109 protein-coding genes (2 of these 109 cut by a window edge) are annotated in these 115,066 nt (G+C 64.0%); 66 read left to right on the plus strand and 43 right to left on the minus strand.

The genetic code is table 11. From position 1 onward, the window contains the following. Positions 1–559, minus strand: partial view of a glycoside hydrolase family 9 protein gene (locus ASD68_RS05235; RefSeq protein WP_056604213.1) — the start only. It extends 1,925 nt beyond the left edge of the window; the window shows 559 of its 2,484 coding nt (coding positions 1–559); the start codon lies at positions 557–559; its stop codon lies off the left edge, out of view. A 236-nt stretch (positions 560–795) separates the two neighbouring features. On the opposite strand from ASD68_RS05235, the gene ASD68_RS05240 reads away from it, so the two are divergent. The 3 genes from ASD68_RS05240 to ASD68_RS05250 all read left to right on the plus strand — a co-directional run bounded on the left by ASD68_RS05240 (position 796) and on the right by ASD68_RS05250 (position 6,770). Next, positions 796–1,905 carry a sensor domain-containing diguanylate cyclase gene (locus ASD68_RS05240; protein ID WP_235578671.1) on the plus strand — a complete coding sequence of 370 codons (1,110 nt, stop codon included), beginning with the start codon at positions 796–798 and terminating at the stop codon, positions 1,903–1,905. A gap of 220 nt (positions 1,906–2,125) precedes the next feature. Further along, positions 2,126–4,225 (plus strand): M48 family metallopeptidase, encoded by a 2,100-nt coding sequence (locus ASD68_RS05245; protein WP_162247405.1) that lies wholly within the window; start codon positions 2,126–2,128, stop codon positions 4,223–4,225. 169 nt (positions 4,226–4,394) lie between these two features. After that, entirely contained in the window at positions 4,395–6,770 is a 2,376-nt protein-coding gene (locus ASD68_RS05250) for a glycoside hydrolase family 95 protein (RefSeq protein ID WP_056604222.1), read from the plus strand. Between the two features lie 17 nt (positions 6,771–6,787). Here the strand turns inward: ASD68_RS05250 and ASD68_RS05255 are convergent, their stop codons facing one another. Then, positions 6,788–7,837, minus strand: a complete 1,050-nt coding sequence (locus ASD68_RS05255) for a hypothetical protein (protein ID WP_056604225.1) — start codon at positions 7,835–7,837, stop codon at positions 6,788–6,790. Positions 7,838–7,951: 114 nt separating this feature from the next. On the opposite strand from ASD68_RS05255, the gene ASD68_RS05260 reads away from it, so the two are divergent. Continuing rightward, a complete protein-coding gene (locus tag ASD68_RS05260; protein WP_056604228.1) occupies positions 7,952–8,695 on the plus strand; it encodes a substrate binding domain-containing protein in 744 nt (247 codons plus the stop codon). A 41-nt stretch (positions 8,696–8,736) separates the two neighbouring features. On the opposite strand, the gene ASD68_RS05265 is transcribed toward ASD68_RS05260, so the two are convergent. Beyond that, on the minus strand, positions 8,737–9,102 hold the full coding sequence (locus tag ASD68_RS05265) for a DUF6164 family protein (RefSeq protein ID WP_056604231.1): 366 nt from the start codon (positions 9,100–9,102) through the stop codon (positions 8,737–8,739). Between the two features lie 74 nt (positions 9,103–9,176). Between ASD68_RS05265 and ASD68_RS05270 the strand changes: the two genes are divergently transcribed. Beyond that, complete coding sequence (locus tag ASD68_RS05270; RefSeq protein WP_056604234.1) at positions 9,177–9,521, plus strand: zinc ribbon domain-containing protein YjdM; 345 nt, start codon at positions 9,177–9,179, stop codon at positions 9,519–9,521. A 119-nt stretch (positions 9,522–9,640) separates the two neighbouring features. After that, positions 9,641–10,549: a polysaccharide deacetylase family protein gene (locus tag ASD68_RS05275; RefSeq protein ID WP_235578642.1), complete on the plus strand. Its 909-nt coding sequence runs from the start codon at positions 9,641–9,643 to the stop codon at positions 10,547–10,549. A 42-nt stretch (positions 10,550–10,591) separates the two neighbouring features. Here ASD68_RS05275 and ASD68_RS05280 read toward each other — a convergent pair whose 3' ends face one another. Next, positions 10,592–11,419, minus strand: coding sequence for an SDR family NAD(P)-dependent oxidoreductase (locus ASD68_RS05280; RefSeq protein WP_056604237.1), 828 nt, complete (start codon positions 11,417–11,419; stop codon positions 10,592–10,594). Positions 11,420–11,616: 197 nt separating this feature from the next. On the opposite strand from ASD68_RS05280, the gene ASD68_RS05285 reads away from it, so the two are divergent. Continuing rightward, complete coding sequence (locus tag ASD68_RS05285) at positions 11,617–12,048, plus strand: hypothetical protein (RefSeq protein WP_056604240.1); 432 nt, start codon at positions 11,617–11,619, stop codon at positions 12,046–12,048. A 57-nt stretch (positions 12,049–12,105) separates the two neighbouring features. Continuing rightward, a complete protein-coding gene (locus ASD68_RS05290) occupies positions 12,106–13,005 on the plus strand; it encodes a DUF1080 domain-containing protein (RefSeq protein WP_056604243.1) in 900 nt (299 codons plus the stop codon). Between the two features lie 62 nt (positions 13,006–13,067). Here ASD68_RS05290 and ASD68_RS16790 read toward each other — a convergent pair whose 3' ends face one another. Further along, positions 13,068–13,217 (minus strand): hypothetical protein, encoded by a 150-nt coding sequence (locus ASD68_RS16790; protein WP_156458341.1) that lies wholly within the window; start codon positions 13,215–13,217, stop codon positions 13,068–13,070. 395 nt (positions 13,218–13,612) lie between these two features. Between ASD68_RS16790 and ASD68_RS05295 the strand changes: the two genes are divergently transcribed. From ASD68_RS05295 to ASD68_RS05325, 6 genes are all read left to right on the plus strand, one after another. Continuing rightward, positions 13,613–14,068: a MarR family winged helix-turn-helix transcriptional regulator gene (locus tag ASD68_RS05295; RefSeq protein WP_056604246.1), complete on the plus strand. Its 456-nt coding sequence runs from the start codon at positions 13,613–13,615 to the stop codon at positions 14,066–14,068. Between the two features lie 54 nt (positions 14,069–14,122). Then, a complete protein-coding gene (locus ASD68_RS05300) occupies positions 14,123–14,746 on the plus strand; it encodes a glutathione S-transferase family protein (protein WP_056604249.1) in 624 nt (207 codons plus the stop codon). 67 nt (positions 14,747–14,813) lie between these two features. After that, the gene (locus ASD68_RS05305) at positions 14,814–15,248 is read left to right on the plus strand and encodes a VOC family protein (protein WP_056604252.1); all 435 of its coding nucleotides are present in this window, start codon (positions 14,814–14,816) and stop codon (positions 15,246–15,248) included. Continuing rightward, positions 15,245–15,949 (plus strand): thioredoxin family protein, encoded by a 705-nt coding sequence (locus tag ASD68_RS05310; protein WP_056604256.1) that lies wholly within the window; start codon positions 15,245–15,247, stop codon positions 15,947–15,949. The genes ASD68_RS05305 and ASD68_RS05310 overlap by 4 nt, the downstream gene beginning before the upstream one ends. A gap of 171 nt (positions 15,950–16,120) precedes the next feature. Continuing rightward, positions 16,121–16,774, plus strand: a complete 654-nt coding sequence (locus ASD68_RS05315; protein WP_056605204.1) for a glutathione S-transferase family protein — start codon at positions 16,121–16,123, stop codon at positions 16,772–16,774. 3,475 nt (positions 16,775–20,249) lie between these two features. Continuing rightward, positions 20,250–22,274 carry a DUF2075 domain-containing protein gene (locus ASD68_RS05325; RefSeq protein WP_082545960.1) on the plus strand — a complete coding sequence of 675 codons (2,025 nt, stop codon included), beginning with the start codon at positions 20,250–20,252 and terminating at the stop codon, positions 22,272–22,274. Between the two features lie 78 nt (positions 22,275–22,352). On the opposite strand, the gene ASD68_RS05330 is transcribed toward ASD68_RS05325, so the two are convergent. After that, positions 22,353–23,357: an alpha/beta hydrolase gene (locus ASD68_RS05330; protein WP_162247408.1), complete on the minus strand. Its 1,005-nt coding sequence runs from the start codon at positions 23,355–23,357 to the stop codon at positions 22,353–22,355. 31 nt (positions 23,358–23,388) lie between these two features. Continuing rightward, the gene (locus ASD68_RS05335) at positions 23,389–25,038 is read right to left on the minus strand and encodes a sensor domain-containing diguanylate cyclase (protein ID WP_056604265.1); all 1,650 of its coding nucleotides are present in this window, start codon (positions 25,036–25,038) and stop codon (positions 23,389–23,391) included. 299 nt (positions 25,039–25,337) lie between these two features. Here ASD68_RS05335 and ASD68_RS05340 point away from each other — a divergent pair, with 299 nt between their 5' ends. Further along, on the plus strand, positions 25,338–26,075 hold the full coding sequence (locus ASD68_RS05340) for a tannase/feruloyl esterase family alpha/beta hydrolase (RefSeq protein ID WP_056604268.1): 738 nt from the start codon (positions 25,338–25,340) through the stop codon (positions 26,073–26,075). 237 nt (positions 26,076–26,312) lie between these two features. After that, positions 26,313–27,242 (plus strand): hypothetical protein, encoded by a 930-nt coding sequence (locus ASD68_RS05345; RefSeq protein WP_056604271.1) that lies wholly within the window; start codon positions 26,313–26,315, stop codon positions 27,240–27,242. Between the two features lie 160 nt (positions 27,243–27,402). Here the strand turns inward: ASD68_RS05345 and ASD68_RS05350 are convergent, their stop codons facing one another. Both ASD68_RS05350 and ASD68_RS05355 read right to left on the minus strand, forming a co-directional pair. Then, positions 27,403–27,909 carry a methylated-DNA--[protein]-cysteine S-methyltransferase gene (locus tag ASD68_RS05350; protein ID WP_056604275.1) on the minus strand — a complete coding sequence of 169 codons (507 nt, stop codon included), beginning with the start codon at positions 27,907–27,909 and terminating at the stop codon, positions 27,403–27,405. Positions 27,910–28,071: 162 nt separating this feature from the next. Beyond that, complete coding sequence (locus ASD68_RS05355; RefSeq protein ID WP_056604278.1) at positions 28,072–28,905, minus strand: oxidoreductase; 834 nt, start codon at positions 28,903–28,905, stop codon at positions 28,072–28,074. Positions 28,906–29,011: 106 nt separating this feature from the next. On the opposite strand from ASD68_RS05355, the gene ASD68_RS05360 reads away from it, so the two are divergent. The 4 genes from ASD68_RS05360 (at position 29,012) to ASD68_RS05375 (ending at position 32,561) form a co-directional block, all read left to right on the plus strand. Then, positions 29,012–29,974 carry an AraC family transcriptional regulator gene (locus ASD68_RS05360; RefSeq protein WP_200945326.1) on the plus strand — a complete coding sequence of 321 codons (963 nt, stop codon included), beginning with the start codon at positions 29,012–29,014 and terminating at the stop codon, positions 29,972–29,974. A gap of 2 nt (positions 29,975–29,976) precedes the next feature. After that, positions 29,977–30,468 carry a hypothetical protein gene (locus ASD68_RS05365; protein ID WP_156458344.1) on the plus strand — a complete coding sequence of 164 codons (492 nt, stop codon included), beginning with the start codon at positions 29,977–29,979 and terminating at the stop codon, positions 30,466–30,468. Between the two features lie 117 nt (positions 30,469–30,585). Continuing rightward, complete coding sequence (locus ASD68_RS05370) at positions 30,586–31,128, plus strand: sulfur transferase domain-containing protein (RefSeq protein WP_056604286.1); 543 nt, start codon at positions 30,586–30,588, stop codon at positions 31,126–31,128. 122 nt (positions 31,129–31,250) lie between these two features. Beyond that, on the plus strand, positions 31,251–32,561 hold the full coding sequence (locus tag ASD68_RS05375; protein WP_056080989.1) for a dicarboxylate/amino acid:cation symporter: 1,311 nt from the start codon (positions 31,251–31,253) through the stop codon (positions 32,559–32,561). Here the strand turns inward: ASD68_RS05375 and ASD68_RS05380 are convergent, their stop codons facing one another. The 4 genes from ASD68_RS05380 to ASD68_RS05395 form a co-directional block, all read right to left on the minus strand. After that, positions 32,562–33,851: an RNA polymerase sigma factor gene (locus ASD68_RS05380; RefSeq protein ID WP_056605209.1), complete on the minus strand. Its 1,290-nt coding sequence runs from the start codon at positions 33,849–33,851 to the stop codon at positions 32,562–32,564. 68 nt (positions 33,852–33,919) lie between these two features. Further along, positions 33,920–34,324, minus strand: coding sequence for a VOC family protein (locus tag ASD68_RS05385; RefSeq protein ID WP_056604289.1), 405 nt, complete (start codon positions 34,322–34,324; stop codon positions 33,920–33,922). 33 nt (positions 34,325–34,357) lie between these two features. Beyond that, a complete protein-coding gene (locus ASD68_RS05390; protein WP_082545962.1) occupies positions 34,358–34,765 on the minus strand; it encodes a VOC family protein in 408 nt (135 codons plus the stop codon). A gap of 25 nt (positions 34,766–34,790) precedes the next feature. Next, the gene (locus ASD68_RS05395; protein ID WP_056604295.1) at positions 34,791–35,210 is read right to left on the minus strand and encodes a YciI family protein; all 420 of its coding nucleotides are present in this window, start codon (positions 35,208–35,210) and stop codon (positions 34,791–34,793) included. A 163-nt stretch (positions 35,211–35,373) separates the two neighbouring features. On the opposite strand from ASD68_RS05395, the gene ASD68_RS05400 reads away from it, so the two are divergent. Further along, on the plus strand, positions 35,374–35,775 hold the full coding sequence (locus ASD68_RS05400) for a YciI family protein (protein ID WP_056604298.1): 402 nt from the start codon (positions 35,374–35,376) through the stop codon (positions 35,773–35,775). Positions 35,776–35,888: 113 nt separating this feature from the next. Then, positions 35,889–36,245 (plus strand): DUF1428 domain-containing protein, encoded by a 357-nt coding sequence (locus tag ASD68_RS05405; RefSeq protein ID WP_056604301.1) that lies wholly within the window; start codon positions 35,889–35,891, stop codon positions 36,243–36,245. Positions 36,246–36,381: 136 nt separating this feature from the next. On the opposite strand, the gene ASD68_RS05410 is transcribed toward ASD68_RS05405, so the two are convergent. Both ASD68_RS05410 and gndA read right to left on the minus strand, forming a co-directional pair. Next, positions 36,382–37,176 carry a class I SAM-dependent methyltransferase gene (locus ASD68_RS05410; RefSeq protein ID WP_056604304.1) on the minus strand — a complete coding sequence of 265 codons (795 nt, stop codon included), beginning with the start codon at positions 37,174–37,176 and terminating at the stop codon, positions 36,382–36,384. A 149-nt stretch (positions 37,177–37,325) separates the two neighbouring features. Then, on the minus strand, positions 37,326–38,735 hold the full coding sequence (gene gndA, locus ASD68_RS05415; protein ID WP_056604307.1) for an NADP-dependent phosphogluconate dehydrogenase: 1,410 nt from the start codon (positions 38,733–38,735) through the stop codon (positions 37,326–37,328). Between the two features lie 318 nt (positions 38,736–39,053). On the opposite strand from gndA, the gene ASD68_RS05420 reads away from it, so the two are divergent. The 5 genes from ASD68_RS05420 to ASD68_RS05440 all read left to right on the plus strand — a co-directional run bounded on the left by ASD68_RS05420 (position 39,054) and on the right by ASD68_RS05440 (position 44,064). Then, on the plus strand, positions 39,054–39,929 hold the full coding sequence (locus ASD68_RS05420) for a hypothetical protein (protein ID WP_056604310.1): 876 nt from the start codon (positions 39,054–39,056) through the stop codon (positions 39,927–39,929). 309 nt (positions 39,930–40,238) lie between these two features. Further along, positions 40,239–40,688 carry a lysozyme inhibitor LprI family protein gene (locus ASD68_RS05425; protein WP_056604313.1) on the plus strand — a complete coding sequence of 150 codons (450 nt, stop codon included), beginning with the start codon at positions 40,239–40,241 and terminating at the stop codon, positions 40,686–40,688. A gap of 182 nt (positions 40,689–40,870) precedes the next feature. Continuing rightward, positions 40,871–41,377 (plus strand): lysozyme inhibitor LprI family protein, encoded by a 507-nt coding sequence (locus ASD68_RS05430; RefSeq protein ID WP_082545963.1) that lies wholly within the window; start codon positions 40,871–40,873, stop codon positions 41,375–41,377. Between the two features lie 28 nt (positions 41,378–41,405). Then, complete coding sequence (locus ASD68_RS05435; protein WP_056604318.1) at positions 41,406–42,950, plus strand: peptidoglycan-binding domain-containing protein; 1,545 nt, start codon at positions 41,406–41,408, stop codon at positions 42,948–42,950. 85 nt (positions 42,951–43,035) lie between these two features. Further along, positions 43,036–44,064 carry a hypothetical protein gene (locus tag ASD68_RS05440; protein WP_156458345.1) on the plus strand — a complete coding sequence of 343 codons (1,029 nt, stop codon included), beginning with the start codon at positions 43,036–43,038 and terminating at the stop codon, positions 44,062–44,064. 353 nt (positions 44,065–44,417) lie between these two features. Here the strand turns inward: ASD68_RS05440 and ASD68_RS05445 are convergent, their stop codons facing one another. The 7 genes from ASD68_RS05445 to ASD68_RS05470 all read right to left on the minus strand — a co-directional run bounded on the left by ASD68_RS05445 (position 44,418) and on the right by ASD68_RS05470 (position 49,896). Further along, the gene (locus tag ASD68_RS05445) at positions 44,418–45,431 is read right to left on the minus strand and encodes an amidohydrolase family protein (RefSeq protein WP_235578644.1); all 1,014 of its coding nucleotides are present in this window, start codon (positions 45,429–45,431) and stop codon (positions 44,418–44,420) included. A 352-nt stretch (positions 45,432–45,783) separates the two neighbouring features. Continuing rightward, the gene (locus tag ASD68_RS05450) at positions 45,784–46,464 is read right to left on the minus strand and encodes a PEP-CTERM sorting domain-containing protein (RefSeq protein ID WP_156458346.1); all 681 of its coding nucleotides are present in this window, start codon (positions 46,462–46,464) and stop codon (positions 45,784–45,786) included. A gap of 362 nt (positions 46,465–46,826) precedes the next feature. Beyond that, on the minus strand, positions 46,827–47,669 hold the full coding sequence (locus tag ASD68_RS05455) for a glycoside hydrolase family 11 protein (RefSeq protein ID WP_056604330.1): 843 nt from the start codon (positions 47,667–47,669) through the stop codon (positions 46,827–46,829). A gap of 363 nt (positions 47,670–48,032) precedes the next feature. Further along, positions 48,033–48,323 (minus strand): HigA family addiction module antitoxin, encoded by a 291-nt coding sequence (locus tag ASD68_RS05460; RefSeq protein ID WP_056079783.1) that lies wholly within the window; start codon positions 48,321–48,323, stop codon positions 48,033–48,035. A gap of 14 nt (positions 48,324–48,337) precedes the next feature. After that, positions 48,338–48,619, minus strand: coding sequence for a type II toxin-antitoxin system RelE/ParE family toxin (locus ASD68_RS05465; RefSeq protein ID WP_056604333.1), 282 nt, complete (start codon positions 48,617–48,619; stop codon positions 48,338–48,340). A gap of 39 nt (positions 48,620–48,658) precedes the next feature. After that, positions 48,659–48,994, minus strand: a complete 336-nt coding sequence (locus ASD68_RS17470; protein ID WP_343123434.1) for a transposase — start codon at positions 48,992–48,994, stop codon at positions 48,659–48,661. A gap of 671 nt (positions 48,995–49,665) precedes the next feature. After that, positions 49,666–49,896, minus strand: a complete 231-nt coding sequence (locus ASD68_RS05470) for a hypothetical protein (protein ID WP_156458347.1) — start codon at positions 49,894–49,896, stop codon at positions 49,666–49,668. A 218-nt stretch (positions 49,897–50,114) separates the two neighbouring features. On the opposite strand from ASD68_RS05470, the gene ASD68_RS05475 reads away from it, so the two are divergent. Then, entirely contained in the window at positions 50,115–51,131 is a 1,017-nt protein-coding gene (locus ASD68_RS05475; protein ID WP_235578672.1) for an alpha/beta hydrolase, read from the plus strand. Positions 51,132–51,363: 232 nt separating this feature from the next. Here the strand turns inward: ASD68_RS05475 and ASD68_RS05480 are convergent, their stop codons facing one another. After that, a complete protein-coding gene (locus tag ASD68_RS05480) occupies positions 51,364–52,281 on the minus strand; it encodes an NADP-dependent oxidoreductase (RefSeq protein WP_056604342.1) in 918 nt (305 codons plus the stop codon). 211 nt (positions 52,282–52,492) lie between these two features. Between ASD68_RS05480 and ASD68_RS05485 the strand changes: the two genes are divergently transcribed. Further along, on the plus strand, positions 52,493–53,191 hold the full coding sequence (locus ASD68_RS05485) for a transposase (protein ID WP_056605212.1): 699 nt from the start codon (positions 52,493–52,495) through the stop codon (positions 53,189–53,191). Positions 53,192–53,248: 57 nt separating this feature from the next. On the opposite strand, the gene ASD68_RS05490 is transcribed toward ASD68_RS05485, so the two are convergent. The 5 genes from ASD68_RS05490 to ASD68_RS05500 form a co-directional block, all read right to left on the minus strand. After that, a complete protein-coding gene (locus tag ASD68_RS05490) occupies positions 53,249–53,485 on the minus strand; it encodes a hypothetical protein (RefSeq protein ID WP_056604345.1) in 237 nt (78 codons plus the stop codon). 28 nt (positions 53,486–53,513) lie between these two features. After that, on the minus strand, positions 53,514–53,825 hold the full coding sequence (locus ASD68_RS16800; RefSeq protein ID WP_255357721.1) for a hypothetical protein: 312 nt from the start codon (positions 53,823–53,825) through the stop codon (positions 53,514–53,516). An 83-nt stretch (positions 53,826–53,908) separates the two neighbouring features. Next, positions 53,909–55,645 (minus strand): AIPR family protein, encoded by a 1,737-nt coding sequence (locus tag ASD68_RS16550; RefSeq protein ID WP_082545964.1) that lies wholly within the window; start codon positions 55,643–55,645, stop codon positions 53,909–53,911. A gap of 771 nt (positions 55,646–56,416) precedes the next feature. Then, the gene (locus ASD68_RS16805; protein ID WP_156458349.1) at positions 56,417–58,213 is read right to left on the minus strand and encodes a hypothetical protein; all 1,797 of its coding nucleotides are present in this window, start codon (positions 58,211–58,213) and stop codon (positions 56,417–56,419) included. A gap of 39 nt (positions 58,214–58,252) precedes the next feature. Beyond that, complete coding sequence (locus tag ASD68_RS05500) at positions 58,253–61,834, minus strand: methylmalonyl-CoA mutase family protein (protein ID WP_056604351.1); 3,582 nt, start codon at positions 61,832–61,834, stop codon at positions 58,253–58,255. Positions 61,835–62,169: 335 nt separating this feature from the next. On the opposite strand from ASD68_RS05500, the gene ASD68_RS05505 reads away from it, so the two are divergent. Then, positions 62,170–63,012, plus strand: coding sequence for an energy transducer TonB (locus ASD68_RS05505; protein WP_056604356.1), 843 nt, complete (start codon positions 62,170–62,172; stop codon positions 63,010–63,012). A 67-nt stretch (positions 63,013–63,079) separates the two neighbouring features. Here ASD68_RS05505 and ASD68_RS05510 read toward each other — a convergent pair whose 3' ends face one another. Together ASD68_RS05510 and ASD68_RS05515 are read right to left on the minus strand one after the other, a co-directional pair. Further along, positions 63,080–64,009, minus strand: coding sequence for an alpha/beta fold hydrolase (locus tag ASD68_RS05510; protein ID WP_056604359.1), 930 nt, complete (start codon positions 64,007–64,009; stop codon positions 63,080–63,082). 10 nt (positions 64,010–64,019) lie between these two features. Continuing rightward, a complete protein-coding gene (locus tag ASD68_RS05515; protein ID WP_056604362.1) occupies positions 64,020–64,622 on the minus strand; it encodes a TetR/AcrR family transcriptional regulator in 603 nt (200 codons plus the stop codon). Positions 64,623–64,725: 103 nt separating this feature from the next. Between ASD68_RS05515 and ASD68_RS05520 the strand changes: the two genes are divergently transcribed. From ASD68_RS05520 to ASD68_RS05615, 20 genes are all read left to right on the plus strand, one after another. Then, the gene (locus ASD68_RS05520) at positions 64,726–65,523 is read left to right on the plus strand and encodes a M48 family metallopeptidase (RefSeq protein ID WP_056604366.1); all 798 of its coding nucleotides are present in this window, start codon (positions 64,726–64,728) and stop codon (positions 65,521–65,523) included. A gap of 193 nt (positions 65,524–65,716) precedes the next feature. Then, positions 65,717–66,820: a Glu/Leu/Phe/Val dehydrogenase dimerization domain-containing protein gene (locus tag ASD68_RS05525; RefSeq protein WP_007081959.1), complete on the plus strand. Its 1,104-nt coding sequence runs from the start codon at positions 65,717–65,719 to the stop codon at positions 66,818–66,820. Between the two features lie 132 nt (positions 66,821–66,952). Then, positions 66,953–69,097 (plus strand): YccS family putative transporter, encoded by a 2,145-nt coding sequence (gene yccS, locus ASD68_RS05530; protein ID WP_056604368.1) that lies wholly within the window; start codon positions 66,953–66,955, stop codon positions 69,095–69,097. A 349-nt stretch (positions 69,098–69,446) separates the two neighbouring features. Further along, positions 69,447–69,719, plus strand: coding sequence for an acyl carrier protein (locus ASD68_RS05535; RefSeq protein WP_007081957.1), 273 nt, complete (start codon positions 69,447–69,449; stop codon positions 69,717–69,719). Between the two features lie 35 nt (positions 69,720–69,754). After that, entirely contained in the window at positions 69,755–70,516 is a 762-nt protein-coding gene (locus ASD68_RS05540; protein ID WP_056605215.1) for a glycosyltransferase family 2 protein, read from the plus strand. A gap of 40 nt (positions 70,517–70,556) precedes the next feature. Continuing rightward, complete coding sequence (locus ASD68_RS05545) at positions 70,557–71,780, plus strand: beta-ketoacyl-ACP synthase (RefSeq protein WP_056604370.1); 1,224 nt, start codon at positions 70,557–70,559, stop codon at positions 71,778–71,780. Further along, positions 71,780–73,039, plus strand: coding sequence for a beta-ketoacyl synthase N-terminal-like domain-containing protein (locus tag ASD68_RS05550; RefSeq protein WP_056604372.1), 1,260 nt, complete (start codon positions 71,780–71,782; stop codon positions 73,037–73,039). Before ASD68_RS05545 ends, ASD68_RS05550 begins: the two co-directional genes overlap by 1 nt. After that, positions 73,036–73,770 (plus strand): beta-ketoacyl synthase chain length factor, encoded by a 735-nt coding sequence (locus tag ASD68_RS05555; protein WP_056604375.1) that lies wholly within the window; start codon positions 73,036–73,038, stop codon positions 73,768–73,770. Before ASD68_RS05550 ends, ASD68_RS05555 begins: the two co-directional genes overlap by 4 nt. Then, positions 73,749–74,537: a lysophospholipid acyltransferase family protein gene (locus ASD68_RS05560; RefSeq protein WP_200945327.1), complete on the plus strand. Its 789-nt coding sequence runs from the start codon at positions 73,749–73,751 to the stop codon at positions 74,535–74,537. The genes ASD68_RS05555 and ASD68_RS05560 overlap by 22 nt, the downstream gene beginning before the upstream one ends. Further along, positions 74,534–74,830: a phosphopantetheine-binding protein gene (locus tag ASD68_RS05565; RefSeq protein WP_056604377.1), complete on the plus strand. Its 297-nt coding sequence runs from the start codon at positions 74,534–74,536 to the stop codon at positions 74,828–74,830. The genes ASD68_RS05560 and ASD68_RS05565 overlap by 4 nt, the downstream gene beginning before the upstream one ends. Then, complete coding sequence (locus ASD68_RS05570) at positions 74,818–75,369, plus strand: hypothetical protein (protein WP_056079829.1); 552 nt, start codon at positions 74,818–74,820, stop codon at positions 75,367–75,369. The genes ASD68_RS05565 and ASD68_RS05570 overlap by 13 nt, the downstream gene beginning before the upstream one ends. After that, entirely contained in the window at positions 75,366–75,995 is a 630-nt protein-coding gene (locus tag ASD68_RS17245) for a hypothetical protein (protein WP_056604384.1), read from the plus strand. The genes ASD68_RS05570 and ASD68_RS17245 overlap by 4 nt, the downstream gene beginning before the upstream one ends. Then, entirely contained in the window at positions 75,988–76,986 is a 999-nt protein-coding gene (locus ASD68_RS05580) for a glycosyl transferase (RefSeq protein WP_056604388.1), read from the plus strand. Before ASD68_RS17245 ends, ASD68_RS05580 begins: the two co-directional genes overlap by 8 nt. Beyond that, the gene (locus tag ASD68_RS05585; RefSeq protein WP_056604392.1) at positions 76,958–77,401 is read left to right on the plus strand and encodes an acyl-CoA thioesterase; all 444 of its coding nucleotides are present in this window, start codon (positions 76,958–76,960) and stop codon (positions 77,399–77,401) included. Before ASD68_RS05580 ends, ASD68_RS05585 begins: the two co-directional genes overlap by 29 nt. Before the next feature lie 8 nt (positions 77,402–77,409). Then, positions 77,410–78,129, plus strand: a complete 720-nt coding sequence (locus tag ASD68_RS05590; protein ID WP_056604395.1) for a class I SAM-dependent methyltransferase — start codon at positions 77,410–77,412, stop codon at positions 78,127–78,129. Continuing rightward, positions 78,126–79,337: a beta-ketoacyl-[acyl-carrier-protein] synthase family protein gene (locus ASD68_RS05595; protein ID WP_056604399.1), complete on the plus strand. Its 1,212-nt coding sequence runs from the start codon at positions 78,126–78,128 to the stop codon at positions 79,335–79,337. The genes ASD68_RS05590 and ASD68_RS05595 overlap by 4 nt, the downstream gene beginning before the upstream one ends. Beyond that, positions 79,334–79,801, plus strand: a complete 468-nt coding sequence (locus ASD68_RS05600; RefSeq protein ID WP_056604403.1) for a hotdog family protein — start codon at positions 79,334–79,336, stop codon at positions 79,799–79,801. Before ASD68_RS05595 ends, ASD68_RS05600 begins: the two co-directional genes overlap by 4 nt. Beyond that, positions 79,794–80,522, plus strand: a complete 729-nt coding sequence (gene fabG, locus ASD68_RS05605; protein ID WP_056604406.1) for a 3-oxoacyl-ACP reductase FabG — start codon at positions 79,794–79,796, stop codon at positions 80,520–80,522. The genes ASD68_RS05600 and fabG overlap by 8 nt, the downstream gene beginning before the upstream one ends. Before the next feature lie 91 nt (positions 80,523–80,613). Continuing rightward, entirely contained in the window at positions 80,614–81,054 is a 441-nt protein-coding gene (locus tag ASD68_RS05610) for a hypothetical protein (RefSeq protein WP_056079849.1), read from the plus strand. 95 nt (positions 81,055–81,149) lie between these two features. Further along, a complete protein-coding gene (locus ASD68_RS05615) occupies positions 81,150–82,307 on the plus strand; it encodes an isovaleryl-CoA dehydrogenase (protein ID WP_056079850.1) in 1,158 nt (385 codons plus the stop codon). Positions 82,308–82,416: 109 nt separating this feature from the next. Here ASD68_RS05615 and ASD68_RS05620 read toward each other — a convergent pair whose 3' ends face one another. After that, positions 82,417–85,284 carry a S8 family serine peptidase gene (locus tag ASD68_RS05620; RefSeq protein ID WP_056604409.1) on the minus strand — a complete coding sequence of 956 codons (2,868 nt, stop codon included), beginning with the start codon at positions 85,282–85,284 and terminating at the stop codon, positions 82,417–82,419. A 216-nt stretch (positions 85,285–85,500) separates the two neighbouring features. On the opposite strand from ASD68_RS05620, the gene ASD68_RS05625 reads away from it, so the two are divergent. The 3 genes from ASD68_RS05625 (at position 85,501) to ASD68_RS05635 (ending at position 89,024) form a co-directional block, all read left to right on the plus strand. After that, positions 85,501–86,685, plus strand: a complete 1,185-nt coding sequence (locus ASD68_RS05625; protein ID WP_056604411.1) for an acetyl-CoA C-acyltransferase — start codon at positions 85,501–85,503, stop codon at positions 86,683–86,685. 160 nt (positions 86,686–86,845) lie between these two features. Beyond that, positions 86,846–87,241, plus strand: coding sequence for a hypothetical protein (locus ASD68_RS05630; protein WP_056604413.1), 396 nt, complete (start codon positions 86,846–86,848; stop codon positions 87,239–87,241). 175 nt (positions 87,242–87,416) lie between these two features. Next, the gene (locus ASD68_RS05635; protein WP_056604419.1) at positions 87,417–89,024 is read left to right on the plus strand and encodes a carboxyl transferase domain-containing protein; all 1,608 of its coding nucleotides are present in this window, start codon (positions 87,417–87,419) and stop codon (positions 89,022–89,024) included. A 33-nt stretch (positions 89,025–89,057) separates the two neighbouring features. On the opposite strand, the gene ASD68_RS05640 is transcribed toward ASD68_RS05635, so the two are convergent. The 5 genes from ASD68_RS05640 to ASD68_RS05660 all read right to left on the minus strand — a co-directional run bounded on the left by ASD68_RS05640 (position 89,058) and on the right by ASD68_RS05660 (position 92,720). After that, a complete protein-coding gene (locus ASD68_RS05640) occupies positions 89,058–89,909 on the minus strand; it encodes an FTR1 family protein (RefSeq protein WP_056604421.1) in 852 nt (283 codons plus the stop codon). 5 nt (positions 89,910–89,914) lie between these two features. Next, entirely contained in the window at positions 89,915–90,253 is a 339-nt protein-coding gene (locus ASD68_RS05645) for a cupredoxin domain-containing protein (RefSeq protein ID WP_056079872.1), read from the minus strand. A gap of 99 nt (positions 90,254–90,352) precedes the next feature. Further along, complete coding sequence (locus ASD68_RS05650) at positions 90,353–90,646, minus strand: DUF6587 family protein (protein ID WP_056079875.1); 294 nt, start codon at positions 90,644–90,646, stop codon at positions 90,353–90,355. Beyond that, positions 90,643–92,478: a ferrous iron transporter B gene (locus ASD68_RS05655; protein ID WP_056604424.1), complete on the minus strand. Its 1,836-nt coding sequence runs from the start codon at positions 92,476–92,478 to the stop codon at positions 90,643–90,645. The genes ASD68_RS05650 and ASD68_RS05655 overlap by 4 nt, the downstream gene beginning before the upstream one ends. Beyond that, positions 92,475–92,720 carry a FeoA family protein gene (locus ASD68_RS05660; protein ID WP_007081932.1) on the minus strand — a complete coding sequence of 82 codons (246 nt, stop codon included), beginning with the start codon at positions 92,718–92,720 and terminating at the stop codon, positions 92,475–92,477. The genes ASD68_RS05655 and ASD68_RS05660 overlap by 4 nt, the downstream gene beginning before the upstream one ends. A 115-nt stretch (positions 92,721–92,835) precedes the next feature. Between ASD68_RS05660 and ASD68_RS05665 the strand changes: the two genes are divergently transcribed. From ASD68_RS05665 to ASD68_RS05700, 8 genes are all read left to right on the plus strand, one after another. Beyond that, a complete protein-coding gene (locus tag ASD68_RS05665; protein WP_056604427.1) occupies positions 92,836–93,630 on the plus strand; it encodes an enoyl-CoA hydratase-related protein in 795 nt (264 codons plus the stop codon). Between the two features lie 156 nt (positions 93,631–93,786). Next, entirely contained in the window at positions 93,787–95,793 is a 2,007-nt protein-coding gene (locus tag ASD68_RS05670; protein ID WP_056604430.1) for a biotin carboxylase N-terminal domain-containing protein, read from the plus strand. A gap of 86 nt (positions 95,794–95,879) precedes the next feature. After that, positions 95,880–96,782, plus strand: coding sequence for a hydroxymethylglutaryl-CoA lyase (locus tag ASD68_RS05675; protein ID WP_056604432.1), 903 nt, complete (start codon positions 95,880–95,882; stop codon positions 96,780–96,782). A 38-nt stretch (positions 96,783–96,820) separates the two neighbouring features. Beyond that, complete coding sequence (locus ASD68_RS05680) at positions 96,821–97,309, plus strand: GNAT family N-acetyltransferase (protein ID WP_056079892.1); 489 nt, start codon at positions 96,821–96,823, stop codon at positions 97,307–97,309. A gap of 55 nt (positions 97,310–97,364) precedes the next feature. Further along, on the plus strand, positions 97,365–97,946 hold the full coding sequence (locus ASD68_RS05685) for a GNAT family N-acetyltransferase (protein ID WP_056079894.1): 582 nt from the start codon (positions 97,365–97,367) through the stop codon (positions 97,944–97,946). Positions 97,947–97,976: 30 nt separating this feature from the next. Then, the gene (locus ASD68_RS05690; RefSeq protein WP_056079897.1) at positions 97,977–98,744 is read left to right on the plus strand and encodes an SDR family NAD(P)-dependent oxidoreductase; all 768 of its coding nucleotides are present in this window, start codon (positions 97,977–97,979) and stop codon (positions 98,742–98,744) included. Between the two features lie 119 nt (positions 98,745–98,863). Then, positions 98,864–99,427 carry an elongation factor P-like protein YeiP gene (gene yeiP / locus ASD68_RS05695; RefSeq protein ID WP_056079900.1) on the plus strand — a complete coding sequence of 188 codons (564 nt, stop codon included), beginning with the start codon at positions 98,864–98,866 and terminating at the stop codon, positions 99,425–99,427. Positions 99,428–100,223: 796 nt separating this feature from the next. Next, entirely contained in the window at positions 100,224–102,341 is a 2,118-nt protein-coding gene (locus ASD68_RS05700; RefSeq protein ID WP_056604435.1) for an FUSC family protein, read from the plus strand. Between the two features lie 26 nt (positions 102,342–102,367). Here ASD68_RS05700 and ASD68_RS05705 read toward each other — a convergent pair whose 3' ends face one another. After that, a complete protein-coding gene (locus ASD68_RS05705) occupies positions 102,368–102,928 on the minus strand; it encodes an ECF-type sigma factor (protein ID WP_056079905.1) in 561 nt (186 codons plus the stop codon). Between the two features lie 212 nt (positions 102,929–103,140). Here ASD68_RS05705 and ASD68_RS05710 point away from each other — a divergent pair, with 212 nt between their 5' ends. The 5 genes from ASD68_RS05710 to ASD68_RS05730 all read left to right on the plus strand — a co-directional run bounded on the left by ASD68_RS05710 (position 103,141) and on the right by ASD68_RS05730 (position 107,834). After that, entirely contained in the window at positions 103,141–104,175 is a 1,035-nt protein-coding gene (locus ASD68_RS05710; RefSeq protein ID WP_056079907.1) for an amidohydrolase family protein, read from the plus strand. Then, positions 104,172–104,681 carry a hypothetical protein gene (locus ASD68_RS05715; RefSeq protein WP_056604438.1) on the plus strand — a complete coding sequence of 170 codons (510 nt, stop codon included), beginning with the start codon at positions 104,172–104,174 and terminating at the stop codon, positions 104,679–104,681. Before ASD68_RS05710 ends, ASD68_RS05715 begins: the two co-directional genes overlap by 4 nt. A gap of 35 nt (positions 104,682–104,716) precedes the next feature. Next, a complete protein-coding gene (gene kynU, locus ASD68_RS05720) occupies positions 104,717–106,009 on the plus strand; it encodes a kynureninase (protein WP_056604441.1) in 1,293 nt (430 codons plus the stop codon). Between the two features lie 64 nt (positions 106,010–106,073). Beyond that, complete coding sequence (locus tag ASD68_RS05725) at positions 106,074–107,105, plus strand: alpha/beta hydrolase (RefSeq protein WP_082545966.1); 1,032 nt, start codon at positions 106,074–106,076, stop codon at positions 107,103–107,105. 231 nt (positions 107,106–107,336) lie between these two features. After that, the gene (locus ASD68_RS05730; protein WP_056604445.1) at positions 107,337–107,834 is read left to right on the plus strand and encodes a pyridoxamine 5'-phosphate oxidase family protein; all 498 of its coding nucleotides are present in this window, start codon (positions 107,337–107,339) and stop codon (positions 107,832–107,834) included. Positions 107,835–107,956: 122 nt separating this feature from the next. On the opposite strand, the gene ASD68_RS05735 is transcribed toward ASD68_RS05730, so the two are convergent. The 6 genes from ASD68_RS05735 to ASD68_RS05760 form a co-directional block, all read right to left on the minus strand. Further along, positions 107,957–109,219 (minus strand): glutamate-5-semialdehyde dehydrogenase, encoded by a 1,263-nt coding sequence (locus ASD68_RS05735; protein ID WP_056604448.1) that lies wholly within the window; start codon positions 109,217–109,219, stop codon positions 107,957–107,959. Next, complete coding sequence (gene proB, locus ASD68_RS05740; protein WP_056079923.1) at positions 109,216–110,394, minus strand: glutamate 5-kinase; 1,179 nt, start codon at positions 110,392–110,394, stop codon at positions 109,216–109,218. Before proB (ASD68_RS05740) ends, ASD68_RS05735 begins: the two co-directional genes overlap by 4 nt. A gap of 90 nt (positions 110,395–110,484) precedes the next feature. Continuing rightward, positions 110,485–111,654, minus strand: a complete 1,170-nt coding sequence (gene proB, locus ASD68_RS05745) for a glutamate 5-kinase (protein WP_056604451.1) — start codon at positions 111,652–111,654, stop codon at positions 110,485–110,487. Between the two features lie 157 nt (positions 111,655–111,811). Further along, entirely contained in the window at positions 111,812–113,107 is a 1,296-nt protein-coding gene (argH, locus tag ASD68_RS05750; protein WP_056604454.1) for an argininosuccinate lyase, read from the minus strand. 85 nt (positions 113,108–113,192) lie between these two features. Next, a complete protein-coding gene (gene argC, locus ASD68_RS05755) occupies positions 113,193–114,146 on the minus strand; it encodes an N-acetyl-gamma-glutamyl-phosphate reductase (RefSeq protein WP_056604457.1) in 954 nt (317 codons plus the stop codon). After that, positions 114,143–115,066 carry the 3' portion of an acetylglutamate kinase gene (locus ASD68_RS05760; protein WP_056079934.1) on the minus strand. 399 nt of this gene lie beyond the right edge of the window, so the window shows 924 of its 1,323 coding nt (coding positions 400–1,323); its start codon lies off the right edge, out of view; the stop codon is at positions 114,143–114,145. Before ASD68_RS05760 ends, argC begins: the two co-directional genes overlap by 4 nt.

Below are 115,066 nucleotides of genomic sequence, written 5' to 3' on the forward strand. Positions count from 1 at the left end.
GCGGAAAGATGCCCGACACCTGATCCATCAACCAGCTCTTGCCGAACAGGTCGGTGGGAAACAGCTCGAAATTGAAACCGACCTTGCCTTCCCACTCCGCCGGCAGCGGCTTGTCCAGGTCGACGCTGACCTTGAACGCATCGCCGTCCATCGGCGTCACGCTGACGTGGTAGCTGAAATGGAGGTCGGGGTACTCGATCGGGTTGAAGCCCTTGCGGTTCTTCGTCTCGTCGGGATAGTGCAGCGTCTGGGTGACGGTCTGCGCCGCCGCGTCGACCACCGGTTCGCCATCGCCCGCCGGCATCGGCGACCACTGCCCCGGCGACGGCTCAAGCCGCAGGTCGCCATTGGCCGCCACGCGCGTGCCGTGCTGAATCACCGTCACGCCTGTCTGGTGGCCGTCGGGATAGATGTCGGCAAACACCGTGACGTTCAGCCCCGGCGCCTCGAAATAGCCCTTGTCGTTGAGCTTCAGCTGCGGCTCGGCCTGCGCCGCGCTGGCGCCTGCCGCAGCCAGCGCGAGCAGCAGACCGATGGTCATTGAGAGCGTGCGTTTCATGAAAGTATCCCCCAGGCACGGACCGTAGCCACGGCCTCATTGCGATCCGGGGAAGCTAGCCGACGCCATGGCTTTGCCGCAAGTCGAGGCCGGCCGTTCGCATCTCCGCCGGATACGCCTCCCCACCGGCCCGGGCTCTGGCCGCCGCGCCAATTCCTTAAATATTTGCGCGCGGCGGCCGCTAAGACGGTCAAGGCATCCGAAACAGGTGCCAGGTTGGCAGACGTGGTTGCTTGATGAGTGTGTGGCCAAAAATCATTGACGTCCTGGCCAGCCGGGACCCTCGGCGGCGGGTGCGGCTTGTCCAGTGGTTGATTGCGAGCGCGGTCTACATCGGTGCCGCCACATTGTTGACCACCGGCGTGGGCCAGGGCTGGATGAACACTTCCGCCCTGGCGCTCTGGCTGGGCTTCGTGGTCGTCGTGCTCGCTTCGGGCTATGCGGCGCTGCGCAGTGGCTGGACCGAGCGCTTCCGCGACCCTTCATTGGCAGTCTGGCAGCTCTCGATGGGTGTGCTCGCCGTCAATTGGGGCTATCTGATTTGCGGCCCGATGCGGACGTCGGCATTGTTTCCGATCATGGTGGTCTTCGCGTTCTGCGCGTTCACGCTGCGCTGGCGCCAGATCGCCTTCGTGACGTTGCTGGCCGTCACCAGCCTCGTCGTGGCGATCGTGGTGCGCGAGCTTTATCCGCACTGGGTCCCGGCGCAAGGCGAGGTGGCACCGCTGCGCGTGGATATCAACAACGTGCTGATGCTGATTGTGGTGTTGCCGGCCATTGCCGTGATCGCCGCGCGCCTCTCCGCACTGCGCCGGAAGCTGCACGAGCAACGCGAGGCGCTGTCGCACGCATTGTCGGAGGTGGAGCGGCTGGCCGTCAGCGACGAACTTACCGGCATCCCCAACCGCCGCTCGATGCGTTTCCTGCTGGATCGCAGCGTGGCTTTCTCGGCTGGCGGGGTCACACCGTTCTGCATCGCGGTCCTGGACATCGATTATTTCAAGGCGGTCAACGACGATCTGGGGCACGCCGCCGGCGACGAAGTATTGAAGTCGTTTGCGCGGCGCGCCACCGCGGAGTTGCGCAACGCCGACGTACTGGCACGCTGGGGCGGCGAGGAGTTCGTGTTGATGATGCCTGGCGGCCTCAACAACGTATCCCGCGTAATCGAGCGGATCGGCAGCTCGATCCGCACCGGCTGTCACCCGACGCGGCATATCACCTTCTCCGCCGGCATCGCCCAGCACCGCCCGACGGAGACCGTGGATCAATTGTTGTCGCGCGCGGACGTCGCCCTGTATGAAGCCAAGCGCACCGGGCGGGACCGGTACGTTCTCGCCGATTGATCCAACGCGGTGAAAGCCGCGACGCACCCCTGCCACTTGAGTGGAAGCGAACGTCGCGCACGGTTGTCGGCCGTTCCGGCGAGCCCGCGGTTCTCGCCCTCGGGGACTGTCCAAACCAAGGGATCCAGCGACGCCGGCCCACGCTACGGCCATCGCCATGATTCCGTGCTGGCGAGCCGCTAGACTCGTCACGCGAGGCAACGTCGCGGGGGGAAACAGCATGTTTGAACAAGGCGAACGGCCACCCGACGGCCGCTCTCCCACGGATTTTTTCGGTCGTCAGGACGATGCGCGGCGCGCCACGCGGCGCATGCTGGTGCTGTTCCTGCTGGCCGTGGCATCGGTGGTTGCCGTGCTGGTTGCCGCGCTGGCGCTGGGCAAGTACGCGTTCATGCATTACTTCGGGCTGGCCTATGCTGGCTACTCGCCGTGGCCGGCCACATCCACCATGGTCGGCATCGCGGTCACCGCCACCGTCGCCATGGCATGGGTGTCGTGGGTGCGCATGCGCGAGCTGGGTCAGGGCGGCGCCGTCGTCATGGAGTGGATCGGTGCACGCGCAATCGATCCGGGCACCATCGACCCGGTACACCGCCGGCTCATCAACATCGTGCAGGAAATGGCGATCGCCAGCTCGATCCCTCCACCCGACGTCTATCTGCTTGCGCACGAGGATGGCATCAATGCCTTTGCCGCCGGCCACGGCACCACCGATGCCGCGATCTGCGTCACCTATGGCTGTCTGGAAAAGCTCACGCGTGACGAGCTGCAGGGCGTGATCGCGCACGAGTTCAGCCACATCGTGCATGGCGACATGCGGCTCAATATCCGCCTGATCGGCCTGCTTGCCGGGGTGATGTTCCTGGCAACCACGGGGCGCTCGATGATCTACGGCGACTTCAGCAGCGGCAGGAAAGACCCGACCTTCTACATGCTGGGGCAATACAGCATCGGCTTCATCCTGTTGTGCGTGGGCTCCATCGGCCACCTCGCCGGCCGCGTGCTGCAGGCGGCGGTTTCGCGCTCGCGTGAGTTCCTGGCCGACGCGGCCGCGGTGCAGTTCACCCGCCAGCAACTGGGCCTGGTGGGTGCGTTGCGCAAGATCCAGGCGCTCAGCGCAGGCTCCGCATTGCACGGGTTCGACAGCAGCGAGGTGGCGCACATGCTGTTCGGCGAAGGCGGCCGCTGGTCACGACTGCTGGCGACGCACCCGACCGTGCCCGTGCGCATCCGCGCGCTCGGCATGCCCTACCGCGAGCAGGACATCGCACGCATCGCGCGCGATTGGCAGACAACGGTACGGACGGCAGACGCGGACGCCCGTCACGTCTCCCTTGCCGGTTTCGCTCCGGCGATGGCAACGGCCCACGAAGGCAACCGCGCCACCACACGCGTCGCACAAACGCCGGGTACCGCGACACCGAGAGCACTGACGACCAGCATTGGCCAGACTATCGAAACGGCCATCCATACGGCCAACCATTTATTGCAGTCCGTACCCCGCCGGCTCCATGACGCAGCCGCCAACACCGATGACGCGCCGGCCCTGATACTGAGCCTGGCCGTCGACGCGGACCGGGCGTGGCGGACCACCCAGCTCGATCACATCGAGCACCACCTGGGCGCAACATTCCGCGCACAAGTCGACACCCCGCTCGATGCCGGCACCCGGTTGACGCCAAAAGCGCGTCTGCCCCTGCTGCAGCTCGCCTTGCCACGCTTGCGCCGCATGCCGCACGCGCAGGGGCAGATGCTGTTGCAAGCGCTGGATGCACTGATCCATGCCGACGGCCGCATCGACCTCTACGAATTCTGCCTGGTGCGTCTGGTTCGCCTGTACCTGGACGAAGCCGCGCAACCGGCGCGCGCCCGCATCGCCGGACCGGCGCGGTTGTTCGACCGACGCGCCGATTTCGCCACGCTGTGCGCGATTCTCGCCGGCCGCGGCGGTGTCGACGGCAATGCCGCGCGTCACATCTGGCAGCAGGCCATGGACAGCGCCCTGCCCGATCACGGCCTCGCATACGCCGTGCCACCCGCCTGGCAAACCTCTCTGGACGCGCTGCTGCAACGCCTCGATGCGCTGCGCCCCATCGACAAGGAGCTCGCGATCGAGGGCCTTGCCATCGCCGTGCTCGCCGACCAGCGCGTCACCCTGGAGGAAGCGGAGCTGTTGCGACTGATCTGCGCCTGTCTGCATTGCCCACTGCCGCCGTTTCTGGCGACTGAGGGCGACCTGAGTGGTCACGGGCCCCAAGCATCATTCTCGGCGGAAGAGTCCGATGTCTGTACGCACGGGGCTTCGCCGTTGTCCATTTGACCGGAACCCCGTCTGGCCCGAGCATCCCCAAACGGCGTACACCTGCTGCGCAGGAAACCACAAGAGATCGGGTATTCCCCGATACTCAACCCTTTCCGAAGAGGGCAACGCATTGCATCCGTCAGCCGAACACCCCCAGACAACCAGGCCTGAAGGCATCGCTCGTCGCATGATGTGGGCCCTGCTTACTGCATTCGCCGCCTTGTTCATGGCTTCCCAGGCACGCGCCAGCAGCGCCGCCCTTGTGTACGACAAGCCGGCCAGTCAGTGGAATGAAGCGCTGCCGCTGGGCAATGGCCTCATGGGTGCCATGGTGTTCGGCGGCGTGCCGGACGAACGCGTCCAGCTCAACCTGGGCACGCTGTGGGGCGGTGTGCCGAACGACTACCTCGCGCCCGGCGCCGCAGCGCAGCTGAAGCAGATACAGAAGCTCATTTTCTCGGGCAAGGTGGCGCAGGCCGAGACGCTCAGCGCGGGCTTCATGGGTGATCCGAAATTGCTGATGCCGTTCCAGCCGTTTGGCGATCTGCGGCTGCATGTCGAGAACAAGGGCACGGTGAGCGATTACCGAAGGGAGCTGCGGCTGGACGATGCGATCAGCACCGTTTCCTATGCGGTCGATGGCGTGCATTTTCGTCGCGAGACCTTCATCTCCTACCCCGACCGGGTGCTGGTGATGCGCCTCAGCGCCGACCGGCCGGCCGAACAGAACTTCACCGTCGCGCTGACCTCGCCCCAACCCGGCGCCAAGGTCGCGCTGGTGGGCAAGGGGACCATCGAGCTGACCGGGCAGATCGAGCCGCGCGCCAACCCGGCATCGTCGTGGACAGGCTCGTGGTCAAAGCCCGGGATGAGCTATGCGGGACGGCTCGTCATCAAGGCCGAAGGCGGCAGCATCCGCCAGGCCGGTGACCACCTGGAAGTGCGCGGCGCCGACGCCGTCACCCTCGTGTTCAGCGGGGCCACCAGTTTCAAGTCGTATCGCGATATCAGTGGCGCCGCCATGGCGGCGGCTCGCGCACCGCTGGCCACGGCCGCGCAGCACAGCTACGAGTCACTGAAGAACGCCCACCTGGCCGACTATCACGCGCTCTTCAACCGCGTGCATTTGCGCCTCGGCAACGACACTTCCGACGACACAGTGGCGACGGACCAGCGCATTCGCGACTTCAAGACCCATGACGATCCGTCGCTGGTGGCGCTGTATTACCAGTACGGGCGCTACCTGCTGATTGCCTCCTCGCGTGCGGGTGGCCAGGCAGCCAATCTGCAGGGCATCTGGAACCAGGACCTGTTGCCGCCCTGGGGCAGCAAGTGGACCACCAACATCAATCTGGAAATGAACTACTGGCCGGCCGAGACGGGCGACCTCTGGGAAACCCAGACGCCGCTGTGGGATCTGATCGACGACCTGCAGGTGGCCGGCGCGAAAACGGCGCAGCGCTACTACGGCGCGCGCGGCTGGGTGCTTCACCACAACAGCGACCTGTGGCGCGCCACCGCGCCCGTCGACGGGCCGTGGGGCCTGTGGCCGATGGGCGGGGTCTGGCTATCCAACCAGATGTGGGACCACTACACCTTCAGCGGCGACGAGACTTTCCTGCGCCATCGTGCCTACCCCGCCATGAAGGGTGCGGCGGAGTTTGTGCTGGATTTCCTGGTGGAAGCGCCGGCAGGTTCGCCGGTCGCCGGCAAGCTGGTAACCAACCCCTCCACGTCGCCGGAGAACCGCTACCTGCTCGACGGAAAACCTGTGGGCCTGACCTACGCCCCCACGATGGACATTGAATTGATCAACGATCTCTTCAACCACGTGCGCGCCGCCGCCCGCCATCTGGGTGTCGATGCGGCGCTCGTATCCCGCATCGATGCCGCCCAGAAACGCCTGCCTCCGCTGCAAATCGGCAGCAAGGGGCAACTGCAGGAATGGATCGAGGACTATCCCGAAACCGAGCCGGACCATCGGCACGTTTCCCACCTCTACGCACTCTATCCGGGCCACGCGATTTCGCCGGACAAGACGCCAGCGCTGGCCAAGGCCGCGAAACGATCGCTGGAGCTGCGCGGCGATGGCGGCACCGGCTGGTCGCGGGCCTGGAAAATCGCGTTGTGGGCACGGCTCGCCGATGGTGACCACGCCTACAAGCTGCTGCGCGATCTGATCGCCGAAAACACGCTGCCCAACATGTTCGACAACCACCCACCGTTCCAGATCGACGGCAACTTCGGCGGCACGGCGGCGATCGCGGAGATGCTGATGCAAAGCCGTATCGGCGAGGTCACCGTGCTTCCGGCCCTGCCGAGCCGATGGCAGGACGGCGAAGTCGACGGCCTGCGCGCCCGCGGTGGCTTGCGCGTTGGCATCACCTGGCGGGATGGAGCGCCTACCGAAGTGCGCTTGCTGAGCAAGGCCGCCACCTCGGTTCACCTTCGCTACCAGCATCACGATGTGGTCGTGGCGCTTGAGCCGGGCAAGCCGCTCATCGTAAACGCTGCGAGGCTGATGCCCTCGGCAAATGAGCGGCAACCCACTATGGCGGACTGACACCAGGGAAGGTCCGATCAAGCGGCTTGCTCATCATTCCTGCGAGCAACATCAGACCTTCGCCGGGCGGGCGCCGCAACCAGGACAGCCCTGGCACCGTCGGATGGCTCGCAAGCCATGGCCTGCTCGATCTGATCGAGACGGAATTCCTCGCCGATCCGGGTGACGAACAGGGGGTCGTCGATCAGGCTCTCCAGCGTTTTCAGTGCCGCCACAAGTTGCCCCTGCTCCTTCACTGTCCGGCTCTCGAAATTGCTGAACCGCCGCATGGTCAGGTTCTTCATCATGAAAAGCACGGACGGGATGGCGATCGGCACGGCGCCGCCGAGAAAGCCATAGGCATAGATGGTGGAATTCATCGGCAGGCTCGGCGCAATTTTCCCGAGCAGGTCGCCGCCGACGCCATCGAATACGGCGGTTGTCGCCAGCTCGGCGGACAGCGCAGCGAGCCTGTCGGTGAAGCCTTCTTCAGTCACCAGGACATGCTCCACGCCCGACTGGATGAGCGCGCGTCGTGCCGCCTCGGTACGCACCAGAAAAATCGCCGGCAGCTTCCTGCTTCGTGCGAGTGAAGCCATGGCGCAACCCGTGGCCGAATTGCCGGCCGTGACAATCACGCCCTTGTGGCCGGCCTCGGCAATCTCTTCGAGAAAAGCGTAGGCCGTCATGACGTTGACGAGCGAGCCGCAGTAATCCCGCGCACGAACATGGTCCGGCAGGATCAGGCAGGCCGAACAAGGCACGTGTGCCCGCTCGCACCAAAGCCCGACACTCTCCGCGCTTCGGCCCAGCGATCGGTAGACCGCCACCTGCTTGCCCGCATAGTCCCCAGGCACGCCTGCCCCCACCGCGATCACCCTGCCCGCACCCGACGCACCCCATACCTCATGGCGGTCGAGCGCGAGGGGATTGCCGACCGCGGTCGGCATGCGCAGGAACGTCTTGTCGCCCTGGTTGATCGCCGAGGCATCCATCTCGACAAGTACGTGCCCGGCCGCGGGTTCACCCGGCGTGGGGATATCGCGAACCTCCAACGTGCGGCTGAGTGTCACGCAGATCGCTTTCATCGGTTTGCTCCTGGTTCGATGGCTGCGCGCAGCTTAAGCAACCTCATCCATTGCCGAAACGTTCGATAGCGACATACCATCCATTCCATCCTGGAATCGATAGCGGTGACTCACATGGATCGGATGCACGCGATTCGGCTGTTCGTACGCCTCGTCGAATGCGGCAGTTTTTCCGCCGTGATGGACGATTTCGATGCGCTCGAATCCTCCGTGGGCGAGCGCCGGCAATCACCGCGAGGCACCATCCGGATCAACACCGCACCAGCGCATGGCCGGCTCTGCATCACACCGCTGCTGCCGGAATTTTTCCGGCGGTATCCCGACGTCACGGTTCAGATGTCGGTATCGGAACGGCACGTCGACCTGGTCGGCGAAGGCGTCGATCTGGCGATCCGCCACGGGCGACTGGTGGACTCCTCGCTCACCGCGAGGAAATTGTCGGAGGCGGATGCCGTGCTCACGGCGAGCCGGGGTTATCTTGCCCGGCTCGGCGTACCCACCCGGCTCGCGGATCTGGACCAGCACACGTGCATCGTGTTTGCGAAGGATCGCGAGCGTTACCCGTGGTCGCTCAAGGTCGGCAGGGAAACCGTTTCCTATATCCCGCACGGCTCGCTGCTGACCGGCGATGCAGAGCATGTCCGTGCGGCGGTGCTGTGTGGCCTTGGCATCTCCCAGGCGCCACGCTGGCTACTGGCCGAAGAGATCCGGTCCGGCCAGGTGCAGGTATTGCTGCCGAAGTTGCAGCCGGCGCGCGTGCCCATCCATCTCGTCTATCCGGCCGGCCGTCGTGTACCGGTGAGGGTAAGGGTATTTATCGACTACCTGGTGGCGGCGTTTGCGCATCCTTCGCACTGACCGCAAGCGGCCATCCGTAATCGCCCCGACGCGGGCCCGGCTCAACCCCGCAGCAGGAACACCGGCAGCGCCACCATGACCAGCACGAAGAGGATGCCCAGCACGCTCACCACCACGCGCACCGGGTCCGCACGAAGCATCGTGAAGAACGTGTCCGCGGTACCTGCGCGTTTGGCGGCGGCGTACTCCGCGCGGGCGTGATCGCGGCGTTGCCGCTGGAACTCATCCATGGCAAGCCGGGCGTCGGCGTAGGCGGTGTCCTCGGTCACCCAGATGCCGCCGGCCGAAATGCCCCACATGCTGGGCCTGGTTTCGTAGAACGCGATCCCCTGTGCATCGAGCATCGCGCGCACGCCGTCGGCCTCGTCATGAGGCACGTTGCGCAGGTTCAAAAGCAGTCTGGACATGGGGTGATGATAGCTGCCCTCGCCGCGGCGGTCCCCTCTAGAATACGTGTTCCCCACCATCAACGGATCTGGCCATGCCCGCGTATCCCGCCTGCCCGCAATGCGGACTCGACGACACCTACCCGGACGGTGCCCAGCTCGTCTGCCCGCACTGTGCCCACGAGTGGGTGGCCGGGGAATCCGCCGAAAACACCTCGGACGAACCGGTCGTGCGCGACTGCAACGGCAACCCGCTGGCCGCGGGCGATACCGTAGTGGTCATCAAGGATCTGAAGGTGCGGGGCAGCTCGATTCCACTGAAGCAGGGCAGCCTGATCCGCAATATCCGCCTGGTGCCGGATGATGCCGAGCACATCGAGGGCAACGCCGACAAGATCAAGGGGCTGGTGCTCAAGACGTGTTTCCTGCGCAAGGCCTGACAAGGCGCCGCAGCGAATGACGAAAAACTGCCGGGCCCACCATGCGCGAACCGGCAACTGCCCCGAATTTGTCGGACACCGCATCCATCGCGCCTGGCCTGGATCAACCGGAGGTTCTTTTGAAAACCCTGCACTCGCGCCTGCTTTTTGCCGTCTGTTCCGCCATCGCTCTGCCAGCCACCGCGCAGCAACTGGCGATCACCTGGGATGACCTGCCCGCCCATGGGCCGCTTCCTGCGGGCGAAACGCGGGTGGCGATCGCGCAGAAAATCATTACTGCCATGCAGCAGGCGCAACTGCCGCCGGTGTACGGGTTCGTCAACGGCATCCAGACGCGGAACGAGCCGGCCTCCACCCCCGTATTGCAGCTGTGGCGCGACGCCGGATTGCCGCTGGGCAACCACACCTGGTCGCACATGAACCTCAATGCCAATCCGCTCGCGGACTGGGAACAGGATGTGACCAGGAACGAGCCGATGCTGCGGAAGTACATGGGCGCCGCCGATTGGCACTGGCTGCGCTACCCGTATCTGGCCGAGGGCGACACCGCGCAAAAGCGCGCGGCCGAGCGTCGCTTCCTGGCGGAGCGTGGCTACAAGATCGCCAATGTCACCATGAGCTTCAGCGACTACCTCTACAACGAGCCGTACGCGCGCTGCGTCGCGAAAAAAGACAATGCCGCCATCGCCAAACTGGAAACCAGCTACCTCGCTGCCGCCGACGCCGCCATCGTCTACAGCCGCGCCATGTCGAAAGCGCTCTACGGCCACGACATCCCCTACGTCCTGCTGATGCACGTGGGCGCGTTCGACGCCCGCATGCTGCCGCGCCTGTTGGCGCTCTATCGCGAACGCGGCTTCAGCTTCGTCACGCTGGAGGAAGCCGAAAGCGCTCCCTTCTACAAGAACGATCTCGACCTCAGCCTGCCGTCGTCACCCGACTCGCTCGAAGCGACGATGGCCGCACGCGGGTTGCCACTGCCAGCCGCTCCCAGCCCCGGCCTCGATCTGGACAAGCTCTGCCGTTGACTGTCGCTGTGAAGATGCGCACCCGGCGTGGCGCATCTTTGATCACCCCGATTTGCGCCCGGTGAATGCCTCCATCGATGAGTACACCTTGAACACGCTCCCGGCCACCCAATCCCACAGCGGCAACGGCAGCAGCCCGCGCAAGGCGCCGCTCAACGCCACCGTCCATGGCATCATCAATCGCGGCTTGCCGGCCTTCATCGCGGCCCAGGCCTTGTCCACGACGTGCGCCGGCTCCAGCAGCGGCGTCAGCAACGGCGCGCGGGCACCGGCGAACATGCCGGTCTTGATGTAGCTGGGGATCAGCGTGGTCACCCGCACGTGGCCGTGGCCCGCGCGCCTGAGCTCCAGGCGCAACGAATCGCTCCAGCCGATCAGTGCCCATTTCGAGCCGGTGTACACGGTCATCCGCGGCACGGAGAGCAACCCGGAGGCCGAGGCCACATTCAATATTCGCGCCTCGTTGCCGGCGGCGATCATGCCCGGCAGGAAGGCCCGGGTGACATGCATCGGCCCCAGCACGTTGACGCGGATAACGAACTCGGTGTCGGTGAGCGGGTCGTGCTCCCAGAACGGTTTGCCGCGGACCACGCCAGCGTTGTTGATCACAATGTCCGGGGTACCGACTTCGGCCTGCACCCGCTGCGCCGCCTCGGCGACTGCCTGCGGCGACGACACATCGACCACCTGGGCCAGCACCCTGGCGCCGCGCGCGGCGAGTTCCGCGCGGGTCGCCTCCAAGGCCGCCGCGTCCATGTCCCACAACACCACGGCGGCCGCGTGCTCGGCCACCGCGCGCTCGGCATACAGGCGGCCCATGCCCATGGCGGCCCCGGTGATGAGAACGATCCTGCTTTCGACGGTGCGCATGTTTGTCCCCGGATTTTGTGCCGCGATTATGCGCCATGGTCGCAAAACCTGACCGGTTTTCGTGGGGTAAAGGGACTTTCAAGCGGGCACCACACCCAAATGATTCAACGGCCATCCAAACGGCCATCGACCACCATGGGCGACACCATCACCCACCTCGTATATCCTTTCGTTTCGCCTTGGAATGAGGGGGGAAAATGGCATTCAAGACGCTGACGACCGCAGCCATTCTGATGAGCCTGGGCCTGGCCTCCGGCGTTGCGGCAAACGAACCTCACGGATCAACGGCACCTGCTTGCGCACAGGACGGGCGGGCAGAAGCCGGCGGTTACCGGCTCGATGCCAAGCTGACCCGCAACGCGAACGCGTGGCTCCTGACCCCGCAAACAAACATCCAGTTCGCACCGGAGCAATACGGCGGTGCAGCCGTGCCGGGCACGGGGCACATCCATCTCTATTTGAACGGCACCTTGATCGGCCCGATAACGCATGCGGGCCCGGTCAGCCTGCCGCTGCTCGATCGCGAAGCCTACGTCGTGAAACTGGCACTGACCACCAGCGACCACAACGAAGCAAACTTCGGCGTATGCCGCGAAGTGCGCATTGCGGCACCCGTCATCAATGGATAATCGGCGAAATACCGGCATTTGTCCGGCCCGCCATCCACGACTTGAAAAGGCTTGAGCATGAGAATTTTTGCAGCCATCGCGCTGGCTTTCGTCGTTTCACCCGCACTGTCCGGTGACCTGCCCTCATTCACCCCCCAAAGCCTGGTGTTGAAAAACATCCCGGCGGCAACCGGGCCAGCCGTTGCTCTGTTCAACGGCAAAAATCTGGACCAGTGGGACGCCTGGCTGGGCTACGCCGATCCGGGCCAGACGTATCTGGCCAAACACGACGCACCCCTCGGCGTGGGCGGCAAGGGAACCATCTTCACCGTGGTGAGCGAGGACGGCGAGCCGGCGATCCGCGTCAACGGCCCGACCTGGGGCAGCCCGGTTCATCGCGGTGATTACGCCAACTATCACCTGCGGCTCGAATACAAATGGGGCAAGGCACGCTACGCACCACGCCAGGCGATGCTGCCGAACAACGGGCTGCTGTACCACACGCACGGCAAACCCGGCGCGGTGTGGGGCACGTGGGCGCGCTCGGTCGAGTTCGAGATCATGTCCGGCAGCGTCGGCATGGTGGTGCCGGTGGGCGACAAGCTGAGCGTCACGACAACCGCCGCGCACGACGCCTCCATCATCGATCCAAAGCTGCGCTACATGGTCGGCGGCGTGGATGCCAAAGCCATCGGCAACACCGCCACATGGAACGTGGAGAACAGCCACAACGCCGACGCACCCGACGGCGAGTGGAACGTGCTCGACCTCTACGTCGTCGGCAACCACGCCATCCACGTCGTCAACGGCGTGCCCGTGATGGAAGTGCGCAACATCTGCGAGCCCGACACGAAAGGCGTCTGCCAACCCCTCACCCACGGCCACATCCAGCTCCAGTCGGAAGGCGCCGAAACCTTCTTCCGCCACATCACGGTTGAGCCGATCAAGCAGCTGCCGGTGATTGAGGTGGTGAAGTAGGCTGAGGCCTGGTGCATTCCGTCAGCCTCCTTGAAAACCCAAGGCAGGCAGCACGGTCTCCGTTACGACTTGCGACCGTGCACGTTGCGCAGCTTTGATGACGCCAGCGCCAGCAACGTCGCGGCGCCGAGCGTACGTCGGAACGGGCTGGCGCCGTCGAGCACCTCCAGACCGGCCCACCAAGCAAGCGCCGCGTCGCGCGCGGTACGCATGCGGTGCCTCCGACCCCGCTGAAGTGCGCGTTGCCAACGCCAGCGCGCTCCACGTGAGCATCGGCTCATTGGGTGATTGCGCGATCGCCACGTGGCCTCGGCGATCGGTGATGAAATGGCGTAACGCTGACGACATGACTTGCTCCTGGCTGGGCTATCAGGCTGGCATGGAAAACGCGCAGGCAAGGTGATCGGCACAGGTATTTCTTCTACCGACAACGATCATGCGCCGGCGGCAACTGCTGCCACCGTCACGGCGTGACATCGAACGCCGCCTGCTCGGTCGCTTGCGAGCTTCCACCAACCCACCAGGCGCCCAACACCACGATCCGGCACCCACCAGCCGAGCCACCGGCGCTTGACAGCCCATTTATGTGCATATACACATATCACCCATGACACCGGACCTCACCATCTTCGCCACCACCCGTTGCCTGTGCCTCGCGGCGCGGCGTGCGGCGCGTACGATCACGCGCGAATTCGACCAGGCGCTGCGGCCGCATGGCTTGCGCGCCACCCAGTTCACCTTGCTGGCCGCGCTGCATCTGGCCGGTTCGAGCGCCATCGGCGAGCTCGCAGACATGCTCTCTGCCGATCGCACCACCCTGACCCGCAACCTTGCCGTCGCCGAACAACGCGGGTGGGTGACGTTGCGCACCGATCCCGCCGACGCGCGTTCGCGCCAGGCGGCGATCACCCCCAAGGGCTCGCGCGCCCTCAAGGCCGCCATGCCCAGCTGGAACGCAACCCAGCAACGGCTGCTCCAGGACATTGGGGAAGCCACCGCCGCAAGCCTGCATCGACTTGCCGGCGGGCCATGCGTCATGCCACTGCCCACCCAAGGCGAGTGATACAGCCGTAACGGAAACCGAAAGCCCCTTCCGCCGTATCCAAGGAGACGCCCGATGAAGCTTTACTGGTCCAATGTCACTTCCCCGCGCAAGGCCTGTGTGGTCGCGAAATACCTGCAATCACCGGTCGAATACGCCTATGTCGATCTTGATCGTGGCGAACAGAAGGCACCGGAATATCTGGCGCTCAACCCCAACGGCAAAGTGCCGACACTCGTCGACGGCACGCGCGTGCTGTGGGAATCCGACGCGATCATGTGCCACCTGGCGGCGCGTTCGGACTCGGACCTGTGGCCACAGGACGATCGCCAGATCGACGTCCTGCGCTGGTTGAGCTGGGCCGGCCAGGAATTCAATCCGGTGGCGAGCCAGCTTTACTTCGAATACATCATCAAGCCGCGCTTCAATATCGGCGAACCCGATGTCGATGCGGCGGGGCGCGCGCAGGAGGCTTTCCGTCAGCTCGCAGCCATCCTCGAAAACCATCTGCAGGACCGCCGCTGGCTGGTGGGCAAGACACTCACCGTGGCGGATTTCTCGCTCGCAATCACCCTGCCTTACGCCGAAGCCGCGCATATTCCGCTTGCCGAATTCCCAGCCATCCGGCGCTGGCACGACGCGTTGTGCGAAATCGACGCATGGCGCGAGCCGTTCCCCGAGATCGCCGTCGCTGCCTGAGCCGCTGCGATCGATTGCCGTCGCAGGCAGTCGTTGTGTCCACTCCCGTCCCACAAGAGGAAATGTCATGAACCTGGTCAGCTACCTTTTCTTCAAGGACAACGCCGCCAAGGCGTTCGATTTCTACGCCCATGCCCTCGGTGGCAAGGTCACGATGAAGGTGACCATGGGCGAAATGTCCGGCACCGAAGCGCTACCGGCAGAAGCCCGCAACCGGATCGCCCACGTGCGGCTGGAAGTCGGCGACGCCGTGTTGATGGGCTCCGACTGGTGCGGCCCCACCCCCGACCCGTATCCCGGCATCCACGGCAATGCGGTGTCGCTGAGTGTCGACGAACCCGGCGAAGCGGAACGCGTTTTCAAGGCGCTTGCCGAAGGCGGCCAGGTGACGATGCCGATCGCCGAAACGGAATGGGCCCTGCGCTTCGGCATGCTCACCGACCGGTTCGGCGCGAACTGGATGGTCAACTGCAACCGCCCCGTGGCGGGAAACACCCCATGAACGCGCCAGCCATCGCCACGCGCGCGACGTGGCTGGAAGCCCGCAAGGCGCTGTTCGAGAAGGAACGCGCCATGACCCACCAACTTGAGGCATTGCATGCCGAGCGCCGTCGGCTGCCCTGGGTGCGGATCGACAAGCGTTACACGTTCCAGGGTCCCGAGGGCACGCTCGACCTCGACGACCTGTTCGGGCGGCAGCAGCAACTGGCGATCTATCATTTCATGCTCACTCCCGGCTCGCACCATGTCTGCCCGGGATGTTCATTCCTGATGGATCACGTCGATGCCGCGCGTCGGCACTTCGAACATGCCGACCTCGCCTTCGCGGCGGTGTCGCGCGCATCCATCGAACGCATCGAAGAAGTACGGCAACGCATGGGCTGGACCTTCCCCTGGGTGTCATCCGGGGAAAGCGATTTCAACTACGACTTTGGCGTCTCGTTCACCGAAGCCGATCGCGCCGCGGGTCGCGCCAGCTACAACTACGGCCTTGCGAGCATCAGCAGCAGCCCCGACATGTTCGGCATCAGCATCTTCGCCAAGGATGATGACGGCAACATCTTCCACACCTACTCCACTTATCACCGCGGCGTGGAACTCCTGGCCGGAGCGTTCAACTGGCTGGACCTCACTCCCAAGGGTCGTAACGAAGGCGACGGCACCATGAGCTGGGTGCGGCTGCACGACGAGTACGAGGATTGACGGGTTGCCATGGGCCGTCCTCTTGCCACCCCTCTTTCGGCAAGAGGCGGCCGTGCAACGCCTGGCCGATGGAAAGCGGGATTTCCTTCACCAAGAGCCGCAAGCATCGTATTCAAATAGACGTCCATCTCATTCGTACGGGTCGAGTCAACCCCCAAGTGGAGCTGCATGATGACCATCACTATTACCGCGTTCGAAAAATCGCCGGATCGCGGCCAGGGGCTGGCGCGTGACACACGCGTTCGCTGGGCGCTTGAAGAAGCGGGGCAACCTTACGAGGTTCGCCTTGTCTCATTTCGCGCCATGAAAGAGCCCGCCCATTTGGCCATCCATCCCTTCGGCCAGATTCCGACCTACGAGGAAGGCGACCTTGCCCTGTTCGAGACCGGGGCGATCGTCCTGCATATTGCAGAACACCATGCGGGACTGTTGCCGGATGATGCCAACGCCCGGGCACGGGCGATCTCATGGATGTTTGCCGCCGTCAACACGGTGGAGCCGCCGATCCTTGATCTCGTTACCGCCAAAATACTGGAGGGCGACAAACCATGGAGCATGGAACGTCTGCCCCTGGTCCAGGACCGCATCCGCCATCGGCTTCGCCAGCTCGCTTCCCGGTTGGGTGGCGCAGACTGGCTTGACGGCCTTTTCAGTGCAGGCGACCTGATGATGGTGCACGTACTGCTCCGACTCCGCCCCTCGGGCATTCTGGACGAATTCCCCAGTCTCGCCGCCTATGTTGCTCGCGGAGAAGCCCGGCCTGCATACAAGCGCGCTTTTGCGGACCAGTTGGCGGTCAACCATCCTGACCATCGCGGTCGTTGAGGCGATTCCAGCGCTCCAGGCAAACCTGATCGCGGTGCTACGGCCTATTTCGCCTGTCTCCTTTGCCATTCTTCAAACCCTGGCGTCCCCGCACCGAGTAACCAGGTCGTCGTGGAGAAACAAGAGAACCACGCCATCGAACGGAGCACACAGCGACAGCACTAGGGCTATGGCGCCCCCGCGGAGGACCTGCAATCCATCATTTGTGCCTTGAACACCGGGCACAGCAATACTGTCGGCCCGTTGCAGAAGGTGGACTGGCTGAAGCAGATCACCATGGGGTTTCAAACCCCATTGAGAAACCGGAGCCCGAGTGCGCATCTGAAGGTATGCCACCACAGTCGTGTGACGATGCGGTGGGCAACTGCCGCAGGCAATCACTGCCATCCGGCAGCGTCGGCAACAGCTGAGCAACCCTCTCGACCTGCACCTCTCTACTCAATACGTTGTCCGGTGCGGCAAGCGCACCCTTGGTCCCAAGAGACAAAAGATGTCATGGACGAACAGCGCTTGCTTGAATGCCGTTATCCGCGTGAAGGCGGGGATCCCGTGCCCTGCATGCCGCCTACCAAGTCACTTGGATTCCCGCCTTCGGGAATGACGTGAAGTGGGTTTTGCGCTTGAGCAATCACCATTCTTGCCAGAGACGCGGCACGGTCGAGCCCGCCGTATCACGCAGCCTCTCGACCAGGAAATCCACAAACGTCGACATCAGCCATGGTTTTCTCTCATCGTGCAGCTACGTGTCAGGGACGACTAGCTGGATCTGATAGATACCTGAAATTTGTCCCTTATACCTTTTCCGATTTTCCGGAGGGCTACGTAGGCCATGCACTTTCGGTGTACGCAGTCTGTGGAATGTACTTCGGCGCTCGCAAGGGAAAGGATGTACGAACCGCGGCAAGCGACACCGCTCATCTGTAGGGTCCTCTGCTAGTGACGATCCCCAACTTGCACTGTTCTCGTACAACGCCAGCACGCAACCTCCCTGCAGCCGCTGATTGGTGCGAAGCATGTCCACGGCATCACCACGCCTTTGCGCGTGGCCGTTTTTTTCTTGTTTGCACAGCTGCCGCATAAAACGGACGAGCTGCAGTTCATGAAGGAAATATGGGTCCAACCATCGCGCAGACATTTTTTGGCCGCCAAGCGAGCTCGCGCGCCAGCTAGGCAGTACGCGCCGGCCAGCTCGCCTCAGTGGCTCGGGCAACTGCCTCGATGAACTTGGTTCATTTCAATAACTTGAGAAGAAACAACATGATCAATTCAAATAATGTCATCTACGCCATTCAGCCAAATGGTGATCTGATGTGGTATCGCCATGACGGGAGGGGCGACGGTAGTTTCAGGTGGGCCTCAAATGAAGGAAAGAAAGTTGGCACAGGCTGGGATGGTTCCGCAACCGTGTTCTCCGGTGGAGACGGGATCATCTATGCAATTCAACCCTTACACATAGATATTCGAACAGGCCAACGCAGCGGTGGTGATCTGATGTGGTATCGCCATGACGGACGTGACGATGGCAGCTTCAGATGGGCTTCGAATGAAGGCAANCTGGGATGGTGCCGCAACCGTGTTCTCCGGTGGAGACGGGATCATCTATGCAATCCAACCCTTACACATAGATATTCGAACAGGCCAACGCAGCGGTGGTGATCTGATGTGGTATCGCCATGACGGACGTGACGATGGCAGCTTCAGATGGGCTTCGAATGAAGGCAAAAAAGTTGGCACCGGCTGGGGGGGCGCTTCGAAAGTATTTTCCGGTGGGGACGGTGTTATCTACGCTATTCAGGAAAATGGCGATCTKATGTGGTACCGCCATGACGGGTGTGACGACGGCAGTTTCAGATGGGCTTCAAATGAAGGCAAGAAAGTTGGCACGGGCTGGGGCCATGCTNGAATGAAGGCAAAAAAGTTGGCACCGGCTGGGGGGGCGCTTCGAAAGTATTTTCCGGTGGGGACGGTGTTATCTACGCTATTCAGGAAAATGGCGATCTGATGTGGTATCGCCATGATGGGCGGGGCGACGGTAGTTTCAGGTGGGCCTCAAATGAGGGAAAGAAAGTTGGCACAGGCTGGGATGGTGCCGCAACCGTGTTCTCCGGTGGAGACGGGATCATCTATGCAATCCAACCCTTACACATAGATATTCGAACAGGCCAACGCAGCGGTGGTGATCTGATGTGGTATCGCCATGACGGACGTGACGATGGCAGCTTCAGATGGGCTTCGAATGAAGGCAAAAAAGTTGGCACCGGCTGGGGGGGCGCTTCGAAAGTATTTTCCGGTGGGGACGGTGTTATCTACGCTATTCAGGAAAATGGCGATCTTATGTGGTACCGCCATGACGGGTGTGACGACGGCAGTTTCAGATGGGCTTCAAATGAAGGCAAGAAAGTTGGCACGGGCTGGGGCCATGCTTTGAAAGTGTTCTCGGGCGAAGATCATCCTCGCGCAACAGGCAAGCTTCAGTTCCGATTGCTCGGCTTCGATGAACTTGATTCGACGGACTCATTCCTGCAAGGGGCAAGCGACGAGGTGTATATGTCGGCTATCGGGACAGACTCGACGGCAGTGCACGTCGGTTCAGATGGACAACCAACAGTTGACCTGGTAAACGCGAATATCGTTGGCGACGTTTCCGAAGATTCTGTACGCGGCCCGTGGCGCCTCAACCCTTATGTTTTGCTTGAATTCGATCTACATCGAACTGGCGATTGGCCGCGCAGCTATACAGCCACATTGTTAATTGTGGAGAAGGATAACCAGGATCTCGCCAACTCCTTCAGCGAACTGTATGAAAAGATTGGCGGCAAGATCAAGGAAGCAGTGGTCTCTGAGGCAACTACTGTTGGCGCGATGGTAGGTACCGCCATATACCCAGGCATTGGCACCGCCGTTGGAGCTGCGATAGGTGCTTTGGCGGGATTTGGGTACGACGCAATTATGCCGTTGATTAGAGAGGGGCTGGGGAACGACGTATTCACACCTAAATCAATCACGCTCGATATTCCCGGACCACGCCTCATACAAAACCTGCCGGATGTTGACCAGCCAAAGGTTGTTCGCATAGAGGAACTAGGTGCAAAGTACGATATTCACTATGACTGGCATTTTGTCGATGACTGAAATGCGCCCCATTGCCACCCTCCACCACATGCTGCGGAACACATGCGGGATCGAAGCGCGGCAGCCGAGGCGGGCGGATAGCAAGCCGGAGAGTATTTAACTTCCTCCGTCCCGGTTTTTGACGCACCTCTCCGGCGCACTTGGCCCCGCGATCCTGGAGCGAATGCTCGCTCGCGGCTGGGTGCGTCGCCAGAGCTTGGGGCGCGCGTTGGTTGTCTCGCCGGCGGGCGTGCGGTTTATCCAACAGCTCTAGGAAGAACATGGCCGCAGTGCCACGGCCTGTTTCGTTCCCCTGCGCCATCCTCCAAACCCAGGCACCCCCGCATCGAGTAACCTGGTCCCCATGGGGAAACAGGAGAACGATGCCATCGAACCGAGCGCGCCGCGGCGACGTTGGGGCTATGGCGCGCCCCTCGCACAGTTCCTCTCGGAGGATGCGCAATCCATCATCGGTGCCTTGACCACGTGGCACAGTTTTGCTGTCGACCCGTTGCAGAAGGTTGCCTGGCTGGAGCAGATCTCCCTACTGAAAGATCTGCTTCGCCCATGGGCGACATCCACGGGCGCGCTGTATTTCGAATACGACATCCCGCGCCTTGGCTCACGGGTCGACACGGTACTCGTGCTCGAGCACGTCCTGTTCGTGCTCGAATTCAAGGTGGGTGCCAGTGACTACTCGCGTGATGCCAACGATCAGGCCTGGGATTACGCCCTCGACCTGAAGAACTTCCACGAAGCCAGCCATCAGATCCCCATCGTCCCGATCCTCGTCGCCACCAAGGCTGAGGCGAAGTCGCTTTCCATTGACACCGGACACCATGACGACGGCGTCCCGCGGCCATTGCACTGCAACGCCACGAGCCTGGCCGATGCCATCCGACTCGGTCTCCACCACTTTCCGTCGGAACGGATCGAACCGGAGTGCTGGCAGCGCGGCCGTTACCATCCCACGCCGACCATCGTGGAAGCGGCTCGCGCCCTGTACGCCGGCCATAAGGTCGATGAAATTTCCCGCAGCGGCGCCGACGCCGAGAACCTGAGCGTGACGGCGAACCGGCTGGCCGAGCTGATCGCCGGCGTGCGGCAACGTGGCGACAAGGCCATCTTCTTCGTGACGGGCGTTCCGGGTGCCGGCAAGACGCTGGTCGGCCTGGATATCGCCAACCGGCACACGGACAAGGAAGACAGCCTCTATAGCGTGTACCTGTCCGGCAACGGTCCGCTGGTAAGTGTGCTGCATGAAGCATTGGCGCGTGACCAGGTGACGCGTGCAAAACAATCGGGCAACACCCTGCGCATCGGCGAAGCCCGAAGCGCGGTCAAGCAGTTCATCCAGAACGTCCACCATTTCCGCGACGACTGCCTCGCCAGTTCCGATGCGCCCATCGAACACATCACACTGTTCGACGAGGCCCAGCGTGCGTGGGATTTGAACCAGACCGCCGGCTTCATGAGTCGCAAGAAGGGCGTCGAAGGCTTCGACCAATCCGAGCCCGAATTCCTCATTTCCTGCCTGGATCGTCATGACGATTGGGCCGCCATGGTTTGCCTCGTGGGCAGCGGGCAGGAAATCAACACCGGTGAAGCCGGCATCAGTGAATGGCTGGCCGCGCTCCGCCAGCGCTTCGACCGCTGGCAGGTTTATCTGTCACCACGGTTGCACGAAATCGAGTACCACGCCCACGAGGAACTGGAGGCATTGCGAACCAACCCCCAGGCGCATTGGGACGATGCGTTGCATCTGGCAACCTCCATGCGATCGTTCCGCGCCGCACGCGTGTCCGAGTTCGTCAATCTGTTGCTGGCGCTGGAAGTGGAATCCGCACGTGACGCACTCTCGGAGGTCTTGCCCAACTTTCCCATTCGCCTGACCCGCCACCTCGACCACGCGAAAGCATGGTTGCGCCAGCAGGCCCGCGGCAGCGAGCGGTATGGAATCGTCGTGTCATCACAGGCGCAGCGACTCAAGCCGCACGCAATCGACGTTCGCGTCAAGGTCGATCCCGTCCGCTGGTTTCTCGAAAGCAGGCAGGACGTACGCTCTTCCTATTACCTCGAAGACGTGGCCACGGAATTCCAGGTGCAGGGGCTTGAGCTCGACTGGACGTGCGTGGTGTGGGACGGGGACCTGCGACTCAGCGCCGACCAGTGGGACCATTTCAGCTTCAAGGGCAAACGCTGGGAACACGTCCGCAGCGCGGCCCGGCAACGCTACCTGCTAAACGCATATCGCGTGCTGCTCACACGTGCACGACAAGGGATGGTCATCGTGGTTCCGGAAGGCAGCAGCGAGGATCCGAGCCGGAAGCCAGGCTATTACGACCCTGCCTTCGGGTTGCTCGCCAGTCTGGGCATACCCCGGTTGTAGCGCGTAAACCGGGGCGGACCAGCTCCTTGCGCGTCACGCCAGGGCCCTGACGATCACCTGCCTTCTCGGCAGCAAGCGTCAATGGTCGTCCAGACCATCGCGCAGTGCCTTGGCGAACGCCTGCGGTTGGTCGATCCAGGCGCAATGCCCGGCATCGCGGATGACGTGCAGGTGGACTTTTCCCGCCTTGGCCAGGGCGGACCACAAACGGGCCGACGGATCGAGATAGTCGCTGTCGCCCTGTATCACCGTGATCGGTACCGGATGCGCGGCGATCGCCGGCCGCACGTCCCACGCGGGCATGCTCGCGGCAATCGCGGCACCCGCCGCGTGGTTGTAGTAGATGCCGCCGCTGGTGAGCTGGTGCCAGCGTTCCACGTGCACCAGGTCCAGCGGCGCGTTGTAGCGGATGCGCAAGCGCATCCTCGCCTGCTGCGGCGTGTCGCGCTGCTTGTCCGACGGCAGGCCGGCTTCGGCCAGCGCCCGCGCGATGGCGTCTTCGCGCGACATCATGGCGGCTTCCCGCTGCTCCAGCGCCTTGTCGTAAGCATCCGACATGTCCTTGTTCATTACCGGCGGCATGCTGCCGGCCAGCACCATGCGCTCCACGTGCGTGGGGTAAGCGCGGTAATAGGCCATGGCCAACAGGCTGCCGAACGAGTGGCCGAACAGCGCCAGTCGATCGCGGCCCAGCGCAACCCGCAATGCCTCCAGGTCATCCACCATCTGCCGCATGGTCAGCTTGCCCTCCGTTCCCGCCGGCACCGGCGACAACACGCTGCCGCGCTGGTCGTACAGGACGAAAGCATGCCGCTTCAGCTGCGGTCGCAAGGCATCGATGATGTAGTGGAAATCGCGCCCCGGCCCGCCATGCAGGAACACCACCGGCGCGCCCTGCCCGATCTCGGTCACGAACAACTTCGCAACGTGATCCGTCGTCGGCAGATACCAGGCGTTGCGCTGCACCTGGTTGAAGACATCGTGCGCCCCGGGCTCCGTCGCGCCGTCGGCGTCGGCCGCATTGGCGGCGGTGCATACGAGGCCAGCGGCCAGAACCAAGGTAAAAAGACGAAGTACGCGCATGGCAGCCATCCTTCATGAAGACGGCAAGAGGTTACAGCGCTCCTTTTCCTCGCGCCCCCTCTTCCGAAAAAACGCATACGCCCAATGAGTGGCTCTTGGCCCTATACATGGCGGCATCTGCAGCGCGCAGGTAGTCGTCGGTTGTTGCAAAGCCGGCCTGGCTGCTGACCACCCCGATGCTGGCGCCGCAAGTCACGCTGTGCGCGCCGAGCTGATAGGGAGCAGCGAGGGCAATGGCCATCTGCCGGGCGCGCTCGATCGCACCGGCGTGGTCGACGGACTCAAGCAGCACGTTGAATTCGTCGCCACTCATGCGGGCGACGAGATCGACCGCCCGCACACAGGATTCGAGCCGGCGGGCAACCTGCTGCAACAGCTGGTCACCCACATGGTGCCCAAGCGTGTCATTGATGGTCTTGAACTGGTTGAGGTCCAGCAACAGCACGGCGAATGTATTGTCAGCGCGTGCCGGCGCGTCTGCCGCTTGGGAGGCATGGTCCCGATGCAGCGCAACCGCGTGCTCAAGGCGATCGCGGAACAACGGCCGGCCTGGCAGATTGGTCAAGGCGTCGTACGAGCTGCCGCGCTCGGCCAGATCGCTCAATGACCCGGCCATCCGCACGGCAACGCCAGCTTCGAAGTGCGCCACCCCGCGCCAGTTGAGCCACACCAATCGCCCCGATCCATGACGCGCGCGAAAATCCACCGAAAAGTTGGGCCGATCGCCCGACAGATGCCTTCGATACGCCGCCTGCACGCGCTCGTGGTCATCGGGGTCGATGAGCTGTTGCAGGAAGTGCCAGCCGTCATCATGCAGACCGCCGGCGCCGCTCAGCCCGACAATCTCATGGAAGCGCTGGGACACGTGCAGGACATCCGTGTGCAGGTCCCAATCCCAGATGCCGTCATTGGAGCCGCGCGTGGCCAGCGCATAACGGTTGTCGGATTGCACCAGCTCCAGCTCGGTATGTTTCTGCCGGGTCACGTCGATCATCAGGCCGATCATGCGATTCGGGCGATCCTTGTCGACATCCACGCGACACAGGTCGCGCACCCATACGACCTTGCCGAATTTGGTGATCAGCCGGTAACTCATCTCGTACGCATAACTGTGCGTCGCGTTGTACGCGGCGTTGTCAATGACCAAGGCCTCTTCCAGATCGTCGGGATGCACGCGCGAACGCCAGAACCCCGGGTCGGCCCGCCACTCCTCCACCGTGAAACCAAAAAGGCGCTCCACCTGCGGGCTCAGAAACGTATTGCCCACGCCGCGTTCGGCTTCCCAAACCACGCCGTCGATGGTTTCCAGCAACCGCAGGAAGCGTTGGCGAACCTCCACCAGCACCTGCTCGGTAATCTCGACAATCTCGATCAGCACGCCCTGGCGGCTGATCACCCGTTCAGCGTCATCCGTCTTCGGCTGGAGTTTCAGCCGCATCCAGTGATAGTCCGCGTTGGCCACGCGCAACCGGAACACCGGCATGCCCGACCGCAAGGTACCCGTGTCGTCGGGATGCACGAAGTCCAGCAACGACCGGCCCAGCGCCTCCTCCACCGAATGCCCCGTTAGCTTGTGCCAGGCGGGGTTCACGTAGGTGATCGTCCACAAGGCATCGGTTTGCACCACCGCCTCGGGCAGCAGTTGCAGCAGTTCCAGAGGCGGCGTCAAACGGTCGGGCATTGCTGTTTATGCTTACCGAAGCACCCTCACCAGTCCAGCCCTCAGGCATGACGCCTGGGCCGACCAGCCCGGAGTACATCGAGAGGCCGACGCGCCAGCCTGCCGCGTGCGCACTGACTGGGCATCGCATCGCGCTGCCGCGAAATGCGCCGAAACCTGATGCGCACCCGGCATCGATGGCAGGAAGACTGCGGAAGGGTCCCGGGCCAATGGATCCTGATCCGGGTGGCAACAGGGCCAATCGGCACGCCGCGCCGGGAGGCTTCAGGGCACCGGCAACACGCTGCTAATCTCGCGGCATGAATCTGCGATATGCATCGGCAAGCCTGTTGTTGTGGCTGTGCGCGGCGGCGTACGTCTGCGCTGCCGAGCCCGCAACCATCGAGCGCTCGGCCACGTTGGCCGACGTCTTTCCGGCGGCGCAGGTCCAGGCGCTGCGATCGGTGTTGCCCGCCGATCAGCGGGTAACGTGGGCCGTGCGCTTGCCGTCGACCTCACCGCGCAGCGTGCTGGTATTCGTCAGCCCCAACGCCGCGGCAGACCCACCGCCGGGCTGGGACACGGTGCTGGATCGGCACGCCACAGTGTGGATCGCCGCCCGCGATTTCGGTAATCCGGCACCGAGCCATCAACGCGTGCTGGTCGCATTGATGGGATTGGCGCTGGCACGGCGTGACTACGTGCCGGCCGACGCGCGTCGCTACATCGGCGGCATGTCCGGCGGCGGACGCATCGCCAGCATCGCCGCCACCACCTTCCCGCAGCGGTTCGACGGGGCGCTGTACCTCGCGGGCGCGGACGATTTCGGCCAGGCCGAGCCAGCGCGGCTCGCCGCCATCGCCGCGAATCGCTACGTATTCCTGACCGGCGACAAGGACTTCAATCGCCGCGAAATGCGGCAGGTCCACCAACGCTATCGCAAGGCCGGCGTACCACAGACCCTGCTGCTCGACCTGCCGCACTTCGCTCATCACTATCCTGGCGCGAACGATCTCGAACGCGCACTGGCCTTCCTCGATGGCGGGGCTGAGCGATGAAGAAGACAGCCACCGCTCCCTTCGATAGCGACGATCGCGCCCGATCTCGATACGCCGTATCCGGAGGCGATGGCCGATGCCACTTGCTGGTGGATCGAGGACGCGCTTCGTCCCGTATGATTCTCTCTCGAATCGGGCTGGCGCGGGCGCGCGGGCCGCGATGCGGTGAAGCGATTGCACAATAATCCGAACCACCCTTCCCATACCCGGCGCTGACACCATACGAACGGAGCCCTGATGAGACACAACAAACTCGGCACGCTGGCGACCCTGCTCGCCGTTTCCCTCGCCGCATGCACGCAAGCCCAGGATGCCGAAGATGCCCCATCGGCAAAAGCCGCCCACGGCGAGAACCTGTCCCAAGCCTGCAGCTCCGTCGACGCCGAAACCGGTGAGCTGGTGCCTTTTGCACGCCTGATCCAGTTGCGCATGGAATTGCGCTACCGCACCGATTACCGCCACGAATTCGACAGCGGCGACGGCACCGCAAGCAACCAAACCGAAATGAACGCGCTCGTCCAGGGTTCTGCCGACCTGCTCGCCTGCACATGGAAGGAATTCGGCTACAACCAGTACATGTTCCATCCCGCCAGTGAGGACGACCTGCCGCCCTTTCCCAACACCGCGTCCGGCACCGCAAGCCTGAAAGGTCTGGCGACCACGCATGCCGTGGTACACGGTGAAACCATCACCTCGAAGCAAACCGTGGAGGCCAGCGGCAAGCTCCGGGGGCTCACCTTGGCGATACCGACCCGCGACGAAACCATGCCGGACGACGATGGCACCTGCATCCTGGTGGATTTCGACGCCCCAATGTCCGGCAGCCAGGTGCTCGATGCCACGGGCAGCGAGGGCGGCCACAAGCATGAGGAGTCGTCACCGGCGTCGCTGGTGGACAACAACTATTCGGCGTTCGACGTCAGAACCCACGCCGACGGCGAGTCCGAGTTCACCAATCATTCGCTGAGGCTCTGCGATGGCCCGCGCAACCGGCCCGACCCCATTCCGCAGGATCTGCCCGCCCGTGGCATGACGATCAGCCCGGACGAATCCGTGTGGAGCCGCAGCGGCGAATGGGTCGGCCACAACTCGATGCCATCCGAGCGCCGCTACCTCGACTTTTCACTCAAGGTCGTTCCCCGAACGCTGCCCTATCCGAACCCATAGCACCAGCAAGGACGCCTCACACAATTTGGACGTCCGGACGGCCGTCCTTCGGCCGCACAAAGGTCTTGCGCATCGGCCAGTGCGACACGCTGGACAGCTGGAAAGAGATCATCCATACGACTCTGAACCGCGGCGGAGGAAATGAAGCGGCCACGGCGGCTCAATCGAACAAGCGGCGCTCGCGCCCTTCGTGATCGAGCAGCCAGCGCTTGCGGGCCAGGCCGCCCGCGTAGCCGGTCAGCGAACCGTTGCTGCCCAACGCGCGGTGGCAAGGCACGAACAGCGAAATCGGGTTGCGCCCCACCGCCGCGCCCACCGGATGAAACGCCTCGGGCCGGCCGATCGCCCGCGCCAACGCGGCGTACGTCGTCGTCTCCCCGCTTGGCACCTCGCACAGCGCGCGCCACACCTGCTGCTGGAACGCGGTGCCTTCCGGCGCCAATGGCATGTCCAGCTGCGTCAACTCACCCCCGAAATAGGCGTCCAGTTGCCGCGCCGCCTCGCGCAACAAGGCCGTCGTGGTCTTTCGCCACCCGACTTCCGGCGAGATCGCCGGAAAGTACTTCTGCCCCTCGAACCAGCCGCCTTTCAGCGCCCCGTCGCGCTCGGCGACCACGAAAACCCCTAGCGGCGTATCGATGGGGAGGTAAACCAGATTGTCCAGCATGATGAAGACGAAAGCAGAGGGCTGACCACACGGCCGATGCGATGCACGGTACTCCCTGCGGCGGTTCGGGCGAAGCGTGCCCGCCTCGCTCCAAGCGCGCCAAGGGAATGGAGGAAGCCGAGAACGACGGATTCAACGTCCTGCGTTCCGGTTCCGTGGCAGTCAGCCATCCGTCGAACGCGTCACCGCCTCCCACTTGTCGATTTCTGCAGCAGAAGTAGCAAGCTTTTCGCGAACCAGTTCAAGCGCATCGCTGCCGAGGAGCAAATGGCTGGGCGGCGAATCGCTGTCGATGATGGCCAACATCGTGCGAGCGGCCTTGCGCGGATCGCCCAGTTGTTTGCCGCTCTTTTCCTCGCGGCCCTTGCGGATGGGATCGAATAACGCGTCATAGTCGGCGATGGATCGAGGCGTCCGCAACATGGATCGGCCAGCCCAGTCGGTGCGAAACGAGCCCGGCGCCACCGCCGTCACGGCGATGCCGAAAGCTGCAACTTCCTTGCCCAGCGTGTCGGAAATCCCTTCCAGCGCGAACTTGCTGCCGCAGTAATAGGCAATGCCGGGCATGGTGATGAAACCGCCCATCGAGGTGATGTTGAGGATGTGCCCACGGCGGCGCCCGCGCATGTATGGCAGCACGGCTTTCATCATCGCCACCGCGCCGAACACGTTGACGTCGAACTGGCGACGCATGTCCTCCAGCGGCGACTCTTCCATCACGCCCTCGTGGCCGTAACCGGCATTATTGACCAGCACATCCACCGGGCCGATGTCGGCTTCGACCTCGGCTATCACGCTATCGATGGCGTCGAAGTCGGTGACGTCGAGGATGCGTGCGAAGGCGCGGGCGGCGGCGAGCGCCTCAAAGGATTGCCTGGCTTCGGCGTTGCGAACCGTACCGACCACCCGGTGGCCGGCCGCGAGCGCCTCTTGCGCAATAGCGCGACCGAAGCCGCTGCTCACGCCCGTGATCAGCAGCGTTTTTGGAGATGACATGACATAGCCTGCAATGAAAGGAAGGATGCATACTATTCTTCTGGCATGTGGACTTACGCGCCGAATATTCCCTGTTTATTGCCTATTCTTATGAAGTGACAGTGCCATGAAGAGAGCAGGATCGACACCACCCAACGCGGAATCGGATCAGCAACGCATGGTGCGCCTGCTTCAGGCGCTCGCGCCCGCGGAGGGCTACAACCTGACCGCGCTGCCGGACGTACGCATCCTGCGCTCCGACCGCCCGCTGTCGCGCACGCCGGTGCTCTACGACCCCGGGATCGTCATCGTGTGCCAGGGATACAAGCGGGGTTATTTCCGCGATCAGGTATATCGCTATGACGCGCAGCACTACCTGGCCGTGTCCGTCCCAGTGCCTTTCGTGATGGAAACCGAGGCGTCGCGACAACGCCCTCTGCTGGCCATCTACATGCACCTGGATTTCCAGGTGGCGGCGGAGTTGATGATCCAGATCGACCATCACGGCGCGCCCGCATCCGCGGCTGCGCCGCAAAGCATGATGTCCAGCCCGATGGATGCGGCGATGAAATCATCGGTACTGCGTTTCCTCGAGGCGATGGGCAAACCCCTCGACGCCCACGTACTCGGTCCGGCACTGGTACGGGAACTGTACTTTCATGTGTTGACCGGCGCCCAGGGCAGCGCCATGCGCGCGGCGCTGGCGATGCAGGGGCAGTTCGGCAAGATCGGCAAGGCGCTGCGACGCATCCACGCCGCGTATGCGCAACCATTGAACCTCACGCAACTTGCCAACGAGGCGGGCATGAGCGTGCCGACCTTCCACAGCCACTTCAAGGCGATCACCGGCATGCCGCCCATGCAGTACGTGAAGTCGGCGCGGCTGCACCAGGCGCGGCTGTTGATGGTGCGCCAAGGCATGACAGCCACGGCCGCCAGCTATGCCGCCGGTTACGAAAGCCCGTCGCAATTCAACCGCGAGTTCAAGCGCCTGTTCGGCCGTCCACCCGTCGAGGAAGCCAGGCGCATGCGCGAGAGCTTTGCGCTTCCACCAGCCCACGCGGCGTCCGCATACATTTCATCGCACTGAGCATGTCCAGCGCGGTGGCCGTCGTGCGCAGCGCTTCATCGACACCTTTCTTCCCTGCAAGGAAAACACCCATGACGCATCCGCCCGAACCCGCTGCCAAACGCGCACCTCCACCGCGCATCCCCTCCGTCTTCATCGCGGGCGTGCGCTATGCCCAGGTTCCCGGCGACGTTGAAACGGATGGTCAGATCGGCGGCTTCCTTGCGGCTTACGACGCGTCCAACCGCGAAATCTGGCGCATCAAGGTTTACGACAATCCACGACGCCCCGCACTGGAAGGCGATGTGCAGGACGTGTGGTTCCGCTCACTGCGCGCCGAAGGCGGCAAGCTGCTGATCGAGAACGAACGAGGATTGCGGCTTGAGGTCGATCCCGCGACGCGACGCATCTCCGGCCACCCGGCGCCCATTCCCGAGCCCCCACCGGACGTCGATCCTATCTCCGGCCAGCCGCGCATCCATCGGCCGGAAGCAAAAGATGCCGGGACGATCTGAACGTTCCGGCAACGCGGGCGGAGGAAGCCCGCAGCGCCGGATCCAACGTCCTCCGCCCTTTTTCGACATCGGGGCGACCCGGCTATCCTGTGAATCATCTACCGCGAGGCGCCCGACATGTTTCGATTCTTGCTGCTGTCATTGATGCTGGCCATCATCCCGCTGGCCGGGTACGCCGCCACGCCGGCCGAGGCCGCACTGGCGGATTTGCCGAATGTGTCGTTCCCGGCGTCGCACCGGGTTGCTTCCGGCAGGCTGCAGGCGGTTGACGTGGCGGCGCTGAAACGCGCCGGCATCGAACAGGTCATCGATCTCAGTGCCGACAGCGAGACGCCCGATTTCGACGAGGCTGCCGCGGTGCGAGCCGCCGGCATCGGCTATCACGCGTTGCCGATCCACGGCGCCGGCGACCTGACGCGCGCCCGCGTCAGACAGTTCGACCGGTTGCTGCGGGACGCGGGCGAGCAACCGACGCTGGTGCATTGCGCCAGCAGCAATCGGGTGGGCGCCATGATCGCGTTGCGCGCCGCCCTGGTGGATGGCCTGCCGACGGAAGCCGCGCTGGCCGAAGGTCGGCGATGGGGCATGAAGAGCCTGGAGCCCGCCGTACGCGAACGCTTGCACGCATGGTCTGGCGAACCAACCGAAAACGCTCATTGAGATGAGTGCCTGATCAACGTGTCCGAAAAAACCGGGCCATCTCAACCTGGCCCCTCACCTTTTTGCTTTCAGGTGACGCCGGGAAGCCCATCGCGTACCGTTGCCGCATGACAAAGCACAAGATGTCGCTCGCGACACGCATCCTCTGGGGACTCGTCATCGGCATCGTGGCGGCGCTGGCCACGCTCGCCATCGGCCAGTGGCATGCACCGACGCTGGCCTTCATGCAACGCGTGTCCTCGGCCGTGTTCGACCCGTTCGGGCAAGTATTCCTGCGCCTGCTCTTTTTCGTGGTCATCCCGCTGGTGTTCTCGTCGCTGGCTTCGGGCATCGTGCAACTGGGGCAGCTGAACAGGCTCGGCCCGCTGGCAGCGCGCACCTTCGCCTTGTTCGCGGCCAACATGGTGATCGGCGTGGCCATTGGCCTGGTACTGATGAACCTGCTTCAGCCGGGCCACCACATCGATCCGCTCACCGCGCAGAAACTGATGGCCGAGTACGGCGGCTCGGCCGTGCAAAGCGTGCGCACGCACGCCGAGCAACCCGGCCTCAGCCTCGGCCTGTTGGTGGAAATGTTCATGCCGCGCAACCTGTTCGGCGCAGTGGTGGGCAATAACCGCGGGGTCATCGGCGACGTGCTGCCGCTGATCCTGTTCGCCATCCTGGTCGGCGCCGCGGGCACGCAGCTGGCGCCCGACAAACGCCAACGCCTGCAGGATGGCCTGGACCTGATCAGCGAGTTGATGACGAAAATCGTCGACTTTGCGTTGCAGCTGGCCCCGTATGCCGTGCCGGCGATGATTTACAGCGTGATCGTGAAGGTGGGGCTGGACGTGGTATTGGCCCTGTCCGTGTTCGTGGTCGGCTGCCTGCTGGCCATGGCGCTGCACCTGTTCGGCACCATGTCGTTGTGGATCGCCTTGCTGGCGCGCAAATCGCCATGGGCATTCTTCAAGAACATCCGGCCCGTGCTGGTCACCGCTTTCAGCACCAGCTCCAGCAATGCCACGCTGCCCACCTCGCTGGCCATCGCCCAGGAAGAACTCAAGCTGCGCCCCACCACCTCGGGCTTCGTGCTGCCGCTGGGCGCAACCATGAACATGAGCGGCACGGCGCTGTTCGAGGGTTGCGTGGTGTTGTTCATCGCACAGGTGTTCGGCGTCGAGCTGAGTCTCGCTACCCAGGTCATCATGCTGCTGCTGGCGGTGCTCAGCGCCGTGGCCGTGTCCGGCATCCCGGGCGGTTCGCTGCCCATGATCGCGGGGTTGCTGGCCACGTTCGGGATACCTCCGGAAGGCATCGGCATCATCATCGGCGTGGACCGCCTCCTCGACATGGCGCGCACCACGGTCAACGTGGGCAGCGATATCGTCACCGCGCAGATCGTCGATGACAGCCTTAAGCGGGCCGAGGCGCGAAACGCGCAGGCGTAGTTACCGTGGGCCGCCCGGCTCATCGCAGGCCTGTGCACGCGCCAGCAAGACCGCTCGTTCACGCGCATTGGCGGTGAGCGATGCCGCCAGCTCGAACGCGTTGCGCGCTTCATCCAGACGACCCAGTTGCCGCAGCAAATCGCCGCGCACCGCCGGCAAGGGCGCGTAGTCGCGAAGCTGCCCTGCGTCCTCCAGCGCGTCGACGATGGTGAGTCCGGCGGCGGCGCCCTGCGCGCGGCTCACCGCCACCGCACGGTTGAGTTCAACCACGGGTGAAGGCATCACCTGCACGAGCTGCGCGTACAAGCCTGCAATCCGCGGCCAGTCGGTATCCTCCATCCGCAATGCGCGCGCGTGGCACGCAGCGATGGCTGCCTGCAGCGCATAGGCACCGCCAGCTCCACCGAGGCGTTGCGCACGCTCCAATGCGGCCAAGCCACGCTGGATCTGCAGGCGGTCCCAACGCGCGCGATTCTGTTCGGGCAGCAGAATCGGCGTGCCGTCGGCCTCGGTGCGTGCCGGTATCCGTGACGCCTGCAATTCCATCAGGGCCAGCAGGCCGAACACTTCGGCTTGATCCGGCAGCAGCCCCACCAACACGCGCCCCAGCCGCAACGCTTCCTCGCACAACGCAGGACGCATCCAGTCTTCACCACCGGTCGCGGCGTAGCCTTCGTTGAAGACCAGGTAGAGGACTTCGAGCACGGCGTCGAGACGTTCGGGAAGCTCGGCCTTGCGCGGTATCTCGAACGCCACCGCCTCCTTCGACAGCTTGCGCTTGGCGCGCACGATGCGCTGAGCCACCGTCGGCTCGGCTTGCAGGAAGGCGCGGGCGATCTCCGGCGTGCTCAATCCGCCGAGCAGGCGCAGGGTCAGTGCCACCCGCGATTCCATCGGAAGCACCGGGTGGCACGCCACGAACAACAGGCGCAGCAAGTCATCGCCGATGTCGTCGTCCGCCTTGTCCGGCGCTTCGTCACCCTGCATGTCGGCTCCGTGCAGCTCCCGTTCGATGCCGAATGCATCGTGTTTGCGCGCGTGCAAGGCGCGCTGGCGCAGATGATCGATGGCGCGATGCCTGGCGGCGGTCATCAGCCACGCCGCGGGGGTGTCGGGCAGGCCATCGCGCGGCCAGCGTTCCAGCGCGCCCAGCAATACGTCTTGCGCCAGCTCCTCCGCGGTGTCGATGTTGCCGGTCATGCGCGCGATGCGCGCCAGCAGCCGTGGCGATTCCATTCGCCACAGCGTGTCCAGGGCACGATGTATCGCGTCGGGGTGGGTGCTTGCCATCATCGCCATCGATCACATCATCCCCGGCAGCCTGCCGCAAGCGTGCCTATCCCTGTCGCACCGGCTCATCAGGTCGGCATCTGCGTCTCGTCCATCCAGAACACTTCCCATTGGTGTCCGTCCGGGTCGGCAAACCCATGCTGAACCATGAAACCGTAGTCCTTCGACTCGATCGTCGGGGTGGCACCCGCCGCAAACGCCCTGGCCATGAACGCCTCGACTTCGGCACGACTGTCGAGCGACAGCGCCAGCAAGGTCTCGGTGCTGGCACGCGCATCGGCAAGGGGCTTGTTGGTGAAGCCGGCGAAGAAGCTTTCCGCCAGCAGCATCACGCCTGTTCGTTCATTGATGATCAGGCACGCCGCATTTTCGTCGGTGAATTTCGGATTGAACGAGAACTCGAGCGCCTCGAAGAAATCGACGGAGCGCTCCAGATCCTTCACCGGCAGGTTGACGTAGAGATTACGGGGCATGGTTGTCCTTGGTGTGGGTGGAAGGCACGTGGCTCACGACGCGGACGTCACGCAATTGACCATCCACGGCTGGCCATAACGGTCGTCGCACATGCCGAATCGCGGTGACCACGCCGTCGCGGCCATCGGCATCCGAACCAGCCCACCGTCCGACATCATGGCGAACACGCGCTCGGCCTCCTCGATGTTGTCCACCGCGATGTTGACCGAGGTCGTGGCCTGGCCATCGTGGTTTTCCATGGCGTCGGCGCCCATGATCGAAGCGTCGCCCACCACGAGGTGAACGTTGGCGATCAGTGGCCGCATCGGCTCGGGAATGTCGGGCCCCATCTCGCCATAGGTCACGCTGGAGACAACGTCGCCGCGCAGGACCTGCGCATAGAACGCGAACGCCTCGCGGCATTTCCCCTCGCGAAACATCAGGTACGGGATAAGTTTCATGGTGTCGCTCCTGCTGGCTGTGGTTTCAGTTGCCAAGTCGCTGGCGCAAGCGCTCCGACTGCGCGCGCAACTCGGGGGTGAATTCGTCGCCGAAGTCGGCGGTGTCGAAAATCGGGCGGATCTCGATCTCGGATGGCCCGGGCATCGGATTCGGACAACGCTTGACCCATTCGATGGCCTCCTCCAGCGAGCGCACCTGCCACAGCCAGAATCCGGCGACCAACTCGCGGGTCTCGGTGAACGGGCCGTCGATCACCCGCCGCTGCGCGCCATCAAACGCGACGCGCGCACCACACGAACTCGGATGCAAACCCTCGCCTGCCAGCATCACGCCGGCGTTGACCAGTTCCTCGTTGAACTTGCCCATCGCCTCGAGCAACGCCTGGCTCGGCATCGCGCCGGCCTCGGACTCGTCGGTGGCTTTCACCATCACCATGACTTTCATTGCAGTCTCCTGTTTCGCGGCACGATCTGGCCGCTTGCAAGGAAGACGACGAACGGACACGCCCCGGATCGACATACCCTGAAAACTATTTTCCCTGGCCCTGTTTGAGCGGATCGCCAGTAGCGGGCATGATCGGCATCCCCGATGCGCTGTGGAGCCCGCGATGCAGTACCTGACCCTGATCCATATCGACCCGGGCTTGCTGGCCGAACTTCCGCAGGCCGAATACGACCGTCTGATGCGTGGTTGCTTCGAGAAAGCCGATGCGCTCCAGCAAGACGGCTCTCTGCACGGTTCGCAGCAACTGGAAAACCCCGACAGCGCCAAGACCTTGCGCATACGCGACGGCATCAGCCGCGTCACCGACGGTCCGTTCGCCGAAACGCGCGAATTCCTGGCCGGGTTCAACCTGATTGAAGCGGACTCGATGGATGCGGCGATGGCCATCGCCCGGGAATTCCCGTGGTCGCGTTTCGGCAGTATTGAAGTGCGCCCGGTGCGCGACATGCAGGCGGTGCGGGAGCACGTCGGCGCGAAGCAGGCAGCCGACGGCAACCGGGAGTAGCGGAAAGTCCGGTCGGCGCGTCAAAACCCGCCCCCGTGTCGATTTCGGCCGCCGTCGTTCGTCGATACAGCAAGGCCGCCATTCCGGTGGCCGTTGCCGCCGAGGAGACAACCATGTCCTATGTCGATGGTTTCGTGATCGCCGTACCCAACGCCAACCGCGAGTCGTTCATCAAGCATGCCAGCACCTTTGACGCCATCTTCCTGGAGTTCGGCGCCACGCGCGTGCAGGAGTGCTGGGCTGACGACGTGCCCAAAGGCAAGCTCACCGATTTCCGCCGCGCCGTGCAGGCCAAAGAGGACGAATCCGTGGTGTTCTCCTGGGTGGAATGGCCCGACAAGGCCACTCGCGACGCCGGCATGGAGAAATTCATGAAGGATCCGCGCATGGAGGCGGCCAGCGATTGTCCCTTCGACGGCAAACGCATGATCTTTGGCGGCTTTGTGCCGGTCGTGAGCCTGCCGGCGTAGCCACGGCTCCCACAAAAGGGGCCCGCGAAACGGTGACCCCTTTCTTTGCGTCGCCTGCTTCGGGTCCGTGCATCGCCAACCCGCGGGAATCAAGACGACCGCGGGTGAGCCTGACCGCGTTACCGGCACCTTCCCTTCAAGGCTTCACAAATCGCAACGTCATCCGGTCCGATTCGCCAACCGCTTGAAGCTTTGCGTGCTCGCTATCCGGCCCCGCCAGATTGGGTGGCAGGCGGTGGACGTTGATGTCTTCGGGATCCTTCGGGTTGGCATTGACCTGGGAGACGCCCGCAAGACGGAAACCCGTTTTCAGACCCAGTTCGATCAGGTAGTCCTCGGGAATACGGTGCAGCGCTTTCGCGCTTTCCACGGCATCGGAAAACGGTTTGGCGCGATGCTCGATCACACCGAAGACGCCGCCGGGCTTGAGCACCTGAAACGCCGACTTGAACACCGCGGCCAAGGTCTCGGGGCTTTGGTTCAGCCAGTCGTGGGTGTTGCGGAACGTGAGCACCATGTCAGCCGAGCCAGGCTTGCCGAGGTTCACCTGCAGCGGTGGCGCAAACGGCACGACTTTCTCGATGTTGCCGAACATGGCGGGATGGGCCTTGATCGTGTCGGCAAACTTCGGCGAGCCTGCTTCAATCAAGTGTCCGTGGTCGCCCAGGAACGGCGCCAGAATCTCGGTGTACCAGCCACCACCCGGCGCGATCTCGATAACCGTCATCTGCGGCTGGATGCCGAAGAATTGCAGCGTCTCGACCGGGTGGCGGTAGCGGTCGCGCGCCCTGTTCTCGGCGGAACGCCCCGGGCCGTTGACGGCCTGTTGCAACGAGGCGGTGGTATCCGTCTTCGGCGTGACGGCATTGGCGAAACATGGCCACAACAGGGCGCTGGCAAGCAGCAGGAGCTTTCGCGTGGGCTGGATCATGGTTCGAGCCTCCCTTGGTGGAACGTGCAGCGTACTCCGGAGGCGTCGAGGGTCACTACCGCAAATAGCGTTGGGGAACGGGCCAGTCGAGCTGGCCCCGTTCTTTGGTGGTTGTCAGACCGGGGCAAGCCCGTGCCCGCGCGAATGCCTCAGCTCCACTCCGCGTGAAAGCTCCCTTTTTCGTCGATGCGCTCAAACGTGTGGGCGCCGAAGAAGTCGCGCTGTGCCTGCAGCAGGTTGGCGGGCAGGCGTTCGCTGCGATAACCGTCGTAATAGGCGATGGCCGAGGAGAAGCACGGCACCGGCACGCCGGCGGCAATGGCCGCACTGACCACCTCGCGCAGCGCTACCTGATAGGTCTTGGCGATGTCGCGGAAATACGGTGCAAGCAGCAGGTTGGCCAGGTTGGCGTTCTCGGCGTAGGCGTCGGTGATGTTCTGCAAAAAGCGGGCGCGGATGATGCAGCCTCCGCGCCAGATCTGCGCGATGGTGCCGTAGTCGAGCTGCCACTTGTACTCGTCGGACGCAGCGCGCAACTGCGCAAACCCCTGCGCGTAGGAGACGATCTTGCTCAGGTACAAGGCCTTGCCGACGGCGGCGATGAACGCCTCCCGATCACCGCTGAAGGCCTTGCTGACAGGCCCTTCGAGTTGCCCGCTCGCCGCGACGCGTTCGTCTTTCAGCGATGACAGCACGCGGGCGAACACCGCTTCGGTGATCAGCGGCAGTGGCACGCCAAGATCCAGTGCGCTCTGGCTGGTCCACTTGCCGGTGCCTTTCTGCGCCGCGCGATCGAGTATCACGTCGACCAGATCCTTGCCCGTCTTCTCGTCCTTCTTGCCGAAGATGGTCGCGGTGATCTCGATCAGGTAGCTGTCCAGCTCACCTTCGTTCCAGCGGGTGTAGACATCCGCCAGTTCCTGGTTGGACAAACCCAGTACGTGCTTGAGCATCGCGTAGCTCTCGGCGATCAGCTGCATGTCACCGTATTCGATGCCGTTGTGCACCATTTTCACGTAGTGCCCGGCGCCGTCCGTGCCCATGTACGCCACGCACGGCTTGCCGTCTTTGGCCCGTGCCGCGATCTCGGTGAGAATCGGCTCGACCAGGTCATACGCATCGCGCGGCCCGCCGGGCATGATCGACGGGCCGTGCAAGGCGCCCTCTTCGCCACCGGACACGCCGGTGCCGATGAAGTGCAAGCCAGCCGCGGCCAGCTCCTTGTTGCGCCGGATGGTGTCGTGGAAATTCGTATTGCCGCCGTCGATCAGGATGTCGCCCTTGTCCAGCAGCGGTCGCAGCTGGGCAATGGTGTCGTCGGTCGGCGCGCCCGCTTTCACCATCAGCAGGATGCGTCGGGGCTTCTCCAGTGAATCGACAAACTCCTGCAGCGTGTAGGTGGCGACAAGCTTCTTGTCGCCGTGCTCGGCGATCACCTCGTCGGTCTTCTCGCGACTGCGGTTGTAGATCGACACCGCGTGACCGCGGCTTTCGATATTCAACGCCAGGTTGCGACCCATCACGGCCATGCCGACTACGCCAATTGCCTGCTGACTCATCTGATCACTCCTCGTGCTTGTTGACTTCAAAAGCGGGGCGGATCTTGGAGCGTGCAAGGTAAGGCGTCAGGCCGTGTGAAGAAATCGTTCAAGTAATGAACCTGACGCTGAGGTTGGGCGCTACCCGCCGAGTCGTTGCCAACCCATCGAGCCAATCGGGTCAGAGCACGTTGTTCGCGCTTTGTCGCCCAAGCAGGTGGGATTTAACTTACTCCGTCCCAGCTTCAGTACATTACCCTGGATAGTTGAGCCACGAGGCGAAGCCAAGGCCGCCGCCACTCCTCCTTCCTCTTCACGACAACGACAAAGGACACGCCCATGATCCGCGCCGTTTGCTTCGCCCTCGCCATCCTCGCCGCCGCTTCAGCATCCAACGCCGCGGAGATCGTCATCCACGACACCAAGTCGCAGCCCGAGAGCATGGCCGTGGGACCGGACGGCACCCTGTACGTCGGCAGCGCCAGTACGCCCTACGTCTATACGGTGAAGAAAGGCACCACGACGGCCACACCCTTCATCGATGCCAGCGCTGCCGGCCCCGGCACCTTCTTTTTCGGCGTACTGGCCGATGCGGCAACCAACACCCTGTGGACCTGCCAGCTGACGCCCGTGGCCGGTGCCACCCCGGTGCGCCGCAGCACCGCCCTGCGCGGCTTTGATCTGAAATCCGGCGCGCCCAAGCTGAGCTGGACCCTGCCGGGCGACAACTCCACCTGCAACGATTTCACCGTGGGGCCGGACAAGGCGCTCTACGTCACCGACACCGCCAACCAGAAGATCTACCGCCTCGCGCCCGGTGCCCAGGTCCCCACGCTCTATCTCGACCACCGCACCCTGCTCGGCATCGACGGCATCGCCTTCCTCGACGGAACGCTGTACGTCAACAACGTCTTCTTCAACAAGCTCTACCGGGTGCCAGTGGGAGCCGACGGCAAGCCCGGCACACCCGTCGACATCTGGATGGATGCCCCGGTCCACGGCCCCGACGGCATGCGCACCGCCAACAGCAAGCTGTTCGTCGCCGCCAACGGCAGCGGCGAGATCAGCAGCCTGACGATCAACGGCGACACCGCCCACGTCACCGTCATCAAGAACGGGCTGAAGACCCCGACCGGCGTCGAACCAGCGGGCGACACCTTGTGGTTCACCGAGCGCGCGACGGGCAAGGTCTGGTCCGTGCCGATGCCGGAATAAGAAGGGTCCGTAAAGGCGAAAACGGCGATCGGAACCGACCCGCACATACTTGCGCGCGAAACCCCACTTTTCGTCATTCCCGCAAAAGCGGGAGGAGCTTTTCAACAGACGAATGTCTGGTCATCCATTGCCTTCGGCATTTTGCCAGGTGCCGATGGCGCTGGGTCCTCGTTTGACCAGCTCTTCGGCTGTTGAAAGCGCCTCGCGAAGATGACGATCTCCAGCAAGTACCGTTCGGATCCGACACTGCTGGTTCGATGATAGGCTCCAGACCTTGGAAGTCAGGACCATACGGACAGGAACCCCAGCATGAAGACATTCAGGCCGCTCGCTATCGCACTCACCCTCAGCCTCGTGGCTCAAGCCGCCGCCGCGATGGGTATGGAAAGTAGAAGCCAAAGCATCAAGAGCCACGCTCCGCCAGGGATCACCGATGAGTTTTACGCTTGTGTCGACCGGGCCGATTCAGACGCCAACGCGGCAGCCAACTGCCTGGCGGAAGAACGGACTCGCCAGGATGGCCGCCTCAACGCGAAGTACAAGGCGCTTCTGGGAAAACTGAGCCCGAAAGCCAAGGACGAACTGATCAACGCCGAGCGCGCCTGGCTGAAGTTCCAGGAGAAGAACGGCGAGCTGGAAAGCTCTGTCTACGGCAGCGAGGCCGTCGCCAATCTCCAAGTGACGCAGAACGAGATCTTCCGCATCTGCGAACGCGCCAACGCGCTGGACGACTATTTGTTTATGGCGAACCTGCGGTAATCCCCTTCAAGGGCGAAGACGTGCCCAACCTCGGTACCCATGACCTCGATGTCGGAGCCATCGACTTCCGCGTACAGCAGCTAAGCTTCCGTCAAGTTCGTTCCTGCGAATTCTTTGAATGATAGGCTCGTTCGCCGGGGAATCAGGAACATGGCCGAGAGCCAGCAGGAGAAGGAAAACCCATGAAGTTACGAACTGCGCTGCCGGTTGTATGGACGTGCGTGGCACTGAGCACCACCGCCACGTCCGCCGATCCCGCCCATGTGACCAGCCAACCCGAAACCATTAACGGCATGGCCATCAGGACAGGGGTGGAACGGCTCTCCTACATCTCGTTGCGCTACTTCGGCGTTCGCTCCAGCTACGACGCGTGCATGAAGCGAAGCAGCGGCACGGCGCCGAAGCAACAAGACTGTGCAGGCACGGAACTCACCTATCAAGACGATCGCCTCAATCGGGTATACCAGTCGCTTCTGACGGTTCTGGATGATCTGGACAGGCGCGCGGCGGTCGAAGCGCAACGCGCATGGCTCACCTTCCGGGACAAGGACTGTGCAGCCCGCGCCGGCCGCTTCGGCTCGGATACCGGCCCGGCCACGGAATCGACGTGCATTATGGAAAGTACCGCTTACCGTGCCCAACAACTGGAGGACTGGCGCAACAGCGTTACGGGTCGATCTTCGGACTGAAACTGCCCAGCGATAAAAGGAGTTTGCAGTGAGCGAGAAGAAATTTTCGGGAGGCGACGCTTTTCCGCGCGACTCCCTGGAGTACCGCACTTATCTCATCATGATGAAGAGCGAGCTGCGCGACGGTGCAGGCGCGTACGAAATGAGCAACGCGGTGTCGGGGCGCAGCGGCCCAAGTTTCGGCCCCTTCCAGTACGACATCGGTTCCAACCAGAACGGGCGAAACCTGTTGGAATCCATCACGGAAACCGCCATCGATGTCCAAAGTCGTCGCATTCTGAGCAATGAAGAGTTGGAGGACATCAAGGGGCATTTCTACAAGCCATTTGGCGAATTTACCGCCGCCGACAGCGCGCTCTACGATCGGCTGGAGCCCAAGCTCAATGCTGCACTGAGCTCCGATGCAGGGATCAAGGCAATCAACGCCGATTTCGTACCCGGGGTGCAACAGAAGGTCGCCGCGGTGAATGCCGTTGTCGACGGTATGACCGAAACACCCAACAAGACCTTCATGAGTGGCAATGATGCCGCCAAACTCATCCTCATCGACACGAGAAACCAATACGGCGACGCAGTTAACGACGGCTTGAAAAAATTCATCAGCCTGACGAGCACCGATACCGCAATGGACATGCCTGGTCGCCGGCATGGCGCCACCATCAAGGTTGAAGGGGCGTTCGGATTGGATGACTTGGTGCGGTACAAGCTTCAAACCCAATATGCGCAGTCTGACCGAGGCACGAAGGATGTGCTCCGACGTATTTCCCATTGCGTGGAGGCCGCAGGTATCGAGAACGTCAAGGCCAGCTTGTCGGAAGAAGACAGGGAATTTTTCAAGACCGGTCTCGAAAAATATCTCACGGACCAAGGGCGCGACGCGGCAGTGCTCGACTCCGTGGAGTTGAAGGCTCTCGCCGAACTAGGCGGCCGTGAGCCGCTACTCAAGGTAGGAAGCAGCGGGCCTGCGGTAGCTGACGTCCAGCGAAAATTGGCCGCACTTGGCTATCAGCACCGCGGTCGCCCCATCGAGGATGATGGCGATTTCGGCCCAACAACTCGCGGTGCAATAGAGGATTTTCAGCGGCAGCACCACCTCGACCCCGATGGAAAAGTTGGCGGCGAAACCGCCGGAGCTCTCGAGCAGGCGCTGCAGCAATCCGCCATCACTCCGATCACCCTTTCCCACCCGCAGCACCCTGGATTTTCGCTGTTTCAACAGGCCTTCAACGGTGTGGGACAGCTCGACCAGACGCGGAGTCGCCCGACCGACGTACTCAGCTGCAACCTCTCCGGCGCGCTGGCGCTCTCGGCGCAGAAGGAAGGGCTGGAACGAATCGACCGGGTGATCCTTAGCGAAGATTCCTCCCGCGCGTTCGCCGTGCAGGAAAGCGCAGGCTCGCTGTTGCGGAAGTTTGCCTTTGTCGATGTGATTGGCGGCATCAATACACCGCTCGCGCAGAGCAGTGCGGACTGGTCGCGAATGCAGATGCCTGAGGCGCAGAATGCGCAGGAGCCAGCGCCGTTATTGCAGTCAGCGGATGTGCGGCTGGCGCAGCCACCCATGCAACGATGAACGACAGGGTTGGGGATGGCGGAAGACGTCAGGGGGACGATTATCATCGCCATGGGTATACGATCTATTCGGGGGAATCGCCGCTATGCATCGTTCCATTTTGAACTTGATGGCATCGTTGCTTGCGCTGATTCTGTTGCTATGTTCTCTACCCTCAGTTGCGTGTCGGCCCGTTCCGGGCTTTCCCACGGCATTGCCAAAAGTTTCCACGGTCGAGAAATTAGCCAACGCCTCACTCGTCGTGGCGGGCGAGGTCATCGAACGGGCAGACGACCGCGATACCAATACCAGCCTAATCAGCTTTCGTGTCGCCAAGCATCTCAAGGGCGCGAGTCCCGATGTCGTACAGATGCATGGCGCGCTGTATGTGCCATGCATGGGTCCGCCGCGGCTGCTCAACCCTGACGAGTGGTGGATCTTGTACGCCGTCCACGACGACCAGCGCGGTGGCTATGCGGTCATCGACCGCGAGACGTACTGCGCGCAAGGCGACACCATCGTTGATACGGGCAACGGCACCTGCCGGCGCGTATTGTCCAGCGCGACGACGTCAGGTCGACTCAATCTCGCAGCAGGGTCGCGCGTGGTGCTTGGCCCGGATCGCGACGTTTCGAAACTGAGATCAGCGGAATTGGCTCCGGGCAGCCAATTCCAAGGCGTCGCGTTGCCGGCCCATTCCGTGGTGGTGCCGTCTGGCGATTATGTGTCGCTGCCCAAGTCGCTGACGCTCGGTCCGATCCGGTTGAGCGGGAATGTGCGCTTTGGCAACCTGCACGATTATCACAACGCATCAACGTTGTATTTCGCGGAGCCGGATGACAGGCACGAGCCTCCCGGCAAGGTGAGGGTGTACGGCGCGGAAGTCTCGACGGTGTATTTCCCGAGTTTCGGTCCCGGCCCTCTGCGCGTAGAGCTGGCGCAACCCCAACACATGCAGGGTTATTACATCACCGATTATGTGGAGGTCGACGCCCATGGCAAGGTCGAGAGCTTCCGCGCCGCAGGCAAGCAGACCGTCGATGGCGTCAAGGTCAACAAGTGCGACAACGTGCGGTTGGAGAACGGCAAGGCCGCGCAGTATGTCCCGTTTTATAACCCGTGCACCGCGCGGTGACGAATAAGCAAAAGTTGTCAGCGACAAATTGAACGCCCCGGGGGGCGTTCGGTGCACGCACCACCGCCCCGCGCGGGTCCTGAAAACGGGGGCGCCGAAGCTGAGTTGGTCCCCGCTCGGCGACAACTCCACCTGCAACATCTTGATGGACGCCCCAGTCCATGGACCGGACAGCATGCGCGCCGCCAACGGCAAGCTGTTCGTGGCCGCCAACGGCAGCGGTGAGATCAGCAGGCTGATGGTCACCGGCGACACCACCCACGTCCCCGTCATCAAGAACGGGCTGAAGACCCCGACCGGCGTCGAACCAGCTGGCGATACATCCAGCACGCAACCTCATGCTCGATGCCCCATCAACGCACATAGGGCACAACATTGCCCCGGATCACCGCCCATTCGGCCGGTGTCAGCGGCAGCTGCGGATAGAGGCGGCCGTAGTAGTCGGCGAGATTCGTGCCGGTGTAGGGCCAGTCGGAGCCAGCCAGGAAATGGCTCGGTCCGATCTTTCGGATCAGCGCCACCAGGGCGCGCTTGTCGGGGGCAGGCGTCTTGTCCGTCCACACGCCGGAAAGGTCGAACCACACATTCCGGAACTTGCCGGGATCGGCTTGCATGTCATCCGCAAATGCACCCAGCGCGGACAGGGTCGCCTTGTCGATGCCACCCCAGCCGCCCGCGTGCGCAATCTGCACCGGCATGCCTGCCGCCGCCGGCAGCACGTCCTTGACGAAGCGCTGCACGTCCGCCGCGCCGTAGTCACTGCGCTGTGTCCGCAAGTGGACCACCACTGCCCAATGTGCCCTCGCGGCCGCCTTGAACACACCGGCAAGCGCGGCTATGTGCGCGTCTTTGCGCAGATCCACGCCCGAACTCGTCAAATGCAGTTTCAACCCGGCGACCCCAGGCTCCCCCTTCCATCGAGCGATCTCGGGAAGCGCCGTGGGCCGCAATGGATCCACGGCGATGAATGCCCGAAAGCGGTCCGGATGGGCGTGCACCAGGCCAACGGTCCAGTCGTTGGCGGCGCGCATCAGCCGTGCTGCATCGGCAGGCTGTGGATCCATCATCGGGCTCTCGGGGAGATAGCCCGTCGACAGCACCAGTGCACGCTTGATGCCCGCCTTGTCCATCGCAGCCAGCAAGTCTGCAGGCGAGTATGGGGTCGTCAGTGCCGCATCGCATTTTCCGTAGCGGCTGATGCTCTCGCAGAACTTCGGCACGAACGCCTGGATAGCCGGGGAGTTGAGATGCACGTGATGATCCACGCGGACCGCAACACTGTCCGGCGAAGATGGCTCCGCTGCCGTAGCGGAAAATCCGATCGCGACCGCAGCAACTACCAAGCTGCACAAAAACATCTCGCGCATCCGCCGCATCGTGAGTGTCCTGCTGAAGAGAGGGGAACCAATAGTGCGCTCACACCGATCACAGCGGGTCAGAGCGAGATGGCCCTTTGAGCGCCTTTCCCGATATCGCTCACCGAGCCGCGTATCGCGCGCAGGCGCCGATACAGGCACCGATGCCGGGCGGTGGGAGTCGCGCCGCACGCGGGAGCAAGGTGCGCGGGGCGCGGCCGCTTCCGCCGCCCGTTCGAGAACACATACCTTGAGCGGCAACCGTGCTTTGGCTATCGCGGCGAAGCGCGTGAACGGCGCCGTACTTCCCCAAAAAAAATCCCCGTTGCCGGGGATTTTTCACAGGCGCGTTGGAAAAAAGCGCTCAGGTATAACGACGGCGCACGACCATGAAACCGCCCAACAACGACAGGCCCAGGCCGAACATGCCCAGAGCCGCCGGCTCCGGAACGTCGGTCGCCGCGCTTCCGAACGTGATGTAGTGGCTGAGCCCACCCGCCTGGCCGGTGGAGGTGAACCACAGGTCCAAGTCGCCACCCAGGTTCTGCAGCAAACCGTAAGCCTGGTGCCTCGGGCCGGCGCCCACCTTGATCAACAGATAATCTGCGCTCAAGGAAAAGGCGAACGACTTGCCGGCTGAGGGCGCAATGTTGCCGCTGTTCTCGTCGAAGCTGGTCGCCAGCATGCTGTTGACGAAAGCCATTTCGCTCGCCGGACTGGCGTCCGACGGGCCGCCCAGCATCTGGCCGACCGTCGAGCTCCAGGCAAGCGGGGTCGCGTTGCTGACGGCCGCGAGCAGGCCAGTGCAATCCCCACCTGCGCTTCCGCAGCCGACCGTAAACCGTTGCGAGGTTTGCGTCGCGGCATTGTTGTAGAAGGTGATTGGCGTCGCTTGCGCGGCCGGCACGATAAAAGCCAGCGCGGCGACGACCGCAAGTGCCGCACCGGTGACTTTTGACCCAAAACGAGTGGACATCTTCTTTGACCTCTGGATGGCGTTCCCGCGGTACGTCGCGGTGCTGAATGCTTTAGCCAGAAGATGCAAGCACCCATCGTGCCAAGCCACAAGTCATTGATCCGGTGAGCACCGCATCCAAGCTTCCACCCGACAAGGGCCCCAAACTGTAAGGCTGGCCGACGCGAAGGGACGAAAGCGGACCGCCGGGGCCATCTGCGGGTGCAACCGATGTCCGGGTTCACGTCACGACGCGACGTCGCGGTCCAGCCCGACAGATCGCGATCGATTACGCACGAACCGTGGCGTTCTGCCCGCTTGGAAGCGCCAAGCCGCGCCAGCCATGCTTCTTTAACCGGCTTGGATCGCCTGCGCTACCGGCCGATGGTCGAAGCCAAAGCCGACGCTTCGCCGATGTCAGTCACCGCCCGCCTGGCGACAAATCAGGCAGCCTACTTGCCCGCGTCCCAGACCCGACCCTCCACGCTGCCGCCCTTGTCGACCATGAACACCTCGACCGCAAACACCTGGTAGGTGGGGTCGTCGCTGGCGTCGAAGTTGTCCAGGTTCGGGAGTTTCCAGCCGTTGGCTTCCCAGGCCTTTACGTGGTCGGCAAAGATGATCTTGTGGTCAACCCCGAGCGGCTGCTGCTCCTTGGGGCGGCTCCAGTACTGGTAGAACGTGGCGGTGTTGTTGATCGAGGGCTTTTCCTTGCGGAGGGTGCGGTAGGTGGTGTACTCCACGCCGTCGCTGACGAAGGAAACGCCCTTCTCACCGCCCTGCCCCGGCGTACGCACGCCGCGCTGAACAACGTAGTACTCCACCAGATGGGCCGGATCGGCCGGGTCCATGTTCTTGTCGTAGCCCCAGCCATACAGGGTCACGTAGCTGGCGCCCGAATCCTTGTCGAGGTGGTAGCCGATCACGCGGTTGCGGTCGCCATGATCCCAGCCGGCACCGCCGACATAGTTGTAGTCGCCACCCACCCATTCGATGGTGAAGTTGCCCTGCTCATCCAGCTTGAACGAGGCCGCGCCACCATCCTTCCAGTGGGTAAAAAACAGATCGCCCACGTGGCCGGTCGCATGGCTCTGCGTGAGCAGCGTCTCGCCACTGAAGCGCTGGGTATACGCCTTGAACTTGGTGATTGGCGGTTTGGCCTGTGCCGCAGCGGACGGCTGGGCCCGGGATGGCGGCTGCGCCGCATCAGCCACACGCGCCGGGTGCGAGCCGCAACCGGCGATGCCCAGGATCAGGGCGGAAGTCAGGAGGGCTTTGGTGAGGTGACAGGTCATGAGATGCCGGGCTGAATCAGGGGATGACCATGCAGCATGGCTTGTCAGCGGCGTTTAGCCAAGGGTGTGGGGTGAAGCAGATTGCGCCTGACAATTTTCGAAGACAACGCACCACGCACCGAAGCAAAACTACCGACGCCTCTCACGTGCCGTTGCGCGGATGGCCGTAGCGGCCAGCGCGCGACGCGTTCGAAAGCGGCAAGTGAACCTGGCTCCGTTTCGGACGCCTCTTCACGCGTAGCGTCGGGCGGTTCACTGGGCGAGAGAACCCAGAAGCTGCGGCGACCGTCCGCGATTCACAGTCGGCGGGGACAGCCGTCCAATGTCAGAAAAGTGCGCTCTGGCTCGCGCTTTTTGTCCAAATCACGCCGCGATTCGTTCGATATGTTGGACCGCCTTGCCCAGCAAACGATGCGCCTCCTCCAAATCAAAGTCTGCCTGCAGGCCCAGCCAGAACCGCTCGCTCGTGCCCAAGGCGGCCGCCAGGCGCACGGCGGTATCTGCCGTGACACCGCGCTTGCCGAGCACGATCTCATTGATACGCCGCGGCGGCACGCCAGCAGCGCGCGCCAGTGCGTTCTGGCTGATACCCATCGGAGTCAGGAACTCCTCGAGTAGCACTTCGCCGGGATGGATGTTGGGCAGGCTCTTCATGGTCAAGTCGCTCGTTAGTGGTAATCGACGATTTCCACGTCGTGGGCGTCGCCGTCGATCCACCGAAAACAGACGCGCCATTGATCATTGATCCGGATGCTGTGCTGGCCGTTCCGACTACCCTTGAGGGCCTCGAGCCGATTGGCTGGAGGAATGCGCAGGTCATCGAGCCTGGACGCGTTGCCGAGCATGCGCAGCTTGCGGCGCGCGACGGGCTGGATATCCGCAGGCAGCCGCCGAGATGGCGTACCGCACCAGATCTTTTCCGCTTCCTTGTCGGCAAAATTCCTGATCACGGAACAACCATAACGTTTTCCGTCATATGACGCAAGTCGTCATGGCTGGACAACCGCGAACGCGGATGGGAAGCGAAAGCACGGGAGCATGAATGTGGAAGTCTGTGGGAAGCATCGAGAAAACCTGGCGTCGGGCAACTTAACATCCCCAGTTGTCACAGTTGTCAGTCCATCCGGTGTCAGCAACAAGTGCACGTGATTGCTCATCAACACATATGCATGCAGCCGGCAACCGAATCGCCCCAGCGCCTGCCGCAAGCATTGCAGGTAGCGCTGGCGATCGAGATCATCCAGAAAGCACGGCAACCGATTATTGCCCCGCCGCACCACATGCTGCGCAATGCTGGGAAGATCAAAGCGAGGTTGTCGAGCCATGCCTGCAGCATCGCCGCTCCACCAGCCGACCGCTGTCAGCTAAAACCGCCCCACCCATCGTCCAAGCCACCCACCCGACATCAGGCATTGTCCCTGACATCTTTTTTCTGACACCCTTTTTTCACCCTTTCTGTTTTCTCAGCATATGAGACAGAGACGGAGCACGGTGACGCACGCGTGATAGGCGCAATGACCAGAGGAACAGGAAGATGACGAGCTACTAGGTCAACCAAAATGCTCAAACCAACGGTGACCATGAAGTGCACACCGCTACATGCGTCTACCAACGCAGCCACATGCAGTATTTAGGCGAATTTCCCACATGCGAAGGCGCTGTACGAGCAGCGAAACAGCATTATCCTCAATCGAACGGCTGCTACACCTGCTCGAAGCCGTGTCATACGACTTGAAGACACTTGGCTGATTCGGATCGAGCCTTTAGCAGATGTCGGTGCCAGGGACGATTCGTACGTCCTGAGCCCCTAAGCACCCAACAACTGTCCCCGGCACCTTTTTCCCCAGTGAGCTTGCGCCGTCTTGGTCGGCCGAGGCGCCGGAACAGTGGGCACGAGGGAATTTAATTTCCTCCGTCCCGGTGTCGTTGGTCCAGCTACCACCACAACGCGCTGGGGCAGCACACACCACTCATCACCCCGCACGAGCAATACACGCTACTGGCCAGCACACCCGCCGGGCGCCAAGCCGCCTACTACGCGTTGGTGCATGAACACCTGGAAGAACAATTCCTCGACGAAATCCGACAGCACACCCAACAACAGCGCGCATGGGGAAGCGAACGCTTTCGGCAGCAGATCGAGGCCAAAGTCAGATTGAGGTAGTCCGGTTTTGGCGCAACCTTGACCGCGCTGCGGGAAGAACGGGATCGCCAGCAGGTCAAACACGACGAGCGCGCTCCTCATGACCATTTAACTTCCTCCGTCCCGGTTTTCGTGGCCGAGCCTTCGCGGGAGACGTTCGCCAGTCCACTTCCGGTTGCCGCCTGATCGGGTCGCCGGGGCTGACACCTTCTTGCTGAACTTCTTGCGCCGCCTCAAGTCGATGAAGATACCCTGCCCGCACCCCGGTCCGGGCCATCGACGGGAGACATTCCTTGAACAGGATGCATCTGAAAGCGGGCGGTGCCCTTTTACTGGTCATGATGCTCGGTCAGGCCAGGGCCACCGAAGCCAGCCACGCCACCGCGTCGCAGCGCATGCCGGACAGCTATGCGCAGGCGGCAAAGCTGATCGACCTGGGCGATGGCCGCCATCTCAACCTGCGCTGTTCGGGCAGCGGACCGCAGACCGTCTTGCTGGAGGCTGGCGCGGTCGCCGATTCCTCCACGTGGTTCAAGGTGCAGCCGCTTCTCGCCGCCCACGCGCGCGTCTGCGCGTACGACCGGGCCGGCCTCGGCTTCAGCAGCGAGGGGCCGATGCCGCGAGATCTCGACGCCGACGTGTCGGATCTGCACGCCCTGATCCAGCGTGCCGGCCTCTCGACCCCACTGGTGATGGTGGGGCATTCGCTGGGTAGCAACATCGTTCGGCAGTACGCAAGCCGCTATCCGGCGGACGTGGGCGCGATGATCCTGCTCGATCCGCCCGCGCAGGACATCGGCCGGTTTGCCCCCGCATGGCAGAAGGACGAGGACACCCTCTCGGTACAGCGGTTCGCGTTTCTTCGCCACTGCGAGGCCGCCGCCGAAAAGCACGAACTGACATCCACCCATAAGGAACTGAGCCAGTGTCTCGGCGGGCCCGATCCGCACGCCAGCGCCAAACTCAACGCGGTGAACCTGGCCCTGATGTCGAAGCCGGCGTACTGGCACACCGTACTTTCGGTACTCCAGGCCAATGTCGGGGTCTTCAAGCAGCCCGTGTCGAAGCAGGAGACGCACGGCTCGACACCCCTGATCGTACTGTCCGCCGCCAACACCTATGCCGATGCGCTGCCGCGTGACCGCAAGGGACTGGAAGACGCCCGTGCCCATACGCAGGCGCAGATCGTCGCCACATCCTCCCGCGGCACGCTGGTACACGTTCCGGGCAGCTCACACGACATTCAGATCGATCAGCCGGACGCGGTGGTCAAGGCGGTCAGGCAAGCGCTGGGGATGACGCAGCACGCAGCGAGGTAACGCTGCCCTACCAACAATGGTTGGACACAGGCATTGCACTTGGGGAATTTTAGCGCCTGCGTGCGTATGCCAGCCAGGAACGCGCCCTTGGTGACGAACGCTTCCAGCGCATGGTGGAAACCGCCCTCGGATGTCCTGCCGTGTACCGCCCGCGTGGGCGGTCACCGCGGGCAAGCATCCAGGAAGACATTTAATTAGCCACGCCCCATTACTCTCGACCCGGCCCCGTTCTTCACGGACGAACGCGAATGATCGTCTTCCCGCTGATCCGCCGGGTCGGGTTGAAAGCGGCGACGGCATCGTCGAGGGTGGCGATGTTGCCGATGTTCGACCGCAATCTGCCGTCCCGTACGCGCTGGACGATCTCGCCCAGTTGGGCGCGGCTGGACTCGACCACGAAGTCGACCGCCAGGCCATCGACGGGCCGCGTTTCGGCCGGCGCGACGATGGTCACCAGCGTTCCGCCGGCTCGAATCAGGCCTGCGGATCGCTTCTGGATGTCGCCGCCGATGACATCGAACACCAGATCGACCTTGCCGACGTCTTCCAGCGCGTCGTTGTCGAGGTCGACGAATTCCTGCGCGCCGAAATCGAGCACCTTCTGACGGTCGGCGGCGCGGCCGGTGCCGATGACATAGGCGCCCGCTTCACGCGCGAGCTGCGTCACCATCGACCCGACCGCACCGGCCGCGCCGTGCGCGATGACGCTCTGCCCCGCCCGAAGACGGCCGTGCTCGAACAGTCCCTGCCATGCCGTCAGGCCCGAGATCGGCAGGCTCGCGCCCACCGTGAAGTCGACGTCGCCCGGCAGCGGCGCGAGGTTGCGCGCCTCGATCGCCACATACTCCGCCAGGGTGCCGTCGCGATACCAGTCCGCGAGGCCGAATACCCGCTGCCCCACCGATAGCCCGACCGTGCCGTAGCCCAGCGCAGTGATCACTCCAGCCAACTCGTGCCCGGGAATCGTCGGCGTCCTGCTGCGGTCGAGTCGATCGGTCCAGGTCGAGGGCCACGTCAGCTCGGTTCCAACGAACCCCGACGCATGAATATGCACGACGACATCGTTTATTGCGGCCTGCGGCTCGGGGCGCTCCGCCAGCTTCATCCCGCCCGTTCCCGCGGCCTCATCGGTTACCACAATCGCCTTCATTGTCATTGTCTCCTCGGTTTGTCCCCTGGGTGGACATGTCGTCGAAATGGAAAGCTCGTTGGTTATTCGATGCAAAATGCAGAGTGGTTACCTAAAGCGCCGGTGTGAAAACCGAGGTCAGAGTGCACTTCTGACGGAAGTTCGCGGAATGGCCCGACAGACGGAACCCGCAGCACTGGGAAACTGGAGCCATTCCAGCATGGACGCCGCGATGCCCCGCCAGCCACGACTCGATCTTGCCTGCATTCCCCAACACGTCGTCCAACGCGGCAATGATCGCCAACCTTGTTTCTTTACCGACGTAGACCGTGTGCGCTACCTGCAAGACTTGCGCGAGATCTCGATGCGCGAGGGCTGCAACGTCCACGCGTATGTGCTCATGACCAATCACGTACATCTCTTGATGACGCCCGCCGCCAGTGGCCAGATTGCGCGCGTGATGCAATCCCTAGGGCGACGTTACGTGCGCTACATCAACGATCGATACCGGCGCACCGGCACCTTGTGGGAAGGTCGCTACAAGTCGTCACTGGTAGATCGGGAAACCTACTTGCTCCACTGCTATCGCTACATCGAACTCAACCCGGTCCGCGCTCGCATGACCGCCGACCCGCTCGACTATGCCTGGTCAAGCCACGCACACAATGCTTTCGGCCACGACGACCCTTTGATTCATCCCCACCCCGTCTATCTGGCGCTGGGAAGAACCGACGAGGAGCGATACAACGCATACCGCACCCTCGCCATGGAAAACCTGTCCCAAAATCACCTCGACGCCATACGCGAGCATCTTCAACGACAGCACGCGCTGGGCTCAGACCGCTTCCGCAGCGCTATCGAAGCGCAGCTGTCACGCCGCGCAGGACCGGCAAAAATCGGACGTCCGCGCAAAGTGCCTCAAGGAGAATAAGCCCTGAAAAGTGCGCTCTGATCCCTGTTTTTGCCTCCTGTTTTTAGACCCCCATTTTTATCCTCGCGTAGGAACCAACCTGTCGTACGGGGGAAGGTTGCTGCTGGCCATCTCTTCGGCTTCATAGGCAAGGCGCAGGGTGGCGGCGGCCTGCATGTAGCCCATCAGGAGATCCTCCTGATCACTGACGTCGTCGTCCTCGCCCGCCTGGTCGATCTCTGTTTCCAAGGAGTGGATCTGAATTTGCACCGCCTGCACGGCCATCAGCAGGGTCTGCCCGTCAATATCAGCCATGGTTTTCGCTCATCGTTGGAGTATGGAATCAAGCGCGCTGTACCGCTCGGGCTATGGCGTTTCGTGCAAGGTTGTCCACAGCACCTTTGAATGCGTAGATACGGAGGGATTTGGCCGCGCATTCAATCTGGTAATGATTTGCCTTGAGGCGCGGGTTGTAGCCGGTCTCGCGGACGACCAATGATGCTGGAATGACCGTACCCTCGGGAATTTCGAAGCAAAGCCAGCTCTTGCCCTTGAATACACTTTTCACGTCGAACAGCGAGGTGCCGCCCGAAACTGGGGTCCGAAACTGGGGTCCGAAACTGGGGTCCGAAACTGGGGTCGAAACTGGGGTCAGAGTCGACTTTTACACCAACGTCGCCCATTTAAAGTGCACTCTGACCCCTGTTTCGTTTGCGCTTCTATTTGACGTTTGCGCTTCTATTTGACAAATTTCGCCTTAATAAATTCCGCCAACTCTTGGCTGAATCTACCGCGTTTAAGTGAATCTGGCGTGGGAAATCCAATATTATCAATAGCCAGCTGGCATTTCTCGAATATCTTTATATATTTCCTATCTTCCGAATGAAGAACATCTATTATCTTAGAAGCGTATGCATCAGCCTTTCGAGAATTTGCCTCTGGCACGTCTACTTTTTCATGCACAAACCATTTGAAAGCATGGATAATATGCCATCTTACCTTGACGTAATTTTGTGCATTGATCTTCCTGCCATTAATTAACGTCTGATATTTATATAGTGCCAAAGCCGCAGAATAGTAATACGACTCGTGGTCATCTTCCTTGAATAGATTCTCACCACCGGCTACAAAAATCGCGCTCAGATAGCGCGCGGCGTTATGAGGCTGATTTAAGAACATGGCGGCATAGCAACGAGCCACCTCTTTTACATCAAATATGCGGGACACCTGATATCCAAGCCCTCTAAACTCGCCCTGCCGACGCTCAAAATAGATTCGACTATCGGCCGGCGCCGCTTGATTTCTCGCATCGAAATACTTCTGCACCAATTTCGCCTTTGTCCTTAATCCGTAAAAAGCTTCCTTAGGGATATCAGATTGACTGTTAGTAGCTGCAATGATGTCGCTGGATGACTCGTTATCGGGAGACTCAATAAACTTGATTACTACATTAACGTCCTCTGTCAGGCTTTCGTAATTCTCATGAAGCGTGCTACTGGTTTGACATCCATTTATTATTTGATAATTTGTTAGATGGATTTCCTTTGTGTTTGGCGTAAGAGTTATTTCAGGAGCAACTATAGTTATTCCATTATTAAGCACAGAGAAGAGCTTACGCTTATCTTTATCCTGCAATGACCCCTGTATCGCTGAATTTACATCATTGTCCTGACCCAAGAATGATCGAACGTTTTCCTCAAAGACTGATTGCCTAAGAGCTCGATCTCCATCCACAAGCAATGCATCCACATAGCTTTTTGCAGAAACAACACCTACATACGACTGGGGGATGCCAGGCATTTCCGGCATACCAAAATAATCGATCAATCGAAGCTTAGCTTCATTCTTATCAGTTATATCTGAGTAAAACTTAAGAATTTCGCTTCGCCCAGAAGGGGTCACGGAAACGCTATAAAAAAGTTCAGTCTCTTTTACGTGTCGCGCAATAATATCGAAGGCCGCCCTAATCTCGCGCTCAGATTTGTATGTACCCGATGTGCAGTAATAAACATGGATATTTGGACGGCGATTTCGAACGCGCTTTAGATTCTCGAATACGACTTTAAGTATGGAAATGGCCTCGCCATTTAATTTTCCATTTGGCAATTTTGGATCGAGGCTTAGAAAATCTTCTAGACCCATCTTGAAATTAGCAATTTCCGCCTTATTGAAAGACTCTCCGCTTTTAGCCTGAGTAAAGACAACATCCACGACCAGATTTGTCTTATGCGTATTAAAAATCTCTTGCGCGTCGTCAAGGTTGGTAATGAGATCACCATCTATAATTATCGCAACGCCATCAATGGACGCATCGTCCTCATCCGTAGTCACGTCAACCGGGTCAAAGCGCCCCAAAAAATGCCTGGAGACTACGCAATAATTACAAAAAACTTCAAATAACTTTGAATCAGACAGACCTTCATAGCCAAAATCGGCCTGGAGATCGTTAATGTGATTTTGAAGTATTATGTGCATAAATTCCCTTTTATTTATTTATAAAACAAGTTTGCCACTGCCGCACCCGTCACCCAACTATGCCCTTACGATTACCGACTTCGCACGTTATTTCGATAACATCGAAACTGGGGTCAGAGTCGACTTTTACACCAACGTCGCCCATTTAAAGTGCACTCTGAACCCTGTTTCGCACAAGATCACCTCGACGCAATACGCGCGCATCGTCAACGACAGCACGCGCTGGGCTCAGACCGCTTCCGCAGTGCTATCGAAACGCAGCTGTCACGCCGCGCAAGGCCGGCAAAAACCGGACGTCCGCGCAAAGTACCTCAAGGAGAATAAACCTTGAAAGTGCACTCTGACCCCTGTTTTGGAGGCACGAGGCTCAATTAGCCACGCGCCTTTAATCGACATTCGTCCATCGCACCAATAAATCCGCTATCTGCAGGAAGCACAATGTACAACACTCCTTATGAACTGATTATTTTCAGCAAACCAGGATTCAGAGAGCCGACTTTCTTCACGACTTCCGTAATTAAAGTGCACTCTGACCCCTGTTTTGACTACGGACGGCGAAATGGTGACACCTTTGTTGCGAGCAACAAGGGCCGCTGACGCGGTCCTAACCAGAACGGTGACTGGCGCGATCTTGGCGCCGCATGAAACACAACGGCTGGTGGTCAGCGGCAAGACGGGCACATACTCTTCGGCAGCGCCGGGGAAGAGCAAGTGCGCGTCTATTGACTCCGGCGGCGAAATGGTGACCCGGTTAGTTTGTTTTGGTTGGGATCAAAGCTGAAGCTCCTTCTCAACCTCTGTAACAAAGCCAAGAGGTAACCCAGTAAGCGACAATACGTCATTCGCGTCATTGAAGTCCGCGGTAGAGATAGACGACGTATATCGCTGATAGAAGGCAGACCCCAGCTCAAATGCTTGCTCAATCGTCCTGGCCTTATACTTACCGGAGCAAACACGAATTACATCGAATACAACTTGGTCCAAATAATCGTGTCCATTCGTGACCAAGGTCTCAAGGTACGTTGGTGATTTACTCGTATGCACAATTAGGTTTCGCGCTCGATAAAGCCGCCGTATCTGCCAAGTCACCTTTTTTTCGTGCCTATCCAATAAATCAAAAACCCTACTTTTTGACGCGACACTCTCTGCGAGTCTAAAGCACCGGTAGCGAAGTAAAACAAAATCCCCCAACCTACCGTACAACTCACTCCTAAGGTCCTCACATGCCGCGTGTGCAATAAGCACAGTCAATCTGTCCAACAGGCCAAAGCCCTTTGCCAATGGGACCTTCGACAATAGCTTCCGAGTTCTCCATTTATCCCACTTCAGGAGATCGCTTAGCAATTGGTTCATCAACCTACGGATATAAGCCATTAGGATAAATGGCATGATAGATCGAATCACCTTGGTTATCTTTGATCCACCTACGTGACTTGGGACCAAAGTTTCGAGAGAAATCCACAAATTGACGAGCTGATTATCTACGATCTTATGAGTGACGCAGACACCATGTAAATCTACAACGCGAGTGAATCGTTGAAAGCTTCCATCATCCCTCCTGGCGGAGAAATTCCTCAGGAGCGAATTAAGCTGCTTCGACGCCTTAGTTGCGCTTAAATCAAACGCCTTCTCCATAGGCCCCCTCGGAGATAAAATCTTGACCCCTGTCTTCTCGCAACACTCTTGCATCACGACGGCCTCATCCCGCCAGATAATATGGTCACGATGGTAGAAGAGCGTAAATAGATCAGTCAGCGCATCGAGCCTGCGAAACATAATATCTCTGGCAGCATAATGGTCTGGCGCGTCAATATGTTCCACTCGCACCAATAGCTCACCATCCCCTACTGGCGATGACCAATCTACAGAGCTATCCTCCGGCAGTGACTTCACTATCTCGATACCAAAAGAACCAATAGATTCAGAAACCTCCTTAATTAAACGTGAAACTACGGCAAAACCCGTGAATCGATGAGTTTTAGGCTTTATGACTCTGAGAAATTCATCTAATGCGTCACAACACTCGATAGCCGCCCCATTTGGATCAAAAAAATGGCTATTGACTGCGGCAAATAATGACTGCTTGCTCACTCCAATGTTCAGGAGCGTCGTTATAATCGTTGTAGCCAAAAAATCTATATCACTCTTTTTCCGAGCTCTAACAGCCTCCCCTAGACGTTCAAATGCAATCGCCAAGTAGCGATTAGGATTGATGGTGCGCCCTAGCACCTCCAGCTTGAGCCTGGTTTGCGATAAGGGAGTTTCAGCATTTACAAGAGTGTAATACCCGGGATCAAGATCTAACAATTCTTTTGTTATAGAGTCATTCTTTAGACTCCACGCAAGCTCTTCAAGGACCGGCTCCAGATTTGCCCGCTCCATGAAACCCTTTTCAATTTCTTTTACCAGGTCAATTGCTTCTATACACAACGACGGTGCATTTAGCGCCGGCGGTTTGTGTGTATCAAGTGAGAAGTCAAAGAGCATCTCATCCACTCTTTGAGCGAAGAACAACAGCCCTTCAACGCTTTCACTCAGCTTCCATTTGCTTAAGTTTTTTAGCTTCATCCTTTTCCCCTGCGCAGGTTAGAATTTTCTCCTTCGAACCTACATATTCCGCCGATACTCCCCCCCCACCTCATACAACGCATGACTGATCTGCCCCAGCGAGTTGTACTTCACCGCCTCGATCAGCTGCTCGAACACGTTGCGCCGATCCCGCGCCGTCGTTTGTAGCACCTTCAAGCTGTCGGCAGCCAGGGCATTGCGCGCCTCGCCGTACCGCCTCACGTTGGCGATCTGCTGCCCCTTCTCCTCCTCCGTAGACCGAATCAACTCGATCTCCGTCGCGATCTCCCCCGCATGCTCCCTCGGCAAAAAGGTGTTCACGCCGATCAACGGCAACGACCCATCATGCTTCTTGTGCTCGTAATACATCGATTCTTCCTGGATCTTCCCACGCTGATACATGGTATCCATCGCGCCAAGCACGCCCCCACGCTCGCTGATCGCCTCGAACTCCTTGTACACCGCCTCTTCCACCAGGTCGGTCAGCGTATCGACCACATAACTCCCCTGCCACGGATTCTCGTTGAAGTTCAGCCCCAGCTCCTTGTTGATGATCATCTGGATCGCCACGGCGCGGCGCACGCTTTCTTCGGTGGGCGTGGTGATCGCTTCGTCGTAGGCGTTGGTGTGCAGGCTGTTGCAGTTGTCGAACAGCGCGTACATCGCCTGCAGCGTGGTGCGGATGTCGTTGAACTGGATTTCCTGCGCGTGCAGCGAGCGGCCTGAGGTCTGGATGTGGTACTTCATCATCTGGCTGCGGCTGCTGGCGCCGTAGCGCTCGCGCATGGCGCGGGCCCAGATGCGGCGGGCGACGCGGCCGATCACGGTGTATTCCGGGTCCATGCCGTTGGAGAAGAAGAAGCTGAGGTTGGGCGCGAAGTCGTCCACCTTCATGCCGCGGGCGAGGTAGTACTCGACGATGGTGAAGCCGTTGCTGAGGGTGAAGGCGAGCTGGCTGATCGGGTTGGCGCCGGCTTCGGCGATGTGATAACCGCTGATGCTCACTGAGTAGAAGTTGCGCACCTTGTGGTCGACGAAGTACTGCTGGATGTCGCCCATCATGCGCAGCGCGAATTCGGTGGAGAAGATGCAGGTGTTCTGCGCCTGGTCTTCCTTCAGGATGTCGGCCTGCACGGTGCCGCGCACCTGGGTCAGCGTTTCGGTCTTGATGCGCGCGTAGGTTTCGGCATCGACCAGTTCGTCGCCGGACACGCCGAGCAGGCCAAGGCCGAGGCCGTCGTTGCCCTTGGGCAGGTCGCCCAGGTATTGCGGGCGCTGGCGGCCTTCGTAGAGCTCGGCGATTTTCTTTTCCGCCTCGGCCCAGCGGGCGTCATCAGCGCGCAGGTATTTCTCCACGTTCTGGTCGATGGCAGTGTTCATGAACATCGCCAGGATCATCGGCGCGGGGCCGTTGATGGTCATCGATACCGAGGTGCTTGGCGCGCTCAAGTCGAAGCCGGAGTACAGCTTCTTCATGTCGTCGAGCGTGGCGATGTTGACGCCGGAGTTGCCGATCTTGCCGTAGATGTCCGGGCGCGGCGCGGGGTCTTCGCCGTACAGGGTGACCGAGTCGAACGCGGTGGACAGGCGCGTGGCGGCACCGCCCTGGCTCAGGTAATGGAAGCGGCGGTTGGTGCGCTCGGGCGTGCCTTCGCCGGCGAACATGCGGGTGGGGTCTTCGCCGCTACGGCGGTACGGGTAGACGCCGCCGGTGTACGGGTAGTGGCCGGGCAGGTTTTCCTTGCCGAGGAAGGTGACGAGCTCGCCCCAGTCCTTGGACTTCGGCGGGGCGACTTTCGGGATTTTCTGGTGGCTCAGCGATTCGCGGTAGTTGTCGACGCGGATGACCTTGTCGCGCACCTTGTATTCGTTGACGTCGGCGGTGACGGATTGGTACAGCGCCGGCCATTCGCGCAGCTGATGAATCGCTTCGTGGCTGAGTTCCTTCAGCGCGGCGTTGTAGCGCTGGCGCAGGGTGACCAGCGAGCGGTCGCCTTCGGCATGCAGGTCGGCACTGCCGTACAGGTCGAGCGGGCGCGGCAACTTGTCGTCGCCCAGTTCCTTCAGCGACTCGTAGTAGTGCTGCGCCTTGCTGGCGAATTCGGCCTGGGTCTCGATACCCTTGTTGATCGCGCGGCCCTGCTCGGCGATCTCGGCGAGGTAGCGTACGCGGGCGCCGGGGATCAGGACGGTGGCGCGGGGTTCTTTCAGGGTGGTGTCGAGTTGCGGGGCCCAGCTGCATCCGGCTTCGACCGGGGCCACCCCACCCTGCCCTCCCCTGGAAGGGGAGGGTTCCAGAGCGGGCTGCCCTGCCTTGGAAGTGGCCGCGCCCAGATGCAGCTTTTCGCGCATCAGGCGGCACAGGTTGGTGAACATCCAGGTCACGCCCGGATCGTTGAACTGGCTGGCGATGGTCGGGTAGACCGGCACGTCGTCATCTTTCACGCTGAACGCGGTGTGGTTGCGCTTCCACTGCTTGCGCACGTCGCGCAGCGCGTCTTCGGCGCCGCGCTTGTCGAACTTGTTCAGCACCACCAGGTCGGCGAAGTCGATCATGTCGATCTTCTCCAGCTGGCTGGCGGCGCCGTAGTCGCTGGTCATCACGTAGACCGGGAAGTCGACCAGGTCGACGATCTCCGAATCGCTCTGGCCGATGCCGGCGGTCTCGACGATCACCAGGTCGTACGGCTGGCTCTTCAGGAAGTCGATGCAGTCGTGCAGCACCACGCTGGTGGCGGCGTGCTGGCGACGGGTGGCCATCGAGCGCATGTAGACGCGATGGCTGCGCAGCGAATTCATGCGGATGCGATCGCCCAGCAGTGCGCCACCGGAGCGGCGACGCGTGGGATCGACGGCGAGCACGGCGATGCGCATCTCGGGAAACGCGTGCAGGAAGCGCAGCAGCAGTTCGTCGACCACGGAGGATTTGCCGGCGCCGCCGGTGCCTGTGAGGCCAAGCACTGGTGTGCTTGGCCGGGATTCGAGATTCGGGATTGGGGATTGGTTGGAGCCGGCTGACCAGCTTTTGCGTAGATCGACGAGTTCGGCTTCGCTGAAGGCGCCGTCTTCCAGGGCGCTGAGCATGCGGCCGATGCTGATTTCGTCGTCGATGTCCGGGGCCGGCGCTTTTTTTAAATCCCGAATCCCCAATCCCGAATCCCGGTTGCGCGCTGCGCGCGCAACCACATCTTCAATCATCTCCACCAACCCCAGCTTCATGCCATCGTTGGGGTGATAGATGCGCTCGACGCCGTAGGTCTGGAGTTCCTTGATTTCTTCCGGGGTGATGGTGCCGCCGCCACCGCCGAAGACGCGGATGTGGCCGGCGCCGCGCTCGCGCAGCATGTCAATCATGTACTTGAAGTATTCGACGTGGCCGCCCTGGTAGGAGGAAATGGCGATGGCGTCGGCGTCTTCCTGCAGGGCGGCACGCACCACGTCTTCCACCGAGCGGTTGTGGCCCAGGTGGATCACTTCGGCGCCCTGCGACTGGATGATCCGCCGCATGATGTTGATGGCCGCATCGTGGCCATCGAACAGGCTGGCGGCGGTGACGAAGCGCAGTGGCGTGGTTTCTGCCGGCTTTGTGCCAGGGGGGACGTGCTTGGCGGGGGAACTCATGGCAACTCCGGACATCGTGTGCGATTCAGCGCATCGATTCTAGTGGCGGCAAGCGCCAAGAGCTTGCTGCAGCGCGTGCAACCAGGCCGCTGAACGCGAAACGCAAGCCCCCATTCGGGTCGATTTACGCCATGCCTTGTCTGCTCGCATACTCGGTGCCGGCAGCATGTCATCCATCGAAAACCGGCCGGGGGACCAGTCACGAAAAGATGGGCGGAGACATCTCACCAGCATTGGTCGTCGAGTGCTGCGCGGGCGAACCCCGCGCCGCCGAAAGCCACTCGGCGAGTGGGACAACCGGATCGTTCAACGCAGTCTCATCAAGGAAAGCGCGCATGAAAAGACTAATGCTCGGTGTCATCCTCGCCCTGGCCGCGATGGTTGTGCAGGCCAGCTCCAGCAGCGATGTCGAAGCCTCCGCCATCGTCAATGGAACCCTGGTGGTCGCCCAGGACGGCACGGTGCAGGCCGCGGTCGTCGACGAGCCGGACAAGTACGGGCAGCCGATCGTGGAGCTGGTGCGCAGGGCCGTCTCGCAGTGGCGGTTCCAGCCCGTGCTTCGCAACGGCGCGCCCGTGGTCGCCAAATCCACCATGCACGTGCGGGTGGTGCTCAGTAAAAAGCCCGACGGCAACTACACCGCGCGCATCAAGGGCGCCAGCTTCGGCGACAGCGACGCGCCATCCACCGATGCGGTGCACCGTGCTGAAATCAATAAGAAATTCCCGCCGAAGTATCCCGAGGCGGCCATCCGCGGCCGCGTACAGGGAACGGTGTACCTCGCGATGCGGCTGGACCGTAGCGGTCGCGTGGTCGACGCGGCAGCCGAACAGGTCAATCTTGGCAACCGCGGGCCGGACCACCTGCTCAAGCAATTCCGCGACGTGCTGGCCGAGTCGGCGCTGAAGGCGGCGCGCCAGTGGCGCTTCGAGATTCCCACCACCGGCCCGCTGGCCGCGCAGGAAAGCTGGACCGTGCATGTTCCGGTCAACTACGCCCTGAACGACACGAACGCGCCCCGGCCCAACTCTACCTGGGTGAGCTACATCCCCGGCCCGTATACGCCGGCGCCCTGGGTGAACAAGCCCGACGTGAACGTCGCCGATGCGGTCGCCGACGGCGGCGTGCGAACCGATGGCGCAGGTCCGGTACTGCTGTCCACGCTCGACCACGGCTGATACGCGGCAGCGGCTGGGGAATGCCGCCACCCCGATATGGTGGCGGCCTCGTCAATCAGGCGTAACGCTACGCCACGCCGTACGGCAGGTTGGGCGAGCTCACCACGCGCTCGCCGACCAACACGCCGCGCACGAACGCCAGCGCGGCGTCGATCACCTCGGGTGCGTCGAGCACGCGGCGATGGCCCAGCCCCTGCGTGGTGAGCAGCCGCGCGCCGGGCCAGTGCCGGGCATAGCGCTCGCCTTCGGCCCACGGCACGTCGCCGTCGTCGAGGTCGTGCACGATCAGCGCGGACTGGCCCAGCGCCGGCAGCCGCTGTTCCACCCGCAGCTCGTCGATGTGCACACCCGTGCGCCGGCGCAACCATTCGTAAAACGGTTGGCGCAGGTAGCTGGCCAGGTGCACGAAGCGGAAGAAGCGCCACGTCGCTGCCTTCATGTCGGCGGCGGGCGCCACCAGAATCAATCGGTTGGCGCGCCAGGTTTCATCCTGCGCAAGGGTGAGCGCGGTGCCGCCGAGCGAATGGCCGATCGCCAGCGCGGCGTTGCCGTAGTGCGCACCGATCGCGCGGATCGTGGCGATGAAATCCGGCAGCGTGCACAGCGTGCCGCTGCTGTGGCCGTGGCCCGGCTGGTCAAAGGTGATCACGGCAAATCCCATCGCCCGCAACGCGGCCACCCACGGCAGAAAACGCAGACCGAAGCTGGACCAGCCGTGCACCAGCAGCGCGTACGGTTGCGTGGCGGGGTCGCCCCAGACATAGGTGGCGATGGTTTCGCCGTTGACCTGCAACTGGCCGCGCTGCATGTCGTCGCCTGCCTGCGCCGCCTGTGCGCGACGGCGGCTGCTGGCGAACGGCGTGGCAAACAGGCGCGCGGCGCGGTTCACCGTGCGCGTGGGCGCAAGCCGTCCGCCCAGTACAAACGCGGCACGCACGGCGCCCAGCTTGAGGCGGGCGGAAAATCCGGGGCGATCCATCACGGTTCGGGTTGGCATGGGCGGGATCTCAGGCTTGCCAGCTGCGCCACAGGCGCTCGAAGGCGCGCTCGGCGTGACGTTTGGCTTGATCAAAACCGAACAGCCCGCCGTCGTGGTGCAGGCCGAGCATCAGTGCGTAGATTTCGAAGGCGAGCAGTTCGGCATCGGTGTCGGCGCGCAGGTGGCCTTCATCCACAGCCTGCCCGATCGCCTTGCACAGTTCACGGCGCCAGCCGGCCATCTGCGCCACCACGCTGTCGTGCAGGGGGCCCGTACGGCCGTCGTATTCGCTGGCCGATGACAGCAGCACGCAACCGCTCTGGAATTGGCGGCCCCAGGTGAACCAGTTGGCCACGATCGCCCGCAGCCGCGGCAGGCCGCGTGGCCGCTTCAGCGCGGGTGCCAGCACCGTGGCCATGAAGCGCTGGCCGCCGGCGTCGAGCACCGCCAGCTGCAACTCCTCGCGCGAGCCGAAATGCGCGAACACGCCGCTCTTGGACATGCCCACGTCGGCGGCCAGGCTGCCGATGGACAGACCTTCCAGCCCGCCGTTGCAGGCCAGCGCGTAGGCGTGGTCGAGTATGGTTTCGCGCGTGGCGGCGCGTTTTCCGGTGGTGATTGGGGTGCTCATGATGTGATAAATAGCACGATCGTTCGTTCTTTTCAATGGAACAACCACGCGGCCGTGATGTGTTGTCCGTATGCTGGCGGTCACACGTCCAAGGAGGAGCACCATGAAATACCGTCACCTGCTGGCGCCGCTGGCCACCGTGCTGCTGAGCGCCTGTGTCACCTCACCCACCGGTCGCTCGCAATTGATGATGGTGTCCGATACGCAGATGAACCAGATGGGGCTGACTGCGTTCAACGACATGCGCAAGCAGGGCAAGTTTGTCGACGCGCCGCGCGAGCGCGCCTACGCCACCTGCGTGTCGAAAGCGCTGATCTCGGTGCTGCCGCCGCCGTGGAACACGCAGCAATGGGAAGTGCAGATCGTGGATGACGACACCGCCAACGCGTTCGCCCTGCCCGGCGGCCGCATCGGCGTGAACAAGGGCATGTTCAAGCTGGCCAACAACCAGGATCAGCTGGCGGTGGTGCTGGGTCATGAGCTGTCGCACGTGGTGGCGCGTCATGGCGCCGAACGCGTTTCCGACAACATGGCCACGCAGGCGGCGGTGGCGGCGGGCACCGCGTATGCCGGCACGCGCGGCACCAACACCGGCTATGTTGCCGCGGCGCTGGGCCTGGGCGCGCAGGTGGGCATCCTGCTGCCGTTCTCGCGCACGCAGGAAAGCGAGGCCGATACGCTGGGCCAGCGCTACATGGCCAAGGCCGGTTTCGACCCGCGCGCGGCGGTGACGTTGTGGCAGAAGATGGGCGCACAAGGCGGCAGCAAGCCGCCGGCGTTTCTCTCCACCCACCCTTCCACCGGCAACCGGGCGCAGGCGCTGAACCAGCAGGCGCAGCAGTTGATGCCGGTGTACGAGCAGGCGCGCAAGAGCGGCCACGCACCGAATTGCCGCATGTAACAGCATCTCCACGCTTTGCTGCGTCGCGGAACTACCTTCACGGACGAAGTATTAGACTCCGCGCCAGTTTCATCGCCCCGGCCTCGGTCGGGGCGATCAGTTTCAGGGTTTTCTGTTTCCGGGGCGGTGGTGGTTGCATCGCCCCAGTCTGTAGATGCCGTCTGGCACCGTAATCCATGGAGTCACCGTTCCAATGATTTTTGAAACCATCGCCAACACGGGTCACGAAGAAGTCGTTTTTTGCCACAACAAGGACGCTGGCCTGAAGGCCATCATCGCGATCCACAACACGGTGCTGGGCCCTGCGCTCGGCGGTTTGCGCATGTGGCCGTACAAGACCGAGCAGGAGGCGGTGAACGACGTGCTGCGGTTGTCGCGCGGCATGACGTTCAAGAACGCGGTGGCCGGCCTGAACCTGGGCGGCGGCAAGGCGGTGATCATCGGTGATCCCAGCAAGGACAAGTCGGAGGCGCTGTTCCGCGCGTTCGGCCGTTTCGTCAACTCGCTCAACGGCCGCTACATCACCGCCGAGGACGTGGGCATCGATGTCAACGACATGGAGTACGTGTTCCGCGAAACCGACTACGTGACCGGCGTGCACCAGGTGCATGGCGGCTCGGGCGACCCGTCGCCGTTCACCGCCTACGGCTCGCTGCAGGGCGTGATGGCCTCGCTGCAGGCGAAGTACGGCAACGAGGACGTGGGCAAGTACAGCTATGCCGTGCAGGGCTGCGGCCACGTGGGCGGCGAGTTCATCAAGCTGCTGCGCGAACAGGGTGCCAAGGTGTTCGTCACCGACATCAACAAGGAAGCGGTGCAGCGCTGCGTCGACGAGCTGGGCTGCGAAGCGGTGGGCCTGGACGAGATCTATGACGTCGACGCCGACGTCTATTCGCCCTGCGCGCTGGGCGGCACCGTCAACGAGCAGACCATCGACCGCATCAAGGCCAAGATCATCTGCGGCCCGGCCAACAACCAGCTGGCCACCGACGAGATCGGCGATGAACTGCAGAAGCGCGGCGTGCTGTACGCACCGGATTACGCAGTGAACGCCGGCGGCGTGATGAACGTGTCGCTGGAAATCGACGGCTACAACCGCGAGCGCGCGATGCGCATGATGCGCACGATCTATTACAACCTGGGGCGCATCTTCGAGATTTCGAAGACCGAGAACATCCCCACCTATCGCGCCGCCGACCGCCTGGCCGAAGAACGCATCAACGCGATCGGCAAGATCAAGCTGGCGCACATGGGTAACGGCGGGACGCGCTTCCAGGGGCGGATGCGGGGGCAGTAAGCCTGACCCCCATGTAGGAGCGACTTCAGTCGCGACGCTCTTGCCTTGGACTCTGGAGCAAGAGCATCGCGACTGAAGTCGCTCCTACAAGAACAGCATCACGGGCGCGGGTTCGCACCGTATGCTTGACGCATGACGCAAACGTCCACTCTTTCCAGCTACTGGTTTCGCCTACTCGGTTACGACCGCTTTGCCGAATGCGTGCGCGTGCTGCTGGCGCTGGGCGGCATCGTGGCCTATGGGCTGGTCAGCGGCCAGCTGGCCGCGATCATCCCGATCCTGCTGGGCGCGATCGCCTGCGCGCTGGCGGAAACGGAAGACCAGTGGCGCAATCGCCTGATCACCCTGCTGGTAACGCTGGCCTGTTTCTCGGTGGCCGCAATGGCGGTGGAATGGCTGTTGCCGCATCCGGTGGCGTTCGCGATCGGCCTGTGGTTGTCGACGGTGCTGCTGGTGATGCTGGGCGCGTTGAGCGGGCGCTACAGCACGATCGCCGGCGCCACGCTGATCCTGGCGGTGTACACGATGCTCGCCTCGGACCTCGCCGGCGGTGCGCCGGAGGGTGGCCTGTTGCTGGAGCCGGCGAGGATGCTGGCCGGTGCCGCCTGGTACGGTGTGCTGTCGCTGCTGTGGAGCGCCCTTTCGCCGCAGCAGGCGGTGCGGCATGCGCTGGCGCGGTTGTTTCGCGCGCTGGCCGATCAACTGGATGGCAAGGCGGCGCTGTTCCTGCCCTTGCGCGGGCGCGATGACCAGGCGCTGCAACTGGCCCTGGCGCGGCGCAACGAGAACGTGGTGGCGGCGCTCAACGACACCCGCCTGATGCTGATCGACCGCATCGGCAGCCGCCGCGCACGCGGCACCACCGCGGTATTGCTGCAACGCTATTTCATGGCGCAGGACATCCACGAGCGGATCAACTCCTCGCACTATCCCTACGACGCGCTGGCCAGGGCGTTCTTCCACAGCGACGTGCTGTTTCGCTGCGAGCACCTGCTGCGGTTGCAGGCCAGCCGCTGCCGCCAGCTTGCCGATGCGTTGCGCCGGCGCGGCAGGATCGGACGCGACGACGATGTGGAGGCCGCGTTCGCCGACGTGCGCACCTCGCTCGAATCCCTGCGCGAAACGCCGCACGAGCCGGCACTGCTGCGCGCCGTCGATGGGCTGGCCAGCAACCTGGCCGCCATCCACGACCTGCTCGACGGCAGGGTGCTGCTGGACAGGCACATGGAATCGACGCTGCAGGACCCGGCGCCACAATCCCTCGCCGACGCCTGGGCGCGCATCCGCGCCCAGTTCAGCCCCCGCGCGCCGCGCTTCCGCCATGCCATACGACTGGCCACCGCCCTGCTGGTGGGCGACGTGGTGATGCGGCTGGTACATCCGCAACATGGCTACTGGATCATGATGACCACGCTGTTCGTGTGTCAGCCGAGTTATCACGCCACCTGGCGCGTGCTGCTGCAACGCATGGGCGGCACCATCGCGGGGTTGGTGATCGGCTGGGCGGCGCTGCACTCGATCACGCCGCTATGGCAGTTGCCGCTGATCGCGTTGACCGGCGTGGCGTTTTTCGCCGCCCGCCATCGCCGCTACGGCGTGGCCACGGCGATGATCACGCTGTTCGTGGTGATGCTGGTGAACCAGGTGGGCGACGGCTACGCGGTGATGCTGCCGCGGTTGTTCGACACGCTGGCCGGCGCCGCGATTGCCGCGCTGGCGATCCACTTCATCCTGCCGGACTGGCAAGCGCGGCAACCGGGCCAGTTGCTGGCCGATACGCTGCACAGCGACGCGCGCTACCTGGCCAGGATCCTGCCGCAATACCGCAGCGGCAAACACGACGACCTCGACTACCGCATCGCCCGTCGCGACGCCCACAACGCCATCGCCGCGCTGAGCGGCCTGCTCGGCCAGATGCTGCGCGAGCCCGGCGGCAAGCACCGCCACGATGATGTGCTGTTGCGATTCCTGACCGCCGCCCAGGTCTTGCTGGGTCACTTGTCCACCCTGGGCAGCCACCGGCAGGTGCTGTCCGCCGATGCCGTCAACGCGGTCATGGAGCGGGGGGACCAGGCCGTGGCGGCCTTGCAGCGTGTGGCCGATGCGGTACTGGCATCCGAAAAACCCGCCATCGACCCGGCAGATACTGCGGCAGATGGTGCCGAACCTTCCCTCCCGAATGACGACGTGGCGACCCTGGTGCTGAACCAGTTGGCGCTGGTGCGCGGCCAATGCCGCAAGCTGGCCGAGCTGACCGCGGAATGGCAGCCGCGCTGAGCGGAAAATACGTGATCCCCACCCGCCTGTCGGCCTGCCGACGGACACCGGAATACCCAGGCATTGTGGCCGCGCCAAGGCCGCCATCCGGTGCCAAAAGATGGCTGACGCCCGCCATGATTCTGGTACACTCCATCACGCGTTTTTGACGCGTAAACCCTTGCCTGAAAAGGGCAAGGGCCACGGGGGACCCGCATCGCGGGGGGATCGGCCAGGCCGTTCCGCCAACATCGGAACCTCATTGGGGACAAGACACGGGGATGCCAGCGTCCCGGTGCGCGAAAGCGCCCGGCCCATCCCCGTCCATGCGTTGCATGGCATCACCGGAACAAGAGCAGGCGGAACAGTTATGAGCACGATGATGATGGAAGCAGGGATCAGCGACGAAGAGATTCTGGGCAGGCTCAGGGAAGTGCTTCGTGACACGTTCGAGATCGACCCGGCGCGGGTCACGCCGTCGGCGCAGTTGTTCACCGAGCTGGAACTGGACAGCATCGATGCGGTGGATCTGGCGATCCACGTGCAGGAGATGACTGGCATGCGCATCAAACCCGAGGATTTCAAGAGCGTGCGCACCGTGGGCGACGTCATCGCCACCGTGCACACCCTGCTCGCCCGCTGACCGGCGGCGGCTTGCGTCGGATGTCGGTCCCGCTGATGTCAGTGCCCGCGGCGCGCCTTGCGCCGTGCGCGCTGATTCCGATCTACAACCACAAGCGCACGATCGAGCGCACCGTGCAGGCCGTACGGGCGCACGGCCTGCCGGTGATCGTGGTGGACGACGGCAGCGATGCCGACACCCGCGCGGTGCTCGATGCGCTGAAAGAAAACGGCGACATCCAGCTTCTGCGCCTGCCGCACAACCAGGGCAAGGGCGCCGCGCTGGTGGCCGGGCTGCTGGCCGCGCGCGCCGCCGGCCATACCCACGCACTGCAGATCGACGCCGACGGCCAGCACGACACCGGCGACGTGCCGCGTTTCCTGGGCGAATCCCGCGATCACCCCCATGCGATGGTGTGCGGACGCGCGGTCTATGACGACAGCGTGCCCAGGGCGCGCCTGTATGGCCGCTACCTCACCCACGTCTGCGTCTGGGCGGAAACGCTGTCGCTGGCCATCGACGATTCGATGTGCGGCTACCGGCTGTATCCGCTGCACGAAACCTGCGCGGAAATCGCCCGCGCACCATTGCCGGCACGGATGGATTTCGACACCGAGATCGCCGTGCGCCTGCTGTGGCGCGGCGTGCCGGTGCGCAACCTGTCCACGCGGGTGATCTACCCCGAGGGCGGGCTGTCACATTTCCGCATGCTGCACGACAACGCGCGCATCACCGCCATGCACACGCGCCTGCTGCTGGGCATGCTGCCGCGCGCGCCGCGTCTCCTGTGGCGCCGCTGGAAGAGGCAGGCCGCATGAAGGCGATCATTCCCCACCACCTAGACGAGAAGCCGTTGCGATGAAGCGTGTGGTGATCACCGGCATGGGCGGCATCACCGCGCTCGGCCACGATTGGGTACCCATCGAGGCGCGGCTCCGCGCGGGCCGCAATGCCGTGCGCGCGATGCCCGAGTGGGATTATTTCGACGCCCTCAATACCCGCCTGGCCTGCCCGGTGGACGACTTCACCCTGCCGCCGTGGCCACGCCGGCTCAGCCGCTCGATGGGTCGCGTGGCGCAACTGGCGGTGGCGGCCAGCGAGCACGCGATGCGCGACGCCGGGTTGATCGACGACCCCAGCGTCAGCGACGGCCGCATGGGCGTGGCCTACGGCTCGTCCGGCGGCAGCGTGGAGCCGGCGCGGGTGGTCGGCCACATGCTGGACACCGGTTCGATGCAGGGTGTCACCGCCACCAGCTACATCCACATGATGGCGCACACCACGGCGGTGAACATCGGCGTGTTCTTCCAGCTGAAGGGCCGCGTGATTCCCACCTCCAGCGCCTGCACCTCGGGCAGCCAGGCGATCGGCTACGGCTACGAGGCGATCAAGTACGGCCGCCAGACGATGATGCTTTGCGGCGGCGCGGAGGAGTTGTCCGGCCCCGGCGCGGCAGTGTTCGACGCGCTGTTCGCCACCAGCACCCGCAACGACCAGCCAGGCCTGACGCCGCGGCCGTTCGACCGCGCCCGCGACGGCCTGGTTGTGGGCGAAGGCGCCACCACGCTGATCCTGGAAGAGTACGAACACGCGAAAGCGCGCGGCGCCACCATCTACGCCGAAGTGATCGGCTTCGGCTGCAACTCCGACGGCAACCACATCACCCAGCCCACCCGCGAGACGATGGCCACGGCGATGCAGTGGGCGCTGCAGGATGCGGGCATCTCCGGCGAGGCGATCGGCTACGTCAGCGCGCATGGCACCGCCACCGATCGCGGCGACGTGGCCGAAAGCCACGCCACAGCAGCGGTGCTGGGTGCGCGCGTGCCGGTGAGCTCGATGAAAAGCTACGTCGGCCACACGCTGGGTGCGTGCGGCGCGCTGGAATCGTGGTGGGCGATCCGCATGATGCGCGAGGGCTGGTTTGCGCCCACCATCAACCTCACCAAGGTCGACCCCGAATGCGCCGAACTGGATTACATCACCGGTGACGGGCGCACGCTTTCCACCGACTGCGTGATGAACAACAACTTCGCGTTCGGCGGCATCAACACCTCGCTGATCTTCCGGGCCTGCGACTGATGGCGCCCGACCTGCTCGACGCGCGCGGCCTGCCCCGGGTGGTGGTGACGGGGATGGGCGTGGTCAGTTGCCTGGGCAATGGCTGCGAGGCGTTCCGCGACGCGCTGCAAAACAACCGCAGCGGCCTGCGCGCGATGGACAGCTTCGCCCGCCGCGGATTGAACACGCGGGTCGGCGGGCCGGTCGACGTCAGCACCCTGCCCGAGCCGCCGCGCAAGCTGCGCCGCTTCCTGGCCCAGCCGGCGCTGTACGCCTGGCACGCGATGGGCGAGGCGATCGCGCACGCGGGGCTCGACGCAGCCCGATTGGAAAGCGGCGACTGCGGACTGGTGATCGGCGGCGGCGCCTCGTTGAACGAATACGAAGTGGGCCTGGACGCTTATCGCAGCAAGGGCGTGGGTCGGCTGTCGCCGTTCCTGGTGTCGCGCGGCATGAGCAGTGCGTTGTCGGCCTGCCTGGCGCATGCGTTCGGCATCCGCGGCGTCACCCAGACGGTGGCCTCGGCCTGCACCAGCGCGACGCTGGCGATCGGCCAGGCGATGGAGCTGATCCAGTTGGGACGCCAGCAGATCGTGCTGACCGGTGGAAGCGAGGAATTGTTCGAAGGCACCGCCACCTGGTTCGACGCGTTCGGCGCGCTGTCCGCAGCCAGCGCCGATCAGCCGCAGCGGGCTTCGCGACCTTATGACCTGCATCGCGATGGTTTCGTGCTGGCCGCCGGCGCCGGTGCGCTGGTGCTGGAATCGCTGGCGCATGCGCGCTCGCGCGGCGCCACCGTGCTGGCCGAGCTGACCGGTTTCGGCGCCGGCACGGACCCGGCCAGCATGGTCGGCCCGGGCGTGGACGGCATGATGCGCGCGCTGCGGCAAGCCTTGCAGCAAGCCGGCACGCTGCCCGATTACATCAACACCCACGCCTGCTCCACGCCGCAGGGCGACCTGCAGGAATGGCAGGCAATTGAAGCGGTGTTTGCCGAACGCGGCACGCCGGTGCCGGCGATGTCGTCGATCAAAGGTTTGAGCGGCCACGCGCCCGGCGCCGCCGGCGCGCTGGATGCGATCGCCAGCATGCTGATGATGCAGCACGATTTCGTGGCGGCGGGCGCACCGGTGATCGACGCCGATCCCGCATTTGCGACGGCGCCGCTGGTGCAACAGACCCATGCGCGGCGCATCGACAGCGTGCTGTCCAACAGCTTCGGCTTCGGCGGCAGCTGCGCCGCGCTGATGTTCCAGCGGCCGGCGGAGCAAGCCGCATGATCGCGCTGCGCATCGAACAGTGGCGGGCGTGGGCGCCCGGCGTGGCCACCGAAGAAGCGTGGCTGGCCTGGGCGCAATCGCCGCGCGTGTTGGCCGACCAGCAGGAGCAGCCCGAGTGCCTGTCGTTGCCGCCGATGCAGCGCCGCCGCCTGAGCCGGCTGGCGCGGATGACGATGGAAGTGGCCTCGCCCTTGTGCGGCGACGACGAGCAGTTGCCGTTCGTGTTCGCCTCGCGCCACGGCGAGACCACGCGCACGCTCGACCTGCTGGGCGACGTGGCCGGCGAGCAACCGTTGTCGCCCACGCAGTTCGGCCTGTCGGTACACAACGCCATCGCCGGCCAGTGGTCGCTGCTGCGCGGCCAGCGCGGCGAATCGGTGGCGATCGCCGGCGAGGCGGATACCTTCGAGCACGCCATGCTGGAAGCGTCGACCCTGCTGGCCGCCGGCGCCCCGTCGGTGCTGGCGGTGATCGCCGAGGAAGTGCCGCCGGATGCCTATGACGGCTGGATCACCGATGTGCCGTTCTCGTACGCCGTGGCCCTGCGGCTGGGCCGTGCCGATGTGGCGACGCCCGGCAACACCTGGCAACTCGACCTGGATCGCCACGACGGCGACACACCGCCCTGCCCCTGGCCGCATGCGCTGGATTTCCTGCGCGCCATGCAGACCGCCGCCCCCTCGTTGCAGCACGCGTGGAAGAGACGTCGATGGCAGTGGCAGCGCAGCTGATGGAACGCCGCCGCGACGCGTGGCTGTGGCGCCTGCTGGCCACGGGCGCCAGCTTTGCCGTGTTCGGCATCGGCGGGGTGATCCTGCGGGTGCTGATCCTGCCGTTGTTTGCGTTGCTGCCCGGCGGTCCGCTGGCGCGACGTCGCCGCGCCCGTGCCGCGATCAGCCGCGCGTTCCATCTGCATGTGCAGTTCATGTACCGCACCCGCGTGCTCGACTTCCACATCGACGGCGCCGAGCGGCTGGGCCGGCCGGGGCAACTGGTGGTGGCCAATCATCCGTCGTTGATCGACGTGGTGTTCCTGATCTCGCAAATGCGCGACACCAACTGCGTGGTGAAGGCCAGCCTGTGGAACAACCCATGCATGCATGGCGCGGTGCGCGCGGCGCAATACATCAGCAACAACGGCAGCCCTGAAATGCTGGAGCAGGCCGCCAACGTGCTGCGCGGCGGCGAAACCCTAGTGATGTTTCCCGAGGGTACGCGCACCACGCCGGGGCAGCCGCCGGTGTTCCACCGTGGCGCCGCGGCCATCGCGCTGCGTGGCGCGCGCACGATCACGCCGGTGTTCATCTCGGTGGCACCGACCACGCTGACCAAGGCCGAACCGTGGTACCACATCCCCTGGCGGCGGGTGATGGTGCACCTGCGCGTCGGTGACGATATCGACCCGGCCACGTTCGACAACGCCCCCATGCCGATCGCCTCGCGACGCCTGAACCAGCACCTGCATCAACTCTTCCTGCAAGGACTCGACGCCTCATGACCACCCAAGACCCCGTGTCCGCACAGGCCGCGCTGGAGCAGGAAATCGCCCAGCTCATCATCGACACGCTGAATCTGGAACACCTGACGGTCGCCGACGTGGCGGTGGATCAGCCGCTGTTCGGCGAAGGGCTGGGGCTGGATTCGGTCGATGCGCTGGAGCTGGCGTTGGCGCTGCAGAAGCATTACGCCATCCGCATCGAAGCCGACGTCAAGGCATCGCGCAAGCATTTCGCCACCGTGGCCAGCCTGGCCGCCTTCGTGCAGGAGCAGCGCAGCGCATGCGGCAGCTGATCGCCAGGATCGCACTGCCGCTGGCCGGCGTGCTGTATCCGTTTGTCGTGTATTTCGGCACGGAGAAAGTCGCGCCGCCGATCTTCGCGCTGGTGCTGGGCGCGATCTGGCTGATCCGCGCCCCAAGCCTGCTGCGCCAGCCAGGCGGGCGCTGGATGGTGGGCATCTCCCTGCTTTACTGCGTGCTGCTGATGTTCACCGGCGAGGCAATGCTGCTGCGCTGGTACCCGGTGTTGATCAACCTGTTCCTGCTCGCCGCGTTCGGCTGGAGCCTGGTCTACGGCCCGCCCTTCATCGAGCGCTTCGCCCGTCTGCGCGAGCCCAACCTGCCGCCGGCCGCCGTGCGTTACACCCGCGTGGTGACCTGGGTATGGGTAGGCTTTTTCGCGTTCAACGGCAGCATGTCGGCCGCGCTGACACTGTGGGCGCCGCTGTCGTGGTGGATGCTCTACAACGGCATGATTTCCTACGCGCTGGTGGGCATTCTGTTCGGCGGCGAATGGGTGCTTCGCCAGCGATTGCGCCGGAGCTTTGCATGAGCCCGCTGGCGTCCGCGGCCAGGGCACTCGCCGACCATCCCTGGCTGGATGGCGCCTGGGCCGGCAGCACGGGCGCGTTGCTGTTGCTGAGCCGCCAGGGCCAGGCCGAGTTCCATCGCGAAGGGCGCCAATCGCTACTGGACACATTGCAATCGCAGCTCGCCATGCGCGACCTGGCTGTACCGGACAACTGGCGCCTGCTGGATGCACCGCCACCGGCCACCGACCACGCCACCATCGAGCAGCTGCTGGCAATACCGCGTCCGCGCCAGATCACGCCCATCGCCGAACAGGAAAACGCGGGCCACTGGAAACTGGACCTGGTGCTGCCATCTGACCTGATCCTCTTCGACGACCACTTCCGCACGGCACCGGTCTTGCCGGGCGTGGTGCAGGTGGCGTGGGCGCTGGCGCTGGCTGCGCCGCGACTGGGCACGTCGAACCACTGCCGCGAGATGGAGGCGCTGAAATTCCAGCGGCTGCTGCGCCCTGGCGACCGGCTGCAACTGGACCTGCATTACGAGGATGAGCCCGGCGAGGCGCTCGGAAAGCTGCATTTCGCCTACCGCCTCGCCGGCCAGCATTGCTCGTCCGGACGTCTGCGGGTGACGCTCGCCCATGGCTGAGCACAGCACCGACAAGCAGCATTGGGCCGCGCAGCGCGAGCGCGGAAGCTTCTGGCTGATGAAGCTCACCGCGTTCGGCCTGCGTTTGCTGGGGCGGCGCCCGATGACGCCGGTGCTGTATGGCATCGTGCTGTACTTCTTCGTGTTCGGCCGCCGCGCCCGGCACAACGTGCGCCAGTATCAGGATTACCTCGCCCAATGGAGCGGACGCAGCGAGCTGCGCCCCACCCTGCGCAGCGTGTTCGGCCAGTTCATGGCGTTCGGCGAAAGCCTGCTCGATCGGCTCGACGCCTGGCACGGCAAGCTGAAACTCAGCCAGGTGACGCTGCACGATCCCGATGGCGTGCGCCAGCGGCTGATGAAAAACCGCCAGGGCGGCCGCGGCGAGATCCTGGTCGGCACCCATCTGGGCAACCTGGAGGTATGCCGCGCGCTGGCCGAACTGGGCGAGCAGGTGCCGCTGAACGTGCTGGTGCACACCGCCAACGTGGCCCACTTCAACCGTCTGCAGAACGCCGCCGGCGATCATCAACTGCACCTGATGCAAGTCAGCGAGATGGACGCCGCGCTGATGCTCGACCTGTCGCAACGGCTGGATCGCGGCGAATGGCTGGCGATCGCCGGCGACCGCGTACCGCTGCAGGACGGCCGCAGGGTGGTGGTGGATTTCCTCGGTCATCCGGCGCCGTTTCCGCAAGGCCCGTGGATGCTGGCCGGGCTGCTGCGCTGCCCGGTGAACCTGATGTGCTGCCTGAAGATCGACGGCCGCTACCAGATCCACCTCGAATCGTTCATCGACGCGCCGGCCTGGGACCGCCGCCAGCGCGAGGCGCTGATCAAGGGCTGGGCGCAGCGCTATGCCGATTACCTGGCGCGCAAGTGCCTGCTGGCGCCGCGGCAGTGGTTCAATTTCCACCCCTACTGGCACGTCGACGCGCCACTACCCGCCACTGGAGAAAACGATGCGCAGCCGCGGCGTGTTGCACCTTGATACCGAGATCACCGTGCCGTTCTTCGACGTCGATTCGATGAGCGTGGTCTGGCACGGCCATTACGTGAAGTACCTGGAGATCGCGCGTTGCGCGCTGCTCGACATGATCGGCCACAACTACCTCGACATGCAGGCGTCCGGCTATGCCTGGCCGATCATCGACCTGCAATTGCGCTACGTGCAGGGCGCGCGCTTCGGCCAGCGGCTGCGCGTGCGCGCGGATCTCGCCGAATGGCAGAACCGGCTGAAGATCAACTACCTGATCAGCGACGCGGAAACCGGCGAGCGGCTGACCCGCGCCAGCACGGTGCAGATCGCGGTCAGCGCCGACGGCGTGATGCAGTTGGTCTCGCCGCAGGTGATGATCGACGCGGTCGAACGCCATCTTCCACCCCCTTCATCAACCCTCGCCTGATGCCTGCCATGAATTACGCCAGCTCCACGTACGTCGAGGAAACCCGCATCGGTTTCCGCTTCCTGAGCACGTTCACCTGGCAGCACCACGTGCTTCGCGTCGCCATCAACGACCTGAAGAAACTCTGCGGCGAACCGGCGCCGCAAGGCGGCGTGCTGCTGGACGTGGGTTGCGGCCAGGGCAAGTCGTTCCGGCTGCTGCAGGATGCTTTCCAGCCACAGCGGTTGATCGGGCTGGACGCCGATCCGCACAGCATTGCGCTGTCGCGCGCCGAAGCCGACAAGGAGCAGATCGGCGCCGAACTGATCGCCGGTGACTGCGCACAGATCGACCTGCCCGACGCCAGCGTCGACATCGTGTTCTGCCACCAGACCTTCCATCACCTGGTCGAGCAGGAACGCGCGCTGGCCGAGTTCTGGCGCGTGCTGACACCCGGCGGCGTGCTGCTGTTTGCGGAGTCGACCAAGGCCTATATCGACACCTGGGTGATCCGCTGGTTCTTCCGCCATCCGATGCATGTGCAGAAGAGTGCGGACGGCTATTTGCAGATGCTGCGCGAACAGGGTTTCGTGTTCGGGCCGCAGCAGGTTTCGCTGCCCTATCTGTGGTGGAGCCGCGCGCGCGACTTCGGCCTGCTGGAACGCTGGCATCTGAAACAGCCGCCACCGCCGGGCAAGCGCGAGGAAACCCTGGTCAACGTGGCCGCCCGCAAGCCTGCCGTCCCATGACGGCTTATCTCAACGCGCTGGGCGTGATCTGCAGTCTTGGCCACGGAAAGCAGGAGGTTGCCGCCGCCCTGTTCGCCGGCGACGCCAGCAGCATCCGCGCCGAAGCCGGCTGGGCGCCGGGACGCTCGCTGCCGCTGGGTGCGGTCAGCCATGCATTGCCGCCGATACCGCCGGCACTGGCGGCCACGCGGGACAACCGCGCCAACCGCCTGCTGCTGGCCGCGGCGCTGGAGATCGAGAGCGATATCCGTGCCGCCATCCATCATCACGGCGAGCACCGCGTCGGCGTCGTCATCGGCACCAGCACCACCGGCATCGAACGCACCACCGAAGCCATCGGCCATCGGCGCCAGCACGGCCAGTGGCCGGACGACTACCGCTATGCCGATCAGGAGCTGGGCGCGCCGGCCGAGTTCCTGGCCGAATGGCTGGCGCTTTCCGGCCCCGCCTACGGCATCTCGACGGCATGCACCTCCGGCGCGCGCGCCCTTATCAGCGCACAGCGCTTGCTGCAGATGGGCGTGTGCGACGCGGTGCTGTGCGGCGGCGTCGACACGCTTGCGCGGCTGCCGGTGAACGGCTTTCTGGCGCTGGAGGCGCTCGATGCCGACCACTGCCAGCCGTTTTCGCAGAACCGTCGCGGCATCAACATCGGCGAGGCCGCGGCGCTGTTCCTGATGACGCGCGAACACGGTGGCGTCGTTCTTGTCGGCAGTGGCGCCAGCTCCGACGCGTACCACATGTCGTCACCGGACCCGCAGGGCCTGGGTGCGCAGCAGGCGATGCGCGATGCGCTTGCCCGGGCGCAGCTCGATCCGGGCCAGATCGACTACGTCAACCTGCACGGCACCGCCACCGAACACAACGACCGCATGGAAAGCCACGCGATGACGGCCGTGTTCCCGCACGGCGTGCCCTGCTCCTCGACCAAGTCGCTGACCGGCCACACGCTCGCCGCCGCCGGCGCGCTGGAAGCCGCGTTCTGCTGGCTGAGCCTGCTGGACGGCGAGCGCCACTTGCCGCCGCACATCTGGGACGGCGTGGCCGATCCGGAGCTGGCCGCACTGGATCTGATCGACACGCAGCGCCGCCTGCCGGCACAAGGCACGCGGCGGCTGATGAGCAACTCGTTCGCGTTCGGCGGCAACAATGCCAGCCTGATCCTGGCCGACCCCAGCGCCGGAAACAGCGAGGAAATCCCGCCATGACGCATGGGCCGATTGCCGACCTGCTGCCCCACACCGGCGACATGATCCTGCTCGATTCGGTGCTGGAGGCCGAAACCGACCGCATCGTCTGCGGACTCGTGGTGCGGCCAGACGGCCCGTTCAACGACGCCGATGGCAGCCTGCCCGCGTGGTGCGGCGTGGAGTTGATGGCGCAGGCCGTGGCGGCATGGTCGGGTTGGACGGGCAAGCAGGAGCACCGCGCGGTACGCCTGGGTTTCCTGCTCGGCACCCGCCACTACCGCTGCAATGTGGACGCGTTTGCGCCGGGCAGCGAACTGGCCGTCGAGGCATTCCGCAGTTTTCACGACGACAATGGCATGGCCATGTTCGCCTGCCGCATCGACGCCGAAGGCATCCACGCCGAAGCCCGCCTGACCGTCTTCAGCCCACCCGACAGCGACGCCTTCCTCGCCTCCCTTGCATCGAGTCAGCCCCATGTCTGAAACCATTCTCGTCACCGGCTCCAGCCGCGGCATCGGCCGCGCGATTGCCCTGCGCCTGGCCCGCGCCGGCTACACGCTGGTATTGCATTGCCGCTCACGGCGCGAAGAGGCCGACGCGGTACGCGGCGAAATCGAGGCGCTGGGCCAGTCGGCCCGCGTGCTGCAATTCGACATCGCCGATCGCGCCGCCTGTGCCGCCGCACTGGAAGCGGACGTGGCCACCCACGGCGCGTACTACGGCGTGGTCTGCAATGCCGGGCTGACCCGCGACGCGGCCTTTCCCGCGCTCAGCGGCGACGATTGGGACAGCGTGCTGCGCACCAACCTGGATGGTTTCTACAACGTGCTGCATCCGTTGATCATGCCGATGATCCGCCGCCGCGCACCCGGCCGGGTGGTCTGCATCACGTCGGTCTCCGGCATCATCGGCAACCGCGGCCAGGTCAACTACAGCGCCTCCAAGGCCGGCGTGATCGGCGCCGCCAAGGCACTGGCGGTGGAGCTGGCCAAACGCAAAATCACCGTCAACTGCGTGGCGCCCGGCCTGATCGAAACCGACATGCTCGACCCCGAGGTGCCGGTGGAGCAGATCCTGAAGATGATCCCGGCCGAACGCACCGGCACGCCCGACGAAGTGGCTGCCGCGGTGGAGTTTTTGCTGGGGGCGGACGCAGGCTACATTACCCGCCAAGTGTTGGCCGTCAACGGCGGCCTGTGCTGAAGGGGACTGTTCAAGCACACGTTACGGAGATGGTTTCCCGTGCTTTGCCGCGGTCAGACGACCGCATCGATTCATCACCAAGGAGTCCCGCATGAAGGCTAAAGTTCTCGCCCTGACCCTGCTCGCGCTGTCCGCTGTTCCCGCCATCGGCATGGCCGAAGACGTGGTGTACCTGTCGTTCCAGGACACCGTGGCCGCCGCCACCGCATCCGGCAAGCTCGATGGCAGCGTGAAGTTCTACCTGGAAGGCAACCAGCCGGCCGGCAAGGTGGACGTGGTCAACAACAACGTCGTCACCAACAAGAAAACCAACGCCTTCGGCAAGTCCAGCCAGGAATCCTGCAGCTGGGCGCTGCAGTCGGCGCTGATCACGCTCCAGGACGCGGCCAAGCAGGCCGGCGCCAATGCGGTGGTGGACATCCAGAGCTACTACAAGAAACAGGTCCACAGCGACCCGAAAAACTACGAATGCCACAAGGGTGCCCTGATGTCGGGCGTGGCGCTGAAAGGCAAGCTGGCCAAGGTTCACTGAGCCACGACGAAACACGGCGCGGTGTCGCCAGCGAGGCGAGCCGCGCCTGCGTTACCATCGACGGCCCAACACCCGCGTAGCCATGGAGTCCGTCAATGCGTCCGTTCCCGCTCGGAGAAGACATCGACCTGCTGCGCGAGACCGTGCACGCGTTCGCGGAGAAGGAGATCGCCCCGCGCGCTGACAGGATCGATCGCGACAACCTGTTTCCCGCCGACCTGTGGCACAAGCTGGGCGAGATGGGCCTGCTCGGCATCACCGTCGACGAAGCGTACGGCGGCACCGGCCTGGGTTTCCTGGCGCACATGGTGGCGATGGAGGAAATCTCGCGCGCCTCCGGTTCGGTCGGCCTGTCGTACGGCGCGCACTCCAACCTCTGCGTCAACAACATCTTCCACAACGGCAACGAAGCGCAGAAGCAGAAATACCTGCCGAAGCTGTGCAGTGGCGAACACGTGGGCGCATTGGCGATGAGCGAGCCCGGCGCCGGCTCCGACGTGGTCGGCTCGATGAGCTGCAAGGCCGAGTTGCGCGGCGACGTGTGGGTGGCCAACGGCACCAAGATGTGGATCACCAACGGCCCCGACGCCGATGTGTTGCTGGTGTACATGCGCACCGCACCACGCACCGCGGGTAGCCGCTGCATGACCGCCTTCATCGTCGAAAAAGGCATGAAGGGTTTCAGCACCGCGCAGAAACTGGACAAGCTGGGCATGCGCGGCTCCAACACTTGCGAGCTGGTGTTCGAGGACTGCGAGATCCCGCCCGAGAACATCGTGGGCGAGGTCAACGAAGGCGTGCGCGTGCTGATGAACGGGCTGGACACCGAGCGGCTGGTGCTGTCCGGCGGCCCGATCGGGCTGATGCAGGCGGCGCTGGACATCACCCTGCCCTACGTGCGCGAGCGCAAGCAGTTCAATGCACCGATCGGCACGTTCGAGATCATGCAGGCGAAGGTGGCCGACATGTACACCGCGCTGCAGAGTTCCCGCGGCTTTGCCTACCTGGTGGCGCAACAGTTCGACAGCGGCGTGAAGTCACGCATCGACCCGGCCGCCTGCCTGCTCAACGCCTCGGCCAACGCGGTGAAGGTGGCACTGGAGGCGATCCAGTCGCTGGGCGGCAACGGCTACATCAACGAATTCCCCGCCGGCCGGCTGCTGCGCGACGCGAAGCTGTACGAGATCGGCGCGGGCACCAACGAGATCCGCCGCATGCTGATTGGGCGGGAGCTGTTTCACGGGAAGGCGTGAAAGGCCGGGATTGGGGATTCGGGATTGGGGATTCGTTAGAGCAGAGCGCCCGACCTTCCCGCTCTGAAGCCCCTCTCCCGAAGGAGAGGGGCAAGAGCAAGAGCTAGCTTCAGAACACCCAATTGAAGCTGGCCGTTGCCATTTTCGCCTGCTGGCGCTGACCCAGATACTGGTCGTAGCCCAACTGGAAACTGACCCGCGGGCTGAATGTCCAGTCCAGCGCCGCGCCCGCCATGCCGCCGTAGCGCGCCAGCCCGATACCACCCACCGGCGCCCATTGATTCACGCCGCTGAAGCTGGCCTGGAACACGTCGCCGCGCATCCCGAACGATTGCTGCCACAGCAGATGCGTCTGCAACTGCACGCTGCCGCCGCGGTCGAACTGCCATCCGCGGGTGGCGCGCACACCCAGACCGGCCTGCCAGCGCGCAACAGTTTGCGCCTCCGATTTCAACCCGAACCCGGCGCCGCCCAGTTCGTTGAAACCGTCGCGTCGGATCTGCGCGTACTGCAGGTTGGCATACGGCGTGACAACGCTGCGACCAAACGCCAGGCGGTAGCCACTTTCCCCGTAAGCCACGCCGTAACGGCCACCGCTTCGGCTGCTGACACTGCTGGACTGCGCACCCAGCTCAACCGTGCGCCGCATGTTTTCGCGATAGCTGCCGATGCCGAAGCGGCCCATCGTGTACCACGCGCCATCGATCACGCCGCCGTACAACATGCCTTCCACCGCGTGACTGCGGCCCTGGTCCGCACTCTCGGCCAGGCGGCCAAGGCCCTGGCTCTGGCTCAACGCGAAGCCGGCCACGCCGTTGCCGCCGATACGATAGTCCTGGCCGGCCATCCAGCCGCTGAGGTCGTAACCGACCTCGTTGTAGCCGCTGCGCGACATTCCGCCGTGATAGCCCAGGTTCTGCGTCCAGCCACCTGCGCTCGGTGTGCTCAGCAGGTTGTCGAAACGATCCGACAAGGCGCGCGTACCGGCATCGATCGCCTCGAACGTCATCGCCGTGCTGGCCGCATGCAACTGCCCGGACAGGCTTTCCAGCGAGCGTTGCAGCGTTTCGACGTTGGCTGTGCGCTGCAGGCTCGCTGCCGCCTTGATGAAGCCGCTGCTGACTGCCGCACTGCCCGACGTGCCACCACTGAGCTGGCTGTTGATCTGGCCGAACGCCGCATCGACCCGCTGCGCGGCACCGTACGAGGCCGCCGTATAGGCAAGCCCCGATACGGTGGTGGCATTCACCTGAGTGACATTGAGCCATGCGTTGTTGGCGTCGTAATTGATGGTGGCCGTCAGCAAGGTCACGTTGGAGGCCTTGTTCAGGCCGCTGAAGGTGCCGGTCAGTCCGCCGGTGGCGGTCAGCACGTTGGTATGCGCGTTCACGACGTAGCCCGATTCGGTACCGAGAACGAAGAGATCGCCACCGGACAGCGTGGCAGTACCGGCCACGTCGAGCGACGACCCCAGCGATACGGCCAATCGGCTACTGCCACCCTGCTGGGAATAGTTGCCCGCCACATCAACGTTGCCGCCGCGTACGGCAAGCACGCCCTTGTTGACCACGTTGCCGCCGATGGCGTGCGTCTTGTCCAGGACGCCCTGCGCGCCGATCTCCACGTCGGACGCCAGCGCCTTGGCCACCAGGATGCCGTTCTGCACCTGGGTGGTGCCGGTGTACGTCGCCGGCTGGGTCAGGGTGAGCGTGCCGAGGCCCTGCTTGACCAAGCCGCCGGCGCCGGAGATCGGGTTGTTCCAGCGAGAGCTACTTGGCACGTCCACCGTGACGTCGCCCCAGTCGAACCTGGCCGGGCCGTTGACCGCCTTGGCCACGTTGAGCCGGCCGTAACCGAACACGCTGTCCACGCCTGCGGCGCCCAGGTCGTCGGCGGTGCCCAGCAGGGTCTGGCGCACCAGATCGTTGGTGAAATACGGGTAGGCCTGCCACACCAGCGCCGCGGCCCCGGAAACCTGTGGCGCGGCCAGGGAGGTGCCGGCAACGACCAGGTAGGTCGCGTCGGTGCTGGTGTCGTCCTTGTCGCTGACGATCACGTCGCCGGGTGCGGCCAGGCAGTAGTTCTTCGCCACGCCGCAGGCATTGGAGTAGCTGGCCAGCGTGGTCGGATTGTTGCTGTCCACCGCCACAACCGCAAGCCAGCCCACTTCGAGGTCAGGAGCGCGGCTGGGCAAGGCGGCAACGTCGCTCGGATTGGCTTCGGCGCTGTTGCCCGCGGCCATCACCACCAGCCCACCCCAGGTTTTGACAAACGGCGCGTAGGCGTCATGGAAACTCTGGGTGGTAGCCGTGGCACTGGCCGGCCAATACAGGCCACCCCAGGAATTGTTGGTGATCTTGACGTTGTTGGCGATCAGGTCATCGTTGATGGATCCAAGCGGGTCGGCATCGGTGACCTGGTTTCCCTGGCCAGTGCCATCATCCGGTGGCGGAGCATCGCTGATGATGCGTGCCGACACCAGTTTCGCATTCGGCGCGACACCGCCCGGGAAAACATCGAACGCCTTGCCCGCTGCAATCTCCGCCACCCAGGTGCCATGGCCGATCACGTCATCAACAGCGGTGTTGTTGATGGCGGGGTCGATATAAGTCAACGCTTTCACAACGCGCCCCGCCAAGGCCGGATGGTTGCGCATGATGCCGCTGTCCACCACGCCGATCGTGACGCCGCTGCCATCGAAACCCTGCGCGTGCGCCTTGTCCGCACCGGTGATGCTGAGCTGGGCGTCGAATGGAGGATCGACCGGCGCGGGACTGGGCACGGGAGCGGGAGCGGGAGCGGGCACCGGGGTCGGTGCGGGTGTTGGCGCGGGCGCGGGAGTGGGTGTCGGCGTTGGACGCACGTTTACACCGCCGCCACCGCCACCGCCACCGCCACCGCAGGCACTCAACGCCAGCGCCATGCCAATCACCAGTGCCGTTTCACAGCAACGTGACTTCGGTTCGATTTTTTCCATGGTGGTCCCCGTTTGATCCCCAACAGCCAAGCGCCGCGTACACTCCAATACGGCATCGCAATTCCGATACTGACACAACGAAAAGCTCACGAGATACCGCACGGGCGCGCTGCTACGACATTCACGTAGATTTGCCGGGCCTCTGCGGCAACTGCGATAATCCGCTGAATATCCTGCAGGCGTTCACGCCTTTCCAAGCCTTTGCGGAGACCCCCCATGTCGGACGACAGCATTGTCATTGCTGGTGCCAAGCGCACCGCAATCGGTTCATTCCTCGGCCAGTTCACCGGCGTTCCCACGCCGACGCTTGGCGCCACCGCGATTCGCGCGGCGCTGGAGCAGTCCGGCGTGGCCGCAGCGGACGTCAGCGAGGTGCTGATGGGTTGCGTGCTGCCTGCCAACCTGGGCCAGGCGCCAGCCCGCCAGGCGGCGCTGGCCGCCGGGCTGCCCGCAAGCACCGGTGCCACCACGGTCAACAAGGTGTGCGGCTCCGGCATGAAGGCCATCATGCTCGGCCACGACCTGATCAAGGCCGGCTCGGCCACCATCGTGGTAGCCGGTGGCATGGAGTCGATGACCAACGCCCCGCACATGGTCAATGCGCGCACAGGTATCCGCTATGGCGACGGCAAGCTGGTCGACCACATGGCGTGGGATGGCCTGACCAACCCTTACGACGGCCAGTCGATGGGCGTCTTCGGCGAACTGTGCGCGGACAAATACCATTTCACCCGCGAAGAGCAGGACGCCTTCGTGATCGGCTCGGTCGAGCGCGCACAAGCCGCGCAGAAGAACGGCGCGTTTGCCGACGAGATCGTCCCCGTCACCGTCAGCGGCCGCAAGGGTGATGTGCGGTTCGATACGGACGAGCAGCCGGGTCGCTCCGACATCGCCAAGATCCCCAGCTTGCGGCCCGCCTTCCGCAAGGAAAACGGCAGCATCACTGCCGCCAGCTCATCCAGCATTTCCGACGGCGCCGCCGCCGTGGTGCTGCTGACCGCGGCCGACGCCAAGGCACGCGGCCTCACCCCGCTGGCCCGCATCGTGGCCCACGCCACCCATTCGCAGGAACCGGAATGGTTCACCACCGCGCCCGTCGGCGCCATCGGCAAGGTGCTGGAAAAGGCCGGCTGGAATATTGCCGACGTGGACTTGTTCGAGATCAACGAGGCATTTGCGGTGGTGGCGATGGCACCCATGCGCGAACTCGGCATCCCGCGCGACAAGATCAACGTCAATGGCGGCGCCTGCGCGCTGGGCCATCCCATCGGCGCCAGCGGTGCGCGACTGGTGGTCACCCTGCTCAACGCATTGAAAACGCGCGGCCTCAAGCGCGGCATCGCCACCTTGTGCATTGGTGGTGGCGAAGCAACCGCGATTGCGGTCGAATCCGTAGACTGAACCCTCACGCGGGACGCGCAACAATCCGCTCCGCCAATGAAAGCGGGTTAAACCGGTTTTTAATGTGCACTGAAGCGTTGCTATAAAAATGTGGCGCAGGTTCGACGAAAGCGCTATTAATACACGGCCAAACGGCATTCCACGGCAAAGGAGATCCACCATGAAGTTTACGCGTACCCTACTCGCCTCCGCGCTCGTCGCGCTGTTGGCGGCATGCAGCAACGGCGCGCAGGATTCCGCGCAGGACGCCCAGAAGTCCGCTGATACGGCTCAGCAGGCTGCTGATACCGCGCAGCAGGCTGCTGCGCAGGCTCCGACCACGGAAGCGGTGCAGGCTGCTGATCAGGCCAACACCGCGGCTGACGCTGCCGGTCAGGCGGCTACGCAGGCCCAGCAGGCTGCCAGCGCTGCTTCCACCGCGGCCGGCAACGTTGCTGACCAGGCGAAGGACGCCGCTTCGAACGCTGCCGACCAGGCCGACAAGGCTGCCGACGCTGCGAAAGACGCTGCCAGCACCGCGAAAGACGCTGCAGAAGACGCCAAGAAGGGTAATTGATCCCTGGCTGGTTTCCGAAAAAACGGCCGCCTTGTGCGGCCGTTTTTTTTTGCCCGTCATTCGGCACGCACCACCGGTCGAAACGATGAGTGAGTCAATTGGTTGAAACCACCGCCACGGCTATCATCGGGGATCGACCACGCCAATACCCGGCAAAATCCATGGACCTGTCAGCATGAGTGTCATCGCCTCGCAGATCGACCTTCGTTCCCCTGATTACCAGGCAGCCCATGCGCGCCTGCAAGCACTGGTGAACGACCTGCGCGACCAACTGGCCCACGCGGGCAACGGTGGTGGCGAAAAGGCCCGCGACAAGCACACCGCACGCGGCAAGCTGCTGCCACGCGAGCGGATCCGCGCCCTGCTCGATCCGGGCTCGCCGTTCCTCGAACTGTCGCCGCTGGCCGCTCACGGCATGTACGACAACGCAGCACCGGCAGCGGGGCTGATCACCGGCATCGGTCGCGTCAACGGGCTGGAAGTGGTCGTGGTCGCCAACGACGCCACGGTCAAGGGCGGCACCTATTTCCCGATGACGGTGAAAAAGCATCTGCGGGCGCAGGAAGTGGCGTTGGAAAATCGCCTGCCCTGCGTCTACCTGGTCGATTCCGGCGGCGCCTTTCTGCCATTGCAGGACGAAGTGTTTCCCGACAAGGAGCATTTTGGCCGCATCTTCTACAACCAGGCACGGATGTCTGCGCTGAACATTCCCCAGATCGCGGTGGTGATGGGCTCGTGCACGGCCGGCGGCGCCTATGTGCCGGCGATGAGCGACGAAACCATCATCGTGCGCGACGAGGGCACCATCTTCCTGGGCGGTCCGCCGCTGGTGAAAGCGGCCACTGGCGAAGTGGTGGATGCGCAGACCCTGGGCGGTGCAGACGTCCATACGTCCATCTCCGGCGTGGCCGACCATTACGCCGAGAACGACGCGCATGCGTTGTCGATCGCCCGTGACATCGTCGCCAGCCTCAACCGGGTCAAGTCCATGCCGTTGGCGCTTCGGGCGCCGGTGGAACCGAAATATCCCGCCGAAGAGCTCTACGGCGTGATTCCGGAAGACACCCGGCGCCCGTTCGACATCCGCGAAGTGATCGCGCGCATCGTCGACGGTTCCGAACTGCACGAATTCAAGGCGCGCTACGGCAAGACCCTGGTTTGCGGCTTCGCGCATATCCACGGCTATCCCGTCGGCATCATCGCCAACAACGGCATCCTGTTCGCCGAGAGCGCGCTCAAGGGCGCGCACTTCATCGAACTGTGCAACCAGCGCAACGTGCCGCTGGTGTTCCTGCAGAACATCACCGGCTTCATGGTCGGCAAGAAATACGAGCAGGCCGGCATCGCGAAAGATGGCGCGAAGATGGTTACCGCCGTGGCCTGCTCGCACGTGCCCAAATTCACCGTAGTGATCGGTGGCAGTTTCGGCGCCGGCAACTACGCCATGTGCGGCCGCGCCTTCGGCGCGCGTTTCCTGTGGACATGGCCGAACGCGCGCATCTCGGTGATGGGTGGCGAGCAGGCCGCATCGGTGCTGGCCACGGTCAAGCGCGACGGCATCGAGGCGCGTGGCGGCGAATGGCCGGCCGCCGAGGAAGAGGCGTTCAAGGCGCCGATCCGCGAGCAGTACGAGCGCCAGGGCCATCCCTATTACGCCAGTGCGCGGCTGTGGGATGACGGCATCATCGATCCGGCCGACACCCGTCGCGTACTGGGCCTGGCAATCTCCGCGTCTATGAACGCGCCGATCGAACCGCAGCGCTACGGCGTGTTCCGGATGTAAGCCGCGCGCAGGTGCGCTGACTGGCCGGCGCAGCTACTGCGCGGGTTGGCCCAGGCCGTCCGGCGGCGCGTGCTTTGCGACCGCTGCACCAGCATGCCCGCGCGCCCACCGCGCACCAGCCCAGAGCAGCAGCAAGGTCGACGCGAAGAACAGCATCTGCATGCCCGCCGGTTGCGCGTCGTAACCCACCAGGACATGCGCGGCCTGCCCCGGCAACGAACCATTGGCGAGCAGCCACGAGCTGTCCCACAACCGGTAACCCAGGGCCGGCACGATGTTCGCCTGGATCAGATAACGCGCCGCCGTGGATGCCAGGCCCGCGGCCAGCAACACCAGCATCGCGTTGGTGGCGCTGAAGAAATGCCGCAGGGGAATGCGCAGCAATCCGGCGTACAGCGCGTAACCCAGGGCCGCACCGGCGACCACGCCGACCGACAAACCTGCCCACAAGTGGTCCGCACCACCGGCGCGCATGCCGAACAGGAACAGCACGATCTCCGAACCCTCGCGCAGCACCGCCAACGCCACCACCGCAAGCAGCATCACCATCGAACTGGCACCCGCTTTCACGGCGCTGCCCATGGCCTGCATCTGCCGGCTCAGCTCGCGGCCGTGGCTGGACATCCACACCACATGCCAGCCGATCATCAATACGGCGGCCAGCAACACGCCCGCGTTGAAAACCTCCTGGCCCGCGCCACTCACCGCTGCGGCGAGCCAGTCAGCCGACCAGGCGACAAACGCCGCGCCGACCACGCCCAGCGCAATGCCGCCGCCGATGAACAAGCCGCGCTGACGCACGCCGCGAGTGGCCGCAGCCACCACGCTGACGATCAGCGCCGCTTCCAGCACCTCGCGAAAAACCAGCAATGCGATAGCCCACATGCGCCCTACTCCACGATCAACGTGCCCTGTGCGGTGGGCTGATGGAAGTCACCAAAAAAGTGGTAGCGGCCGGCTTTCAACGGGCCCACGAAAAGTGTGGCGCTGCTTTTCGGCATGACGATCTTCTCGGCCGGAAAATCGTTGCTCTCGAACTCCTCCGGCGAGGGATCCTTGTTGATCACTTCCAGTTTCACTCGCGTGTCGGCCGGAATGTGCAACTCCGTGGGCTGGTAGCGGTGGTCCTGCAGCACCAGCGTGTAATCCTTCGACTCGGCAGCCACGGCAAGCCCCGAGGTGGCGATCGACAGCAACACCCCAAACGCGATGGATCCTGTGTATTTCACGACGATGTCCGACGACCTTGATCAGCTAATGATAATCATTCTCACAAATGAGCTCAAGCGGAACACGGGTACATCGGCAAGAAGGGCTCGATTTTCAGCCTAGCGCCGAGGCCTGAATTCCAGCGGCTGTGGTTCGACCTGCGCACCGGCTGGCGGCTTGGGCCCGCAGGCGCCGCAGGTGGCGCAACCGTCGCTGCAATCGCCGGTGGCTTCCTTAGGCTTCAGCCGGCGCCCGAACGCACGTACCCAGGCCGGCCGATCTTTCTGGTTGAAGCGGATGGACCCCGCCGCCAGCCAGCGGTTGGTGAGCTTGGGCGCCAGCTTGCGCAACACGATGAACACGCTGGCCAGCACGATCAGCCCCACGATCACGTATTGCAGCCCCATGCTCATGCCAGCGCGCTCGCTACCTGGTAAACGACGAAAGACGCCGCGTACGCCAGCACGAACATGTAGCCGAACGAGATGGCCACGTTGCGCCAGGAGTCGGTTTCACGGCGGATCACCGCCAGCGTCGACATGCACTGCGGCGCATACGCAAACCACACCAACAGCGACAGCGCGCTGGCCAGCGAAATCTGCCCCGCCAACGCCTGGCCCAGGCCGCTCGCCTCGCCGCCGACCAGGTACACCGTGGCCAGCGCCGCGACCGCCGTTTCGCGCGCGGCGAAAGCCGGGATCAGCGCCAGGCTGATCTGCCAGTTGAAACCGATCGGTGCGAACACGTAATGCAAGGCGCGCCCGATATAGCCAGCGAAGCTGTACTCGATGGCCGGCCCCGTGGCGCCCGCCGGCGGCGACGGGAAGGTGGAGATGAACCACATCAGGATGGTCAGGCCCAGGATCACGCCGGTCAGGCGCTTCATGAAAATCGCGCCGCGCTCGTACAGGCCGATCGCCACATCGCGCACCTTGGGCAACCGATACGACGGCAGCTCCATCAGCAACGCGTGCTCGCTCTTGTCGCGACGGATGTGCTTCATCACCCAACCCACCGCCATCGCGCCCAGGATGCCGGCCAGGTACAACGCAAACAGCACCACGCCCTGCAGGTTGAACACGCCGAACACGCGACGGGTGGGTATGAACGCGCCGATCAACAGCGCATACACCGGCAACCGCGCCGAGCAGGTCATCAACGGCGCGATCAGGATGGTCGCCAGGCGGTCGCGCGGGTCCTGGATGCTGCGCGTGCCCATGATGCCGGGAATGGCGCAGGCAAAGCTCGACAGCAGCGGAATGAACGAGCGTCCGGTCAACCCCACCGACAGCATCAGCCGATCGAGCAGGAACGCGGCGCGCGGCAGGTAGCCCGACTCCTCCAGCACGATGATGAACAGGAATAGGACCAGGATCTCGGGCAGGAAACCCAGCACCGTGCCGATGCCGCCGAACAGGCCGTCGGTCACCAGACTCTGTAGCGGCCCGGCCGGCATCAGCGCGGCGGCCTGCGCGCCCATCCAGCCGAAACCGTCGCCGATCAGGTCGGTCATCGGCTTGCCGATCGAGTACACCGCCTGGAACACCAGGAACATCACCACGGCCAAAATCATCAGGCCGAATACGGAGTGCAGCGTCCAGCGGTCCAGCGCATCGTCGATGACGGCCGTGGCGCGCGGCATCGTCACCGTCGCCGCCAACAGTTCGCGTACTTGCGCATGCAGATCGGCGCGACTGGCCGCATCGTCCGCTTGCACCGGCGCGGCGGCGGGCACCTCGCCATCCACGCGTTCGATCAACGCCTTGGCGCCGCCGCGCTTCACCGCGATGGTTTCCACCACCGGCAGGCCGAGCCGTTCCTGCAATTGCGGCACGTCAATGACGATGCCGCGCTGGCGCGCGGTGTCCATCATGTTCAACGCCAGCACCACCGGCCGGCCCAGCCGCTTCACCTCCAGCACGAAGCGCAGGTGCAGGCGCAGGTTGGTGGCATCGGCCACGCAGACGATCAGGTCCGGTGGCGTCTCGCCCGGGTAATTGCCGGCGCAGACGTCGCGGGTGATCTGCTCGTCCGGGCTGTTGGCCTCGAAACTGTAGGTGCCGGGCAGATCCAGCAATTGCAGCACCCGGCCGGACGGCGCGGTAAAGCGGCCTTCCTTGCGCTCCACCGTGACGCCGGCGTAATTGGCCACCTTCTGGCGGCCACCAGTGAGCTGGTTGAACAACGCCGTCTTGCCACAGTTCGGGTTGCCGACCAGCGCGATCTTCAGCGTGGAAGCACTCACGCGGCGACCTCGACACGCACGCTGACCCGGGCCGCTTCGGCGCGACGCAGCGCAAAGCGGGTGGAGCCGATCTGGATCAACAACGGATCGCCGCCCATCGGGCCGATCGCCACCACCCGCAACGGCTCGCCATCGACAAAGCCCAGGTCGCGTAAACGTTGTGCAATCGGGTCGGACGCGTGCGCATCATCCACGCGGTCGACGACGGCGGGAGATCCCTTGGGCAGCTCGGAAAGGCGCACGGCTTTTCTCAAATAAGAATTGTTCGCATTGTATCCCCTCACGTGGCCGGTTGCACCGCACGACACGGTCATCCGCGGGCAGCGTTTATGATGCGGTTCTTTGCCGGATGCACTCATGACCGACTCGATCCTCAGCGAACGGCGCGACGGCATCTGCTGGCTCACGCTGAACCGGCCGCAGGTCCACAACGCGTTCGACGACGCGCTGATCGCCGCGCTCACCCTCGCCCTCGAACAGGCCGGTGCCGATCCGGCCGTGCGCGCCGTGGTGCTGAGCGGCAACGGCAGCTGTTTCTCCGCCGGCGCCGACCTCAACTGGATGCGCGGCATGGCCAGCGCCAGCGAGGCGGAGAACCACGCCGATTCCCTGCGCCTGGCCCGCCTCATGCGCACGCTGCAATACCTGCCCAAACCCACCGTGGCACGGGTCAACGGCGCCGCTTATGGCGGTGGCGTGGGGTTGGTGGCTTGCTGCGACATCGCCATCGGCGTGGACGGCAGCAAGTTCGCCCTGTCCGAGGTGAAGCTGGGTCTGGTGCCGGCGGTCATCTCGCCGTATGTCGTCGCCGCCATCGGCCTGCGCCAGGCACGGCGGCTGTTCATCACCGGCGAAGTGTTCGACGCCGCCACGGCGGCCCGCATCGGCCTGCTTCACGCCAGCGTGCCGGCGGGTGAACTCGACGAAGCCATCGCACGCCAGCTGCATCTGCTGGGCAAGGCAGGCCCGAACGCCCAGCACGAAGCCAAGCAACTGGCGCTGCGCATCGGTGGCGCGGACGCGGCGCAGGCCGAGCGCATCGATGAAGAGAATGCGGCGCTGATCGCCCGCCTGCGCGTTTCCGAGGAAGGCCAGCATGGGCTCGCCGCTTTCCTCGACAAGCGCGCACCGGCATGGGTGGGCGGCCTCTGAAGCGATGGCCAAGCCGTGCAGTCGTTGGCCGCCGAAAGCCTGCTCGGCGAACCGCTTGACGGGCATTTCCATGCTGCGCCGCGCATCGGTTGCCATGCGCCTATCTGTTAGCGTTACAAGCTTTGCACCACCATCAAACGGTTGCAGGAATACCCCATGTTCGAACGCGTCCTGATTGCCAACCGCGGTGAGATTGCCTGCCGCGTGATCCGCACCTGCCGGCGCCTGGGCATCCACACCATCGCGGTGTATTCGGAAGCGGATCGCGATGCCCAGCACGTGCGCCTGGCCGACGAAGCCTGGCCGATCGGCGGGCCGCGCCCGGCCGAGTCGTACCTGCGCGGCGATGTCATTCTCGAGGTGGCGAAAAAATCCGGCGCGCAGGCGGTTCATCCCGGCTACGGCTTTCTTTCCGAAAACACCGGTTTCGCCCGCGCCTGCACCGACGCCGGCATTGTCTTCATCGGCCCGAAACCCGAAAGCATCGACGCGATGGGCTCCAAGGCCGCGGCCAAGGCGCTGATGGAGAAACACGCGGTGCCGCTGGTGCCGGGTTATCACGGCGAAAACCAGGATGCGGCATTCCTTGCGGGGCAGGCGCAAAAAACCGGCTTCCCGCTGATGATCAAGGCCGCCTCCGGCGGCGGCGGCAAGGGCATGCGGATCGTGCGCGATGCGGCGGAATTCGCCGATGCGCTGGCCTCGGCGCAGCGCGAGGCGACGAGTGCGTTCGGCGATGCGCGGGTGATCCTGGAGCGCTACGTCGAGCACCCGCGACACATCGAGTTCCAGGTCTTCGGCGACACCCACGGCCAGGTGATCCACCTCAACGAGCGCGAGTGCTCGGCGCAGCGCCGCTACCAGAAAGTGCTGGAGGAAACGCCCTGCCCGTCGCTCGACGACGCCACCCGCCAGGCCATGGGCCAGGCCGCGGTGGCGGCGGCAAAAGCGGTGGACTACGTGGGCGCCGGCACGGTGGAGTTCATCGTGGCGCGGCGGGCCGATGGCAGCCCGGGCGAGTTCTTTTTCATGGAGATGAATACACGGCTGCAGGTCGAGCATCCGGTCACCGAGATGACGCTGGGGCTGGACCTGGTCGAATGGCAATTGCGCGTGGCCGCGGGCCAGCCGCTGCCGTTGCAGCAGGATCAGGTGCGCGCCCACGGCCACGCGATCGAAGTGCGGCTGTACGCGGAAGACCCGGACCAGAATTTCCTGCCCGGCTCCGGCAAGCTGCAGACGCTGCGCCTGCCCGAGCCGTCGCCGCATGTGCGCCTGGATGGCGGCGTGGTCGAAGGCGACACGGTGACGATCTTCTACGATCCGATGATCGCCAAGCTGATCGTGTTCGATGTCACTCGTGCGAAAGCGCTGCAGCGATTGCGCGAAGCGCTGGCGGCCAGCGAGATCATCGGCCCCAAGTCAAACATCGGTTTTCTGGAGCGGCTGGCACGGCATCCGGCCATCACCGAAGGGCGCATCGACACCGGCTATCTGGATCGCCACCTGGATGAATTCGTGGTGGGCGACGCGGCGGCAGGCGACCGCGTGTTGTTCGCCGCCGCCACCGCCGCCTTGCTGCATGACGAAGCGCATGTGGACAGCGCACCCGCCGACCCGCATTCGCCCTGGGCGCGCGCCGACGCCTGGCGCATCGGCCATGCCGGCAAACGGATCATCGCCTTGACCTGGCGCGAGCAACGCCACGACATCGAAGCCCATGGCGACGGCGGCGACTATCGCCTGCGTCATGGCGAGGCCGTCTGCGACGTGCGCGGCGCGCGGCTGCTGGAAAACGCGCTGAGCGCGCGCTTCGACGGCGAGGCGCAGCGCCTGCCGCTGCGAGCCGATGCACGGCACGTCCTGCTGCATGACGCCGACGGCCAGCGCTACAGCTTCACCCGCGCCGTGGCGTTCGCCTGGGAAGCCAGCGATGCGGCCGGCGGCAACCAGGTGATCGCGCCGATGCCCGGCCGCATCGTGCTGGTGAAGGCGCAGGCAGGCGATCAGGTCGAGCAGGGCCAGGATCTGCTGGTGATGGAGGCGATGAAGATGGAGCTGGCCTTGAAGGCGCCGCGCGCTGGCACCATCGAAAGCGTGAGCGCATCCCAAGGCGAATTCGTCGAGGCGGATGCGGTGCTGGTGAAATTCGCCGAAACATGAGCTGTAGGAGCGACTTCAGTCGCGATGCTCTTCGTAACGTAACGCATCGCGGCTGAAGCCGCTCCTGCATCAATCCGGAGCTTGCCATGACCTCTTCCGACCACGTACGCATCGTCGAAGTCGGCGCGCGCGACGGGCTGCAGAATGAAAAGACGCTGCTGCCGGCGGCGGTGAAGATCGAATTGATCGACCGGCTGTCGGATACTGGCTTGCAGACCATCGAGGCCACCAGTTTCGTCAGCCCGCAATGGGTGCCGCAGCTGGCCGACGCGGCGGAAGTGTTCGGCGGCATCCGCAAGAAACCGGGCGTGAGCTATCCGGTGCTGGTGCCCAACATGCAGGGCTACCAGCGCGCGCTGGCCGCCGGTGCCACCGACGTGGCCGTGTTCACGGCCGCTTCGGAGGCATTCAACCGCCGCAACATCAACGCCTCCATCGACGAATCCATCGAGCGTTTCGCGCCCGTGCTGGAGCAGGCGCGGGTCGATGGCGTGGGCGTGCGTGGCTACGTGTCCACCGTGTTGGGTTGCCCCTACCAGGGCGACGTGCCGGTGAGCGACGTGGTGCGCGTGGCGCAGCGTCTGCACCGGATGGGTTGCCATGAGATTTCGCTGGGCGACACCATCGGCGTGGGCACGCCGGCCAAGGCGCGGGCCATGCTGAAGGCGGTGGCCGGCGAGGTACCGATGGCGGCGCTGGCGGTGCATTTCCACGACACCTACGGCCAGGCGCTGGCCAATATCCTGGCCTGTCTGGAGGAAGGCGTGCGCGTGGTCGACAGCGCCGTGTCCGGCACGGGCGGTTGCCCCTACGCCAAGGGCGCCACCGGCAACGTGGCCAGCGAGGACGTGGTCTACATGCTGCACGGCATGGGGCTGGAAACCGGCATCGATCTCGACCTGCTGATCAACACCGGCGCGTGGCTGGCCACCCAACTCCACAAGGAAACCGCCAGCCGCGTGACCCGGGCGCGCACCGCCGCCGCCTGAGCTACCATCCTCCACCGCCACTGCGGCGACCCCACGCCATGACCGACACTTTCCTGATCCGCCCGATCCAACCCGACGACGACGCGGCCATGGCCGCGATCATCCGCGCCGTGATGCCCGAGTTCGGCGCCGACGGCCCCGGCTTCGCCATCAACGATGCCGAGGTGGACACGATGTACACCTCCTACGCACAGCCGCGCAGCAGCTATTTCGTGGTCGAGCGCGACGGCGTGGTGATCGGTGGCGGTGGTGTCGCGCCGCTGCAGAACGCCGAGCCGGATGTGTGCGAACTGCGCAAGATGTACTTCCTGCCCACCGCGCGCGGCATCGGCGCCGGCAGCGCGATGATCCAGCGCTGCCTCGACGCGGCCCGCGCGCATGGCTTCAAACGCTGCTATCTGGAAACCCTGACTGGCATGGATGCCGCGCAAGTGTTGTACAAGCGCAGCGGTTTCACCCCGCTATGCGCGCCGCTCGGTGGCACCGGCCATTTCGGCTGCGACCGCTACTTCATCCGCGACCTGTGAGCGCGACGATGCCCGACCACGATCCCTGCATCCCTGCGCGAAAGGCCGTCACCCGATGATCCGCATTGCCCGCGACGGGGATGCCGCCGCCATCCACGCCATCTATGCGCCGTCCGTCACCGACGGCGTGGCCACCTTCGAAACCGAACTGCCCGGCGTGGATGCCATGGCCGGGCGCATCCGGGCCAAATTGCAGCATTACCCATGGCTGGTATGGGAAGAGGCCGGCGACGTGCTCGCCTATGCCTACGCCGGACGTTTCCGCGAGCGCGCTGCCTACGACTGGATCGCCGAAACCTCGATCTATGTGCACGGCAATGCGCAGCGGCGTGGCATTGCGCGACGGTTGTACGGCGTGCTGCTGGAGGTGATGCGTGAACAGGGCATCACCCAGGCTGTGGGCGTGATCACCCTGCCCGGCACGGTCAGCGTGGCGATGCACGAAGCCATGGGGTTCACCCCGGCCGGCGTGTGGCGCCAGAGCGGCTACAAGCTGGGCCAATGGTGGGACGTGGGCGTGTGGCAGAAGGAGCTGCAACCGGCGACAAACCCGCCCCGGCCGGTCACGCCATTTCCCCAGCTTGCGCCCGCAACGTTGCGGACATGGCTGGGTCACGGCGACGACGCGCTCGGTTAAGATGGCGGCCTTTCCCACTGGGGACGGCTCATGCAGCTCAATCAGGTCAAGGCAATCATCACCGGCGGCGCTTCCGGGCTCGGCCTGGCGGTGGCGCGGCAACTGGTCGCCAGCGGCGGCAAGGTAACGCTGTTCGACGTCAACGACGCCAACGGCCAGGCCGCCGCCAGCGAACTGGGCGACGCCGCACGTTTCCTGCGCACCGATGTCACCTCCGAAGATGGCGTGGCCACCAACGCCGCCGCCGCGCACCACGCGATGGGCGGGCTGAACGTGGTGATGAACTGCGCCGGCATCCTGGGCGCCGGCCGCGTGCTGGGCAAACAGGGCGCGATGCCGCTGGCCAATTTCTCCGGCACCGTCATGGTGAACCTGGTCGGCAGCTTCAATGTCGCCAAGGCCGGCGCCGCGCTGATGCAGCACAACGACGCGGGCGAGGATGGCGAGCGCGGCGTGATCATCAACACCGCCAGCGTCGCCGCCTACGAGGGCCAGATCGGACAGGCTGCCTACTCCGCCTCCAAGGGTGGCGTGGTGGGCATGACCTTGCCGATGGCGCGTGAACTGGCCCGCTTCGGCATCCGCGTCGCCACCATCGCCCCCGGCATCTTCTGGACGCCGATGGTCGACGGCATGTCGGACGAGGTACAGGCTTCGCTGAGTGCGTCGATCCCGTTCCCCGCCCGCCTGGGTCAGCCTGACGAATTCGCCAACACCGTGGCCTTCATCCTGGGCAATCGCTATATCAATGGCGAGACGATCAGGCTGGACGGGGCGGTGAGGTTGCAGCCCAAGTGAGGGAATCGGGAATAGGGAATGGGGAATAGGAAAAGCCGGCTCCCCACCCTTTCCGCTTCCTTCGTTGTGAACAGATTGTCCGATTCCCCATTCCCGATTCTCCATTCCCGGTCGAACCCATGAAAGCTTCCGATACCAAGAAAGGCAACGTCGTCGAGCACGAAGGCACCGTGTACCAGGTGCGCGACATCGAGCGCAGCTCGCCCAGCGCGCGGGGTGGCAATGTCACCTATCGCTTCACCTTGTACTCGATCCCGGGCGGGCGCAAATACGACCTCAGCCTGCGCGCCGACGACGACATCAGGGAAATGGATCTGGTGCGCCGCGCGGCGAATTTCTCGTACATGGACGACGGCGCGTTCGTCTTCATGGATGCCGAGGATTACACCCAGTACCCGCTGTCGCCCGAGCTGGTCGGCGACAACGCCGGCTACATCGTCGAAGGCATCGAGGGCTACTACGTGCAGCTGATCGACGACGCGCCGGTGGGCCTGCAGGTACCCAGCAGCGTGATCCTCACCGTGGTCGACACCGCGCCCGAAATGAAAGGCTCCAGCGCCACCAAGCGCAACAAGCCGGCAAGCCTTTCGACCGGCATCGAGATCCAGGTGCCCGAGTACATCGCCAACGGCGAGAAAGTCTGGGTCAACACCCTGACCGGCGAATTCAGTGGTCGAGCCTGACGCGTTTGCGGAATGCCCAAAGGCATTCCGCGCGTCAGGCTCGGGCGAGGCAGGAGCCGAGCGGCAGCGCTCCATGGATGGCTGCTTGCCTCAGCTTACCAACGCGTTTGCGGAATGCCCAAAGGCATTCCACGCGTCAGGCTCGGGCGAGGCAGGAGCCGAGCGGTAGCGCTCCATGGATGGCTGCTTGCCTCAGCTCACCAACGCGTTTGCGGAATGCCCAAAGGCATTCCGCGTCAGGCTCGGGCGAGGCAGGAAGCCGAGCGGTAGCGCTCCATGGATGGCTGCTTGCCTCAGCTCACCAACGCGTTTGTGGAATGCCCAAAGGCATTCCGCGTCAGGCTCGGGCGAGGCAGGAAGCCGAGCGGCAGCGCTCCATGGACGGCTGCTTGCCTCAGCTCACCAACGCGTTTGCGGAATGCCCAAAGGCATTCCGCGCGTCAGGCTCGGGCGAGGCAGGAGCCGAGCGGCAGCGCTCCATGGATGGCTGCTTGCCTCAGCCCGCTTCGCATGAAGTGAGCGACATTTCGCGCCCCAGGACCTCCAAAAACCACGTCATTCCAGCGAAAGCTGGAATCCAGTGACTTCCAGCCGCTGAAAGAGGCCCTGGATTCCGGCTTTCGCTGGAATAACGGGTCTGACGAGATTGTTCGCCCCCCATTGCGCGCATCAAGCGAAGACGGGACGGAAACCTGGCGCGACGTGCACCCAACCCGCCTCCACAACACCCAAAGCCTCGCCTCTCCTGCGCTACTCTCATCACGTGTAAACCCGAACCGTAGCGCCAAGGAACACCATGTCCAGCAGTGCCTACTCGCTACGCGCTCACGCGATCGAGAGTCTGGTCCGCATCAAGCGACCCGATGTGCCGTGGCGGGTGGTTGTGCGCAATACGGCGGCGGTGGCGTTGCCGCTGGCAATCGGCTTGGGCACCGGCCATCCGCAGGTGGGCCTGGGCGTGGCCGCTGGCGCGCTCAACACGATGTTCTCCGATCAGCCCGGCCCGTACCGGCAGCGCATGCGCCAGTTGCTGCTGGCGTCGCTGGCAGCCGGCACGGCCTCGTTGCTGGGGTTCCTGATCGGCGGCCATCTGCTGCCGATCCTGCTGGCCACCGCGGCGTTCGGGTTTTGTGGTGGGCTGCTGGTGGTGTTCGGCACCGATACCGCCCGGGTCGGCATGACCAGCATGATCCTGCTGGTGATCACGGCGGCCACGCCGATGCCACTGGCGCAGGCGGCCAGCGCATCGGCGTTGATTGTTTGCGGCGGCCTGTTGCTGGCGCTGTTTTCGCTGGCTGCGTGGCCGTTGCAGCGCTACTGGCCCGAGCGCCAGATACTGGCCACCGTGTACACCGGCCTGGCCGCTCAAGCCACGCAGCCATCACAGGACAACGCCGACGCGCCCGCCCTGACCGACGCGATGACCACCCTGCAGCACACCTTGCTGGGCCGGCACCGCTCGCATGGCCGGGCGATGGAAGCGTTCGGCGTGCTGCTGGAACTGGCCGAGCGGATGCGGCTGGAATTCGTCGCCATGGGCGAGCTGGACGCGGACAACGACGTCTATCGCAAATTCCGCGAGCAGGCCGCCGAAGTGCTTTCGGGCATTGCCACGGCACTGGAAGAAGGCGAGACACCCACCCAGGCCACCCGCTCGCTGCAATGGCTGCAAGCGTGCGAGACCGAGATCGACGGCACCCAGCGCAGCGTCGGCATGAACCGGCACGTGCACGCGCTGACCGGCCAGCTGTCCGCCGCGGTGCGCAACGCCGACTGGGCCGGCAGCCGGGGTGAATTGCGCGCGCGGGCCGCGGAAACGCAGTTGCCTCAGGCACTGCGCAGCAGCTCCACCGTGGCCACGTTGCGCGCCAACCTCACCGTGCACTCGGTGGCGTTCCGCCATGCCATACGCACGGCCGCGTGCCTTACGGCGGCGCTGTGGCTCTCGCGCCTGCTGGGCCTGCCGCATGGCTACTGGCTGCCGATGACGGCGGCGATCGTGCTGCGCCCGGACTTCGCCGCCACCTTCAACTTCGGCCTGCTGCGCATGCTGGGTACGGTGGCCGGCCTGGTGGTCACCACCGTCTTGCTGCATGTCACCCCCGACCAGCCATGGGCGCATCTGCTGTTGCTGGCCATCCTGTGCATGACGTTCCGCTACCTGGCCAGCGCCCACTACGGCATCGCGGTGGCGGCGCTGACCGGCACGGTGGTGATTTTGCTGTCGTTCGATGGCGTCAATTCCGGCGTGGCGGTGATGGATCGCGTGATCAACACCACGCTGGGTTGCGGCATGGCCCTGTTCGCCTACGTCGCCTGGCCGACGTGGGAGCGCGGCCGCGCGCGCGCCGCCCTGGCCCGGATGCTGGAGGGCTACGCCGATTACCTGGCCGCGCTGGCGCAACCCGGCCAGCGCACGGCTCATCACGAAACCCGCACCGCGGCGCGGACCCGGCGCAGCAACGCGCAGGCATCGCTCGAACGCATGCGCGCCGAACCTGCCACGCCGCCCGAGCTTCTGAAAGTGGCGCGCGCCCTGTTCGCCAACGGCAACCGGCTGGCCCGCACGGCGATGACGCTGGAAGCCTTGATCGACGACAACGACGCCCTGCCCGAGCAAGGGGAAACCGGCAACTTCATCGAGCTGGTGGCGAACACGCTGCGCGAGATCGCCGATGCCCTGCGCGAACAACGCGCGCCCATCGACCTGCCCGACCTGCGCGCCCTGCAGCAGACGCTGGTGGTGTTGCTGCTGATGTCCGAGAACCGCGCTGGCGCCGACCTGCTGACGCGCATCAGCGACCGCCTGGTCGACAACGTGAACACGCTGGCCCACGTGGTGCAACAGAGTGTCACCACCTCGGATGGCCAGCGCTTGCGCTCCCACCCGGGCAAACCCACCCAGGCAACCTGAGCCGAGGCCAGGTCGGTGCGCGGCCGCTAGCGCTCCAGCTCGCGCTGCAACCAGGCCCGCGCCACGCGCCACTCCCGTTGCACGGTGCTGGTGGAGATGTCCAGCGCCGCGGCAATCTGCTCGCCGGTCATGCCCATGAAAAAGCGCATGGCCACGATGTTTGCCTGGCGCGGGTCCAGCGCAGCCAGCAGGTCGAGGCATTCGGCCAGCACGGCGTAGTCGACGTTGTCGGAAAGCTCGGCGGTGATCTCCAGCAACTGCATGCGGCCGGCTTCCTGCGGCCGCTTGGCGGCCTTGCGCCGGCGCGCCGAATCCACCAGCACTTCACGCATGGCACGCGCGGCCACGCCCAGCAGATGGTGCCGGTTGGCCCATTGCGGCGGTTCCGAGCTACCGAAAACCTTCAGGTACGCCTCGTTGACCAGGGCCGTCGCGCTGAGCGTGCGCTCCATCTGCTCGCGGTTGAGCTGGGCCTTGGCGATGCCGTGCAGCGCCGCGTACATGTGGCGCAGCGCCTCGTTCAACGCCTGCGGGTTTCCCGACTGCGCAGAATGCAGCAAGCGTGTGACTTCGGCTTGATCGCTCATCGGATTCCGCCTCTCGCGCATGGCGGCGGTTCGATGGCCGAAACCCCGACCTCACCCCGTCCAGACTGCCGCATGCAAGCCCTTATCGTAGCCGGAAAGCCATTTGGCGTCTGGATGGATGTCACCTCCTGACGACCTTTCTGCGCCATTCCAGCCACCGGATTGTGCGACCGCGGCACGACACCGCCGCGGCCCGGTTTTACACTGCCCGGATGCTGAAGATTGACAGCCATGCGCACATTCTCCCCCGTGACTGGCCGAATCTGGCGGCCAAGTACGGCAACGACCGTTTTCCGGTGATGACCCACTCCGACGGGCGCCATCGCATCTACAAGGGTGGCCGTTTTTTCCGCGAAGTGTGGGACTCGGCCTTCGACCCGCAGCAGCGTATCGACGATTACGCCCGCTTCGGCGTGGACGTGCAGGTGATCTCCACCGTGCCGGTGCTGTTCTCCTACTGGGCGCCGGGCTACCAGGCGCTGGAGCTGCATCGCCATCTCAACGACCACGCCGCCAGCCTGTGCCGCGACTATCCGCGCCATTACGCGGCGCTCGGCACGGTGCCGCTGCAGGCGCCGGAGCTGGCGATCGCCGAGCTGGAACGCTGCATCGACGAGCTGGGGCTGCAAGGCGTGCAGATCGGCTCCCACTGCGGCGACTGGAACCTGGACGCGCCGGAGCTGTTCCCGTTCTTCGAGGCCGCCGCCGATCTCGGCGCCGCCGTGATGGTGCACCCGTGGGACATGATGGGCACCGCCACCATGCCCAAGTACTGGCTGCCCTGGCTGGTTGGCATGCCGGCCGAGCAATCGCGCGCCGCCTGCTGCCTGGCGTTCGGCGGCGTGCTGGAGCGGTTGCCGAAACTGCGGGTGATGCTGGCCCACGGCGGCGGCAGTTTTCCCTACACCATCGGCCGCATCGAGCACGGCTTCCGCATGCGCCCGGACCTGGTCGCCACCGACAACCCGCGCAACCCGCGCGACTACCTGAAGCGATTCTATTTCGACTCCTGCGTGCACGACGAGCAGGCCTTGCGATATCTGCTGGATGTGACGGGCGTCGAGCAGGTCATGCTCGGTACCGATTATCCTTTCCCACTGGGGGAACAGCAGCCCGGAAGCGGCATCGAGGAACTGGCACGGGGCGACGCCGATCGCGCCCGCCTGTTCCACGGTACCGCGCTGGAATGGCTGGGCCTGCCCAAACACCGTTTCGCCCCTGACGCCCCACCATCGGAGCAAGCATGATCTTCCCGCGTACCGTCCTTATCGCCAGCGCCATGCTGCTGGCCGCCAGCGTGCACGCCGCCGACGTGAGCATGGCCAATGGCCAGGTCCACTTCACCACCCCCAATGGCTGGCTGGACATCATGGAAACCGAGGGCGACCCCGAGGCGCGCGTGTTCCAGGTGCCGGACCCCTCGCCCACCGCGCAAAGCAGTCTGGCCCGCGTCACCGTGACGGTGAAGCAGACCGCCGACATCCCCGCCTTCCAGCAATACGTCGGCGAGGCCACCGCCAAGGCCACCGCCCTGCCCGGCTACACGGCCACCGCCCACGGCGGCGCGAACAACACCTATACCTACACCGCGCAGGAAGCCGGGGCGCAGTTCAACTACAGCGAGCGCTACTGGTACAAGGGCAACCATTCGATCCAGCTGCGTTGCGTACGGCCGCAGCAGAGCCAGGCCGGTGCCACCTGGGCAGCGGCATTCGACAAGGGCTGCGATGCGATCGCCGCGCAACTGAAGTAACCGCGAAACGCATCCGCCGCGAGGACAGTTCATCCATGCACGATTACCAAGCCAGCGCCGCCTGGGCGCAGGCCCGCGACGCCGCCGATCCCCTGCGCCACTTCCGCGACGAGTTCCTGATTCCGCCGCACGAGGACGGCAGTGGCCGCGCGGTCGATTCCGTCTATTTCTGCGGCAATTCACTGGGTCTGCAGCCGCGCGCCGTGCGCGACGCGGTCAATGCGGAGCTGGACTACTGGGGCGAACTGGGCGTGGAAGGCCACTTCAAGGGCCGCCTGCCGTGGATGGATTACCACGAGTTCCTGCGTGACGACCTGGCAGCCATCGTCGGCGCGCAACCGGGCGAAGTGGTGACGATGAACACGCTGGGCGTGAACCTGCACCTGATGATGGTCAGCTTCTATCGCCCCACGCCCGCGCGCTCCGCGATCCTGATCGAGGCGGGCGCATTTCCCACCGACCGGTACGCGGTGGAGTCGCAGATCCGCTTCCACGGCTTCGATCCCGCACGCGACCTGATCGAGATCGAACCGGACGAACCCAACGGCACCTTGTCGCTGGCGGCGATCGAGCAGGTCCTGGCCGAGCACGGCGCGCGCACGGCCCTGGTGATGCTGCCCGGCGTGCAATACCGCAACGGGCAGGCGTTCGACCTGGCGGCGATCACCGCGCTGGCGCATCGACACGGCTGCAGCGTGGGCTTCGACCTGGCCCACGCGGTGGGCAACCTGCCGCTGCAGCTGCATGACAGCGGCGCCGATTTCGCGATCTGGTGCAGCTACAAATTCCTCAACGGCGGACCCGGCGCCATCGGCGGCGCATTCGTGCACGCGCGCCACGCCAACGCCGTGCTGCCCCGCTTCGCCGGCTGGTGGGGCCACGACAAGGCCACGCGTTTCCAGATGGGGCCAGAGTTCATCCCCACGGCCGGTGCCGACGGCTGGCAACTGTCCAATCCGCCAATCCTGGCGCTGGCCCCGTTGCGCGTATCGCTGGAAGTTTTCCGCCGCGCCGGCATGGCGCGCCTGCGCGAAAAATCCGTGCAACTCACCGGCTATCTTGAATGGCTGGTGCACACGCAGTTGAACGACCTGCTGCACGTGGTGACACCCGAAGAACCCGAACGCCGTGGCGCACAACTGTCCATCCGCGTTACCGACGGCCGCGAGCGTGGCCGGGCACTGTTCGAGTACCTGATGCAACACGGCATCATCGGCGACTGGCGCGAGCCGGACGTGATCCGCATCTCACCGGTGCCGCTGTACAACCGCTTTGCCGATTGCCTGGCGTTTGCAGAGGCGGTGCAGGCGTGGCAACGCACTGGCTGATTCACGCGCTTCGTCGGAACCACCCGATCACCGATCTGCTTCAACTGTTTGGACAGGGGAAAACATGAGTGCACGCCGCGCTGTGATGGCAAGTTTCCTCGTGGGCGTTCTGCCCTCGACTCCGTGTGTTGGCGAGAAGGCGGCCAAGCCGTTGATCACCAATCCCGTCTACGCAAAACCACAGCAACTGGTGGACGTGGGACACGGCCGCCGCATGAACCTCTATTGCCTCGGCTCCGGTTCACCAACGGTAATCCTGGACGCTGGCATGGGTGACTCCACGATCTCATGGGCGTTGGTGCAACCGGCTATCGCAACCCGAACACGTACCTGCTCCTACGACCGGGCGGGGCTGGGTTTCAGCGATGGCGCAAGCCGCCCGAGCACGGCGAGCAACAACGCCGACGATCTGCATACTTTGCTGAAGGTCGCTCATGTCGCCCCGCCCTACGTGTTGGTGGGCCACTCGGCCGCGGGCATGTACATCCGCGTATATGCCGACCGCTATCCCGATGAAGTGGTTGGCATGGTGTCGGTCGAGGGTTCGCACGAAGACCAGTGGACGCGCGGGTGGGCCATCGGCGCGCCAGGACAACAGGCCAAATGGGACAGTTTCCTGAAGGAATACGGTAACTGCGTGAACGAGGCGAAACATGGTCTCGTCGCCGGCACGCCGGCTTACAAGAAATGTGTCGGCGACCCCGATCCCCGCGTAAGCCCGGCCATCAACGAAGCACAGTTGCGGTACGCATCAACCGTGCGCTGGCAAGCCGCCATCGCTTCCGAACGCCAATCCGTGGCCTATGCGAGCGCCGATCAGACACGGGCCACGCGCAAACACTACGGCGACATGCCGATCATCGTGCTGACCCACTCCCCTTATCCGAAGGCGCCAGATGAAACCCAGGAAGAGCGAAACCAGCGCACGCTGCTATGGGAATCGCTGCACCTCGACGTTGCCGCCATGTCATCACGGGGCGTGAACGAGATCGTGCCCAACGCGGGGCACTACATCCAGTACGACCAGCCACAGGTCGTGATCGATGCAGTGAACCAGGCCGTAGCCATCGCCCGGGATCAGACCACGAAACACTGAAGCAAATGATCGGCTCCGCACCCGACACCCTCGCCGATGCACTGAAGGTCGCCATCAATCGAACCGCAACGGCGCGAAGCGTAGCTCTCGACCCATGATGATTTCGTTTGCGTCGCTCCAACCGCTGCACCGAACCTGAGTTCGCGCCGGCTGACCGAGACTGCACCGATTTCATCGCGCGTTGAACCGTCTCCAGCCATCGTAGGGCTTTCGACCACGACGGAGTCCGCCATGAAGAACGACGCGCCGAACCAGGGTGACCTGCGCAAGCTTGGAGAGCTCATCGACGGTATCGAGGTGGCGATGCTGACCACGCGAGCCGCGGACAATTCACTGGTCAGCCGCCCGCTGGAAACGCTCAAGCTGGACGCGAACGGAGAGCTGATTTTCTTTACCGCCGCCAACAGCCACAAGGTGGCGGAACTCACCGACGACCATGAGGTGAATCTCGCCTACGCGCACCCGGGCGAGCATCGCTACGTGTCGGTACGCGGCCGAGCCCGCATGGATCGGGACGCCGACACCATCAATGAACTCTGGTCGCCCGCGCAAAAGGTGTTTTTCCCCGACGGCAAGGACGATCCCAACCTGATGGTGCTGCGCGTGCAGGTACGCGATGCCAGTTATTGGGAGGCAGGAAATTTCGTCGAACGGGCGCTCGACCTGGCGCGCGGCATGATCAGCGACGCCCCCGGTGACATCGGCGAGCACGGCCATCTGGAAGGCTGAATCACCGCGTCCGCCCCCATGCCCTACCAGGCGAGCGTGTAGGAGCGCCCTGTGCGCGATGCTCTTCGTTACCCAACCAAAGGCATCGCGCACAGGGTGCGCTCCTGCAAATCCACGCGTCCCTACGCGCGACTTTGCGGATGCCGCACCTGGCCGTCCCCGCGCACCACGAAACGTTCGATAGTGAGGGATTCGGCACCCATCGGGCCGTAGGCGTGCAGGCGCGTGGTGGAAATGCCGATCTCCGAACCCAGCCCCAGCTCGCCGCCGTCGGAGAAGCGCGAGGATGCGTTGACCATCACCACCGCGCTGCGCAGCGCGTGCACGAATGCGTCGGCCGTGGCCTGGTCGGCGGTGGCGATGACCTCGGTGTGATCGGAGCCGTAGCGACGGATGTGGGTGATGGCATCGTCCGCGCTATCCACCACACGGATGGCCAGGATCAGGTCGAGGAATTCGGCGGCGTAGTCGTCCTCGCTGGCGACGGCCATGTCCGGCACCTGCTCGCGGCTGCGTTCGTCGCCGCGCAGTTCGACACCGCGCTGACGCAGCGCTGCCGCGGCCTTCGGCAGGAACTCGGCGGCCACATCGCGATGTACCAGCAGCGTCTCCAGCGCGTTGCATACGCCGGGCCGCGAGGTCTTGCCGTCGATCAGCAGATCCAGCGCGAGCGTGAGGTCCGCTGCCTTGTCCACGTAGAGATGGCAGACGCCCTTGTAGTGCTTGATCACCGGCACGCGCGCGTGTTCGGTGACGAAACGGATCAGGCCTTCGCCGCCGCGCGGGATGGCCAGGTCGATGATGTCGGCCAGCTGCAGCAGTTCAACCATCGTCTCGCGGCGCAAATCTTCGACGAGAGTGACGGCCGCGGCGGGAATGCCATGTTTCTGCAGCGCCACATGCAGCGCTGCCGCGATCGCGGTGTTCGAATGCAGCGCTTCGGAACCACCGCGCAGGATCACCGCATTGCCGGCCTTCAGGCACAGCGCCGCGGCATCGGCGGTGACGTTGGGGCGTGCTTCGTAAATCATCGTGATCACGCCCAGCGGAATGCGCACGCGCTCGATCGCCAGCCCGTTGGGCAGTTGATCGCGCCGCGTCACCTGGCCCACCGGATCAGGCAGGTCGGCCACCTCGCGCACGGCGTTGGCGATGGTCGCGACGCGCCCCCCATCCAGACGCAGCCGGTCGAGCATCGCGCCCTGCACGCCCTTGGCGGCGGCCTGCGCCATGTCTTTTTCGTTGGCGGCAAGGATGGTATCGGTCTGGCTGTCGATCGCCTGCGCCATGTCCAGCAGCAGCAGGCGCCGGGCGGTGTTGTCGAGCGCCGCGATGGCGGTGGCGGCGTCGCGGCAGGCCAGGGCCTGGGTACGGATGTCGCTCATGCGTATTCTCCTGTCAGCAACCCGGTGTCGCCCAGCGTGGCCAGGTCGTCGCGATGGACGACGTTTTCGCCATAGCTGTAACCGAGCCGGTCGCCGATGTCCCGGGTGTGGGTTCGTGCGATGCGATTGATTTCCGCCGCGCCATATTGCGCGATGCCGCGGGCGATGACGTGCAGCATGCCATCATCGCCGCCCGTGACGATCTCGACCATGTCGCCACGCTGGAACATGCCATCCGCACGGATGATGCCCATGGGCAGCAACGATGCCCCCTCGCGCACGATGGCGTGCGCGGCGCCGGCATCGACGTGGATATGGCCCGTCACCGCCGGCATGTGCCGCAGCCAGTATTTGCGCGCATGCAGGCGGGTGGCGCTGGTATGCAGCAGCGTGCCGCGCAGCTGGCCGCGCGCAAGCAGGCTCACCACTTCGCTGTCGCGGCCGTTGAACAGCGCGGTCTGGATACCCGCCGTCGCGGCTTTCTCCGCCGCCTCCAGCTTGGTGCGCATGCCGCCCGTGCCCACGGACGACCCGGCGCAGCCCGCCATCGCCATGATCCCGGTAGTGAGTTCGAGCACTTCGTTGACTGGCTCGGCATCGGGATTCGTGCGCGGGTCGGCCGTATACAGGCCATCGATGTCGGTGGCGATCAGCAGCAGGTCGGCGTCGACCAGTGCCGCCACGATGGCTGCGAGATTGTCGTTGTCGCCCAGGGTGAGCTCGTCGATGGCCACGGTATCGTTCTCGTTCACCACGGGCATGATCTTGTAGTTGAGCAGCTCGCTCAGCGTGGCGCGCGCGTTGAGGTAGCGGCGCCGGTCGCGCAGGTCGTCATGGGTCAACAGCACCTGCGCCAGCGGATGGTCGAACAGGCGTTGCCACAACGCCACGGTCTGCGTCTGGCCCAGCGCCGCCATGGCCTGGCGGGCGGCATTGCTGGTGTCTTCGTGGGAATGGTCGCGCAGCATCAGGCGGCCAGCGGCGACGGCGCCCGACGACACCAGCACGATCTCGCGACCGTCGGCGTGGCAGGCTGAAATGAATTGTGCAAGGCCCAGGGCGTAGCGCGTACTGAGTCCGCCAGTGTCGGCGGCGAGCAGGCTGCTACCCACTTTCAGTACGGCGCGCCGCCATGGCGGCAGGGTTTGTGGTGTGAATGGTCGTGTCTGGGTCATCGTCCTCTACAAGTGGCCAAGGGAAATGCAACGTCGTGAATCCCGCATTTTAACCGATGCCCGCCGCGGGGTCGGCGGGGTGACTTCCAGCTAGCGCTGCGGCAACGCATCGCCGGTGGCATCGGTGAGGGTTGCCATGTCGTCGCGATGCACTACCTCGTCGCCATAGCTGTAGCCGAGCACGGTTTCAATCTCGCGGCTGTGCCGGCCCGCCAGGCGTCGCACCTCGGCGGCCGAGTACTGGCTCAACCCACGCGCCACCAATTGGCCGTCCATATCGATAATCTCGACCAGGTCGCCGCGATGAAACTCGCCCTCGGCACCGGTCATGCCACCAGGCAGCAGCGAGGCGTGGCCGCCGGCCAGCGCGCGTGCCGCGCCTGCGTCGATACGGATGCTGCCGAGTGCGGCGGGCGCGTGACGCAGCCAGTGCTTGCGCGCATGCATGCGCGTGCTTGCCGCGGCAACAAGGGTACCGTGCAACATGCCATGCTGCAGCGCCTCTACCGTGGCGGCGTCGCGGCCGCTGAACAATGCGGTGGGAATGCCGGCGGTTGCCGCGCGCGCCGCGGCCTGCAACTTGGTGCGCATGCCGCCGGTGCCAACCTTGCTGCCGCTGCCGCCGGCCATCGCCATGATCTGCGGGGTCAGGGCGGGAATCTGCGCGAACGGCACGGCATCAGGGTGATGCCGGGGATCGGCGCTGTACAGCGCATCGACGTCGGACGCGATCAACAGCAGGTCGGCATCGACCAGGGTGGCCACGATGGCGGCCAGGTTGTCATTGTCTCCCAGCTTCAACTCATCCACCGACACGGTGTCGTTCTCGTTGATCACCGGCAACACATCCAGCGCCAGCAGCTCGCGCAAGGTGGCACGCGCGTTGAGATAGCGGCGGCGATTGCGCACATCGTCGTGGGTCAGCAGCACTTGGGCCACCGACTGCGACGCCAGCGATTGCCACAGCGCGATCATCGGCGCCTGCCCCAGCGCCGCCAGCGCCTGTCGCGCCGCGATATCCGGGCCCGCGCCCGACTTCGCCCGCAACATGGCCCGCCCGGCGGCCACGGCGCCCGAGGACACCAGCACCACCTGACGGCCCGCGCGATGGCTGGCCGCCATGAAATCCGCCAGCGCGGCCGCGTACTGCGGCGTAAGCCCGCCGCCATCGGCCGCCAGCAGGTTGCTGCCGACTTTCAGCACGGCCCGCTTCCATGCGGGCAGAGGCTGGGCGGGCAAGGTGCGGGTTGCCGGATTCATCGCTCGCTTCCCGACAGGACGATCGAGGTGGAACGGGCAAACATGCGGGCCGCGGGATGGACGTCTGGACGTCCATGATGCCGCATGCCCGCACGATGCAACGCCTTTGCCGAATGGACTGTGGACATCTCCCCTTCCCTCTCCATGCCGATCTTGTTCAGCCGCGTATGGCGTCGAGGCGCTGTTGCACCTGGTCGAGCTTCAGGTCATGGCCAGAGCCAGGCGAGACGCGCGCCTGCAGGCTGGACTCGGGAGTGCGCCCGGCACCGGCCGCGCTGGCGGCTTCGGCGGCGGCGCGATAGGCATCGCGAAACGGCACGCCAGCCGCTGCCTGCTCGATCGCCACGTCGGTGGCGTACATCGACGGCTCGATCGCCGCGCGCATGGCCGGCTCGTTCCACTGGAAACGTGCCAGCAGATCGGGCACCAGCTCCAGCGCCGACAAGCCGTGCGTCACGCCATGAAACAGCGAGCCCTTGGAAAACTGCAGGTCGCGCTGATAACCCGAGGGCAGCGACAGCAACTGCTCGATCTCGCAGCGCGCCGCCGCCACGCTGGCATAGCTGGCGCGCAGCAATTCGATCACGTCCGGATTGCGCTTGTTCGGCATGATCGAGCTGCCGGTGGTGTACTCGGCCGGCAGTTTCACGAAATTGAATTCGGCGGTGGTGAACAGCGACAGATCCCACGCCATGCGGCGCAGGTCCAGCAGTGCGCTGGCGATGGATTCCAGCACCGCCATCTCGAATTTTCCCCGCGACAGTTGCGCATAGACCGGCGACACCTGCATGCGGGAGAAGCCCAGCGCCTGCGTGGTGTGCGCGCGGTCCAGCGGAAGGTTGACGCCATAGCCGGCCGCGGTGCCCAGCGGGTTGGCGTCGATCCACACGGCGGTCTGCTGCGCGCGCAGCGCGTTGTCGGTGAAACCCTCGGCAAATCCGGCGAACCACATCGCGGTGGACGACACCACGGCACGCTGCAAGTGCGTATAGCCCGGCAGCGGCAATGCCGCCTCCGCCGCGCGATCCAGGCAGACCTGGGCGATGTCGTGGCACAGGGTCTGCAGCGTGGCCAGCTTCTCCTTCAGCCAAAGCCGGGTGGCCACCAGGATCTGATCGTTGCGGCTGCGCCCGGTATGCACGCGGCGGCCGGCGTCGCCAAGTCGTTCGGTAAGTCGCGCCTCGATCGCGGAATGGCCGTCTTCATGGCGCTCATCCAGCACGAACGCGCCGCTGCGGAAATCCTCGGCCAGCGCATCCAGCTCGCGCTTCAGCGCCGCCGCCTCGTCCGCGCCGACCACGCCGATGTTCGCCAGGCCTTCCACATGCGCCTTGCTGGCGGTGATGTCATGCAGGAAAAACTCGCGATCCAGCAACACGTCGTTGCCGGCCAGGAACTGCATGATCTTCGCATCGATCTTGATGCCGTCTTTTTGCCAGAGGGGCTGGGTCATCGTAGGAAATCCTGTAGGAGCGCACCCTGTGCGCGATGGCTTTGACGAGGCCTTGTGGAAGAGCTTTCGCGCACGGGGTGCGCTCCTACACCGGTATGCCGGTGTACTCGTCCACGCCCAGCACGCGGTTGATGTTCTGCATGGCCTGGGTGGCGGCGCCTTTCAGCAGGTTGTCCAGCGTCGCCACCACGACTACCCGCTTGCCATCGGCCGAGACCGCAAAACCGCCGACTTCGGCACGATGCGTGTGGGCCACGCGGCTCACCCACGGCGCTTCGTCGGTGACATCCACCAGCTTTTCGCCGTCGTAGGCGGCGTGGAAGCGCGCCAGCACATCCTCGCGCTTCACCGAACGCGACAAGTACAGGTTGGTGGTGACGGTAAGCCCGCGGAAATGCGGTGCCACGTGCGGCATGAATTCCACCGGCAGGCCGAGATGGCGACTGGCCTCCTTCTCGTGCATGTGGCCAGTCAATGCATACGGCATCAGGTTGTCGCGCAGCTTTTCCGGATCGTTCTTGTCCGACGGCGTGGTGCCGGCGCCGGAGTAACCCGATACGCCGAAGCACACCGGCGGCGCGGCCAGCAGATCCTTCAGCGGCGTTACCGAAAGCTCGATCGCGGTGGCGTAGCAACCGGGGTTGCTGATGCGCTTTTCGCCGCGCCAGCGGCCGCGGGTCAGCTCGGGCAGGCCGTAATACCAATGGTCGTCGAAGCGGTAATCCGCCGACAGGTCGAGCAGCAGCGTGTCGGGCCGGCTGGCCTCGATCGCGGCCACATACGGCGCCGCCTTGCCATTGGGCAACGCCAGGATCACCACGTCGGCCTTCTGCGCCGCCACGGCGTCGGCGTCGAGGCTGGCGTAGCGCAGCTCACCGGCAAAACCCTCGACGTGATCGGCCACGCGCTCGCCATCGAGTTCGCGCGAGGAGACGAAGGACAGCTCCAGCGCCGGGTGCGCCGCGATGAGGCGGATCAACTCCATGCCGGTGTGCCCGCGTGCGCCCACGATGCCGATGCTCTTTTTATCCGTGCTCATGATTCCCGATCCAGCAGTGTCGGCTGCCGCGTGGCGCAATGGGCCACGCAACGGCCGATGTCATCGAAATTGTCCAGCCCGTACCAGAACACCTTCCAGCGCTCCTGCTTGAGGCTGCCGTCGGACTCGGCGTAATAGAACGGGTTGATCGCGTTGCCGTGGCGCGAACGCCAGAACAGCCGCGGATGCGCCTCGCGCATCACCTGCCACACGGCGCGGCCCAGGCCTTCGCCCTGCGCGTCGTCGAGCACCGCGAATTTGTCGAGATACGGCATACCGCCCTCTTCGGTGAGGATCATCGCGGCGCGGTAATTCTCGCTGACGTAAACACAACGCGGCTTGGTGCGCTCGAAGTAGTCGGCCACCAGCATGCGACCGAAACTGGACTCGATCAGCGCGCGCAGCCGATCCAGGTCGATACCTTCCCACGAGTCGTATTTCAGGACGCGCTCACCGCGACGCACCAGCGTGCCCGAACCCTTGTGGGTGAACAGCTCCTTGGCCAGCTCGGACGGCCGCGTGATCGACACCGACGAGGTCAGCGGCAGGTCCGACAACAGGTCGGCGATCTGCTCGATCTTCAGCCGCATGCCGCCGTTGATCCACGGCTGCGCCATCAGGTGGTCGTACTCGGTGCTGAGGTTGATCGAATCGATCACCTTGCCCTTCTCGTCCAGCAAGCCGCCGGTGCCGGTGAGGAACACGATCTTGTACGGCTGCAGCACGCGCACCAGTTCGTTGGCGGCGAAGTCGGCGTTGATGTTGAGGATCTGCCCGCTCGGCGTTTCGCCGAGGCTGGCGATCACCGGGATCGAACCGGCACGCAGGCTGGCATCGATCGGTGCCAGGTTGATGCTGTCCACCTTGCCGACCAGGCCGTACACGGACTGATCCAGGTAGCTCGACGCGAACACGCCCGA

Source organism: Rhodanobacter sp. Root627, assembly GCF_001427835.1.
Lineage (GTDB): Bacteria > Pseudomonadota > Gammaproteobacteria > Xanthomonadales > Rhodanobacteraceae > Rhodanobacter > Rhodanobacter ginsenosidimutans.

Coding starts and splice junctions, on each gene's coding strand:
- ASD68_RS05305 (WP_056604252.1), top strand. CDS start 14,814: ATGAACCTGGTCAGCTACCTTTTCTTCAAGGACAACGCCGCCAAGGCG.
- yeiP (WP_056079900.1), top strand. CDS start 98,864: ATGAAAGCTTCCGATACCAAGAAAGGCAACGTCGTCGAGCACGAAGGC.
- ASD68_RS05585 (WP_056604392.1), top strand. CDS start 76,958: ATGCGCAGCCGCGGCGTGTTGCACCTTGATACCGAGATCACCGTGCCG.
- ASD68_RS05580 (WP_056604388.1), top strand. CDS start 75,988: ATGGCTGAGCACAGCACCGACAAGCAGCATTGGGCCGCGCAGCGCGAG.
- ASD68_RS05370 (WP_056604286.1), top strand. CDS start 30,586: ATGTTTCGATTCTTGCTGCTGTCATTGATGCTGGCCATCATCCCGCTG.
- ASD68_RS05560 (WP_200945327.1), top strand. CDS start 73,749: ATGGCAGTGGCAGCGCAGCTGATGGAACGCCGCCGCGACGCGTGGCTG.
- proB (WP_056079923.1), bottom strand. CDS start 110,394: ATGACCCAGACACGACCATTCACACCACAAACCCTGCCGCCATGGCGG.
- ASD68_RS05310 (WP_056604256.1), top strand. CDS start 15,245: ATGAACGCGCCAGCCATCGCCACGCGCGCGACGTGGCTGGAAGCCCGC.
- kynU (WP_056604441.1), top strand. CDS start 104,717: ATGCACGATTACCAAGCCAGCGCCGCCTGGGCGCAGGCCCGCGACGCC.
- ASD68_RS05420 (WP_056604310.1), top strand. CDS start 39,054: ATGATCCGCGCCGTTTGCTTCGCCCTCGCCATCCTCGCCGCCGCTTCA.
- ASD68_RS05480 (WP_056604342.1), bottom strand. CDS start 52,281: ATGAAGGCGATTGTGGTAACCGATGAGGCCGCGGGAACGGGCGGGATG.
- ASD68_RS05255 (WP_056604225.1), bottom strand. CDS start 7,837: ATGAAAGCGATCTGCGTGACACTCAGCCGCACGTTGGAGGTTCGCGAT.
- ASD68_RS05455 (WP_056604330.1), bottom strand. CDS start 47,669: ATGACCTGTCACCTCACCAAAGCCCTCCTGACTTCCGCCCTGATCCTG.
- ASD68_RS05490 (WP_056604345.1), bottom strand. CDS start 53,485: ATGGCTGATATTGACGGGCAGACCCTGCTGATGGCCGTGCAGGCGGTG.
- ASD68_RS05245 (WP_162247405.1), top strand. CDS start 2,126: ATGTTTGAACAAGGCGAACGGCCACCCGACGGCCGCTCTCCCACGGAT.
- ASD68_RS05335 (WP_056604265.1), bottom strand. CDS start 25,038: ATGCCCGACCGTTTGACGCCGCCTCTGGAACTGCTGCAACTGCTGCCC.
- ASD68_RS05355 (WP_056604278.1), bottom strand. CDS start 28,905: ATGTCATCTCCAAAAACGCTGCTGATCACGGGCGTGAGCAGCGGCTTC.
- ASD68_RS17245 (WP_056604384.1), top strand. CDS start 75,366: ATGAGCCCGCTGGCGTCCGCGGCCAGGGCACTCGCCGACCATCCCTGG.
- ASD68_RS05665 (WP_056604427.1), top strand. CDS start 92,836: ATGACCGACTCGATCCTCAGCGAACGGCGCGACGGCATCTGCTGGCTC.
- ASD68_RS05730 (WP_056604445.1), top strand. CDS start 107,337: ATGAAGAACGACGCGCCGAACCAGGGTGACCTGCGCAAGCTTGGAGAG.
- yccS (WP_056604368.1), top strand. CDS start 66,953: ATGACGCAAACGTCCACTCTTTCCAGCTACTGGTTTCGCCTACTCGGT.
- ASD68_RS05505 (WP_056604356.1), top strand. CDS start 62,170: ATGAAAAGACTAATGCTCGGTGTCATCCTCGCCCTGGCCGCGATGGTT.
- ASD68_RS05630 (WP_056604413.1), top strand. CDS start 86,846: ATGAAGTTTACGCGTACCCTACTCGCCTCCGCGCTCGTCGCGCTGTTG.
- ASD68_RS05400 (WP_056604298.1), top strand. CDS start 35,374: ATGCAGTACCTGACCCTGATCCATATCGACCCGGGCTTGCTGGCCGAA.
- ASD68_RS05590 (WP_056604395.1), top strand. CDS start 77,410: ATGAATTACGCCAGCTCCACGTACGTCGAGGAAACCCGCATCGGTTTC.
- ASD68_RS05345 (WP_056604271.1), top strand. CDS start 26,313: ATGAGACACAACAAACTCGGCACGCTGGCGACCCTGCTCGCCGTTTCC.
- ASD68_RS05300 (WP_056604249.1), top strand. CDS start 14,123: ATGAAGCTTTACTGGTCCAATGTCACTTCCCCGCGCAAGGCCTGTGTG.
- ASD68_RS05625 (WP_056604411.1), top strand. CDS start 85,501: ATGTCGGACGACAGCATTGTCATTGCTGGTGCCAAGCGCACCGCAATC.
- ASD68_RS05485 (WP_056605212.1), top strand. CDS start 52,493: ATGCCCCGCCAGCCACGACTCGATCTTGCCTGCATTCCCCAACACGTC.
- ASD68_RS05535 (WP_007081957.1), top strand. CDS start 69,447: ATGAGCACGATGATGATGGAAGCAGGGATCAGCGACGAAGAGATTCTG.
- ASD68_RS05680 (WP_056079892.1), top strand. CDS start 96,821: ATGACCGACACTTTCCTGATCCGCCCGATCCAACCCGACGACGACGCG.
- ASD68_RS05520 (WP_056604366.1), top strand. CDS start 64,726: ATGAAATACCGTCACCTGCTGGCGCCGCTGGCCACCGTGCTGCTGAGC.
- ASD68_RS05280 (WP_056604237.1), bottom strand. CDS start 11,419: ATGCGCACCGTCGAAAGCAGGATCGTTCTCATCACCGGGGCCGCCATG.
- ASD68_RS05265 (WP_056604231.1), bottom strand. CDS start 9,102: ATGTCCAGACTGCTTTTGAACCTGCGCAACGTGCCTCATGACGAGGCC.
- ASD68_RS05475 (WP_235578672.1), top strand. CDS start 50,115: ATGCATCTGAAAGCGGGCGGTGCCCTTTTACTGGTCATGATGCTCGGT.
- ASD68_RS16550 (WP_082545964.1), bottom strand. CDS start 55,645: ATGCACATAATACTTCAAAATCACATTAACGATCTCCAGGCCGATTTT.
- ASD68_RS05735 (WP_056604448.1), bottom strand. CDS start 109,219: ATGAGCGACATCCGTACCCAGGCCCTGGCCTGCCGCGACGCCGCCACC.
- ASD68_RS05610 (WP_056079849.1), top strand. CDS start 80,614: ATGAAGGCTAAAGTTCTCGCCCTGACCCTGCTCGCGCTGTCCGCTGTT.
- ASD68_RS05700 (WP_056604435.1), top strand. CDS start 100,224: ATGTCCAGCAGTGCCTACTCGCTACGCGCTCACGCGATCGAGAGTCTG.
- ASD68_RS05600 (WP_056604403.1), top strand. CDS start 79,334: ATGACGCATGGGCCGATTGCCGACCTGCTGCCCCACACCGGCGACATG.
- ASD68_RS05650 (WP_056079875.1), bottom strand. CDS start 90,646: ATGAGCATGGGGCTGCAATACGTGATCGTGGGGCTGATCGTGCTGGCC.
- ASD68_RS05250 (WP_056604222.1), top strand. CDS start 4,395: ATGATGTGGGCCCTGCTTACTGCATTCGCCGCCTTGTTCATGGCTTCC.
- proB (WP_056604451.1), bottom strand. CDS start 111,654: ATGAATCCGGCAACCCGCACCTTGCCCGCCCAGCCTCTGCCCGCATGG.
- ASD68_RS05545 (WP_056604370.1), top strand. CDS start 70,557: ATGAAGCGTGTGGTGATCACCGGCATGGGCGGCATCACCGCGCTCGGC.
- ASD68_RS05570 (WP_056079829.1), top strand. CDS start 74,818: ATGCGGCAGCTGATCGCCAGGATCGCACTGCCGCTGGCCGGCGTGCTG.
- ASD68_RS05340 (WP_056604268.1), top strand. CDS start 25,338: ATGAATCTGCGATATGCATCGGCAAGCCTGTTGTTGTGGCTGTGCGCG.
- ASD68_RS05620 (WP_056604409.1), bottom strand. CDS start 85,284: ATGGAAAAAATCGAACCGAAGTCACGTTGCTGTGAAACGGCACTGGTG.
- ASD68_RS05430 (WP_082545963.1), top strand. CDS start 40,871: ATGAAGTTACGAACTGCGCTGCCGGTTGTATGGACGTGCGTGGCACTG.
- fabG (WP_056604406.1), top strand. CDS start 79,794: ATGTCTGAAACCATTCTCGTCACCGGCTCCAGCCGCGGCATCGGCCGC.
- ASD68_RS17470 (WP_343123434.1), bottom strand. CDS start 48,994: ATGGCTCGACAACCTCGCTTTGATCTTCCCAGCATTGCGCAGCATGTG.
- ASD68_RS05510 (WP_056604359.1), bottom strand. CDS start 64,009: ATGCCAACCCGAACCGTGATGGATCGCCCCGGATTTTCCGCCCGCCTC.
- ASD68_RS05640 (WP_056604421.1), bottom strand. CDS start 89,909: ATGTGGGCTATCGCATTGCTGGTTTTTCGCGAGGTGCTGGAAGCGGCG.
- ASD68_RS05555 (WP_056604375.1), top strand. CDS start 73,036: ATGATCGCGCTGCGCATCGAACAGTGGCGGGCGTGGGCGCCCGGCGTG.
- ASD68_RS05365 (WP_156458344.1), top strand. CDS start 29,977: ATGTCCAGCGCGGTGGCCGTCGTGCGCAGCGCTTCATCGACACCTTTC.
- ASD68_RS05380 (WP_056605209.1), bottom strand. CDS start 33,851: ATGGCAAGCACCCACCCCGACGCGATACATCGTGCCCTGGACACGCTG.
- ASD68_RS05500 (WP_056604351.1), bottom strand. CDS start 61,834: ATGAGTTCCCCCGCCAAGCACGTCCCCCCTGGCACAAAGCCGGCAGAA.
- ASD68_RS05515 (WP_056604362.1), bottom strand. CDS start 64,622: ATGAGCACCCCAATCACCACCGGAAAACGCGCCGCCACGCGCGAAACC.
- argC (WP_056604457.1), bottom strand. CDS start 114,146: ATGAGCACGGATAAAAAGAGCATCGGCATCGTGGGCGCACGCGGGCAC.
- ASD68_RS05705 (WP_056079905.1), bottom strand. CDS start 102,928: ATGAGCGATCAAGCCGAAGTCACACGCTTGCTGCATTCTGCGCAGTCG.
- ASD68_RS05550 (WP_056604372.1), top strand. CDS start 71,780: ATGGCGCCCGACCTGCTCGACGCGCGCGGCCTGCCCCGGGTGGTGGTG.
- ASD68_RS05595 (WP_056604399.1), top strand. CDS start 78,126: ATGACGGCTTATCTCAACGCGCTGGGCGTGATCTGCAGTCTTGGCCAC.
- ASD68_RS05670 (WP_056604430.1), top strand. CDS start 93,787: ATGTTCGAACGCGTCCTGATTGCCAACCGCGGTGAGATTGCCTGCCGC.
- argH (WP_056604454.1), bottom strand. CDS start 113,107: ATGACCCAGCCCCTCTGGCAAAAAGACGGCATCAAGATCGATGCGAAG.
- ASD68_RS05525 (WP_007081959.1), top strand. CDS start 65,717: ATGATTTTTGAAACCATCGCCAACACGGGTCACGAAGAAGTCGTTTTT.
- ASD68_RS05325 (WP_082545960.1), top strand. CDS start 20,250: ATGGGGAAACAGGAGAACGATGCCATCGAACCGAGCGCGCCGCGGCGA.
- ASD68_RS05260 (WP_056604228.1), top strand. CDS start 7,952: ATGGATCGGATGCACGCGATTCGGCTGTTCGTACGCCTCGTCGAATGC.
- ASD68_RS05725 (WP_082545966.1), top strand. CDS start 106,074: ATGAGTGCACGCCGCGCTGTGATGGCAAGTTTCCTCGTGGGCGTTCTG.
- ASD68_RS05375 (WP_056080989.1), top strand. CDS start 31,251: ATGTCGCTCGCGACACGCATCCTCTGGGGACTCGTCATCGGCATCGTG.
- ASD68_RS05460 (WP_056079783.1), bottom strand. CDS start 48,323: ATGAAGAGCCTGCCCAACATCCATCCCGGCGAAGTGCTACTCGAGGAG.
- ASD68_RS16805 (WP_156458349.1), bottom strand. CDS start 58,213: ATGAAGCTAAAAAACTTAAGCAAATGGAAGCTGAGTGAAAGCGTTGAA.
- ASD68_RS05395 (WP_056604295.1), bottom strand. CDS start 35,210: ATGAAAGTCATGGTGATGGTGAAAGCCACCGACGAGTCCGAGGCCGGC.
- ASD68_RS05360 (WP_200945326.1), top strand. CDS start 29,012: ATGAAGAGAGCAGGATCGACACCACCCAACGCGGAATCGGATCAGCAA.
- ASD68_RS05385 (WP_056604289.1), bottom strand. CDS start 34,324: ATGCCCCGTAATCTCTACGTCAACCTGCCGGTGAAGGATCTGGAGCGC.
- gndA (WP_056604307.1), bottom strand. CDS start 38,735: ATGAGTCAGCAGGCAATTGGCGTAGTCGGCATGGCCGTGATGGGTCGC.
- ASD68_RS05710 (WP_056079907.1), top strand. CDS start 103,141: ATGCTGAAGATTGACAGCCATGCGCACATTCTCCCCCGTGACTGGCCG.
- ASD68_RS05290 (WP_056604243.1), top strand. CDS start 12,106: ATGAGAATTTTTGCAGCCATCGCGCTGGCTTTCGTCGTTTCACCCGCA.
- ASD68_RS05685 (WP_056079894.1), top strand. CDS start 97,365: ATGATCCGCATTGCCCGCGACGGGGATGCCGCCGCCATCCACGCCATC.
- ASD68_RS05315 (WP_056605204.1), top strand. CDS start 16,121: ATGACCATCACTATTACCGCGTTCGAAAAATCGCCGGATCGCGGCCAG.
- ASD68_RS05635 (WP_056604419.1), top strand. CDS start 87,417: ATGAGTGTCATCGCCTCGCAGATCGACCTTCGTTCCCCTGATTACCAG.
- ASD68_RS05405 (WP_056604301.1), top strand. CDS start 35,889: ATGTCCTATGTCGATGGTTTCGTGATCGCCGTACCCAACGCCAACCGC.
- ASD68_RS05295 (WP_056604246.1), top strand. CDS start 13,613: ATGACACCGGACCTCACCATCTTCGCCACCACCCGTTGCCTGTGCCTC.
- ASD68_RS05285 (WP_056604240.1), top strand. CDS start 11,617: ATGGCATTCAAGACGCTGACGACCGCAGCCATTCTGATGAGCCTGGGC.
- ASD68_RS05410 (WP_056604304.1), bottom strand. CDS start 37,176: ATGATCCAGCCCACGCGAAAGCTCCTGCTGCTTGCCAGCGCCCTGTTG.
- ASD68_RS05690 (WP_056079897.1), top strand. CDS start 97,977: ATGCAGCTCAATCAGGTCAAGGCAATCATCACCGGCGGCGCTTCCGGG.
- ASD68_RS05675 (WP_056604432.1), top strand. CDS start 95,880: ATGACCTCTTCCGACCACGTACGCATCGTCGAAGTCGGCGCGCGCGAC.
- ASD68_RS05425 (WP_056604313.1), top strand. CDS start 40,239: ATGAAGACATTCAGGCCGCTCGCTATCGCACTCACCCTCAGCCTCGTG.
- ASD68_RS05445 (WP_235578644.1), bottom strand. CDS start 45,431: ATGCGCGAGATGTTTTTGTGCAGCTTGGTAGTTGCTGCGGTCGCGATC.
- ASD68_RS05240 (WP_235578671.1), top strand. CDS start 796: ATGAGTGTGTGGCCAAAAATCATTGACGTCCTGGCCAGCCGGGACCCT.
- ASD68_RS05440 (WP_156458345.1), top strand. CDS start 43,036: ATGCATCGTTCCATTTTGAACTTGATGGCATCGTTGCTTGCGCTGATT.
- ASD68_RS05565 (WP_056604377.1), top strand. CDS start 74,534: ATGACCACCCAAGACCCCGTGTCCGCACAGGCCGCGCTGGAGCAGGAA.
- ASD68_RS05270 (WP_056604234.1), top strand. CDS start 9,177: ATGCCCGCGTATCCCGCCTGCCCGCAATGCGGACTCGACGACACCTAC.
- ASD68_RS05350 (WP_056604275.1), bottom strand. CDS start 27,909: ATGCTGGACAATCTGGTTTACCTCCCCATCGATACGCCGCTAGGGGTT.
- ASD68_RS16790 (WP_156458341.1), bottom strand. CDS start 13,217: ATGCGTACCGCGCGCGACGCGGCGCTTGCTTGGTGGGCCGGTCTGGAG.
- ASD68_RS05540 (WP_056605215.1), top strand. CDS start 69,755: ATGTCAGTGCCCGCGGCGCGCCTTGCGCCGTGCGCGCTGATTCCGATC.
- ASD68_RS05330 (WP_162247408.1), bottom strand. CDS start 23,357: ATGCGCGTACTTCGTCTTTTTACCTTGGTTCTGGCCGCTGGCCTCGTA.
- ASD68_RS05615 (WP_056079850.1), top strand. CDS start 81,150: ATGCGTCCGTTCCCGCTCGGAGAAGACATCGACCTGCTGCGCGAGACC.
- ASD68_RS05715 (WP_056604438.1), top strand. CDS start 104,172: ATGATCTTCCCGCGTACCGTCCTTATCGCCAGCGCCATGCTGCTGGCC.
- ASD68_RS05390 (WP_082545962.1), bottom strand. CDS start 34,765: ATGAAACTTATCCCGTACCTGATGTTTCGCGAGGGGAAATGCCGCGAG.